Consider the following 113999-nt stretch of genomic DNA (forward strand, 5'->3'; position numbering starts at 1 on the left):
CGCTGGTGGGCAACCCGAGGCGGCGGTGCCTACGAGTCATCCTGGCCACCCGAACAGGCCGAACCGATGCGCCTCGAAGTCAGCACCACCTCACTGATGGCCGACGCTCGGCTCAACGCCCTGGACGATGCATCCAGAGCTCGTCTCCCGCCGAGCGCGGCGCGCGCACCGGAAAGCCCTCTCCCACTCGTCGAGCTCGTACGTGGCGAAACCGACGCCTTCTTGGTCGAGCGCTACTACGTCTGGGATCACGCGCCATGGATCCTGCTCGTCGAAGAGGCGGGCGGCCGGTTCACCGATCGAGCCGGCGGACATGCGGCCGATCAAGGCGGCGGCCTGTACTCCAACGCCAACCTGCACAGTCGGCTGCTCACTGCCCTTCACTACCCGCCGCACTCCTAACCGCCGGAACCACTGCCTGGCGTACTGGGCTCGGGATGACCTTGTGCTCGGTTTGAGTACGCCTTCAGCCGCAGGTACTCAGACGGAGCACAGAGTCGCCCGTGGGAGCCCGCCGTAAGTCCAGCGCCCAGCTACCTGAAGCCGGGCGCGACCCTGCGGCAGCACTCAATCTCTTGTCTTTACTCTCTGTTCCTGCCTTTCCTTGTCCCCTTGGTCTCCGGGGGGCAGGGGTGGGTCACCCGTGTGGGTGAGGGTGGGTGGCACCTGTACGGCCTAGGGTCGGGGGATGGATGTGGTGTTGGTTGGGTTGATCAACGTTGGCGTGTTCATGGTGATCTTCGTTCCGGTGTCGCAGCGGTTGCTCGGGGTGCGGTTCGGGCTCGGGCGGCTGGCGGTCGGGGCCGGGCTGACGCTGGCGATGTTCTCGCCGCTGATGAGGGCGCTGGCCGGGCCGTTGCCGTGGACCGGGTCGAGCGGTACGGCGATCGCCTTGCTGGCCCTGGATGCGCTCTGTTCGATGCTCGCCGGGCTGATCTTCCTGGTCCTCGCCGAGGCGTTGGTGCCGACCGGCTCGTTGCCCAGGGCCCGTGATCTGCGCCGCGATCTGAGCGGCCGGATCGCCCGCACCAAGCGTTACCTGCAGATCCTCCGTATCGCGATCCGCCACGGCCTCGGCCCCTACCTGCGCGGCCGTCGCCGCCCCGGCCGGGAGAACGCGGCAAGCCAAGCGGATCTCGCCCGCTCGCTGCGGTTGGCACTCGACGAGGCCGGCGTCACGTTCGTCAAGCTCGGCCAGGTCCTCTCGACCCGCAGCGACCTCATCCCCGCCTCCGTCGCGCAGGAGCTCAGCCGCCTGCAAGACCAGGTGTCCCCCGCACCCTGGCCCCAGATCAAAGCGGTCCTCACCCACGAGCTAGGCGCCCCACCGCACCAGGTCTTCGCCGAGTTCGACGAAGACCCCCTCGCCGCCGCCTCTGTCGCTCAGGTCTACCCGGCCCGTCTCAACGACGGCTCGCAGGTCGTCGTCAAGGTCCAGCGCCCAGGCATCGCCTCGGTGGTCGACCGCGATCTCGACATCGTCCAACGCCTCGCCAGAACGCTCGAACGCAACACCGACTGGGGCCGGTCGATGGGTGTTCGCGCCCTGGCCGGAGGATTCGCCGACGCGATGCGGGAGGAGCTCGACTTCACCGTCGAGGCCCGCAACATGACCAGCGTCGCGGCCGGCCGGACGGTTGCGACCAGCAACGACATCGTCGTACCGGAGCTCCATCCGCGGTTCTGCACCCAACGGGTACTGACGATGCAGCGACTGGACGGCATCCAGCTGGGCAACGCGGCTCGCTCGATCGCCGACCGCGGCCTGGATGCCGCGCGACTGGCGAAGATCCTGTTCGACTGCCTACTGGGACAGGTCGCCATCGATGGCGTGTTCCACGCGGATCCGCATCCCGGCAACTTCCTGCTCCTCACCGACGGCCGGATCGGGATGCTCGACCTCGGCTCGGTCGGCCGGCTCGACTCGGCCACCCGGGAAGCCCTGCAACGCTTCCTGCTCGCTGTCGACCACGGCGATCCCACAGCCGCCACCGATGCGCTGCTGGAGATCGTCTACCGCCCGGACACCATCGATGAGCAGGCCCTCGAACGCGCCGTCGGTCAGTTCATGGCCCGTCATCTCGGCGCAGGTGCAGCCCTCGGCCCGGCCATGTTCAACGACCTGTTCAAGATCATCACCGCCCACGGTCTCGGCGTACCGCCCGAGGTCGCCGCCGTGTTCCGCGCGCTAGCGACGATCGAGGGCACGATCTCGCGGATCAACCCCGGCTTCGACCTCGTTGCCGCGTCCCGCCAGTTCGCGTCCGCCCATGTCACCGACCGGCTCGCGCCCGACGCGTTACGCCGTACGGCGACTGAAGAGCTGGCCACGTTGCTGCCGATGTTGCGGCGGTTGCCGCGGCGGATCGACCGGATCGCCGCCGCGGCCGAGTCCGGACGGCTGAGCGTCAACGTGCGCTTGCTCGCCGATGAGCGCGATCGCCGGCACCTGACCGGCCTGCTCCACCAGGCGTTGCTCGCGATCCTCGGTGCCACCGCCGGTCTGATGGCAGTCCTGCTGCTCGGTACGCCGGGAGGCCCCCAGGTCACCGACTCACTCAGCCTTTTCCAGCTCTTCGCCTACAACCTGCTGGTAATCTGCGCAGTTCTCGTACTGCGAGTGCTCGTCCTCGTCTTCCGCCTACCGGACAGCCGTATCCGGAGTTGACTTCAAGCGCGCTTGAGCTCTGAAGATAGCGGGCATGTCCTTGACCGACGTACGCGCTCCCAGACTGTTCAGCGGGCCACACCTGCCCTTGGTGCTCGGGGTGATCGCCCTCGTCACCCTGGGCGCGTTCGAGAACCGGGCAATCGGTACCGCGCTGCCGACGATGGTCCGCGAGTTCGACGCGCTCGGCAGCTTCGGCCTGGCCAACGCCGCACCGAACGCGAGCTACCTGGTCTCGCTGGCGATCGCCGGGCTCTGGGCGGATCGCCGCGGCCCGATCCCCGCGTTGCGAGCCGGTGCGATCACCTTCGCCCTCGCGCAACTGCTCGTCGGCACAGCCCAGGGAATGCCGATGGTGGTCGCCGGACGGCTGCTGAGCGGCCTGGCCGAAGGACTGCTGGACGTCGCGTTGATGGTGCTGGTCGCGCGAGCACTCCCCGCCGTACTGCGCCCGCGGATGTTCTCGTTGTTCGCAGCGATGTGGATCCTGCCGTCGGTCCTCGGCCCGTTCGTGACGGGGTTGGTGACCGAGCGGTTCGGCTGGCGGTGGGTGTTCATCGGCGCGGTCACCTTGGTCGTCCCCAGTTGGCTGCTGCTCCAGCCCGCGATGCGACTGTCCGCCCAAGCGATCGCGCCCGAGCGGACCCAGAAGCAAGCAGACGAGCTCGAAGCCTGGCGGGCCGCTCTGCCGTGGGCGTTCGTCGCTTCGGTCGCGCTGTTCACGCTGACCCTGGCCGGTGACCAGCTCGAGGGCCACCGACTCGTGGCCGGTCTGGCGATCCCACTCAGTCTGGTAATCCTCGGACTCGCCGCAGTACGGGTGATGCCACGAGGCACGTTCGTCGCGCGTCGCGGCTTCCCGGCCGTGGTCGCAGTACGGGGCCTTGGTGGAGCCGCGTTCGCCGGGACGGGCGCGTATCTCCCGCTGTTGTTGACGTTGCGGCACGACTTCAGCCCTTCGCGGGCAGGGATCACGCTGTCGATCACCGGCGTGAGCTGGGCGTTCGGTTCATGGCTGCAGGGCCGCGACCACGGCTTACAGCGAGTCTCCGTACTGCGAATCGGCCTGACCCTGATGACCACCGGGCTCGCGGTCACCTCGTTGCTCGCGTGGAGCGATTCGGCCGACTGGGCCGGGTTGATCGGCTGGACGTTCGCCGGCGTCGGCATGGGCCTCAGCTGGTCGAGCCTGTCGGTACTGACCCTCGATCTCTCCGACGCCGGCAACTCGGGCCGCAACGCCAGCGCCAGCCAGATGGCCGGCAGCATGAGTATCGCCACCGCCCTGGCGATCAGCGGCACCCTGCTCGCGCTGAACGCCGCGGACCCCGGCCCCTGGGTCTTCGGCACGATCATCACCGCAAGCGCCGTCCTCGCGCTCGCCGCCCTCGCAACCTCACACCGAGTGCGTCCCGCGCCAGCGGATGGGCACTAGTGCCCCGTGTCGGAGGTTGGGTTAGCGATAGCGGTGGTCAGGTGCGTGCCTGGGCGCCGGTAGCGCAACGCAACTTCCGACACGGGGCACTAGAGTGTGGGCATGGCTGAGCTGCTGACGGATGACCAGATCGACACCGCGGTCCGCGACCACCTGCCGGAGTGGAAGGTCGCCGAGAACGCGCTCGTCCGCAGCGTCAAGAAGGACACCTTCCTGGACGGCATCCGGCTGGTCGCGACGGTGGCGCAGCTGGCCGAGTCGATGAACCACCACCCGGACATCGACATCCGCTACACCACGATCACCTTCCGGGTCAGCAGCCACGACGCCGGCGGCATCACCGACGACGACCTGGTGCTGGCCCGCCACATCGACACCGCCGCGGGCTGACCTCCGGCTGGTCGCCGTCGGCCGTAACTATCTGACAGCTACGGTTGGCAGGTGACCACTGCTGAGGAGTACCGCCTGCTGGGCTTCACCGACGCCGATCGGGAGGCCGCCGAGAAGTTCCAGGCCGACCCGCTGGCGGTCGCCAAGCTCGCCTCCGAGATCCGCCGCGTGATCGGTACGTTCCCGGCCGAATCAGAAGGCATCACCATGCCCGACGACTCGCGGAACTCGATCGCGGCGTTCCTCGAGACGGTGCCGGACATCCGCCGGTACCACGCCGAGCGCGGGATCAGCGACGAGGTCAGCTGGGCCACCCTCGCGGATCTCGGCAAACAACTCGACGTCAGCCGGCGGACCAACGGCGAGTACGGGCTCGAGACGCACTGGTGGATGACGATCCACTGGGTCGGCGCGATCTACGCGCTCGGCCGGCTGCAGTACCTGCTGCACCGGGTGCCGGACAACAACCCGGTCCCCGGCGTCGAGCCAGGCGAATGGGTGATCGGCGTCCACATCCCCGAGACCGGACCGCTGACGCCCGAGGCCCGTCGACGACAGCTTCGCGCAGGCTCGTGAGTTCTTCCCGCGGCACTTCCCGGAGTACCCGGTGAAGACCATGACGCTCGGCTCCTGGCTGATCGACCCGTACCTGCTGAACCACCTGCCGGAGGACTCGAACATGGTCCGCTTCGGCCGGCGCTTCACGCCGTACGGCGAACCGCGCGACTCCCAGGACAGCGCGGTCTTCTTCACCTTCCGCAGCCACGACCTGGAGAACCTCGACAAGCTCCCCCAGGACACCACCCTGCAACGCCTCGTCGTCGACCGCATCAAGCAAGGCGGCACCTGGCAGAACGCCTTCGGCTACGTGCGGATCTAGTGCCCCGTGTCGGAGCATTAGGAACGCTTCGGTACCCCGTACTTCTGCAGCCAGCTCAGCAACTCGATGTTGCTGACGCAGCGCACGTCCGGTTGCGTGCAGGTTTCCTGGACGAAGCTGGTCAGCGCGTCGGAGTACACGCTGTTGTTCCAGCGGTTGAAGTGGTTGCCGAGGAAGAGCGGCGGGTTGCCACCGGCCCGTGATCGGCGGAGCGCGAGCCGGTAGGTGGCGAGCACCTGCGCCTTCAGGGCGGGAGCGTGCGACGCGGGAGCCTCGTGCGCCTCGGTCTGCGAGTACCAGAGGTTGTAGTCCATCGTCAGCGTGTTCTTGTGCGTCCCAGCGAGCTCGACCGACTGCAGCGGGAAGTTCCAGACGCCGTCGGACTTCTTCGGCCAGGCGATGTAGCCGGGCTCGGAGGCGTCGTACAGCATCCCGCGCTGCCGCATGACCTGCCGGTACGCCGGGCGGTTACCCTCCAGGCAGGGGGTGCGCATCCCCTTCACTGTGGTCGGGTCGAACGGTGCCGCCAGCGGCTTGCCCGCGGCCAGCGCCGGGCCTTTGTCCACCATCAGGTCGAACGCCTTGAGCTCATCGCTCCACTGCGCCGCGCTCCACTTGTCGATCCCGGTCTTGCCGCAGAAGTGGCCGTTCGCGTGTGTGCCGATCTCATGCCCCTCGGCGATCGCCTGACGCAGTACGGCGGCCCGACGGACGACCTTGTCCGGGTCACCCCAGCCGATGTCGGAGGAGCCGGGATTCTTGTACGGCGGTTTGTAGTCGGTCTTGTGCTCGCCGGGGTAGAGGTACGGGCCGGAGAGGAAGAAGGTCATCCGCGCGTTGACCTGCTTGGCGACCTGCCGCCAGTGCGACCACAACGTGAGATCGCCGGCGCCGTCGAACGAGACGACCACGAACAGCGGTGCCTTGCCGTTAGCGAGCCGGGCGGGGAAAGTCCGCGTCACCGGAGCCGCGTTCGGCGGCTTCACTCCCGGCGTCAGCGTCGTCGACGGATCCGGCTCGGTCGGCGTCGCGCTCGGCGTCGACGGGGTGCCGGAAGGCGTCTCAGCCGGCGAGGTCTGCTCGGAAGTCGTGCGAGGATCCGCCGAGGGAGCGCCCTCGAGAGGCACATCCCCGCAGCCGGCAACGAGCGCCGCGGCGACAACCACCGCGCTGATCAGTACGCCTGCCCTTCGCCTCACCACGCCCCTACTGACGCACGCGAGAGCGGTCCGGTTGGCCCGGGACACACCTTTGCGGGGAAAGCGGACCGGCGATCGTTACCCGGCTGTGACCTTGGCGGCTTTGCGTCGGCCGGCGATCCGGCGTGAAGTTTCCAGCACCGTACCGATCAGAAACGCGAGCCCGAGGCTGAACGCGAGCGCCTTCAGCGAGTCGTGCGCGAACGCGTCGCCGCCGATGTAGCCGAGCAGCGCGACGTAGGTATAGGCGATCGTGACGCCCGCGATGGTGAAGACGATGAACTTCCGGAACGAGTACGCCGTGGCGCCGGCGGTGAGAGTGGCCACCATCCGGGCACCCGGGATGTAGCGGACCGTCATCAGGACCAGGCCGCCCCGAGTGTGCAAGGCCTTGGAGACCTTCTCGTACATCGCCTGCCGAGCCTCTCGCCGTCGCATCCAGCGCCGCAACGCCGGACCGGAACCACGGCCGAGGAAGTAGCAGGCGGATTCGCCGATCACCGAGCCGACCATCGCGACCACGATCACCAGCAGCAGGTTCTGATGGCCCGCCGCGGCGGCCATACCGGCCGTGACGACCATGCCCTCACTGGGCACGATCGGGAAGACCGCGTCGACCGCAGCGGCCACGAAGAGGATGAGCAACAGCCACTGCGAGACCATCGCCACACTCAACAGGTGTCGGACGACCTCCATCAACTGTGTCACGCCCCGAGCCTCTCATCCGGTGTCAACCCGAACCCAATCGATCGCGGGCCGTTCAGTCTGGAGCGAGCCAAGAATTCATCCGCAGCGAGGCCAGTGTTCGCAATGGGGCTCCGGCGAACTCCCCTGGCTCCTGGTGCAGTGCGCGATCCCACACCAGCGCCCGGGCGACCTTGCCGATCCAGCAGGCGAGTTCGAGCTCGGCGAGCAGCTCGGCCGGATCGCCGAACACCTCCAGATAGGCGTCGCGCGGGCGGCGTACCTGCGGGTCGTCGGGGTCGACCTCGAGCCACCGGGCCAGCGAGCCGAGGCCCACGAGCATGCTCGTGAACGGATGCGCGAGCACGCTGTCGCCCCAGTCGTAGAACCTGACCTGCCCTGTCGGTCCGCCGAGGATGTTGTTCGTATGCAGGTCGTTGTGATCCAGGCTGACCCGATCGGGCAGGTCGGCGCACCGCGCGGCGAACTCGGCTCGCTGCCCGACCACCCACGCGTGCTGCTCCTTGGCGACCTCGCTGTCCGATGAAGCGGTGTACCGGCCGGTTGTCTCCAGCGCTTCGTCCAGTCGCTGAGGCATAGCCGCCGGACGCATGTCGGTGACACCGGTCGCGAGCAGATCCTCCGCATGCGGCTCCAACTCGACCTGCAACTGCCCGTACTGCGGAAGCACGCTGATCATCGCGTCCGACAACCCGGCCGTTCCACCAAGCCGCTCCCGCAAGGTCGGGCCGCCATCAGGCAGCAGCACCCAGCCGCGTTCGACGTCCACCGCGATCGGGTCCAGCACCCACTTCGGCGCGACGGACGCGAGCAGCCGGTACAGCGGTACTTCGAACACCGTCTCGGGGCCGGGCGCCTTCAGCCAGACGGTCCCGCTGTCGGTGTCGGCGCGCAGCACTGTCCCCCACGGCTTGAGCCGAGGCTGGGTCACCTCACCGACCCGCTCGATCCCGGCGGCCATCAGCTCTTCGTCGAGCCAGCTCACTGCTTGCGCGAGCCACTCTTCGGATGACCAGTTCACAGCCTGACCGGAAGTCTGGTGATCGCGTTCATCAACAGGCCTTGGCTGCGGACCGGGTCCTCCTCGGGCTCGGCCAGGGCCAGGTCGGGGAAGCGCTCGAACAGCATCCCGAGCGCGACCCGCCCTTCCAGCCGGGCGAGTGGCGCACCGAGGCAGTGATGGATCCCGTGCCCGAAGGCGACATGGGCGTTGTCCGGCCTGGCGATGTCCAGCTCCTCGGGGTTGCCGAGCTTCTGCTGGCTCCGGTTCGCCGCCAGGAGGGCGAACACGATCACCTCACCTGCCTTGATCGTGACTCCGCCTACCTCGATCGGCGCCTGCGCGACGTACGGGATCGCCGCCTGCAGCGGGCCGTCGTACCGGAGGAGCTCCTCGATCGCGGCGGGCAGTCGCTCGGGCTCGGCCTGCAGCAACGCGAGCTGGTCCGGGTTCCGAAGCAGGGCGTGAACGCCGTTGCTGATCAGGCTGACGGTCGTCTCGTGGCCGGCCGCGAGCAGCAGGTAGACCATCGAGGTCAGCTCGTCGGGCGTCAGCCGGTCGCCGCCGTCGCGGACCGCGATCAGGTCCGACAGCAGGTCGCCCGACGGCGCGACCCGCTTGTCCTCGATCAGCTCGCGGATGAAATCGACCATCGCCCGCGCGGCCTCGAAGTACACGACGTCGCTGTGCACCGAGCCGTTCACCACGATCGAGGACCAGCGCCGGAAGTCGTCGCGGCGGATCGCGGGGATGCCGAGCAATTCCGAGATCACGGTGATCGGCAGCGGATAGCTGTAGCTGTCGACCAGATCCACCTCGCCGCCAGCGGCGGCCAGCTCGTCGAGGAGGCCTGCAGCGATCTCGCGGATCCGCGGCTCGAGCTGCTCGATCCGGCGTCGCGTGAACGCCGCCGAAACCAGCTTGCGCAATCGGGTGTGATCCGGTGGGTTGGCGCTGAGCATGTGGGTGTCCATCGCCTGGACCAGGCTGCCGTCCGCCGTGTCCATGTGCGGCCCGTGAGCGAGCGCCCGGACCACGTCCGGATGGGCGAGCAGTTCACGCGTCTCTGGGTAGCCCGTCACCAGCCACACCGGCACCCCGGTGAAGAGCGTCTGGTGATGCAACGGCCCGGCCGCCGCCAGCTCGTCGAACGTCGCGAGCTTCTTGACACCACTGGTCTCGATGAACGGCGAAGTCATGCCCGCCAGCCTACGTATCGAGCGGGCCGAGATGCTTGGCCAATTCCGTCCGGGAGTGGATGCCGAGCTTCGCGTACACCTTCCGCAGGTGGTACTCGACGGTCTTCGGGCTGAGGAACAGTCGGGCCGCGGCAGCCCGGATGCTCTGCCCGTCGACCAGCAGCATTGCGATCTGGCGTTCCTGCGGGGTGAGCTGGTCGGCGGTCGACGGCTCGCGCCGCCGGGCCGTCTCGCCGGTCGCCTTCAGTTCGGCCGCGGCCAGGTCCGCCCAGCCCGGAGCTCCCAGCCGATCGAAGTCGCTCACCGCCAGCCGCAACTGGGCTCTCGCGTCCACTCGCCGACGAGCCCGCCGCAGCCAACCGCCGTACGCCAGTCTGGTTCTCGCGGTCTCGAACACGTCGAGCGTCCGCCGATGCCACTCGAGCGCCTCGCCGAACCGCTGCTCGTCATCGTCGACCAGACCGCGGACCCGCGCGGCCCGGCCAAGGGCCCACGGTTGTCCCTTACCTTCAGCCCGTACTGCGTACTCGCGCGCGGAGGCGGCCGCTTCGTCGACTCGGCCGAGCCGCAGATACACCTCGACCAACTCGGGCGCGGGCGACAGATCCGGATCCAGCAACCCGAGCGAGTTGAGCACCTCCACCAACCGCTCGTACTGCGGGAGCGCGCCGGCCGGATTCCCCTGTCCCAGCTCGAGATCCCCCAACGCGAACAACGCCCACGCCCGCCCGATGTGGATCTGCCGTTCGGTACAGATCTCGATCGCCTCGGCCGCCAGCGCCCGGCACTCCTCGGCGCGACCTCGATGCGCCGACAACCACGCCTGCCCAGCCAGGCAGATCGCCAGCTCGGTGGTCTGCCCGGTCTCGCGGGACAACCGGATCCCCTCGTCGTACGCCGCGGCCGCGTCCGCCCAGCGATCGGTCGTCGCGTCGTCCCGGGCGAGGTGCATCAGCAACGCCGGAAGTGTGCCGACAGCGACCTGCTCCCGCTTCTCGCGCATCGCTTCCTCCAGCAGGGCGCGACCCGTCCCGGCCTCGCGGAGGAAGAGTGGTGCGAGTGTCATCCAGATCTGCCGGCGCCGATCGCGATCCAGTTCGGCGGACGGCTCCAGGTCGATGGCCTCCCGGATCTGCTCGGTCCCTGCTCGACCGGCCAGGATCTTGGCGCTCCCGCTGGCGAGCAGGCCGAGGATCTTCACCGCGGGCCGATCAGCCTTCGCGAGCAGCCGATCAATCCCCTCGGCTGCTTGCAAGGCGCCGGCCGCATCGCCCAATCGGAAGCAGGCATTGACCACATCACTCAGCAGGCCGATGGCGGTCTCCACCTCCGTGGTCTCGGCCGCTGCGGCGAGGAGGATGTCGCGAGCGCGGGCGGGCGATCCGCACTTCACCGCGATGTCGGCGCGCAACTCGTTCGCCCAGCTTCTGGTCCCCATTGGCGGTTCGTAGGTCAGTGCCTCGCCGAGTAGACCGTCCGCGCGGTCCGGCAGGCCCGCGAACCAGGCTGCCTGGCCTGCCTCGACGAGTCTCACTGCGCGTTCCTGGTCGTGTTCTGTCAGTCGGGCCGCTCGCTCGAAGGCAGTCGCCGCGACCGCATGCGCTCCTCGCCCGGCTGCATGATCGCCCGCGAGGTGGAGTGCCGCGGCGACCTCGTCGTTCTCGCCGAGGACGGTCTCCGAGAGATGCCACGCGCGGCGATCGACCTCGTTCCGCCCCAACGCCGCCGCGACCGCCCGATGCACCGTACGGCGCTCCGCCGGTTCCGCACTCGCGTAGATCGCCGACCGGACCAGGGGATGGCGGAACTCGACGCGCCCGTCTCCGATCACCACCAGCGTGGCTTGCTCCGCTTCACCCAACGCGGCCACGTCCACACCCAACTCGCTACAGGCGCGAGCGACCACCCCCAGATCACCGTCATCCACCGCGGCTACGAGCAACGCCGTACGGGCGTCGGTACTGAGCCGTGAAGCCCTTGCAGCAAAGGCGTCTGCCAGCAGCGCGGGGACCGGGACAGGTACCCCCGGCGGTAGGCGCTGGAGCTGTTCGGGATCGTTCACCAGCTCCAGCAACGCCAGCGGGTTGCCGGCAACGCGGCGATGCAGCTGAGCGACCAGATCGACCGGCAAGCCGCCGTTGGTGGCGACGATCTGCTGGGCGGCCGGGAGGTCGATGCCGGTGAGTTCCAGCCTTGGCAGGTCGGCCTCGGCCAGCGGATGAGCTTCGCCGGCGCGGGCGGCGATCAGGAGGACGATCGGGTCGGCGAGCAACCGGCGGGCGGCGAACAGGAGCGCCTCTGCCGACGGGCGGTCGAGCCACTGCGCGTCGTCGACGAGGATCGCGACCGGCGCCGATTCGGCGTACCGGCAGATCAGACTCAAGGTGGCCGCCCCCACCGCGAACCGGTCGGCGGCCGCGCCGGAGCTGAGCGCCAGTGCGGCGGCCAGCGCTTCGCGTTGTGGGGCGGGGATCCGATCGAGCTCGCCGATCGCCGGCCGGAGCAACTGGAGCAGGCCGCCGAACGGGATCTCGCGTTCCGCCTCGGTGCCGCGGGCCCGGAGCACGCGCAGCCCGGCGGCGAGTGTCGCCGCCTCGGCCACGAGCGCCGACTTCCCGATCCCCGGTTCCCCGGTGATCAGCAGCACTCCACTCGTGCCGACCCGTGCCCCCGCGACCAAACCCTCGATCACCCGCCGCTCGGTCTCCCGCCCGATCAGCATGCCCCGCAGTCTGCATCGCCACCCCGCTCCGGCACCAGCCCTTAACCGCGCGTCGAGGTGGGCGGACCAGGTGGGGCACCTGATGCGACCGGGCGGCTGCCGCTCCTACGGTCGGGCGCACAGATACCCAGGGAGGGGAATCAGAATGACTACGGTCGAACAACAGATCGACGGCGACAAACTGATGGCGTTCGTGTTCCGGGCGGTCGACGAGGTGGGGGCGACGCTGAACGCGGGGCTGGTGGTGATGGGCGACAAGCTCGGCTACTACCGCGCACTTGCCGGCGCCGGTCCGGTGTCACCGGCGGAACTCGCCGAGCGGACCCAGACCAGCGAGCACTACGCCCGCGAGTGGCTGAACGCGCAGGCCGCCGGCGGGTTCGTCGAGTACGAGGACGGCCGGTACGTACTGCCGGCCGAGCACGCGATCGCGCTCGCCGACGAGAACAGCCCGGCATTCCTGCCCGGCTTCTTCCAGATCGCGCTCGGCACCGTCCACAACACCACCCAGACGATCGAGGCCGCCCGCAGCGGCGCCGGGATCGGCTGGCACGAGCAGGATTCCGATGTCCACGACGGCTGTGAGCGATTCTTCCGGCCCGGCTACAACGCGAACCTGCTGGCCGGCTGGCTGCCGGCGCTGGAGGACGTGGTCGGCAAGCTCGAACGCGGTGCCCGGGTGGCCGACATCGGCTGCGGCCACGGCGCCTCGACGATCCTGATGGCGAAGGCGTTCCCGAACTCGACGTTCTCCGGGTCCGACTACCACCCGGGATCGATCGAGATCGCGAAGCAGCGGGCGGCAGAGGCAGGGGTCGACATCTCGTTCGAGGTCGCGCCCGCCACGGCGTACAGCGGAACGGGCTACGACCTGGTGACGACGTTCGACGCGCTGCACGACATGGGTGACCCGGTCGGCGCCGCGCGCCGGGTCCGCGAATCGCTCGCCGACGACGGTACGTGGATGGTCGTCGAGCCGATGGCCTGCGACCGGGTCGAGGACAACCTGAACCCGGTCGGACGCGCGTACTACGGCTTCTCCACACTGCTCTGTACGCCGGGATCGCTGTCGCAGGATGTCGGGCTGGCGCTCGGTACCCAGGCCGGTCCGGCCCGGATCCGCGACGTCACGACCGCGGCCGGATTCACCCGGTTCCGGACCGCGGCCGAGACCCCGTTCAACCTGGTCTACGAGGTTCGTCCCTGAGACAGTGCAGGCGAGGGGGTCTGGATGACATCGAAACCGCAACGTCCCGCGCACCCGGCCGACCAGGAGGGGACGGTCGAGCGCGACGGGGTGACGATCGCCTACAGCGTCTACGACTCCGCCGCGACCAGGGGGAACGGCGGAGTGACGGTGGTGCTGTTGCCGACCTGGTCGATCGTGCCTTCGCGAGTCTGGAAGGCGCAGGTGCCGTATCTGGCCAAGCATTTCCGGGTCGTCACCTTCGACGGACGCGGGTCGGGCCGGTCAAGTGCGCCGGCCGGTCCCTCGGCGTACGCGGATCGTGAGTTCGTCGCGGACACCCTCGCCGTACTGGCGGCCACGGGCACCGGAACCTGTGTTCTGGTGTCGCTGTCCCGTGGCGTGCCGTGGGCCTTGCAGGTCGCCCATGAGCTACCCGATCAGGTGCTCGGTGTCACCTGCATCGGGTCGGCCGCCGGACTCGCGCCGGCCCAGGAAGAGCGCATCCGCTGGTCGTGGAACGAGCGGCACGACACGACCGAGGGCTGGGCGAAGTACAACCGGCACCACTGGACCGAAGGTGGGTACGACGACTTCCTGCGCTTCTTCTTCGCGCAGATGTTCTCCGAACCACACTCCACCAAGCAGCTCGAGGACGGTGTCGGCTGGGGTCACGGGATCAGTCCGGAGCGGCTGGTCGACACCGAACTCGCCCGTCAGGATCGCATCCCCGGCGTACAGGAACTGGCCTGTCCGGTTCTGGTCGTGCACGGCTCCGACGACCACATCCGTCCTTTCTCCGAGGGCGTCGCGCTGGCCGAGCTGACCGGCGGTTCGCTGATCACCGTGTCCGGTGGCGGACATGCACCGAACGCGCGCGACCCGGTGATGGTGAACCGGCTGCTCAAGGACTTCGTGGACCGCGTCGCACCTGTGCAACCGGTACGGCGTACGTGGGTCCGCGCGCTGAATCGGCCGAAACGAGTGCTTTATCTGTCATCACCGATCGGGCTCGGGCATGCCCGCCGGGATCTGGCGATCGCGCGCGAACTCAAGCTGCAGAACCCCGGGTTGGAGATCGACTGGCTCGCGCAGCACCCCGTCACGCGGGTGCTGGCGGATGCGGGCGAGACGGTGCACCCGGCTTCGGCGTACCTGCTGAACGAGTCGAGCCACATCGAGTTCGAGTGCGACGAGCATGACCTGCACGCGTTCCAGGCGATCCGGCGGATGGACGAGATCCTGGTCGCGAACTTCCTCACCTTCGCCGACGTGATCGACGACCAGTACTACGACCTGGTGGTCGGCGACGAGGCCTGGGACGTCGACTACTTCCTGCACGAGAACCCTGAGCTGAAGCGATTCGCCTATGCGTGGCTGACCGACTTCGTCGGCTGGCTGCCGATGCCGGACGGCGGTGCTTCGGAGGCCGCGCTGACCGCCGACTACAACGCGGAGATGATCGAGCAGCGGGCGCGGTTCCGCCGATTGCGCGATCGCTCGCTGTTCATCGGCGATCCGGACGACATCGTCGACGCGAACTTCGGGCCGGGGCTGCCGTCGATCCGTTCGTGGACCGAGGAGAACTTCGACTTCACCGGCTACATCACCGGTTTTGACCCTTCGGAGACCGCCGACCGGTCGCTGTTGCGCGCCCGCCTCGGCTATCCGCTCGACGCCAAGCTCTGCCTGGTCACCGTCGGCGGGTCAGGCGTCGGGACTTCCCTGCTGCACAGGGTTCTCGAGGCCATCCCGATGGCCCGGCGCGCTGTTCCAGGCCTGGAGTTCGTCATCGTCACCGGGCCGAGGATCGACCCGTCCACGCTGTCTTCCGTTCCAGGCGCGACCATCCACGGCTACCTTCCGGATCTCCACCACCACCTGGCCGCGGCCGACGTCGCCATCACCCAGGGCGGCCTCACCACCTGCATGGAACTCACGGCAGCCCGAGTTCCCTTCATCTATGTCCCCCTCCAACATCACTTCGAGCAAACCTTCCACGTCACCGCCCGGCTGAACCGCCACAACGCCGGTCACCTGCTGCCCTATCCTTCCTGCACCCCGACTGCTCTCTCGGACACTCTCGCCAAGCTCCTGACCGAACCGGTGAGCTACCTCGCTCTCCCCACCACCGCTACGACGACGGCGGCCACGCTTCTCTCCGAGCTGCTCTGAGGGTTGACACAACACTTCACCAAATGGTGAAATGTTCTCCGTGTTGGCTACTACGTTCGCGGCGCTCGGGGACGGCACCCGACTGGCTGTGGTGACCCGGTTGAGTCGCGGGGAAGCGACGATGGGCGAGCTCGCGGCGCCACATCAGGTAAGCCTGCCGGCGATGACGAAGCACGTCGGAGTGCTGGTGGACGCCGGATTGGTGAGCCGCCGGAAGGTCGGGCGAACGGTGGTCTGCACCTTGCGGCCAGAGGCGTTCAGCGAGCTGCAGACCTGGCTCGGCGACCTGACGGAGTACTGGAACACGACCATCGACCGACTGGAAGACCTGTTGCGAGGGAGTGACGATGAGCACTGACGTCCGGATCGAAAGGGTGCTGCCGGCAACGATCAGTCGCGTGTACGACGCCTGGTCGCGACCGGAACTGCTGACCCAGTGGTACTGCCCGAATCCCGCGCACGACCTCAAGGTGGAGGCGGACGTGCGCGTCGGCGGCGGGTATGTCGTGACGATGGGCCCGCATGTTGTCCGTGGCAACTATTTGGAGGTGGAGCCGCCGCGCCTGCTCGCCTTCACCTGGAAGTGGGACGGCAGCGAGGACGAGATCTCAGAGGTCCGCGTCGAGCTGTCCGAGGTCGACGGCGGTACCCACCTACTGCTCAGCCACACCGCGCTGAGCAACGCCGAAGACGCGGCCGGTCACCTGCAGGGCTGGGAGCTCCAACTGACCCGCCTGACCGATCTCATCTCTCAGCAGCCCGCCCCCGCAACCGATCCAGCGTGACCACGAGTACGACGGTGACCGCCAGCAGTACGAGTGATTCGGCCGCGGCCACGAAGGTCTGGCCGCGATCGGTCAGGGCGAAGATGCTCACCGGCAGGGTCCGCCACGACGCGGGATAGACCATGATCGTCGCGCCGACCTCGCCCATCGACAACGCGATCGACAGGCTGCCCGCGGAAACGATCGCGGGCAGCAGCATCGGCAGCCGAACCTTCCACAGCACCCGGGCCGGCGACGCCCCCAACGAGGCCGCCACTTGAGCGAACGCGTCGTCGGTCCGCTGCAGCGCTGCCGCGACCGTTCCGTAGCTGAAGGCGATCATCAACACCAGGTGCGCGATCACCACGATCCACTTGGTGCCGTTCAGCAACACCGGCTGACGTGAGAAGGCGACGAGGAGGCTCAACCCCACCACGACGGACGGTACTGCGATCGGAAGGTGGTGCAACGCGTCGGCGAAGCGAGCGATCGGCGCGGGCGCCGACCGGCTTGCCAGTGCGGCCCAGGTCCCGAAGACGACCGCGAGCAGACCACCGAGGAGCGCGGTCTGCAGACTGACCGACAAGCTTGCCAGTTGGTCTCCCGACAACGCCTCGCTCAGATGTTCTCCGGTGAAGGCGGCGGGTAGCACCCCGTTCCACGTTCCCGAGAAGGCTGCCGCCGCGACCACGACGAAGGGCGCGAGCACAAGTACGCCGAAGACGATGGCGAACGCGAGCCAGGTGAGGATCCGGCCAGGCCTAGTCCAGAGCAACACGGTGATCTCCCAACCGGGCCAGGCCCGCCCGCAACGCGACGTACAGGCCGATCGACAGCAGGATCTGGACGACCGCGATCACGCAAGCGCTCGGGTAGTCGAACATCACGATGCCCTTGGTGTGGACGAGCATCGGCAAGGTGGTCGTGCCACGCGCGCCGAGGAACAGCACGATGCCGAATTCGTTCAGCGTGAGCAGGAGTGTCAAGCTGCCTCCAGCAGCCATTGCCGGGCGCACCTCCGGGAGTACGACAGTTCGCAGTACGCGCCAAGGACCGCCACCCAGACTGGCCGCTACGTCCAACTGCACCCGCGGGATCTGGCCCATCGCCCCGAGCAACGGCCGCATCACGAACGGCGTGTAGAAGGTGATCTCGGCCAGGATCACTGCCCACGGCGAGGTCAGGAACCCGCCGCTGATCGCGCCGAGAATCCCGGCGGTTCCGTAGATGAAGGTGAACGACAACGCCACCAGGAACGATGGCAGCGCCAGCATCGCGTCGACCAGGCCGGACACGATCCGCGCGCCCGGGAACGGCACGAAGCTGATCACGACCGCCAGGAAGGTGCCGACGATCAGGCAGCCGATCGTCGCCGAGACCGCGATCTGGACCGTCCGCACCAACGCGTCGCGGAACTCGGCCGACCCGATCACCGCCCGCCAGGTTACGAACCCGCCGGCGAACGACTGACCGGCGACGAGCACCAGCGGATAGACCACCAGTCCGGCCAGCAGCAACAGCGGAGGCAGCAACCAGATGGACCGGCTCCAAGCTTTTTGGGCCGATCGCCTCTGGTTGCTGACAGGCAAGTTCAGTACCTCGGCGGCCATCAGCGACCCTCCGCCGCGACCAGGCTGCACGCCTCGGCCGGCAGCACCAGCGAGACCTTCGCCCCTACTCCGGGGAGCCGGTTGGATGCGGGTACGTCGACCTGGACCGGTACGTCGGGGAGCCCGTCGATCGTGCACGTCAATCGGCTGGAGGCACCCCGCCATTGCGCCGCCACCAACCGCCCTGGGATCCCGTTCTCGCCCAGCTTGATGGCGTGCGGCCGGATCACCAGCAACTGGTTGCCGCTAGCAACGTCCGTTCGCAGTACGGGATGCCCGGCGAGCCTGACTTCGCCGCCGGCGAGCTCCACGGGCAGCAGGTTCGCGCCACCCAGGAAGGACGCGGTGAAGGCGGACGGCGGAGCGGCGTACAGGTCGGCGGACGGCGCAATGTCGACAAGTCGAGCATCGCGCATCACCGCGATCCGGTCGGCGAGCGCGAGCGCCTCGGACTGGTCGTGCGTGACGTAGAGGATCGCCACGTCCGGCACCTCGCGGCGCAGCTTCTGCAGTTCGCCGAGCATGTCTGCGCGGAGTTGCGCGTCGAGTGCCGCGAGTGGCTCGTCGAGCAACAGCACCTGTGGCTGGATCGCCAGCGCCCGGGCGATCGCCACCCGCTGCTGCTGCCCACCGGACAGCTCGCGCGGGAACCGCCGCGCGAACATGCACATGCCGACCATCTCCAGCATCTCCGCGACCCGGCGGCTCACCTCGGCCCTCGGCTTGCGCGCCGCCCGCAGTCCGAAGGCGACGTTGTCCGCGACGCGCAGATGCGGGAAGAGCGCGTACTGCTGGACGACGACCCCGATCCCCCGCCTGGCCGGCGGTACGTCGGTGACGTCCACGCCGGCCAGCCGGATCCGGCCGCGGCTCGGCCGGACGAAGCCCGCGATCGCCTTCAGCGCGGTGGATTTGCCCGAGCCGGACGGTCCGAGCAGGGCGACCGTCTCGCCGGCGGCGACGGTGAGATTCAGCCCTTCCAGCGCGACCGTCCGGCCGAACTGAACCGTCACCTCCTCGAGCTCGACGGTCATCCCGACACGGCCTTGGTGTACGCCGCGACGTCCGCGTCGAGGTCGTTCAGTACCGCGGTCCAGTCCGGCTGGTAGACCTCGACGCCGGTCATCGCCTGCTCGACGGCCTGGAAGTTCGCATCGGCCGGCTTGACGTCGGAGCGGGCGGGAAGGCCGAAGGAGTCACTCGAAGCCGTCTCCTGCGCCTCGGGCGAGAGCAGGTAGTCCATCAACTTCCTGCCGCCCTCGCTGTTCGGCGCACCCGCGCCGAGGCCCATCACGTACGGGAGGTCGAGGGTCGTCTGCTTGCCGTCCGGGCCGGCCGGGAAGAGCAGGGCGAACGCGGACTTGTCGTTCTTGATCGAGGCCAGGTTCATCTGGACGTCGCCGTTCGCGACCCAGATCTCGGCCTTGCTCACCTTCGGCTGCAGCTTGCCGGTCGAGGCGGACGGGCCGACGTTGTTCTTCTCCAGCTTGGCGAGGTAGTCGAGGGCACCCTGCTTGCCGAGCAGGTGCTGCAACAGCAGCAGTACCGCCGTACCGTCGCCTGCCTGGCCCGGGGTCGAGTACTGGATCTTGCCCTTGAACTTCGCGTCGAGCAGGTCGTCGAACGACTTCGGCCGACCGGCCTTGGGGTTCACGATGAAGCTCAGATAGTTGTCGACCACGGCGACGTAGTCCGGGCCCTTCAAACCTTTCACCTGGTCGCTGCCCGGTACGGCGTACGGCTGCAGCAGCTTGTCCGCCGAGGCCTTCTGGATGAACGGCGGCAGGGTCACGACCACGTCGGCCTGCGGGTTCGACTTCTCCTTCTGCAGCCGGGAGACCACCTCGCCGGAACCGGCCTCGACGATCTGGACCTTCATCCCGGTCTGCTGGGTGAACTTGTCGAAGCGGGCCTTGTACCAATCGGCCAGCCCATCGGCGGTGTAGACGGTCACGATCGTGGTCTTGCTATCGGTGGTCGACGCCGCGCCGGTACCACCGCAAGCGGCGAGCACGCTGATCAGGACTCCGGCGAGCAGGGGCTTGATGATCTTCACTTCTCCAGCTTTCGGTCGGCGAGCAATCCGGGCAGATCCCGGATCGATGCGAGTACGTGCGTGGCGCCGGCGGCGACGAGTTGATCGTTGCCATGGGCACCGGTAAGGACTCCTGCGACGATTCCGGCCCCAGCCCGGACTCCTGTGGTCATGTCGTAGGCGGTGTCACCGGCCACTGCCACAGCGGCCACGGCATCGGCTTTCAGCTCCAGCACGGCTTTGAGCACCAGGTCCGGATACGGTCGGCCCCGGCCCGCTTGCGCGGGACAGAGGGTGAGGTCGGCGAGGCCCCGCCAACCGAGAGCGGCGAGAATCCGCTGCTGGGTGGTCTCGGCGAACCCCGTGGTCAGGCAGACCTTCGCGCCGGTCTCCTTGATCGCGCGGATCGCGTCCTCGGCGCCAGGGATCGGCGCGCAACGACCTTCGTCCACAAGTACGCCGTACGCCGTCTCGAAGGCCTTGTTGGCCTGCTGTGCCGCTGCTTCGTCGCCACCAAGCAGGTGCCGGAAGACGGTGATCTTCGACTCGCCCATGGTGGTGCGGACATGGTCGAGCATCTCGTCGTACCTGCGCGTTTCGGGTTCGATGCCTTGGGCACCGATAGCGCTGGTGAAGGCCTTCTCGACCAGGCCGTCGTCGGCGACCGTCGTGCCGGCCATGTCAAGCACCACGAGTTGGATCACAGTCCTGCCTCCGAATACGTCGTCTCGGCGATCGCCGGCGACATGGTCATGCCGCGTCCGCCTGGTCCGGTGATCAGGTGCACGTTGGGGGACGGCTCACGGCGTACGACGACCTCGCCTGGCGTGATCGACTGGGAGTAGACGCCTGCCCAGCGGCGTACGATCTGCGGCATCTTCTGGCCGAGAAGGGATTCGACTGCTTCGCGCAGGTAGTCGTACGGTTCGCTCTGGACGTCGAATCCGAACGGCTCGGCGTACTCGTGTGTGTCGCCGATCGTGAGTCCGCCGTGTGCGCGCTGCACCATCAGCAGCTGCATCGCGTTGCTCTGGGCAACTCCTGCTTGCGGCGTCTCCTTGAGCGCGTCGAGCGCGGGACCTTCGTACGCCGGGTAGTAGCGGAAGCTGTCAGCGTCGGCGACTGCCGTGGTGAGCTGCTGCTCCAGCGGTGCCGTCTGCATCATCTGCAGCCGTACCCGTCGGACCGGCAGCTCGCCGGCGAGCTCGCGGATCAGGCCGCCGTGCCAGGCGCCGGTGCAGAGCATGATGACGTCGGCTTCATGGGTCTCGCCGTGGTCGTCCCTCAGCTTCTGGTTGCTGACGTCGCGGATCTCCCGGCCGCTCTTGAACTCGTACCGGCCGGACTTCTCCAGCTCGTTCCTGAGCTGCTTGAGCACCTCGCGCGGTTCAACGATCGCGTCACGACCGCACCAGAGCGCCCCCAGAAGGTCGCCCTTCAACGCCGGGTTGCGGCGCCGGGTCTCCTCAGCGTCAAGCAACTCGAACTCGCGCTCTACCGCATCCTCACGCCCAGCAGCCTCCTTCGCGACGGCCAACTCGACGTCGGTCCGGCAAACCGTCAACGACCCGTTCGACCGAAACCCGATCCCGGACACCCGCGCCCACAACTCGCGAGCCCGCAGAGCAGTCGCGATCTCCGCCCCATCAGCGCGCCCACTGACCCAGACCAGCCCAAAGTTCCGAACACTGGCCCCTCGACTCCCCAACTCCCGCTCGATCTGCACCACCTGATGCCCACGCCTCACCCCCTCCCAGGCGTGAAACGTCCCCAACACCCCGCCACCCACCACCACAACCCGCACAATCCCTCTCCCAACCTCGACTCCTCCTCAAGATTGGTCCGGACCAATTACATCAACGTCCCCGCCACCTGTCCCACAGATGAACCCCCCGAAAACACCAGCCCCCACCACGCCTCTCCGAACGGCGGACACCCCACGCCGTCCCCACAAACACGGCGCCTCCCCAGGCACGACCGCACTCACCCCCACCGCGCCGCCCTTACCCCCACACCCCGGACGACCGCCTTGCCCCATACCCCGCCTTCCCTCACCCCCCAGCAACCGACGGGCGTCGCCTGCGCAGCGCAGTACGGGGTGTTGTCAGGGGCGCAGCGTGGCACGGAAGCCGACGCGGTCGCCTCGGTAGAGCGAGCGGACCGCCTCGATCGGCTTGCCGTCGGTGTCGCGGCTGGTCCGATGCAGCAGAAGCATCGGCAACGACTGGGTCGCCTTCAGCAGCTCGGCTTCGCGCGGAGTCGCCATCACCGTCTCCACAATCTCCTCACCCTCCCCGAACCGGACGCCCAGATCATCGGTCAGGCAGCGATACAGCGACCCCGTCGGCAACAGCACCTCACGCAGGGTCGGGAACCGGGATACCGCCAAATACGTGGTCTCCAACCCGATCGGCTGCTCATCGGCGAACAGGATCCGCTCCAGCTCGTACGCCGGCGCCCCCTCGGCGATCCCCAACTTCTCCGCCAGCACCGCATCCGCCACGACCTCGTCGAAGCGAACCACCTCGCGCCCCGGCACCTGCCCCTGCGCCCGCAGCGCCTCGGTATAACTGACCAGCGCCAGCGGCTGGATCAACTTCGGCGTCGCCACGAAGGTGCCCTGCCCCTGCCGCGCCCGCAGCCGCCCGTCGGCGGTCAACTCACGGATCGCCTGCCGCATCGTCCAGCGCGAGACCTCGAACTCTTTCGCCAGCGTCCGCTCCGGCGGCAACGCCGCACCCTCACCGAGCCGGTCGAGCAACTCCATCAACCGGGTCTTGACGGCGAAGTGCAGAGGAACAGTCACCCGGCAAAGGTTAGACGGCCCAAGACATCCCACCCGACAGGAACCGGTTTCTGCGAATCCGCCACCACGCGACACGCACCCGCGTCCCGACCGACAGGTAGTCCTAGCGGCTATCCAGTGCACTCAGGCGCAACCACACATCGCGCGTACACCGTCTCGAGGTGCACTACCTGTCGGTCGGCACAGAACCCATCGAGCCGAGCCCCGCCCCGAGCGGGTTCCCCGCAGTACGGGGCCAAAAGTTGAGCCCCGGGCGGTGACCCGGGGCTCGGAATGGATGGATGGGCGGCGGAATCAGCTGCCGGACTTGCGCCGGAACTGGCGCTTCTGCTTGTCGTTGTGCGCCTCGCCGACACCCTCGTGCCGCGGCCCGGTGCCCGGGTGCGACTCGTGGTTCGCGTTCTTCTTGGCGAGCGCGTCGCGGAACTTCTTCTGCAGATCGTCCTGCGCCGGCTCGCTGGGCTTGTCGCTCATACCGTCTCCTTCACAAACCGTCAGGCGTACGGACTCTAGCTAACCAATTGTGATGGACGCCGCGCCACACAATTACGGCGGGGTCCCGCTCCACGACCCTCCAGCCGGCGTCTCACGACTGCGAAAACCACCGAGCGCCGCGGCTGACAGCTGTTAGTTTCGACGTTCCGACCGAGAGGGGACGTCGTGCTCGTCAGCACCGAGGCATTCGTGGGGATCGCACTGATCGAGCTCGGCCTGGTGATCGTGCCCGGTCCGAACATGATCTACCTCGTCTCCCGTTCGGTCACCCAGGGCCGCCGCGCGGGCCTGACCTCACTAGCCGGCGTGGGCGTCGGCTTCCTCGCCTACCTCCTCGCAGCCACCGCCGGTCTGGCCACCCTCTTCGCCCTGGTCCCCGAGATCTACGTAACCCTCAAGCTCGCAGGCGCGGCCTACCTGCTCTGGCTGGCCTGGAACGCCCTCCGCCCCGGCGGCAGCTCCGCCTTCACCCCCCACGACCTAACCCCGGACCGGCCCCGCAAACTCTTCGGCATGGGCCTCCTGACCTGCCTGCTCAACCCCAAAATCGCAATCCTCTACATCTCCCTGCTCCCCCAGTTCGTCGACCCGACCCGCGGCCACATCGGCACCCAAAGCCTCCTCCTGGGCCTCACGCAACTAGCCGTAGGCGTCCTCATGAACGCCATCTTCGTAATAACCGCCGGCTCAGTAGCCACCCTCTTCACCCGCCACCCCAAGTGGTCCAAGATCCACCGCTACATCACCGGCACAGCCCTAGCCGTCTTCGCCGTAAAACTGGCTACGGATCGCACCCAACCCCTCGCAGCCCCGTAGTCCCATACGGCGAACCGCCACCGCCCCCACCACCTAGGGCGACCTCCGACACGCAACCCGCCATCACCACCAAGCGCTTCCCGGAGCCACCACCCGCGGCGCACTCCAGCTCGCACCCCGCCATCACCGCCAGCCGCCCTCCCCCGGACCGCCGCCCTCACCACTGGCCACGCGCCCGCCCATTTGAGCGCCCGCCGTACATTGGGTGATACGGCTCCGAGCCCCCATGCACCAACCGCGACAGCCCACCTCAACGAGCGCAGTCGCCCACCCCTCGCCCGGCCGCGACGACCCACCGCCCCCAGCGGTCCCCTGAACAGGTCAGGGTGCCGGGTGAGCACCAATCCCCTGCCCCGGCACCCTGGCCGCTCCACCCTCAGGCAACCTCCGCAACGAAAACGAACTCGAGCCCCGGCCGATCAGCCGCATCTCGTACCTCGGCCGTGCGGAAGCCCGCCGCCTCCAGACTCTCCTCAACCTCGGCCCGAGTTCGGAAGCGCAGCGTCGACTCCGACGTGAGCGTGGCGCCATCGGACTCGAAGACGTAGGTCCCACGGAACTTCACGAACGGCTCGTTCACCTCAAGCAGGTCGGTCCAGTTCTCGATCACACCGACTCCCGGCACATCCACGCGCTTGTACGTCGCCTCGCGATTCCACCCCACCCACGCCTGCCGCGCCGGATCCCTTGTCTCAAACACAAACCGCCCACCAGGCGCAAGCGCAGCCCGTACGCAGTACAGCGTCGCCATCCACTCCTCATCACTGAGAAACACCTGCGCCACGTTCCCAGTCATCACCGCCAACTCCACCTGCAGCGGCGGCAACCCAGCCGCATCCCCCTGAACCCACCGCACCCGCTCGCCACCAGGTTTCCCCCGCGCCACCTCCAACGAAGCCTCGGCCGGATCCACCCCCACCACCTCAACCCCGAGCCCTACCAGCAAACTCGCCAAGCACCCCGTCCCACACCCCACATCCAGCACCGACCGAGCCCCGAACTCCCCCACCATCCCCACGTACGCCTCCAGATCCCCCCGCTCCGGCTCCAACGCGTCATAAACCCCCACCAACCGCCAATCCCCAAACAACGCATCAACCATCCCCCGAACCTAATCCGCTCCCCCTCCCCCACCAACCGACTTTCCAGATCGCTCGATCAACCCCTGAACTGCCGAACGGAGGCGAGAGCCCCGCCAGGGCGACTCACAAGCTGCAGCGGAATTCGACTCAGTAGCGGGTATCGATCGACGTCAGCTGGCGTCTGAATGGGCGAGGCGCACGCCGCAGTGCAGGCACTCGAACCGGTAACCCGTCAGCTCGCCGTCAATCGAGAGGCGACTGATCCATTCCTGAGCAGCAGAGTCATCAAGCCCCGCCTCCCGGGCTTCGATCAGGAGGGCTTGCATTGCACCGGCATCGTCGCGGATCTGCTCCCAGCCCACCCAACCGAGGTATGCGGCGCCATCGCCACAGTGATAAAGCCAGTGCGAACCCTGCCAGGCGAAGTAGCCGGGGTGTGCGGTGCGAGATCTCGTCCAGTACGGCACCCGGTATGTCCTCAGGCACACCCCAACCGGTATCCGCGAACTCGGCCGGTCCAGCTGGTGTAGCAAGCCGCTCCGCGGCCGTCCCACTGGCGATACATCCGAAACAGACTTCGCCCACCTGTTCACCGAATACGGGACCCACATAGCGCAGACCCGTCAGCTCACCACAAATGTCGCAGGGTGCCCGGCTCACTTCGGCTGATCCGGTACCGATCGGATCCGGGTGGTACCGGAAGCTGGGAACGGTCGTCACCGCTCGATTCTCGACGAGCTGTCAAGCAGCAGACTCAGACGTTGAAGCGGAATTCGACTACGTCGCCGTCGGACATTATGTAGTCCTTGCCTTCGATGCGGACCTTGCCGGCGGATTTGGCCGCGGCCATGGAGCCGGCCGAGATGAGGTCTTCGAAGGAGACTATTTCTGCCTTGATGAAGCCGCGTTGGAAGTCGGTGTGGATGACCCCGGCCGCCTCGGGGGCGGTGGCGCCGACCTTGATGGTCCAGGCGCGGGATTCCTTCGGGCCGGCGGTGAGGTAGGTCTGCAGGCCGAGGGTTTCGAAGCCGACGCGGGCCAGGGTGTCCAGGCCGGGCTCCTCGACGCCCATCTCGGTGAGCATCTCGCGGGCCTCGTCCTCGTCGCCGAGTTCGACCAGTTCGGCCTCGAACTTGGCGTCCAGGAAGATCGCCTCGGCCGGCGCGACCAGCTCACGCATCTGCTGCTTCAACGGTTCGTCGGCGAGCTCGTCGGCGTCGCAGTTGAAGACGAACAGGTACGGCTTGGCGGTCATCAGCATCAGTTCGCGGATCGCGAGCCGGTCCACGTTGGTGGCGATGATCGGCGTACCGGCCTCGAGGTGCTTCTGCGCCTCGCGGACCGCTTCGAGAACCGCGACGCTCTCCTTCTTCAGCCGGGCTTCCTTCTCCAGCCGCGGGATCGCCTTCTCGACGGTCTGCAGGTCGGCCAGGATCAGCTCGGTCTGGATGGTGGAGATGTCGTCGGCCGGTGAGACCTTGCCGTCGACGTGGGTGACGTCGTCGTCGCGGAACACCCGGGTGACCTGACAGATCGCCTCGGACTCCCGGATATGGCTGAGGAACTTGTTGCCCAGCCCCTCACCCACGGAGGCGCCGCGGACGATGCCGGCGATGTCGACGAACTGCACCGTGGCCGGCAGGATCTTGGCCGAGCCGAAGATCTCGGCCAGCTTGCCGAGCCGCGCGTCCGGCACGCCGACCACACCCACGTTGGGCTCGATCGTCGCGAACGGGTAGTTCGCCGCGAGCACATTGTTCTTGGTCAGCGCGTTGAAGAGCGTGGACTTGCCCGCGTTGGGGAGCCCGACGATTCCGATGGTGAGTGCCACGGGCGACAAGAGTACGCGGCCCACCCCGCCGCACCCCAATCCGACGATCACCGCCCCGTACTGCGAACCACCCGCCGCCGGGCGCCCGCCGTACGAGCCGGCCGCCGAAAGCCGGACGAGTCTCAGGTGACGAAGGACTCCAGTTCGGACCCGTACCAGCGGCTCGTCCGGCCGAGTGCGCGCATCCCCAACCGTCCGCACACGGCCAGTGACGCCGCGTTGTCGGGCCGGACGACCGCATAGATCTCACCGATCCCCGACCTGAAGCCATGCGTGATCGCCCCACGCGCAGACTCGGTCGCCAGCCCGCGCCCCCAAGCGTCCGGATGGAAATGCCACCCCACTTCGACCTCACCCTTGCCCGAAGCGTCGGTCGGCTCAGGCAGCGGAACCAGCAGCACGGTCCCCGCCACGGTGCCCGACGCCTTCTCCTCGACCGCCCAGATCCCGTACACCGTGTCCTGGTTGCGCTCGTTCCAGCGGTCGATCACACGCTCGGCCGCATCCCGGTCGGCCATCACCCGCGGGTCGGCCCCGAGCCAGCGGGACACCTCCCAGCGCCGATAGATGTCGAACACCCGGTCGCCATCACTGTCGGCCCAGTCGCGGACGACCAGCCGATCGGTCTCGAAAACCACCTGCGGATCCATCGTGCCTCCCTGGGCAAAAGATCTACCGATCACGACGACCCGGCCGCAAGCGATTCGGTGAAGTGTGACCGGACGGAGAGCAAAAGCCGGCCACGCCAGGACGGCCGTCACGCATCGTGAAGCCTTGGAGAGAAGGCTTTTCGCAGCGGCACAAGGCCACTGAGATCTCCCCGCAACATGGGTATGCCAACCAGATCAGGACAGCGGGCGTCTCATCTTGTGAAAGCTCCTGAGGGGAGCAACTGGGGAACATCCGCCTGATCCACAAGGAGCATCGTCATGTCCAAAAAGCTTGCTGCCATCGTCGCCACCGGCGCAGCGGCCGCCTTGGTGGTCGGTTCACTGATCGCCTTGGCACTCGGACATCAGAACCAGCCGGAGCCGACGTCCGCGTCCAGTGTCAGTACGAGTGTGACGCCGACCACTACCCCGACGAACGAGCCGAGCGACGAGCCGACCCAGACGCCCGGCAAGACGCCGAGCAACAACGCGGGCAGCCCGGCCGCGGACCCGACGGCCGCCGCCGCGGCCGGCAACAAGAAGGTGCTCTTCTTCAGCTTCGACGACGGCCCGGACCCGGTCTGGACGCCGAAGATCCTTGCGGTACTGCAGAAGTACGGCGCGCGCGCGACCTTCTTCCAGCTCGGCAGCATGCAGAACGCGCACCCCGGTCTGCGTGAGCAAATCCTTGCCGCAGGCAACGCAATTGGCAGCCACTCGATCTCGCACCCGCAGCTGACCGCGATCACCGCCGCCAAGCGGCACCACGAGATCTTCGACGGTCCGCGGTCCAAGTGCTTCCGGCCGCCGTACGGCGCGTCGAACCCGAAGGTGCGGGCGGACATCAAGGCCGCCGGGATGACCCAGGTGCTCTGGGACGTCGACCCGCGGGACTGGGCCCGGCCGGGCACCAACGCGATCGCCGGCAACATCATGCATCACGCCACCCGGCGCAACATCATCTTGATGCACGACGGCGGTGGCGACCGCAGCCAGACCGTCGCCGCGCTCGACAAGGTACTGCAGACGCTGAAGGCTCAGGGGTACTCGTTCGCCGCCATGGACTGCTGATCCACAGAGCTGATTCAGACGCCGCCGACGGTTGATCCACAAAACTGTCGGCGGCGTCTGCCACTGTCTGTGACATGACCGGTACGACGCTGTTGATGGTGCTGCTGTTCCTCGTGGTGGGCCTCCTGCTCGGCGCGGTGTTCGGCGTGCTCTGGTCCCGCGGTCGCGACGGCGCCGAGTTGGCCCGGATCACCGCCGAGCGCAACGCGGCCGAGGACCGGGTGGTCGAGCTGACCCAGGAGCGGCATTCGGTCGGTCAGCAGATGTCCGGCCAGGCCGTGGTGAAGGAGTCCCTGGACCGCCTGCACGCCCAGCTGAACCAGTTGGAGAAGGGCCGGGCGGCCTGGCAGAGCGAGCTCCACCAGCAAGTGAATGAAGTACGGATGAGCGGTGAGGCACTGCGCCGCGAGACCGCATCCCTTTCGACCGCCTTGCGAAAACCGCAGGTGCGCGGCCGGTGGGGTGAGTTGCACCTGAAGCGGACGGTCGAGTTGGCCGGCATGGTCGCGCACTGCGACTTCACCGAGCAGACCTCGACGGTGACCGACGACGGCCTGCTGCGCCCGGACATGGTCGTCAGGCTTGCCGAGGGCAAGAATCTGGTCGTCGACTCCAAGGTTCCACTGGCCGCCTTCCTGGAGGCCGCGGAGTCCGAGGACGCGGACTTCCGCGAGGAGCGCCTGCGGGCCCACGCCCGGCACCTGCGCACCCACGTCGACCAACTCTCCGCCAAGGCGTACTGGTCCAGACTCCCGTCGACGCCCGAGTTCGTCATCCTCTTCGTGCCCGGTGAGTCCTTCCTATCCGCCGCGCTGGACGTCGAGCCGTCCCTGCTCGAGTACGCCGCCGAGCGCCGGGTGATCCTGGCGACGCCGACGACGCTCATCGCGACGCTGCGAGCGGCCGCCTACGCCTGGAACCAGTCGGCGCTCACCGAGTCGGCCCAGCAGGTCTTCGAGCTCGGCCGGGAGTTGTACGAGCGGCTCAGCACGATGGGCGACCACCTCGGCCGGGTCGGTCGGTCGCTGACCTCGGCCGTCGACGCGTACAACCGCACGGTCGGCTCGTTCGAGAGTCGCGTCTTCACCACCGCCCGCAAGCTTCGCGACCTGCACGTCACCGAGGCGGAACTGGAGGCGATGGAGGCGATCGAGGCGTCGGTCCGCCCACTCACCGCCCCGGAGTTGCTCGCCCTGGAAGAAGCCGAGGCGGAGGACCAGACCCGCCGCTGGGTCCAAGGCCCACTGATCGACCGTACGCCGCGCAGCAGCCCTGCCCTTCCCCACAACACAGCCCGCACCGATGGGGATTCCACCCTCCCGGGCTTCGATTCCCAGACCGGCTGACCACCGAGATCCGTTCGCCGGTGCTGCTGAACGCGCCGACCCCCGATCACTCCGCAGTCCAGGACGCGAGGCCTGATCACGGCGGCGGAGTACACCGGTTGTCGATTGCCTGGTATGTCAAGCGTCGGGAATCCGCCACCATCGCGGCATTGACAACCCTAGCGAAAGCGTCCAAATATGAGAGCGCTCTCACTCACCGGTGATTCAACCGTCCCTCACCGGCTGAGCAGTGGGCACCGGGTGAACTTCAGGTCCAGGCTGACATCGGACCGCCTGCCCGTGGGGTTGCTGCGACCTGGTAACGCAGCCGTTCCCGGGCTTGCCGGTGCTCCGCCTTCCTCTCGCATGGGACAAACCTGAGGAGGAGTTGTGCGTATCAATCGCAAACTGATGGCAGTCCTGGCCGCCGCGGCAACTGTCGCCGCCGGGATCGTCGCCACCGTCGCCGGACCGGCCTCGGCCGTGCCTGCAACCATTCCGCTCAAGATCACCAACAGCTCCGGCCGTGGTGACGCTGTCTACATCTACAACCTGGGCACCAACCTGACGACCGGCCAGCAGGGCTGGGCCGATGCGGCCGGCAACTTCCACGCCTGGCCGGCCGGTGGCAACCCGCCGACGCCGGCACCGGACGCGTCGATCGCCGGACCGGGTAACGGCGGGTCGATCACCATCCAGATGCCGAAGTTCTCCGGCCGGGTCTACTTCTCGTACGGCCAGAAACTGGTCTTCAAGCTGACCACCGGCGGCCTCGTGCAGCCTGCGGTCCAGAACCCGAGCGACCCGAACCGGAACATCCTGTTCAGCTGGACCGAGTACACGCTGAACGACTCCGGCCTGTGGATCAACAGCACCCAGGTGGACATGTTCTCGGTGCCGTACGCCGTCGGTGTGAAGCAAGGCAACGGCAACACGCTGACCACCGGTCACCTGAAGCCAGGCGGCTACAACGCCTTCTTCAACGCTCTCCGCGGTCAATCCGGCGGCTGGGCCAACCTGATCCAGACAGCACCCAACGGCTCCGTACTCCGCGCGCTCGCACCGACGTACGGCGTCGAGACCGGCGCGCTGCCCTCGAACGTGATGGACGACTACGTCAACCGGGTCTGGTCGAAGTACAGCTCGCAGACGCTCACGGTCACCCCGTTCGGCGACCAGCCGAACATCAAGTACTTCGGCCGGGTCTCGGGCAACGTCATGAACTTCACCAACACCTCCGGTCAGATCGTCACCTCGTTCCAGAAGCCCAACTCGGCCAGCATCTTCGGCTGCGCGGGCCTGCTCGACGCACCGAACGACCTCGTCCGCGGCCCGATCTCGCGCACCCTCTGCGCCGGCTACAACCGGTCCACGCTGCTCAGCAACCCGAACCAGCCCGACGCGAACGACTCGGGTTTCTACCTGGACAACGTCACCAACCACTACTCCCGCAAGATCCACGCCCAGATGGTCGACACCAAGGCGTACGGATTCGCCTTCGACGACGTCGGCAACCACGAGGCCCTCGTCCACGACGGCAACCCGCAGCAGGCCTTCATCACCCTCGACCCCTTCAACTGACCGACTGACTGACCACCCCGGGTCCCCGCTGGCCGCCCCGGCCGGGACCCGGGGGTTCTCCCTGTCGAATAGCCGTTACGTCCGAACAGACGAGGGTCCTGACCTCGAGTCCTTCGGACGTTAGAGAATGGGACCGTGACGACGGTGTTGGTCCAGCTGCCACCTGGGCGGGCGTTCGAGCTGTTCACGGCCGGGATGTCGGCCTGGTGGCCGCTCGCGACCCATTCGGTCGGCAAGCGCACGGCGACCGCCGTACGGATGGAAGGGGCGGTCGGCGGTCGCATCGTCGAGTACGGCGTACAGGGTCCGATCGGCTACTGGGGCACGGTCTCCGACTGGGATCCGCCGCTGTCGGTGAGCTTCACCTGGCACCCGGGCAGCGATCCGAAGCGAGCCGGCCGGGTCACGGTCAGATTCACGCCGGTCGGGACCGGCACCGAGGTCGAGCTGACCCACACAACCTGGGACGGCTGGGATCACGTGCTCGACTTCTACGCGAGGCAGAGCCGATAGTGAGCGGATGGCCAACGCACCGGTCGATCCAGCCGCGCTAGCGGCAACCCTCCGCCCGCACGGCGAGGCCGTCATGCTGCCGCAGGCGGCCTATACCGACCCGGCCGTGCTCGCCTGGGAGCAACGGAACTTCTTCGCCGCGCACTGGACCTGCCTCGGTCGCGTCGACGAACTGGCAGCCGGTACTACGCATCGCGCGACCCTCGTCGGCGATGTGCAGGTGCTCCTGACGTTCGGCGACCGCCCCCGCGCGTTCGCGAACACCTGCCGCCATCGCGGCCACGAACTCCTCCAGCAGGGCGAATCCGCTGACCGCAAGGCGGTGGTCTGTCCGTACCACGGCTGGTCGTACGAGCTGGATGGTGCGGTGAAGGCGGCGCCCCGGATGGGCGAGGCCTTCGACACCACGCCGTACGACCTGGTCGAGCTCCCGAGCGAGGTGTGGCAGGGCTGGTACTTCGTCAACGCGCTCGGTACAGCGCCGCGGTTCGTGGAGCATCTCGGCGGGATCACCGACCTCGTCGCGCCGTACCAGCCGGAGCGGCTGACCTTGAAGGCGCGGCACAGCTACGAGGTGGCAGCCAACTGGAAAATGATCGTGGAGAACTACCACGAGTGCTACCACTGCCCGCTGATCCACCCCGAGCTGTGCAAGGTCTCGCCGCCGACCTCGGGCGACAACTGGAACCTGCCGGGCGCCTGGGTCGGCGGGCTGATGGAGCTACGTCCGGGAGTCGAGACGATGTCGCTCGACGGGCGATCACTCGGCGTTCCGTTACCCGGCGTCGATCCGGGGACGGTCAGCTATCTGGGGCTGTTCCCGAACCTGCTGATCTCGCTGCACCCCGACTACGTGATGACGCACCGGATGGAGCCGCGGACGCCGGGCCTGACCGCGATCGAGTGCTCGTGGTACTTCCCGGCGGAGGTGACCGACCCGTCGTACGCGGTCGAGTTCTGGGACATCACCAACCGGGAGGACTGGGCCGCCTGCGAGTCGGTCCAGCGCGGTGCCAGCTCGCCACACTTCCGGCCCGGTCCGCTGGCCCCCGCGGAGGACGCCGTCTACCAGTGGGTCACGATGATTGCTCGCGGCTACCTCGGGAAAGGCCTGTCGCAGTAACTCTCGGCCCCCAACGACTACTAGGCGTGGTCCGACGTGCCCGTCGTGGCCATGCCTGCCTGCTTGAGGTCGGCGCGGAGTTCGCGGGGGAGGGAGAAGACCAGGCTCTCCTCCGCGGTGGTGACCTCCTGGACCTCGGCGTACCCACGCTCGGCCAGCCAACTGAGTACGTCGCGGACCAGGATCTCCGGCACGCTCGCGCCGCTGGTGAGACCGACCGAGTCGACTCCCTCCAGCCACGCCTCGTCGATCTCCGCCGCGTAGTCGACCAGGTAGCCCGCCTTGGCGCCGTGCTCGACAGCGACCTCGACCAGCCGGACCGAGTTCGAGGAGTTGCGCGACCCGACCACGATCATCAACTCGACCTCGGGCGCGAGCTTCTTCACCGCGACCTGCCGGTTCTGGGTGGCGTAGCAGATGTCGTCGCTCGGCGGGTCCTGCAGCTTCGGGAACTTCTCGCGCAACCGGCGTACGGTCTCCATCGTCTCGTCGACCGACAGCGTGGTCTGGGACAGCCAGACCACCTTCTCCGGGTCGCGGACCTCGATGTTCGCCACGTCGCCCGGTCCGTCGACCAGGTGGGTGTGCTCCGGCGCCTCGCCGCTGGTCCCGATGACCTCTTCGTGACCGTCGTGGCCGATCAGCAGGATGTCGAAGTCGACAGCGGCGAACCGCTTCGCCTCGTGGTGCACCTTGGTGACCAGCGGGCAGGTGGCGTCGATCGTCTTGAGCTGCCGTGCCGCCGCCTCCTGGTGGACCACCGGGGAGACGCCGTGGGCGGAGAAGATCACCGTCTCCCCCTCGGGCACCTCGTCGGTCTCGTCCACGAAGATCGCGCCACGCGCCTGCAGGGTCTGTACGACGTGCTTGTTGTGCACGATCTCCTTGCGCACGTACACCGGCGGCCCGTACAGATCGAGCGCCTTCTCGACCGCCACCACGGCCCGGTCCACGCCGGCGCAATATCCCCGCGGCGCCGCGAGCAACACCCGCTTCGTCTTCAGCGCGGTCGGCGTACCAGTGGTCTCAGGCTGGGCAGTCACACCGCCCATCGTACGGGCCGTCGATGAACCACCCACCGGGCGTGGCCCATCTCACGGCGCCCCAGGCGGTCCCCCAAGCGCCCATCGGGCGGCTCCTCACGCGGTCACCCATGCGACCAGCGGGCAACTCCTCACGCGGTCACCCATGCGACCAGCGGGCAACTCCTCACGCGGTCACCCATGCGACCAGCGGGCAACTCCTCACGCGGTCACCCATGCGACCAGCGGGCAACTCCTCACGCGGTCACCCATGCGACCAGCGGGCAACTCCTCACGCGGTCACCCATGCGACCAGCGGGCAACTCCTCACGCGGTCACCCATGCGACCAGCGGGCAACTCCTCACGCGGTCACCCATGCGACCAGCGGGCAACTCCTCACGCGGTCACCCATGCAATTAGCGGGCGCCTCCTCGGCCGCTCCCGCCTACGCAAGCCTCACCCGCCGCCGCAATCGACGGAGAAGCCGCCTCATACCCCATCCCGCCCGAGACCGGTGGAGAAGCGCTGGGACGCGCCGCAGCACCCGCGCCCCCCAACGGAATCGGCGGAGGGAGCGCCGGGACGGGGCCGCAGCACCCGAGCCGCCACTGGAATCGGTGGAGGGAGCGCCGGGACTGGCCCCAGCACCCGCGCCGCCACTGGAATCGGTGGAGAGAAGGCCGGGATGGACCGTGGCGCTCAGGTCGGCCTGGGACTGGTGGGAGGGGCCTTGGGCTTTGGTGGTGGTGAGGTCATGCGCCTCCTTCCCCGACTGGGTGTGCATCGGCATTACCCGCCCGCGAAGGCCAAACGCCGATGCTTGCGGTTGACAACCGATACGACAGCGATCGGCCCCAGCCCGCAGGCGCCCCGCTCGACCTTCAGCCAGACCGGGAAGCAGTACCAGGGGCCGGGGTCGAACCGGCGGCCTCACCCTTATGAGGGGTGCGCGCTACCGACTGCGCCACCCTGGCGTACGAGCGGTTGCCTCAGGCAATGAAAGGAGCCGCCCGCCCTGTCCGGGCGGCTCCCTAGGAGGTGTACCACTCGAACAAGAATGCGCTCCTCGAACGCCTGCACGCAAAGGGTTTTCGAATACCACGCAGCCACGCGCGACCGTCCGACCACAAGCTCATTGGCGGTTGGCCCTTCCCCAGGTGCGGATCACTCGAAGCCTGCCGAAGCCAGACCTCGGCCTGGGGCGACTCTGCGGAGGGGCCCTAGTCCACCACGCGCTCTCAGGTAGGCCCGAGCAGCAGCAGCGGTCGGGTCGGCACATCAGAGAAAGTACTGGTGTTCCAGGTCCGGCGGCGCGTTGTCCACAGGCCTTCGCAACACTGTCGGCGGGGCACCGTAGAGTCTCGGCGTGGCTTTGGAGACTTCACCGGATGCGCCTGCGGCCGTTCGCACGATTGCGAACGGCATTGCCAGCTGGATCAACCAGCTCGGCGCGGTCTGGGTCGAGGGGCAACTGACGGACGTCTCGATCGGCCGCGGCACGACGACCGTGTTCGGCACCCTGCGCGACACCGACGCCGACATCTCGCTGCGCTTCACCTGCAACCGTCGCGTCTTCGAGGCGGTCGACCCGCCCGTCACCGACGGCTCGCGCGTGGTGGTGAACGCCAAACCGAACTTCTTCGCTCGCCGCGGCACGCTTGCCCTCGCGGTCAGCGAGATCCGCCACGTCGGCATCGGCGAACTGCTCGCCCGGATCGAGCGCCTGAAGCAACTACTCGCCGCCGAAGGGCTCTTCGCCGCGCACCGAAAGAAACGGTTGCCGTTCCTGCCGCACACGATCGGCCTGATCTGCGGTCGCGATTCAGCCGCCGAGCGCGACGTCCTGGAGAACGCGAAGCGTCGCTGGCCCGCAGTCGCCTTCCGGGTCGAGTACGCCTCGGTCCAGGGCCCGGCCGCGGCCTGCGAGGTGATGACCGCGCTGCGCCGCCTGGACGCGGACGAATCCGTCGAGGTGATCGTGATCGCGCGCGGTGGGGGCTCGCTCGAAGACCTGCTGCCGTTCTCCGACGAGGGCCTGATCCGTGCGGTCTCCCAAGCCCGTACGCCGGTGGTCAGCGCGATCGGGCACGAGCCGGATTCGCCGCTGCTCGACCTGGTCGCCGATCTCCGCGCGTCCACTCCGACCGACGCGGCGAAGCGGATCGTCCCCGACGTACGCGAGGAGCTCGACGGCGTACGGCTGCTCCGGGAGCGTGGGCTGCGCGCGATCACCGGTTGGCTCGACCGCGAAACCCACGCGCTCGCCGCGATCCGGAGCCGGCCGTCACTGGCCGCTCCGACGACCGATCTGCAACGCCGTTCGGATGAGATCGCCGCGTTGGTCGATCGCAGCCGGCGGACCCTGACGCATCGGCTCGACCGGGCCGGCGACGACCTGGCGCATCGGCTGGCGAGCGTGCGGGCTCTGTCTCCCAAGGCGACTCTTGAGCGCGGATATTCGGTGCTTCAGCTCGCCGATGGGACCGCAGTACGCGAGGTCGGGCAGGTGTCGAGCGGCGACGTGCTGAACGCGCGGGTCAGCGACGGCCGGTTCGACGTGGAGGTGCAGTGAGATGGCAAGAAACAGCAAGCCCCAAGGAGAGCAAGTGACCGCCGATCGACCCGAGATTTCCTACGAGCAGGCCCGCGAGGAGCTCGTCGAGGTGGTCCGCAAACTCGAAGCCGGCGGTACCACCCTGGAGGAGTCGCTCGCCCTCTGGGAGCGCGGCGAAGAACTGGCCGCCACCTGCCAGCAATGGCTCGACGGCGCCCGCAAACGCCTCGCCGAAGCCCAAGCCGCCCACACAGACAAGGAGCCCAGCTGACCTCACCACCATGCTGAGCGTCCGCGCCGCACGAGCCGCGGACCTGTACGACGCGGCGGTGGTTCGGGTTGCCAGTTGGCGCGGGGCGTTCACCGGACTGGTGCCGCAGGAGTTTCTCGACGGGATGGACCCGGCAAAGATCGCTGCCGGCTGGCAGGACAGCATCACCGCGGGGCGTTCCCGCCTGTACGTCGTGGCGGCAGGCGACCGGATCGTCGGCTACGCAGGCGTGGGGCCGGCGAGAGAAGGACCGAGCGAGGCGGGCGAGCTGACGCGCTGTTCGTCCACCCGGATTCCTGGGGCACCAACGCAGCCCGCTTGCTGACCGACGCGGCGATCGGAGATCTCCGCGACAGAGGTTGCGCCGAGGTCTGGCTCTGGGTTCTCGAGGCCAACGGACGGGCCCGCGCCTTCTACCAGCGCTACGGCTTCGCCGAAACACCGGCGCGCACCGCCTCCAGCCTCGACGACCTGCCCGAGTTGGCCTGGCCCTCGACTTGCGGGCCTGGTACCGGGTCACCGGGTCACCGGGTCACCGGGTCACCGGGTCACCGGGTCACCGAAAATGGTTCGTCAGCCGGATAGCCGAGTTGCTAGCGTCGCGGCCGTGCATCGGATCATCACTCCCCCCACCGCCGCTTAGCGGACGGCCGACCTCAGCGCGCCCAGGGTTCTGACCTGGGCTTCCTTGGGCTGTTCGCAGACGCCCCGATCCCCTCCTGCGAACACCCTGGAGTGTCTGATGCATCACCGTGTCGCGCCGTCGTCGGCGCGCGGTCTCCTGTACGTGGCCCTGGCCGGAACCGCGTGGGGCACTGGCGGCCCCACCGGCGCCCTGCTCTTCCAGGACAGTGGCCTGAACTCGACAGCGATCTCCTTCTGGCGCCTGCTCGGTGGTGCCGTTTGGCTGGCTGCGGCTTGCCGCTTGCTCCGGCGAGGCCCGATCGTCCACCAATTCGCCGCCGCCCCGATGCGCTACCTCCTGAGCGGTTTGGGCCTGGCCGTCTGCCAACTCGGGTACTTCGCCGCGATCCCCCGGGTCGGCGTCGCTGTCGCGACCGTCATCTCGCTCGGCGTCGGCCCGCTGTTCATTGCTCTGGGTGCTCGCGAGCGCATCACCGGCACGTTGCTGCTAGCGGTACTCGGGCTGGCACTTCTCATCTCCGGCGGCGGCGGCACGGGCGGTGCATCGATCGCGGGCGTCGCCTTCTCGCTCCTCTCAGGGGCCGGCTACGCGGTCACCACCCTGCTCAATCGCGACCAGCAGGACCCCGTCACCAGCGCACTGCTCGGCTTCACCACCGGCGCACTCATCCTGTTGCCGTTGGCAATGACAGAAGGAATCACCCCGGCACTGGGCAGCTGGCCTTTGCTCGCGTACTTCGGTCTCGTACCGACCGCGCTTGCTTACGCGTTGTTCTACACCGGACTCAGGGCGATCCGCGCGTCCACCGCCGCCGTCATCGCCCTGATCGAGCCACTCCTGGCCACCCTTATCGGCGTACTCGCGTTCCACGAGCACCTGACGCTTCTCAGCATCATCGGTGCGGTGATACTCCTCGGTGCGGTGCTCCTCCAGGTCCGCCGCGAGTAACTCCTCGGGGGTATTGGGAGCTCTGTCAGGTTCCGGTGCCGGTAGTGGCGCGGATCCCGGCCAGGATGACGCGCAGGCCGTGGTCGAACTCCGCGTCCGGATCCGCGGCGAAGAGGTCGCCCACCATCTGCGCCGACAGCGGATAGCGCTCGCCGTCGACAACCTGTGTCAGCTGGTCAGCCTCCGCCTGGACTTCAGCGACCTCCCGACCCACTACCCCTTCACGCTGGGCATCGTCCAGGCCGCGATCGAACGCGAGCTCGACAGATACGTCACCGAGCTCGGAGCGCCGGTGCGCTGGGAGTCGCCGGTGTTCGGACTCCACCAGGACGCCACCGGCGTCGTGGTGGAGACCGGCGGCCCGGGGGGCGGCGACCGGATCCGGTGCGCGTACCTGGTGGGTTGCGACGGCGGCCGGAGCGCCGTACGCAAGCTGGCCGGGATCGGTTTCGCCGGCACCGACGCGACCATGACGGGTCTGCTGGCCGACGTCGAGCTCGGCGATCCGCCGTAGGGCACCATCTTCTCCCAACGCCGGGGACCTGGTGACTTCTCGGTGATGTCCTTCCAGCCCGGCTGGTACCGGTTGATGGTGCAGCGCCATGATCGGGTCCTCGACCGGTCCATCGAGCCGGATTTCGAGGCCTTCCGCGAATGCTTCGTCGAGGTCGCCGGCACCCGACTACGGCATGCACAGCCCCCGCTGGTGGCCAGGGGCTGAACATGGGCGTCCAGGATGCCGTCAACCTCGGCTGGAAACTCGCGACCGTCCTGCGCGGCGAGGCCTCCGACGATCTACTCGACAGCTATGCCACCGAACGTCATCCGGTCGCTGCTCGCGTGCTGCACAACACCCGAGCGCAGACGGCGCTGTCCCGGCCCCGGCCCGCACAGCGAGGCACTGCGCGAGGCCTTCGCTGGACTGTTCGACATCGACGACGTACGCCGGCGGCTCGGGCTGATGATCACCGCCCTCGACATCCGGTACGACGTCAAGGGCGATCACCCGCTGGCCGGCCGCCGTCCTCATCCGCCCGGACGGCTACGTCGCCTGGGTCACCGACGACGCCGACGACACCGGCCTGACCGACGCGCTCGCCACCTGGCTCGGCCCGGCCACCAGCACGGAGCGGTGAAGAAGGAGGCGCGCCTTTCGGCGTACCGGTGGTGCCGTCGTGGGGCGGGACTTGGTTGTCAGGCTGCGCGCACCGCCATCAGGAGTCCGCTTGCCCATGCCAGGCGGACGCATCGGAAGTCCTCGCGTTCGTCCAGTTCGGCCAGCAGGCGTTCGACGGAGGCCTCGTGACCCTCCGGCCAGCCGGGCTGGGGGAAGAGGTCGTCGATCAGGTAGGTCCCGCCGGGTGCGACAAGTTCCAGGGCCCGGTCGAGATGGGTGAACTTGCCCGGCCAGGTGTCCGCGAAGATGAGGTCGAAGGGCGCGCCGTCGAAATCCTCCAGCCACGTGCCGCCGTCCGCGGACACGAAGGTCACCCGCGGGTCGGCGCCCAACTGCTCTTGGGCGATGCCTTGGACGGTGGGGTCGAGTTCCACGGTGGTTAGGCAGGAGGCGTGGTCCATGCCGCTGAGAAGCCAGGCGCTGCCCTCGCCTACTCCGGTGCCGAGTTCGAGGATCCGGCCCGCAGGCCGGGTAGCGGCGAGTGCTGCCAGGAGACTTCCTGTGCGGTCCTCGCTGGACATGATGAAGCCCGCGTCGCGCGCCTTGGCGCGTAACGCGGGCAGGGTGGCCGGGAGGCTGTTCGGCGTATCGTCCATCCGGAGATGATGGGCGAACCTTGTCCTTGCCTGCAAAGTGCAATTCGCATTGCCGACATCCGGGAACTTCAGACTCGAACCTCTAGGAGTCCGGAGACTGCGGTGCGGAGTGCTGCCTGCATTCTGGTGAGGTCGAAGCCCTCGGTACGTAAGGCGTGATGGAGGTCGGCCGCGAGCGGGGCCAGGATGAAGTGGGCCGTGTAGTCGGCGTCCAGGTCCGGGCGGGCGGACTCGACGAGCATGGCGATGTGGCGGTGCCACAAGCGGTACGAGCCGATCCGGTAGCGGGCGCCGTCCGACGCGTTCTCGCTGTCGATGAACAGTTCGACATGCCGGTCGAGTAGCGCCAGGTAGGCGTCGAGGAACGCCACCGCCCGGTCGACCGGGTCAGCTCCCGGCCCCAGCGGCGGTGGGCCCGTCAGGATCTTGCCCTGTAGCTCCACCTCGCGCTCATCCAGCAGCGCGACCGCCAGTCCCGCGCGGTCGCCGAAGCGCCGGAACACGGTCCCCTTGCCGACCCCAGCCGCCGCCGCGATCGCGTCCAGCGACACGTTCTTCACGCCCTGCTCCGCGAACAGCCGTTCGGCCGCCTCCAGGACCTTCAGCCGGTTGCGGCGCGCGTCAGCCCGTTCCGGGCGTGGCTCGTCCAGCAGCGGCAGACCTGATTGTGAAACGGACTGCGGTCCGGTATTGTCTCCCATAAGACGGACTGTAGTCCGCTAAAGACTCTGGAGGAAACACCATGAGCACCGAATCCGCCCGGATCGCGATCGCCTATCACTCCGGCTACGGCCACACCGCGAAACAGGCCGAGGCCGTCGCGGCGGGCGCGGCCGCAGTACCGGGGGTTGTCGCTGACCTGGTAGCGCTCGACGAGCTGACCGACGAACTGTGGGACCGACTGGCCGCCGCGGACGCGATCATCTTCGGCGCGCCGACCTACATGGGCAGCCCGAGTGCGGTCTTCAAAGCATTCGCGGAAGCCAGCGTGAAGGTCTGGGCCGCGGATCTCGGCTGGCGGGACAAGATCGCGGCCGGGTTCACCAACTCGAAGGCGATGGCCGGCGACAAGCTCAACAGCCTGGTCGACTTCGCCGTATTCGCCGCCCAGCACGGGATGATCTGGGTCGGGCTCGACCTCTACCCGGGCTGGGCGGAGTCGACCGCGAGCATCGAGGACCTGAACCGGCTCGGCAGTTGGCTCGGCGCGACCGCCCAGTCCGACGCCGACCTGTCGGCCGAGAAGGCGCCGCCGGAGACCGACCTGCGCACCGCCGCGTACCTCGGCGAGCGGGTCGCGAAGCTCACCCTGCGGCAGTTACGCGGTTCGCTGGCCGCCTGATGGCCTGGCTCGTACTTCTCGCGGCGGCGGTCTTCGAGATCGCCTTCGCGCTCAGCCTCAAACCGAGCGAGGGCTTCAGCCGTTTCTGGCCGACGGCCGGCGTGCTCGTCTTCGGTGTGATCTCGGTCGTCCTGCTGTCCCGCACCCTCGACCGTCTGCCGGTCGGTACTGCGTACGCCGTCTGGACCGGCCTCGGCTCGATCGGCGTCGTCACCCTGGGCGTGATCCTCTTCGGCGAACCACTCACCCTCGCCAGAATCGCCTGCATCAGCCTGATCATCGCCGGCGTGGTCGGCCTCAGAATCGCCGGCAGCACCTAACGCGCGGGCGCCGATGAGAACGTGCGGCGACGCCGCGGCGCAAGCCGGAGCCTGCGGAACGCCGCGTTAGTGGCCGGTGCCTTCGCGGCGGCGTCGGCGGCGGTGGAGGCGGCTCCGGGTGGTGTGGATCGCGGGTGGGGCGACGGGCGCGCCACCGGGCTCGTACTGCGAGACGAGCGCCTGGTAGTCGCCCCAGTTCTCCACCCGGAGCGGAACGTTGCCTACGGCATCGACATCGGTGACCGTCCGCGGCCCGTCGTCGATCAGGTCCCAGATGTCCTGGTCGCGGCGCAGCGAGCGCAACTCGCCGAACATCTCCCGGGTGAAGAAGCACGGGTGGCCACGGCCGTTGTCGTAGCGGCTGACCCCGACCGGCGTGGCCACCTCGGCGACCAGCGACCAGACCGCGGCCGACGTCACACCGGGCTGGTCACCAAGCATCACGACCAGGCCGTCCGTACGCCGGTCGACCACGTCCAGCGCGGGCACGATCGAAGAACTACCGGTGTCGGCATGCGGGGACTCCACCACCCGCGCACCGTCCAGGTCGACCCGTTCGCGAACCTGCTCGGAAGCGGCGCCCAGCGTCACGATCAACTGATCGAATCCACAGTCGCGGGCGGTATCCAGCGAGGCGCCGAGCAGCGTTTCGCCTTGGTAGGAAAGCAGTTGCTTGGGGATGCCGAGTCCCGGCGACCCGTCGGCAGCAAGCAGCAACCCGGTGACGAACATGGACGCCTCAATCCCCGAGCAGGGAACAGAGGGTGACCATGACGGGCTCCTTCGTCGAATCCGATCTATTGATCGAACAACGCGGCGCCCGTTATGTCAACGGTGCATAACGTCAGTGAATCAGCGCACTGTGGCGGCAAACGTTTCCAGTGCGGGATATCCGGCATTCCCGGTCACGATGGTGGTCGCGCCGGAACCGATAAGAACAAGCGCATGTTCATCGTGCCTGTCCAGCAAGGTCTTCCGCTGCCAGACGACGCCGGCCACGGTCGACGTACCGTCGTCGGAGGTCTTGCCGAGTTCGTCGGCCTGAAAGCTCTTGCCGGTGACATTCGACTGCTCGAGCCCGACATATTTCTTCTTGTCGGTGACAATGCCCAGGTGCCAGGTCATCGGGCTTTGCTCCGGGGCGCGGAATTCGACACTGGTCACGGTCCAGCCGGCCGGCATCCGCTCGGGCCCGAGCACCCACGGGGCCAGCTTCTTCGCATCCTGCAGCCGCGCCGTGTACTCGACCGCGCGGACCTTCTCCGACTTCGGCCGCCAGGTGACGATCGCCAGGAACGCGACCACGATCAGGCAGGCCAGCATCGCCCAGACCATGTTGGTCATCGTCCGCGACTTCGCCCGGTCCGCACTGCTCTTCGCCCGGTACGCCGCGGCTTCGGCGCGCACCCGGGCGCGCTCGGCCTGCTCCGGGGAAACGTTCTCCTCGGTACCGGGCTGCGCGCGGGTCGACTCGGAATCCGTCGGGCTCATGGCACCAGTGTCTCCTGCCACCGAACTCGCCCGATCAACGAGGTCGGCCGTTGGCTACGATCCGTGGCATGAGCGACCCCAGTACGCCCCCCGCCCATCTCGAGGTCGTCGAACCGCGTGCACACTCCGCGACCGACTTCGAGCGCACCCGATGACGGCACCCGTCCTCGTCATCGGCGAGGCTCTCGTGGACATCGTCAGCGGCGGTCCGGCCAACGGCGGCGGCTCGGCTCACGGCCGCAACGGGAAGAACGGCAGCAAGGCGACCCCAGGTGGCTCTCCCGCCAACGTCGCCGTCGGCCTGGCCCGGCTCGGCCTGCCGACCGAGCTCGTGACGCGGTTCGGCACCGACCCGTACGGCGATCAGCTCGGCGCGCACCTGTTCGGCAACGGGGTCCAGCTGACGCCGGGTTCGGTGGACCCGAGCTTCCGGACCAGTACGGCGACCGCGAAGCTCGATGCGGCCGGCGTCGCGTCGTACGAGTTCGACATCACCTGGGACCCGCCGGCGCTGTCGCTGAGGCGGGGTTGCCCGGCCGTGCACACCGGATCGATCGCGACTGTTCTCGAGCCGGGCGCCGAGGCGATCGGCCGGTTCCTCTCCTCGCTGGCGTCGGAGCCGGTGACGGTGACCCTGGACCCGAACGCGCGCCCGACGATCACGCCCGATCGGGTGAGCACCTGGGGCGCAGTACGGGAGTTGGCGGCAACTGCGGATCTGGTGAAGCTCAGTGACGAGGACTGTGAGTTCCTGCGGCCCGGGTTGTCGCCGGACGAGATCGCTGCCGAGCTGCTGAGTGTCGACCGGACGAAGTGCGTGGTGATCACGCGGGGCGGCGAGGGCGCGATCGGCGTCAGCCGGGCCGCGCGGGTCGAGGTTGCCGCGCCGGCGATCGAGGTGGTCGACACGGTGGGTGCTGGGGACTCGTTCATGTCGGCGCTGATCGCCGGACTGCAATCGCGCGACCTGCTGGGCGCAGTACGGCTGGAAGGTCTTAATGAGGAGAGCCTGCGCGACGTCGTCGATTACGCGGTGAAGGCGGCCGCGATCACCTGCACGCGGCACGGCGCGGATCCGCCGACCGCTGCCGAGCACAAGGCGGCGTGGGGATGAGTACTGCGGACGCATGGGCGGCCGAGTTCGAGGCGGCCGGACGCGTCGTGTTTCCGCAACGTCGCGATCGGCTGGCGATCCGCCTCGCGGTCATCGTGCTGCTGATGGGCCTGTCGCTGTGGAGCAACGTCGACCATCTCCGGCAGGGCGATGTGGCTGGGGCTATCGGCGTACTACGGATCACCGCGCTCGCCGGATTCATCGCGGTCGTCGTACTGACCGCCTTCCAGCTGATCACCAGGCGGCCGGTGATCACGGTCGAACAGGCCGGGATCAGACTCGGCCGGAAGGCCGCGGGACTGGTCACGTGGGACAAGATCGCCCGCATCGACGAACCGTCCGGCATCCCCGGCATCCGCACCATCCAGGTCCAGCCCGTCGACCGTCACCGGTCCACCGCCCTCGGCATCCCCCAGGACAACGTCCGCAACCTCCCCGAACTAGCCACCTGGCTCCGCACCTTGCACGCTGAGCGAGTAGACCCAACGTAAGCAACCCGCCTCCCGGCGGCGGGGTGGGTCAGGTCAGGCGGAGGCGTTTGGTTAGGCGGGGGCCTCGTTTGATTTTGATTTCGCCGAGGATGGCGGTGCCGTGGATGTGGAAGATCTTGGGTGGACCGGCGTCGGCGTCGGTGGGGCCGCTGAAGGTGGAGGACTGTTCGGCGACCGAGCCAAGGATCGGGTTGCTGTCGAGGTGGACGATCGCGTTCTGGGGGACGCGGATCTTCACGTCGGCGAGTATCGATTTCACCTCGATGAAGATCTCGTCGTACGGGAGCTGCGCCTCGGTGTAGTCGAGTGTCACGTCGCCCAGGACGGCGTTGACCTCCTGGCGTTGCGGCGGGAGCCAGGCGCCCATCCGCTTCTGGTCGGACAGGAACACGGTGATTACCGGCGCCGTCGCGGGAACATTCGGCGAGTAGTGCGGCGTCAGCGAGGCGGTGCCGGCATTCGGTACTGCGAGGCCGTTCGGCAGGTCGGCCGTGATCTGGACCAATTGGCCGTACGTCTTCGCGCCGTAGACCGTCTCCAGGCGCTCCTCGAGCTCGGCGAAGGTCAATCGTCCCTCGCCGGCCGCGTCCCGGAGCCTCTCGGCGACGTCCTCGCGCTCCAGATCCGAGACCCGTCTGCGCAGTGCCAGCTCGTCACCGGTAGGCGGCCGCGGCGGGTCCTGCGGGCGCGACGGGTCCTGCGGGTCGTTCTGCTGGGGAACCTCTTCCTGGGCCACGGTCAAAACCTTACGCGCGGGCCCGGCCATCCGGGGATGAGTTGTCCCCCGGAGAAACCCCCTAGCCGACCCTGACCCGGCCGACCCCGTCCCGGCCGGCTACCACCCTGCCGTTCCCGACCCGGCTGATCCTGACCCGGCTGCCTGACCTCGCATTCCCCGACCTTGCCAAGCCCCAAGCCAGGTAACCCTTACCTGAGTCAGGAGCGGCGGTCGCCTTAGGCTGGTACAGCTCAGACCACTTGCCTGGAGGTACGCCCGGTGTCTGCCGATTTCACCTACTCCGACCTGCTCCCGCTCGGGGCCGACGACACGGAGTACCGGCTCCTCACCACCGAGGGAGTGAGCACCTTCACCGCCGGCGGCCGCAGCTTCCTGCAGGTCGACCCCGCCGTGCTGCAGATGCTCACCGCCGAGGCGATGCACGACATCTCGCACTACCTCCGCCCGACCCACCTCAGCCAGCTGCGCCGGATCATCGACGACCCGGAGGCGTCCGGGAACGACCGCTTCGTCGCGCTCGACCTGCTGAAGAACGCGAACATCTCCGCCGGCGGCATCCTGCCGATGTGTCAGGACACCGGTACGGCGATCGTGATGGGCAAGAAGTCCGAGGGCGTCCTGACCGGCGCGGTCGACGAGGAGTGGATCAGCCGCGGCGTGTACGACGCGTACACCAAGCTGAACCTGCGCTACTCCCAGATGGCGCCGCTGACCATGTGGGACGAGAAGAACACCGGGTCCAACCTGCCGGCCCAGATCGAGCTCTACGCCACGCCATCAGGGCCCGGCCCGGCGTCAATTCCGGCGTACAAGCTGCTCTTCATGGCGAAGGGCGGCGGCTCGGCCAACAAGTCGTTCCTGTTCCAGGAGACGAAGGCGGTGCTGAACCCGGACGGGATGATGAAGTTCCTGGACGAGAAGATCCGCTCGCTCGGTACCGCGGCCTGCCCCCCGTACCACCTGGCGATCGTGGTCGGCGGTACGTCGGCCGAGTTCGCGCTGAAGACGGCCAAGTACGCGTCGGCGCACTATCTCGACGCGCTGCCGACGACGGGATCGCCGGTGGGGCACGGCTTCCGGGACGTGGAGCTGGAGGAAGAGGTCTTCAAGCTGACCCAGGAGTTCGGGATCGGCGCGCAGTTCGGCGGCAAGTACTTCTGCCACGACGTCCGGGTGATCCGGCTGCCGCGGCACGGCGCGTCCTGCCCGGTCGCGATCGCGGTCTCCTGCTCGGCCGATCGGCAGGCGCTGGCCAAGATCACCGCCGAGGGCGTGTTCCTGGAGCAGCTCGAGCGTGACCCGGCACGATTCCTGCCGGACATGACCGACGAGCACCTGGCCGACGAGGCGGACGTCGTCCGGATCGATCTGAACCGGCCGATGAGCGAGATCCGCACCGAGCTGTCGAAGCTGCCGGTGAAGACGCGGCTGTCGCTGAACGGACCGCTGGTGGTGGCGCGCGACATCGCGCACGCCAAAATCAAGGAGCGCCTCGACGCCGGCGAGCCGATGCCGCAGTACCTGAAGGACCACGCGGTGTACTACGCCGGGCCGGCCAAGACCCCCGCGGGCTACGCGTCGGGCTCGTTCGGTCCGACCACTGCCGGCCGGATGGACGCGTACGTCGACCAGTTCCAGGCGGCCGGTGGATCCTTCGTGATGCTTGCCAAGGGCAACCGTTCGGCCAAGGTCACGCAGGCCTGCAAGGACCACGGCGGCTTCTACCTCGGCTCGATCGGGGGTCCGGCGGCCCGGCTCGCGCAGGACTGCATCAAGTCCGTCGACGTGATCGAGTATGCCGAGCTCGGGATGGAAGCCGTCTGGAAGATCGAGGTCGAGGACTTCCCCGCCTTCGTCGTGGTCGATGACAAGGGCAACGACTTCTTCACCGACACCCGCAAGCCGGTCCCGCTCACCGTCCGCCCCCGCAGCTGACGAACCCCGCAGCCGAAGGTCCGGCGCGCGCCGGCCCGGCCTGACCACACTCAGGCGGCTCTGGCCTACCCACACTCAGGCGGCTCTGGCCTGCCCACACTCAGGCGGCCGCGGCCTGCCCGCGCTCAGCCGGCTGCGGCGGTGACGGCCGGGTCGGGGAGCTTGCGCATCAGTGCTTTGGCGGCTCGGAGAAGGTCGGCTTCGTTGTGGCCGAATGCTTGAAGGTACGACCGCAGAGCGGACCGCAGTACGCGCAGCTCCTCGTCGTCCAGTTCGATCGTGTTCATATTTTCAAGGTAAGTCCGTTACGGGCAGAAAGCTCCGCCCGTGACCGACTCGTTTCCATCAGGGCTCAGCCGAGCAGCTCCTCGGCGATGTGGGTGACCGCGAACCCGGTCGGCGCCTCCGGCAGCCGCAGGTGCGGATCCGGCCGCCAGTCCTGCCAGCCGTCGGCGAACGGTGACGCCCAAGCATCGATCTCCCGTACTGCGTCGTGCGCGTCGGCGATGATCCGCTCCGCCTCAGCGGCGGTGAACCGCCCGGCGGCCACCGCACCCTCGAGCTCGTCCTCGTCCTTCCACTCGATCGTCCGGTCCGGATTGATCCACAGGTCGAGCACGTAGTCCATCGAGATGGTCCGGCGTGCGTCCGCGTCGCGCCGATGCTCGGCCTCGAGGTTCACGTACCACCCGAGGAAGGTCTCGTCCGCCGCCCAGAAATGCCAGACGGACCACGGCTTGCCCGCCGGCGACACCTTCAGGATCCCGGTCCCCCGCCAGACGTCGAGTTTGAGCACGCGCTCGTCGGTGAACATCGCGACCGGACCCGCGTGCCGCAGTTCGCGACCGTCCACCAGCACCGGCTTGATCAGCGGCGTCCCCGGCGCAAGCCAGGCGACCAGCCCCTCCTCATCGTCCTGCACCACCGTCATCGGCCGGACGTTCGGCAGGTCGCTGTGCTGCCCCACCCCTTCGTAGACCCACTCGATCGTGGTGCCTGGCTCCCAGTAGTACTCGACGCCGGGCAGCGCCTCCGCGGCCGTCACGCGCCGGGCCGGGTCATCGAGAGCAGGTCGAGGGCGGCGTCGAGTTGCTCCTCGGTCAGATCGCCCTTCTCGACATGGCCGTTCTCGATGACGACCTCGCGGATCGTCTTGCCCTGCTTGAGCGCGCTCTTCGCCACCGCCGCGGCGTTCTCGTACCCGATGTAGCGGTTCAGCGGGGTCACGATCGACGGCGACGACTCGGCGAGCGCCCGCGCGTGCTCGACGTTGGCGGTGATCCCGTCGACACACCTGTCGGCCAGCAGCCGCGACGAGTTCGCCAGCAACTGGATCGACTCGAGCAGGTTGCGCGCGATCACCGGCAGCATCACGTTCAGCTCGAAGTTGCCGCCGGCACCGGCCACCGTGATGGCGGCGTCGTTGCCGATCACCTGCGCCGCGACCATCAGGGTCGCCTCGCAGATCACCGGATTCACCTTGCCGGGCATGATGCTGGAGCCCGGTTGCAGATCGGGCAGCGAGATCTCGCCGAGCCCGGCCCGCGGCCCGGAACCCATCCAGCGCAGGTCGTTGCAGATCTTCGTCAGGCTGACCGCGATCGTCTTCAGCTGCCCGGACAGCTCGACCAGGCCGTCCCGGGCCCCCTGTGCCTCGAAGTGGTCCTCGGCCTCGGTCAGCTCCAGCCCGGTCCGCTGGTTCAGCTCGGTGATCACCTTCGCGGCGAAGCCCGGCGGCGTGTTGATCCCGGTGCCGACCGCCGTCCCGCCCAGCGGCAGCTCGGACACCCGGGGCAGCGTCGCCCGCACCCGCTCGGCGCCGCGGCGTACCTGGGTGGCGTAGCCGTTGAACTCCTGGCCGAGCGTCACCGGCGTCGCGTCCATCAGGTGCGTACGGCCGGACTTCACCACCTCGGCGAACTCGGATCCCTTACGGGACAGGGATTCCCCGAGGTGCTCCAGCGCCGGCAGCAGATCGCGCACGACGCCCGCCGTGGCCGCGACATGGATCGCGGACGGGAAGGTGTCGTTGCTCGACTGGCTCGCGTTCACCTGGTCGTTCGGGTGCACCTCGGCACCGAGCTCGCGGGTCGCCAGTGTCGCCAGCACCTCGTTCGCGTTCATGTTCGTCGACGTACCGGAACCGGTCTGGAACACGTCGATCGGGAACTCGGCATCGAACTCGCCGGCCGCCACCCGGTCCGCCGCCGCGACGATCGCCGCGGCCTGCTCGGCCGACACCACCCCCAGCTCCGCGTTCACCACCGCCGCCGACGCCTTGATCTGCGCGAGCGCGTGCACGAGCGCCGGCGCCAGCGGCCGGCCGGAGATCGGGAAGTTCTCCACCGCACGCTGGGTCTGCGCCCGCCACAACGCGTCGCGAGGCACCTTGACCTCGCCCATCGTGTCGTGCTCGATCCTGAATTCCGCGTTGTCACCCATACCTGCAGAGTACGTCGATCCGCCTTGTCGGCAGCGACTGATAGAACCTCTGTGGACAACGCCACAAGGAATACGACGCCACGAAGAACAGCGGCACGAGGGAGTACAGATGAAGTTCACCCAGTCCTTCGAGATCACCAAATGGGACCAGTCGACCTACGACGAGGCCCGTGATCTCACCCTCGGCCGGGCCAGCGTCGGCAAGACCTTCAGCGGCGGCGAACTGGTCGGCACCAGCGCGGCCGAGCTCCTGATGGTCGGCACCGAGGCCGGCCCAGCGGCGTACACGGCGCTCGAGCGGTTCACCGGCACGCTGGCCGGCAAGGACGGCGAGTTCGTGATGCTCCACGGCGCCAGCGCCGACCAGGACGCTTCACCGGGCAAGATCGTGGCGGCCACGGGTGGGCTGGCCGGCCTGACCGGCACAGTCCTCTACGAACACGATGACCAGGGACCGCGGGTCACCTTGGACTACGAGCTGGCCTGATACACGTAGTACGTCTCTGGACGCCCCTGCAGATCCACCGGCACGGGTTTGACCTCACAGTGCCCGAAGACGGCCTGTACGGCGGCCTCCAGCGGCGATGAGGCCGACGAGGACCACACAGTCAGTACGCCGTCCGCGCGGAGCTTCTCCTTGCACACGGCAAGGAACGACGACTCGTAGATCGCCGCGTTCTCGTCGTACACCAGAAAGTCCGGCCCGTTGTCCACATCGAGCAGGATGCCGTCGAGCGCCCCGGCCTCCTGAACGGAGACGGCATCGCGGACGTCGCCCACGAAGACCGACACCCGGGGATCGTCGAGCACCGACGGCAGCAGCCCATCTCGCATCCACCGCACCAGGTCCGCCTCGATCTCGGCGACCACGACCTCGCGTACGCCGTCGTCGGCCAGCAGGGTCCGCACGGTGTACCCGAGCCCCAACCCACCGACCAGCAACCGCGAAGGCTCTCCGGCCAACGCCACGGCGGCCAGCAGTTCCTCGCTGGACGTCTCCCGATCGTCCATCACGAACACCCCGTTGACCCGCAGCTCCAGCGCGCCGTCATCCGCACGCCGCCGCAGCACCAACTCCCCACGCTCGCTCAGTACCCGTGCAATCTCGCTCACCCTGCAATCCTCCCCCAACCCCTTACGTCCGAAGAGGCGAGGGGCCGGCCCCACAGTTGTTCGGACGCAAGCGGATCTCGACACCGGAAAGGAGCCTTACGTCCGAAGAGGCGAGGGGCCAGCCCCACAGGGGTTCGGACGCAAGCGGTTTTCCACAGGGGGGAAGGGAGGGGCCGGGAAAGGGGAGCAGAGTTGGCAAGTTCTCCGGTGTGGTGAACATCCGGAGAAAGGAAAGCAGATGTCGACGAGGAAATTGGTGCGGGCGATGTGAAACCTGCCGAAGGGCATGCGGGCAGGAGAAGCGGCGTCGGCAGGCGACGCTCCAAGCCGGTCAGCAAGGCGGCGTCGTCTCACGCGCCCAGCTTTACGGCGCCGGCTGGACCCGCTGGCAGGTGCACGCCCAGGTGCTGGCCGGTCGATGGGCGATCAAAGGCCGACAGACCATCGCGGTAACCACTGGCGAACTGCCCGAGGACGGCGAGTGGTGGACGGCCGTTTTCGAGGTCGGCTCCGGAGCTGCGCTGGACGGCGCCACCGCGCTCAAGGCCCTCGGCCTGAAGGGCTTCGACGGGCCGATCCATATCTCGACCCCCAAGTCCGCACGACCTCGCCACCCGCGGGGAGTCGTGGTCCACGAGACCAGACGACGCCAGGCCACCGATCTCGCGCTGTCCACTCTTCCCCGGGTGCGGCCGTCGGTCGCGGCCATCCGGGCAGCCCTCTGGGCCATCAGCGACAAACAAGCCTCGCTGCTACTCGTGATGTCGGTACAACAACGTCTGACAACGCCAGCCCACCTCGCCGAGGCATTGATGTCGATCCGGCGACATCGGCGGCGGCGCTTGCTGGATCAGGTGACCAACGAGATCGCCGGCGGAGCACAGTCGACCGGAGAGATCGACTTCCTCCGCCTCGGCCAGGAGTATGGCCTGCCCGAACCCGATCGGCAGAGTCGCCGGGTGACGCCCGACGGAATCGCCTTCCTCGATGTGGAATGGACGGCGTACGAAGTAGTGGTAGAGATCGAGGGCGTCCATCACCAGGAGGCAGATCGCGCCCTTGCCGATGCACTACGGCAGAACGAACTCACCATCGACAGATCGCGCGTGCTGCGGATCCCGGTCGTCGGTCTGCGCACCGACCCCGCCCGCTTTCTCGACCAGGTCGCCCGCCTCCTCCGCTCGCAAGGCTGGCCCGGCTAACCCCCAGCGCTAACGTCCGAACACCAGTGGGGCAGGCCCCACTGGTGTTCGGACGTTAGCGGGGAGAGAGGGGGGTCAGTACCAGTTCTTGGCCTTGGAGTGGGACCAGGCTGCGCAGGGGGAGCCGTAGGCGTCCTCGATGTAGTCGAGGCCCCACTTGATCTGGACGACCGGGTTGGTGCGCCAGTCGGAGCCGTAGGCCGCCATTCGATTGCCAGGCAGTGCCTGCGGGATGCCGAACGCCGAGGAGGTCGGGTTGTCCGCGTTCACCTTCCAGCGGGACTCCTTGGTCCACAGGCTGTCCAGGCAGCTGAACTGGCTCGCCTTCCAGCCGTGGTCCGCGAGCAGGTTCATCGCGACCTCCTTCGGCGTACCGGAGATCTTCTTCCGCTCGGCGTCGCGGCTGGCGCGCTCGTCGCGGGACTTGCCGTCGGTCTTCTGCAGCGCCTTGTACCGGGCCAGGGCGGCGTTCTTCGCCTTGCGCCGGAGCGCTGCCTGGTCCTGCATCGCCTTGCGGGCGGACTCGACCGCCTCGATCTGGTTCCGGAGCCGGACGATCTCCTGGCTCTGCTCCTCGACACTGAGCGGCTTGGCCGACGGTGACTTCGCGGCCTTCGCCTTCTCGCTGTTCAGCACGGCGAGTTCGGCGCGGCCGGACACCGGGTCCGACGCGGTACTGCTCCCGGGGGAGCTGAAGAGATCGAGACCTGCGACAACCGAGACGACGACGATCCCACTCACTGCGAGGATCGCGACGGAGCGCTTCGCTTTCATCTGTCCTTCCGATTACCCGACCCCCGTCGGCTGCAACAGGAACATACTCTGGCCTAAACACACTGTGATCACAAGCAGGTCACAATGAACGGTGCGGCCACATCGCGTGTGGCCGCACCGGGTACCGCGAAAGTCTTACTTTTCCTTTACAGATTCAAGCTCAGTACAGAACTGCTCTCACAGCTGCACGTCCTCCAGCATCTCGGTGACCAGCGCCGCGATCGGCGACCGCTCACTGCGGGTCAGCGTCACGTGGGCGAACAGCGGGTGCCCCTTCAGCTTCTCCACCACCGCGACGACGCCGTCGTGCCTACCGACCCGGAGGTTGTCGCGCTGGGCGACATCGTGGGTGAGTACCACCCGCGAGTTCGCCCCGATCCGGGACAGCACGGTCAGCAGCACGTTGCGCTCCAGCGACTGGGCCTCGTCCACGATCACGAACGCGTCGTGCAGCGAGCGGCCGCGGATGTGGGTCAGCGGCATCACTTCGAGCATGCCGCGGTCCATCACCTCGTCGATCACGTCGCTGCTGGTCAGCGCGCCGAGCGTGTCGTGCACGGCCTGGGCCCAGGGCGCCATCTTCTCCGACTCCGACCCCGGCAGGTAGCCGAGCTCCTGGCCGCCGACCGCGAACAGCGGCCGGAAGACGACGACCTTCTTGTGCTGCCGGCGCTCCATCACCGCTTCGAGCCCGGCGCACAAGGCCAACGCGGACTTACCGGTACCGGCGCGGCCGCCGAGCGAGATGATCCCGACGTCGGGATCCAGCAGCAGGTCCAGCGCGACCCGCTGCTCGGCGGACCGGCCGCGGAGCCCGAAGGCCTCCCGGTCGCCCCGGACCAGTCTGATCCGCTTGTCCGGCATCACCCGGCCGAGCGCGCTGCCGCGTTCCGACAGCAGCACCAGCCCGGTGTGGGTCGGGAAGTCCCGGCCCTCGGGGATATCGAGCACGCCGTCCTCGTACAAGGAGTCGACGTCGCTGGTCGGTACCTCCAGCTCGGCCATCCCCGTCCAGCCGGACGACTCCAGCGCGAGCTCCGCGCGGTACTCCTCGGCCGCCAGCCCACAGGCAGACGCCTTGACCCGCATCGGCAGGTCCTTGGAGACCAGCGTGACGTCGCGGCCCTCCGCCTTGTAGTTGCAGGCGACCGCGAGGATCCGGCTGTCGTTGTCACCGAGCCGGAAACCGGCCGGCAGGCCGTTCGGGTCGGTGTGATTGAGCTCGACCCGGATTGTTCCACCCTTCTCCCCCACTGGCAGGGGCGCGTCCAACCGTCCGTGCTTGATCCGGAGCTCGTCCATCAGGCGCAATGCGGTACGAGCGAAGTAGCCGAGCTCAGGATGATGCCGTTTTGCCTCCAGTTCGGTGACTACGACTACCGGGATGACCACCTCGTGCTCGTCGAACCGCGTCATCGCATGCGGGTCCGACAGAAGCACGGAGGTGTCCAGCACAAAAGTGCGCTGGTCCGGCGTGGATGAGGTGTTTGACGCCTTGGCGTGGGTGGCAGCCATGTCGCACGTCCTCTCGGACCGCAGCGTGCACCACGCCCGGTCCACCAGTGGTTAGGTGTTGGACCGGGTCCGGACCCGGAGGTCTGGTGCAGACCCCCTCCGTCGCGCAGCACACACGCGACCGGAAATCAGCGACTCCGAGACCGTGGGTCTCGGGCACTCCGTTCGGCCCCTCATGGGGCTACCGGCGAGCAGTAAAGTCTCATCTGATCGGGCCTCCCGGACGACCGGCTTCCCCTCCGACCGTCACTAGTGAGAGTAGGTCGGTCCGGCAAAGCCCGCAGCCCGACACGCCAGCCCGCGGGGTTAACACCGTGTTACGCCCTTCCCTCCCGCGAGGGACGACGTTCGGTCAGCGGAGTGAGCCGGTACTGCGGGCCGCTGCGACACCCTGATCGCATGCCCACAGCAACACTCCGCGCTGTAATCACCCGACTCCGCATACGACCCGGCTACGCGGCAGCCGCCTGGTCCCTGGCGTACGGCGTACTCGGTGTCTACTGGTCCGCAGGCGGCGCCGGCTACCCGTTCGCCAAGCTTGACGACGACCACTCGACCGCCTCACTACTTGAAGGCACGCCTGTTCAGGTCGTGGGGCCTGCAATCGCCGTAGTCGCGCTCCTGGGCGCAGTAGTGGCTCTGGTGATGACGCTCAGGCAGACGCGGAGCCGCGTGCTTGAGGTGTTCGCCGTCGCGCTGGCTGTCGTATTGGCGCTGCTGATCCCCGACTACACCCTGCTGGCGATGATCGCCCTGTCCCCTGCACTGCTCGTGTTCGCCTTCACCGGCATCCCCGGGCCGCAGGACGGCATCGGCGACGTCCTGTACTGGCACCGGGTGAACCTCATCCTGATGTTCGTCGGCGGCCTGCTCTGGGCCGCCACAGCGCTGGCGTACCACCGTCGGGCGCGCGACCTCTGCCTGAGCTGCGGACGCGGCGACGGCCCTGAGAAGGCCTGGCAAACTCCCGAGGGCGCCCTGCGCTGGGGACGCCGCGCAGTGCTGGTCGCAGTCGTCTCCAACATCCCGTACGAGTTCACCCGCATCGCCTGGTACTTCGGCTGGCCGCTGGGCATCACCGACGAGTTCGAGCAGATGATGAAGGACACGCCGTACATGCTCGAGCTGGCGCTCGTGATGGCGGTGATGGGCATCGGCGGCAGCATCCTGACCCATGGCCTGGTGCACCGTTGGGGCGAGGTCTATCCGCGCTGGATCTGGTTCAAGGCGGGCAAGCGGATCCCGCCTGCGCTGGCGATCGTGCCGGCTGCGCTGGTGGCCGTAGTACTGGTTCCAGCGGGCCTGATGAACATCCGGCTGCAGGGCGACGAGGCAGACGCCGGGTGGGGCCTGGTGTTGCCCGGCACCCTCTGGGTGGTCTGGGGTGCAGCGCTGGGCGCGGCCGCCTACGCCTACTACCTGCGACGCCGTACTACGTGTCGCCGGTGCGGCCGCGGCTCGCCTGCGCCCGCAGTACTCAGGTCCCGAAGCGACGCTCGCGCTGGGCGTAGTTCCGGATCGCTCGGAGAAAGTCCACGTGCCGGAAGTCCGGCCAGAGCGCCTCGCAGAAGTAGAACTCGCTCAGCGCGCTCTGCCAGAGCAGGAAGCCGCCGAGCCGCTGCTCCCCCGACGTACGGATGACCAGGTCCGGGTCCGGCTGGCCCTTGGTGTACAGGTGTTCGGCGATGTGCTCGACGTCGACCCGCTCGGCCAGTTCCTCGATCGAGATGCCCTTGGCGGCCTCCTCGAGCAGCAGCGAGCGAACCGCGTCGGCCAGCTCGCGGCGGCCGCCGTACCCGACTGCCACGTTGACGATCATGCCCTGCACGATCTGGGTGGCCGCCTCGGCGCCCTTGAGTACTTCGGCGGTCGCGCCGGGCAGCAGGTCGAGCGCGCCGACCGGGTGGATCCGCCAGCGGCCGATCGAGGTGAGCTCCTCGACCGTCTGCTCGATGATCCGCAGCAGCGGCTCCAGCTCCTCGGCGGGCCGGCTCAGGTTGTCCGTCGACAGCATCCAGACGGTGACCACCTTGACGCCGACCTCGTCGCACCAGCCGAGGAACTCGGTGATCTTGTTCGCCCCGGCCTCGTGGCCGCGCGACACCGGATCACCGGTGGCTCTGGCCCAGCGCCGGTTGCCGTCGATGATGACGCCGATATGGCGTGGCATCCGGTCCGGCGAGAGGGATTTCGCCAGCCGGCGCTCGTACAGTCCGTACACCGCGCTGCGCAGCTTTTGCTTGCCAGGTGTCCGCATGGGCAGATGATCTCCTTGGATGCTCGCCTACGAGGCTAACCGACAAACGGCCGCTTGAGAGGTGCCGGAACCGACATCGAACTTTCGCCGGAGTTCGTTCGTCGGACACTCCGGGCAGACGTGCTGTGGCGGTGATCTGGCCTACATTTCATCCTTAGGACCCATTGGACTTACGGGACCGTAGGTTACGGTTGCGTAGGTAAGCTTTCGCCCACTCTCGAGAGGATGGCGATGACGGCCAAGACCGCCACCAGCGACACCACCTCCCCCGAAGCAGGCCATCGCTTGTCCGGCGCCCTCGCGCCGTTGAAGCCGAAACTGCGCGGCTGGCTGCACGCCGGCACCTTCCCGTTCGCCACCGCGGCCGGGATCGTGCTGATCTGCCTGGCGCCGACCACAAGCGCGCGCTGGGCCGCGGCCGTCTACACGCTGGGCTCGATGCTGCTGTTCGGCATCTCGGCGCTCTACCACCGGTTCTACTGGGGCCCGACCGGCGAGGCGATCCTGCGCCGCCTCGACCACAGCAACATCTTCCTGCTGATCGCCGGCACCTACACCCCGCTGGGGATGGTGCTGCTGCGCGGCAACGACCGGATCCTGCTGCTCAGCCTGGCCTGGGGCGGCGCCCTGATCGGCATCCTGTTCCGGATCTTCTGGGTCGGCGCGCCCCGCTGGCTCTACACGCCGATCTACCTGGCCCTCGGCTGGGTGGCGATCTTCTGGATGGACGACTTCTACCACCTGGGCGGCGCGGCGGTGGTCACGCTGCTCGCGATCGGCGGCGGGCTGTACTCGATCGGCGCGGTCGTCTACGGCATCAAGCGGCCGAACCCGTCACCGCTGTGGTTCGGCTTCCACGAGATCTTCCACGCCTGCACCGTGGCTGCCTTCATCTGCCACTACATCGCCGTCAGCATCGCCACCTACCGCGCCGGCTAATCCCGCTCCAGCCACTCCAGCTCATCGGTGAAGGGCTGGCACAGCTCGAGCAGCATTCCCCGGAGCAGCTCGTAGCGTTCCGGCCCCAACTGCTCTTTCCACGCCTGCTCGACCCGTCCGATCGCGGCGTGACTGAAGGCGACCGCCTCGTCGCCCTTGCCCGTACGCCGTACCAACCGGACCCGGCGATCCTCGGGCAACCGGTCCGACTCCGTGAAGCCGAGCTTGTCCAGATAATCCACGTGCTGGCCGAGACCCTGTTTCGTCATCCCCGCGATCTCGGCCAGGTCGGTGATCCGCGCCCCCGAGTCCGGGATCAGCTCCAGCAACCGGTAGTGCGACACCCGTAGGTCGGGGAACCCCCGCTCGGAGTCGATCTCGATCTCCGCCCGGAGTCGCTTCAGGGCGAGACCGAACAGGCCGGCTATGTGCAGCCCGCGCTCCACCGGAGGTCGCGGGCTGCCCGAGAGGGCGTTGACGGAAGTCATAAGGCAACTTTACTATCAAGATGGTAAGGCTGCTTTACTTCTTCGGCGAGGCGGGGCCTGACAGCGATCGCAAGGCGGGGATCTGAAGGCTGGCTGAAGGGTGTGGCGGCAGCATCAAGGAAATGACGTCCACCCCGGGGGAAACCATGAACAGCACCGCAAGCCTGACCGAGACGCTCGCGCCGCTCGGCCGGGACGCACTGGGCGAGCAGGAGTTCAGCCAACTAGTCGAGAGCATCACCGGACAGCCCGGCGCCCGGCCGACGGCGGTCCGGGTGGAGCCGGTCGACTACCTGATCGGTACGCCGAGCACCGCGGAGCTGCTCCGGCTGCTCGGTACGGCGGCTCTGCCCAACGGTGACGAGGTCAAGTGGTCCTGCTTCATCAAGAAGCTCCAGTCGGTCCGGCACTGGCCGCTGATCCACCTCATCCCGGAGCCGGTCCGCCAGGACTTCATCGACAACATGCCCTGGCAGCTCGAGGTCGCGGTCCATCGCAGCGACATCGCGGGCATCCTTCCCGACGGGCTTCGGCTGCCGACGGCGTACCGGATCGACGAGCACGAGGACGATCGGGCCGTGCTGTGGATGGAGAACGTGGATCAGGCACCTGGCTGCTGGCCGATGGAGCGGTTCGAGCGCGCGGCGTACCTGCTGGGCAGGTTGTCCGCCCGGCGGCAGACTCACCTGGTGGAGCCGTTCCGGCGGGGCGGGTACGGCGAGACGGCGGGGATCGGGCTGCGCTACTACACAACCGGCCGGGTGCAGCTGGCCGCGTTGCCGGGACTGGCCGATGATCAGACCTGGCGGCATCCGATGCTCGCCTCAGCGGTCTGCAACGCCGGCGACCACGGGCTGAGGGACGAACTGCTCGAGCTCGGCGCCCGGCTGCCCGCAGTACTGGATGCCCTTGACGCGTTGCCGCAGACCTATCAGCACGGGGACGCGAGTCCGCAGAACCTGCTGGTGCCGAAGGACAACGAGAACGAGTTCGTGGTGATCGACTGGGGTTTCGACTGCCCGCAGGCGGTCGGATTCGACCTTGGTCAGCTACTGATCGGATTGGCGCACGCGGGCGAACTGTCGGCGGACGCGTTGCCGGCCGTCCACCGGACCATCGTCCCGGCGTTCATGGAGGGATTGGCCGCCGAGGGGATGATCGTGCCCGAGGAACAGGTGCGCTACGGCTACCTGGGTTCGTTGCTGTGCCGGGCGGCCTTCACTGCCTTGCCGTTGGAGTTGTTCGGCAAGAACGACGCCGCCACCGAGAGCCTCTTCTACGAACGCGTCCGGCTCACCCGAGCCATCGTCGACCTGGTGAAAGAGATCATCTAGGAGTCAGGACGAAGACCCGGATCTCTCGGCCGCTGCGGACGACGTACGTGTCGTAGGCCGGCCAGACGCGAGTGACGAGTGGCCAGACCCGATCCCGCTCAGGCCCTTCGGCCAAGGTGGCGCGGACCGGGATCTCGCGGCCGCCGGACAACGACACGGTGGCATCGGCGGACGCGAGCAGGTTGCCCGACCAGGCCGGGTGCGTCTCCTGACCCCAGTTGGACGCGGTGACGACGAATCCGTCACCGTCCGGCGCGTAGATCAGTGGCACGGTCCGGTGCAGACCGGATTTCCGCCCGCGGGTGGTCAGAAGCAAAGTAGGCAAGGCGGATCGGCCGAGGATGGTGACCCGGCCTCCGGTCTTTCGTTGCAGCCAGCGATCAATCGGCACGGCTGCGCGACCGACGGTAGCGAACCATCGGTGGTGCCCTAACGACCGGATGACATTCGTGTACCAGCCCACCATCGAAGGATCCCATCACCCCCAGCAAGGGTATGTATGAGGGTGTGAAGAACATTCGGTACGCAGCACTGGCAGCCGCCGCCGGCCTGGTATTAGCCGGATGTGGTGACGAGACCAACTCCGGCAGTGCTCCGACCACGCCGCCGCCCAGCACACCTTCGACCAGCACGCCCGGTACGCCGACCAGCGGGCCGAGCAGCACTCGCACGTCCGACGCCATGCCGCTCACCGTCACCAGATCCGGCGGTTTCGCCGGCTTCGACGACCGTGTCGTGCTCGGTGCGGACGGCATCGCGAGCGTGAGCAGCCGCGGTGGGAACCCGGTCCACTGCAAGGTGGAGACCGGCCTGTTCAACACCGTCATCGTTGCCGTCGGGCAGGTCGACTGGGCCTCGGTCGGGACGACGAAGCCGACGATCAAGCACCCCGACGACATGATCATCGCGGTCTCGGCCGGTGGCGCGCTCGCCCGGCTCGAGGACCCCAAGGTCAAGCCGATGGTGACCCCGGTCGGCAGACTGCTGACCGAGGCCACCTCGCCGAAGCTCTGCAAACCGGTCTAGCCGGCCGTCAACGCCACATCGTCGATCACGAAACTGGTCTGCAGTGAGGAGTCCTCGGCGCCGAGGAACTTCACTGTGACCGATTTGCCCTTGTAAGCAAGGACGTTCAGCGTCTTCTGCACGTACGACGTACTCTTGTCCAGGTTCGAGTACGTCGCCAGCGTGGTCGTCGTGGCGCCGTCGACGACCTGCACCTTCACGGTGTCGTAGACCGTCGAGGTGGTCGTCTCGGCGGTGTCGATCCGGATCCACAGGGACAGCGCTGCCGCCGTCGCCGAGGCCGGGATGGCGACGGACTGACCGATGTTCTCGGTACTGCTGCGGCCGTTGCCCTGCAGCCAAGCCTTGTAGCTACCCGTACGGGCCGGCTTCGACGTGCTGTTGGTGATCACGCCGGTGGTGCCGGTCCAGCTGGTCGCACCTGATTCGAAGCCCGGGTTGAGGAGCAGGTTGTCGCCGGTCGGCGGCACCGTTGTCCCGTAGTCCTTCTGGGCGTAGTTCCAGACCATGTGACCGATCGCGTCGATCTGACGGTCCAGCGAGGTCAGGTTCAGGTTGTTGATCGTGTCGCAGGACCGGTGGTAGCAGGCGTCGAACGCCTGGTTGGCCGTACCGCCCCACTTGGTCGCCTGCGCGGAGGTTTTGATGTCCTCGGCGCCGGAGAAGGTGCCGGCGGTCGGGATCCCGAGCGATCGGAACGCCGCATGGTCCGAACGGCCTTGTACGTCGACGAATTCGGTCTGGATGCTCTTGCCGGTGAAGTACGTCTTCAGGTCGTCGCGAGCACCGTTGCCGGCCGCGTTGTCGTCGTAGATGAAGTAGCCCGGATTGGGCGACGCGATCATGTCGAAGTTCAGGTACAGCTCGATCTTGTCCCGCTCGGCCGCGGGCAGGTTGTTCACGTAGTACTTCGAACCGAGCAACCCGAGCTCTTCGGCCCCCCAGAAGCCGAAACGCAGCCGATTCTTGGGGACCTGGCCGCTGGCGGCGTACGTCAACGCGGTCTCGAGGACACCGGCGCTACCGCTGCCGTTGTCGTTGATCCCCGGCCCCGCACTGACGCTGTCCAGGTGCGAACCGGTCATCACGACGTGGTTCGCGTCGCCTTGCGGCCACTCCGCGATCACGTTGTACGACGTACCGGCTGACGTGGAGAACGACTGCAGGGTGGTGGTGAAGCCGGCAGCGTCGAGCTTGGCCTTCACCCAGTCGGCGGAAGCGCGGTACCCGGTCCGGCCGGTGTAGCGGTTGCCGCCGTTGTTGGTGGCGATGGTCTGGAGCTGGTCCAGGTGCGCCTTGGTGTTGGTGACGGAGATGTCGGGCGAGTCGACCGCGTTCGCGGCTGATCCTGGGACGAGGACAGCCGTTGCGACGAGGGCGGCGCCGAGTACGCCGTACAGGGGGGACTTGAGCATGGGCGGTAACTCCTTTGCCTCACAAAGGAAGGGCCCGGTGCGCAGCCTGGGCAAGGCCGCGCACCGGGTCCAGGGGTATTAGCAGACTGCGGTCCCTGCCGGAGCGTTGATCGCAGCGAATGCCTTCTGGATGCCCAGGCACTGGGCAGAGCCCGCGCCGTACAGCTCCTTGGCGGAGGTGATGGCACCGTTGCGGGCCGCCGCGTAGTTCGAGCCCGAGCTGAGCTTGGTGCTCAGCGTGCGGTACCAAACCTTGGCGGCCACGTCACGACCCACACCGGCGAAGGTAGTGCCGTTGCAGGAGGTGCTGTTGTACGAGACACCGTTGATGGTCTTGCTTCCGGTGCCCTCGGAGGCCAGGTAGAACCAGTGGTTCAGCGGGCCGGACGAGTAGTGCGGGTCCAGGTTCTTGGTGCCGGTGGTCCAGCAGTCCTGGCTGCCGCGCCCGTCCTTGGACGGTTTGTCCATGTAGCGCAACGGGGTGCCGTTGCCGTTGATGTTGATCTTCTCGCCGATCAGGTAGTCACCGACGTCGGTCGGGTTGTTGGCGTAGAACTCCACCATCGTGCCGAAGATGTCGCTGGTGGCCTCGTTCAGGCCGCCCGCGTCACCGGAGTAGTTCAGGCCCGCCGTCGCCTCGGTGACACCGTGGCTCATCTCGTGGCCCGCGACATCGATGGCGGTCAGCGGGTGGGTGTTGCCCGACCCGTCGCCGTACGTCATCTGGGTGCCGTCCCAGAAGGCGTTGACGTACGCGTTGCCGTAGTGAACGCGTGAGCGGGCACCTTGGCCGTTGTTGAAGATGCCGTTGCGGCCGTGGACGTTCTTGTAGTAGTCCCAGGTCAGCTGCGAGCCGTAGTGCGCGTCGACCGCGGCGGTCTGCCGGTTCGAAGCGGCTCCCGTACCCCAGACGTTGTCCGCGTCGGTGAAGGTGGTCCCCGCACCGGAAGATCCACCGTTCAGGTCCGTGGTGTAGTTGCCGCCACGGGCGGTGTCCTTCATGACGTAGTTGCCGGAGCTACCAGAGGTACCGATCGTGACCGTGCCGGCGTACATCGAGTTGCCGGTGCCGGTCTTGATCTCGTCGTCGGAGTCCAGCAGCGCACCGGTGCTCGCGTCGATGAACGAGTGCAGCACCGAGGGGGTCTGGTCGGCCTTGACTCCGGTGGTGACGACCTCGTAGGCCAGCACGGGCTTGCTCGGCGTCACGTAGATGACCAGCGTGCCCTGGTTGCCGGTGGCCTTGAAGCCGGCCGACTTCGCACCCTTGGCCAAGGCGGCCGACTGCGAGAGCGTGGGCTTGGTCGAGGCAACGCCGACCTTGCTCGCACCGCGGTTGTAGCTGACTCCGCTGATCGCGCCGTCACCAGTGCGCTTCACGATCAGGTCACCGCCGGCCACCTTCAGGCCGTTGAACGTCCGGTCGTAGCGGACGTACTCGGTCCCGTCGGCGTCCTTCACCACATCCTTGACCTTCAGAACCTCACCACTGCCCAGGCCGAGTGCGGCCGCGGTCTTCGCGGACAGCACCTGCTCGGTCTGGACGGCTGCCGGCTGGTCGAAGCCCGAAGCGGGCAACGGGGCGGAGCGGACAGCTGCTCCCGCGGGCGCGATGGCCAGGCCCGCGGCCGCTACTACGGCGATTGCCCCTACTGATGTCAATCTCTTCAAGACAGCACTCCTCACGGTTTCGTCGCTGAATGGGCGCAGCGACCGGATTCGTTGGGACACGTGCTTCCCGGCAGGGGGAACTCCCTCATGACGGGAGGGAACAGGCAGGTCCGGGGACGAATCAGGGCGGTGACTCGCCCCCGGACACTTCGGTACTACGACGCGCTGGTCAGCTGACGGTCAGCGCGGTGTCGTCGATGACGAAGCTGGTCTGCAGCGAGGAGTCTTCCGCGCCGAGGAACTTCACCGTGACGGTCTTGCCCTTGTAGGACGTGACATTGAACGTCTTCTGGGCGTAGGCGGTGTTCTTGTCGAGGTTGGACAGGGTGCCGAGCGTGGTGGTCGTCGAACCATCCACGATCTGTACCTTGACCGTGTCGTACACCGTCGAACTGGTCGTCTCGGCCGTGTCGATCTTGATCCACAGCGACAGGCTCGCGGCGGTCGCCGTGGCCGGGATCGCTACGGACTGGCCGATGTTCTCGGTGCTGCTGCGGCCGTTGCCCTGCAGCCACGCCTTGTAGCTGCCCGTGCGGGCCGGCTTCGAGGTGCTGTTGGTGATCACGCCCGTCGTACCGGTCCAGTTCGTGGCACCGGACTCGAAGCCCGGGTTGAGCAGCTTGTTGTCACCGGTGGGCGGTGGCTCGGTGGTGCCACCGCAGGCGGCGGCGCCGGCCGGAACCGAGATGCCGTTGAACGCCGCCTGGATGCCCTTGCACTCGTTCGAATCGGCGCCGTACAGCTCCTTGGCGGAGGTGATGGCTCCTTCACGAGCGTCCTTGTAGGTGCTGCCCGAGCTGAGCTTGGTGCTCAGCGTGCGGTACCAGACCTTGGCTGCCACGTCGTGACCGACACCGACGATGGTCGCGCCGTCGCACGCGGTGCTGCTGTGCGTGACGCCGCCGATGACCTTGGAGCCGGTGCCCTCGGAGGCCAGGTAGAACCAATGGTTCAGCGGGCCGGAGGAGTAGTGCGGGTCGAGCCCGCCGGTGCTGGTGGTCCAGCAGTCCTTGCTGGCACCGTCCTTGGACGGCTTGTCCATGTAGCGCAGCGGCGTGCCGTTGCCGTTGATGTTGATCTTCTCGCCGATCAGGTAGTCACCCGGGTCCGACGAGTTGTTCGCGTAGAACTCGACCATCGTGCCGAAGATGTCCGAGGTCGCTTCGTTCAGACCGCCCGCGTCACCGGAGTAGTTCAGGTTGGCGGTGGCCTCGGTGACACCGTGGCTCATCTCGTGGCCGGCCACGTCGATCGCGGTCAGCGGGTGGGTGTTGCCCGAGCCGTCGCCGTACGTCATCTGGGTGCCGTCCCAGAACGCGTTCACGTACGAGCTGCCGTAGTGCACGCGGGAGCGAGCGCCCTGGCCGTTGTTGAAGATGCCGTTGCGGCCGTGAACGTTCTTGTAGTAATCCCAGGTCAGCTGCGAGCCGTAGTGCGCGTCGACACCGGCGGTCTGCCGGTTCGAAGCGGTTCCGTCGCCCCAGGTGTCGTCCGGGTCGGTGAACACCGTGCCGTTGCCGGAGGTGGCACCGTTCAGGTCCGTGGTGTTGTTGCCACCGCGGTTGGGGTCGGTCATCGAGTAGCTGCCCGACGTACCGATGGTCACCGTGCCGGCGTACATGGAGTTGCCGGTACCGGTCTTGATCTCGTCGTCAGTGGCCAGCACCGCGCCGGACTTGGCGTCGATGAAGGAGTGCAGGACCGACGGGGTCTGGTCGGCCTTGACGCCGGTGGTGACGACCTCGTAGGCGAGGACGGGCTTGCTGGGCGTCACGTAGACGACCAGTGCGCCCTTGTTGCCAGTGGCCTTGAAGTCCGCCGACTTCGCGCCCTTGGCAAGTGCTGCCGACTGCGACAGCGTCGGCCTGGTCGACGCGACACCGACCTTGCTGGCGCCGCGGTTGTAGGTGACGTGGCTGATCGACTCACCCTTGCGCTTCACGATCAGGTCGCCGCCGACAACCTTGAGACCGTTGAAGGTGCGGTCGTAGCGGACGTATTCGGTGCCGTCGGCATCCTTCACCACGTCGCGGACCTTGAGCACCTCGCCTCCTGCGAGACCGAGCGCTGCGGCCGTCCGCGCGGTGAGCGCTTGTTCGGCCTGAACGGCGGCCGGCTGGTTGAAGCCGGATACCGGCAGTGGAGCCGTACGGGTGGCGGCTCCGGCGGGCGAGCCGGTGAAGGTCGCAGCCAGTCCAGCTGCTGCGACGATGGCCACCGCCCCTGCTGATGTCAGTCGTTTCAAGACAACATCTCCTCACGGTGTGGTCGCTGTTTGGGCGCAGCGACCGCTATTCAAATGGGGACGCCGGACGTTCTGGCCCAGCAGTGCCATTGCTCACTTGTGACACTGTGTGTCAGACCGTGCGAGTTCTGTTACATCCGACTGAAGGAGGACTCTGGCCCCCGCAGGGCCGTGGCGTCAAGCGATTCTGCTGAAATGACAGGGAAAACCCGCGCTTCGCGAGGGGTCAGCGCGCGGGACGCAACGCATGCCGAAGGTCTTCCGGCAACACGACCGGCAGCCGGCAGGTGAACTTCTGACACACGTACGCCGCGGCGCGGCCATCGCGGAGCTCACGGCCTTCCATCAGCGGAACGGCGAGTCCGGGATCGCCCTGGACCACCGCGGTCCCCCACGGCGAATCGGTGATTGCGATCCGCAACAACTCGTCGGAGACGCCGGCGATGGCGATCTCCAACGGCCCGGCGGCCAGTGTCTCGGCGACGGCCAGAGCCCTCCCCGCGAATCGCGGAGCCCGGGCGGCCAGCGCCGCCGAAGCCGTCAGCGCCTGCCCGGCGGCGGTCTCGCAGCGGACCGATCCAGTCAGCGACGCCACTGTCGTCAACGCCTCCGCGGCGAGCGATACGCCGGACGGGCTGGCGTTGTCCGTCGGGTCCTTCGGCCGCCAGACCAGCGCCTCGGCATCCGCGGCCGTGTCGTAGAAGGTGCCGTCGGCAACGAATTGCCCGATCACCCGGTCCAGCAGGGATTCAGCGGTCGTCAGCCAGCTCGCATCCCCGGTCACCCCGAGCAAGGTGAGACAGGCCTGCGCAAATGCGGCGTAGTCCTCCAGCACTCCGTGCGCAGTACCGGCCTTGCCGTCCCGCGAAGTCCGGTGCAGCCGGCCGGACTCGTCGAGGTGAACGTCCCGGATCAATCCGGCCGCCCGCACGGCCGCTTCGACATACTCCGGCTTACCCAGTACTACGCCCGCCCGGGCCAGCCCGGTGATGGCGAGACCGTTCCACGCCGCGATTACCTTGTCGTCGCGGGCGGGATAAGTACGCCGGGACCGAGCATCCCGTAGTACGGACTTCAGCTTGTCCCAGCGGTCGGGATCATCTGGGTCCTGGCGGAGCTGGAGAACGGACAAGCCGTGTTCGAAGGTGCCGGTGACGTCGCAGAGCTCGATCACCCAGCCGGCGTCGTCGGGTCCGAGCACCTCGCGCAGCTCGTCCGGCGTCCAGACGTAGTACTTGCCTTCGACACCTTCGGTGTCCGCGTCGAGCGCGGAGGCGAAGCCGCCGTCGGGCGTGCGGAGCTCGGCGATCAGGAAGTCGGCGGTCTCGGTCGCGATCCGCCGGGCCAGCGGCTCGCCCGTGAGCGCGAACCACTGGGTGTAGAGGTCGAGCAGGAGCGCGTTGTCGTACAGCATCTTCTCGAAATGCGGCACCACCCATTGCCCGTCCACGCTGTACCGCGCGAAGCCGCCGGCGAGCTGGTCGTACATGCCGCCGCGGGCCATCCGCTCGCAGGTCTCGGTGACCATCCGCAGCGCGTCGGCCGAGCCGGTCCGGCGGTGATGGCGGAGCAGGAAGTCGAGCACCATCGACGGCGGGAACTTCGGCGCCCGCCCGAAACCGGCGTCGACCGGATCGAAGTCGGCCTTCAGCAGCGCGACCGCTCGTTCCAGGGTCTCGGCGCCGATCTCGTCGCCGGCGGGATGGCTACGGGCGCTGAGTTGCTCGACCACGTCGCGACCGATCTTGTCGATCTGACCGCGCTTGCTCCGCCACGCCTCGGTCAGCGACTCCAGCAACTGGCGGAAGGTCGCCATCCCGGCGCGCGGCTCGGACGGGAAGTAGGTACCGCAGAAGAACGGCTCGGCGGCCGGGGTGAGGAACACCGACATCGGCCAGCCGCCCTGGCCGGTCATCGCGACCGTCGCCTCCATGTAGATCGCGTCCACATCGGGGCGTTCTTCGCGATCCACCTTGATGCTGACGAAATGCTCGTTCAGGTACGCCGCGGTCTGCTCGTCCTCGAACGACTCGTGCGCCATCACATGACACCAATGGCAGGCCGAGTACCCGATCGAGAGGAACACCGGTACGTCGCGCTCCCGCGCCTCCGCGAACGCCGCCTCGGACCACTGCCGCCAGTGCACCGGATTGTCCGCGTGCTGCCGCAAGTACGGTGAGGTCGACGATCCGAGCTCGTTCGAGGGCGCCATGCCCCCACGGTATGCGGTCGGCCGCCCGCGCCTCCTGCGCGGGATGGTCCCGATCCCCAGAAGTAGGATCCAGCCATGAGCGGCAGTGACATCGCAATCATCACCAGCGTCACCAATCCGAGGGTCAAACGGCTCGTGGCGCTGAGGAACCGCCGTCTCAGGGACAGGGAACAGGTCTGCCTGGTCGAGGGGTACAACGAACTCGCCCACGCCGTGTCCACCGGAGTCGCACCGATCGAGGTGTATCTCTGCCCGGACCTGATCGACGACGACCCGCTCGGACTCGCGGCGCGCCTGGGTGAGTTGGCCCCGGTCTTCCACCTGAGCCGGCCCGCGTTCGAGAAGGCTGCCTACCGCGAGGGAGCCGACGGGTGGCTGGCGGTCATTCCCACCGTCGAAACGGGCCTCGACCAGATCGCGCTGGATTCGAACCCGCTGGTGGTGGTCTGCGGCAGCGTGGAGAAGCCAGGCAACCTTGGCGCGATCCTGCGTACGGCCGACGCTGCCGGCGCGGTCGCGGTCGTGTCCGTGGACCCGGTCACCGATTGGGGGAACCCGAACGTCATCCGCGCCAGCAAGGGCGCTGTGTTCTCGGTTCGGGTGGCATCTGCGAGCACGGCCGATTTTCTTGCCTGGGCGCATTCCAACGGGCTGTCGACGGTGGCTACGACACCCGCGGCCACCGACTATGTGACTGATCTGGACCTGTCCGGACCCACGGCAATCCTGGTCGGTTCTGAGAAGCACGGTCTCTCTGCCGAACTGCTGGAGAAGGCGGACCGGACCGCCAAGCTGCCGATGTACGGGCACGTCGACTCGTTGAACGTCGCGGTCAGCGCCGGCATCACGATCTACGAGGCAGTGCGGCAGAGACGAGCAGTCGAGCCCACCGCTTAGCCGGTGCCTAGGCGGTTTGGGCCAGGGCGACCGAGAGGCCGATGGCGATCGCCATCACGACGAGTTCGCCGCCGACCAGTTGCCAGAAGCCCGCGGTGAATTCGTCGACCTTGGCGATCACCCGCCGGCGGTGGAACCAGCCGCAGATGATGAGTACGACGAACGCGAGCGTCTTGGCCAGCAGCAAACCGCCGTACGCGTCGGAGGTGAGCACGTCCATCGCGGAACTGAAGCCGCCGCCCTTGGCCGCGAGCCGTCCGGCCGCGCTGATCACGCCGCTCACCAGCACCGCGATCGAGGATGCCAGTGCGACCTGGCTGAACCGCTCGAGCACCATCGGGAGCCCTTGCCGGCTGGCACGGCCGTACCGGACCAGGCCGGCCAGTCCGCCGACCCAGGTGGTCGCGGCGATCACGTGGATGACGAGCGCGGCACCCGCGAGTACGACGTACGACTCGTTGCGGGGGTAAGTGGTGAGAGCCGGTGGGACCAGTGCGGCGATGGCGACCAGCACGCCGAGCCCCGCGGCCGACGAGGTCTGGACGCGGCGGATCCCGACCGCCAGCGCGACGACGAGGATGCCGGTGATCAGCAGTGCCTTCACCTCGGGCACGCCGAGCGCGTCGTCCAGCTTCAGCCGGAGCAGATCGACCCGGGTGTTGGTCAGCACGGCGGCCGTGATGATCGCGCCGCCGAAGGCCGCGGCGGCCCAGATGATCGCCGAGTTGCTCGCGTCCCGGATCGCCCGCCGGCCCTGGATACCCAGCGGGCCGCCGTCCGTCCGGAGCAGCACGACGGCGGCGAGCAAGGCGCCCGCACAACCGACGGTGGCCATCGTGGACAGCAATCGGAAAAAGGGCAGCAGCCAGTGGACGAAGCTGCCCGGGCCACCGATCCCGTCGTCCTGAGGCTCGCTACCGGCGGCATACAGCCCGATGACCAGCGCTACGGAAGCGACCAGTACTGCGCTCGCGCCACCCGCTACCAGACGTCCGGGCACGCGATGCCGGGCGGCGCGGGTCGCGGTCACAGAGCGTTCCCGCCCTCGGCACCTTGGTTCGACACGCGCTCACTATAGGTGTGCGACGAAAAAGTGACCCGTCACGACACCATCTCGTGACAATCCCCTTACCTAGTTGGTTTCGGGGCTTCCGGATCCGTCGTCGCCGGCGCGGCAGCGCCAGCCTGGTCCGCTGAGCTGTCCGTGGTCGGCCGGTCTACGGACTGTGCTCGGCCGGGCGCAGAAGCGTCCTCGGCCGGCGGCTGTCCATCGCTGGGATCGAAGTCGATCCGCTTCAGCTGTTTGCCCATGTTGCGCCACAACAGCACCGTGGCGGCAGCGAGCGCGAGCACGATCAGCAGCGCGACCCAGCCGGGCTTGACCGAGTTCGGGTCGATCTCGGTCATCGGGCGCACGGTCGTCAGAAGTGGGGTCATCGCGGTCACCTGGCCAGTGTCTCACCGTCGCGCCCCGGCCTCAGCGCAGCCCCGCGAAGAGGTCGTCCTCGGGCAGTTCGGATTCCACCAGACTGCGAGCCAGTTCGTAGTCCTCGGTGGGCCAGGCCTGCTGGTGCACCTCGAGCGGCACGGTGAACCAGCCGCCGTCGGGATCGATCTGGGTCGCATGCGCGAGCAGGGCCCGATCCCGTACGCCGAAGTACTCGGCGCACTCCACCCGGGTGGTGATCCGGCGCTCGTTCTCCGGGTCCGGCTTCCAGTCCTTCAGCCGCTCGGCGTACGGCGACTCCAGCCCGCGGGCGGCCATCGCGTCGTGCAGCGCCTTCATCCGCTCGCGGTGGAAGGTGTGGTGGTAGTACAGCTTCAGCGGCTGCCACGGCTCGCCCAGTTCCGGGTAGGCCTCCTTGTCACCGGCGGCCTCGAAGGCGGCGACGGTGATCTGGTGGCACATCACGTGATCCGGGTGCGGGTAGCCGCCGTTCTCGTCGTACGTCGTGACGACCTGCGGACGGAACTCGCGGATCAGCTTCACCAGCGGAGCGGCGGCGTCCTCCACCTTCAGCGAGGCGAAGCAGCCCTCGGGCAGCGGGGGCAGCGGATCGCCCTCGGGAAAACCGGAGTCGACCCAGCCGAGCCATTCCTGCCGGATGCCGAGGATCTCGCGGGCCGCGTCCATCTCCTGGCGACGGATCTCGCTGATGTTCGCCAATACCTCGGGGCGATCCATCTTCGGGTTCAGAATCGAGCCACGCTCGCCGCCGGTACAGGTGGCCACCATCACATCGACGCCTTCGGCGACGTATTTGGCGGTGGATGCGGCGCCCTTGCTGGACTCGTCATCGGGGTGAGCATGGACATGCAGCAGACGAAGATCTTCGGTCACAAGTCACAATGGTCCTCCAAGCCCGAGGAGAACCGTTGACCGACCCATCCGCAACCGACCTGGACGCCCGTTACGGCCGGACCCGCAACGGCCGTGGCCGCCAGCCGCTGGTGCTGGGGATCATCGGTGTCCTGGCGCTGACGGCACTCGCCTGGCTGCTGTGGGCCGCGTTCGTGCAGTCCACCCCGCCGGTGTCATCGCGGTTGCTCGGGTTCACCATCACCTCGCCGACGTCGGCGACCGCGACCATCCAGGTGGACCGGGCCAAGGACGTCGAGGCGTCCTGCCGACTGCAGGCGAAGGCGGCCGACTTCTCGATCGTCGGCGAGCTGACCCTCACCGTCACGGCCGATTCACCCCGTCGGCAGAGCCTGGATGCGACCCTCACCACCCAGCGGGACGCGACCGCCGTCGTACTGGTCGGCTGCACCACCGCGGACGTCCACCACCCCCGCTGATCCGACGCTGCCCCCCCGCTGATCCGGCACTGAACCCCGCGCTGGCCCGCGTCGATCCCCGCATTTGGCCGGCTCTCGGCCCGCCTTGAGGCGGATCGACCCGTTCCCGCTGGGTAAACGATTGCCTTCGATGCCGCGCAAACGTTTGCGCAGCGCTAGAGGGAGCACTGAACAGTGGGGTTCGGGGCCCGATCTTGCTACGCTCAGTGGATTGGTCGCCGTCGACGACGGCGGCCAGTGGCTTTTTCTGTCCACCCATCGATACAAGGAGCAGCCCGTGACGCAGAAGATTGCCGAGGAGAGCGTTGTCTGGCTGACACAGGATGGCTACGACCAGCTGAAGGCCGAACTGGAGCACCTCAAGGGCCCGTCCCGGGCCGAGATCACCCAGCGGATCAGCGACGCCAGGGACGAGGGCGACCTCAAGGAGAACGGCGGGTACCACGCCGCCAAGGACGAGCAGGGCAAGATGGAGGCCCGGATCCGGCAGCTCGAGGACATGCTGCGCCGTGCCCAGGTCGGCGAGACGCCGAAGGCCGGCGGCAAGGTCGAGCCCGGTATGAAGGTGTCCATCAAGTTCGCCGGTGACGACGACGTCGAGACCTTCCTGCTCGGCTCCCGCGAACTGCTGGCCCTGGACGCCTCGGTCGACATCGACGTGTACTCGCCGCAGTCCCCGCTCGGCTCAGCCATCCTGGGCAAGAAGAAGGGTGAGAAGGCGACCTACGCGGCGCCCAACGGCAAGGACGTCACCGTCGAGATCGTCGCGGCGGTCCCGTTCACCGGCTGACCCCACCAGCGTCCTGTGCCCCGGTGAGCAATCACCGGGGCGCTCTGGTTTCCAGGCACTCTGGTTTCCGGCAGACGTGCGAGGGGACTGGAGGGCTGTGAATATTCGGATCGGGACGTCGGGGTGGGTTTATCCGCCGTGGCGTGGGGTGTTCTATCCCGAGGGGCTCGCGCAGAAGCGTGAGCTGGAGTATTTGTCCCGGCAGGTGAACTCGGTCGAGATCAACGGCTCGTTCTATTCGCTGCAACGGCCGGAGAGCTACCAGCGCTGGCGGGCGAGTACTCCGGACGACTTCGTCTTCTCGGTCAAGGGCGGCCGGTTCATCACCCACATGAAGCGACTGCGCGACGCCGACACCGTGCTCGCGAACTTCTTCGCCTCAGGCGTGCTCGGACTCGGCCCCGCGCTGGGCCCGATCCTCTGGCAGACCCCCGCGAATCTGCCTTTCGAAGCCGAAGTCGTCGACCGGTTCCTGGCGGCACTACCTCGTACCACGACCGAGGCGGCCCGCGCTCGCCGCGAAGCACGACGAGCGGCTCGACGGCCGCGCGTTGACCGAGACCGACGCCGACCGCCCCGTGCGTCACGCGATGGAGGTGCGGCATCCCGGGTTCGCCGACCCCGCCTTCACCGACCTGCTGCGCAAACACGGAGTGGCTTGCGTGATCGCGGATACGGCCGGCACCTGGCCGGTGTTCGATCATGTCACCGCCGATTTCGTCTACGTCCGCTTGCACGGCGACGAGGAGCTCTACGTCAGCGGCTACACCGACAAGGCTCTGAAGAACTGGGCGAAGCGGATCCGCGGCTGGGCGAGCGACCACGACGTCTTCGTGTACTTCGACAACGACACCAAGGTGATGGCGCCCAGAGACGCCACCACTTTGATGAAACTCCTCGACCTGTCCCCCAGCCCCTGAGCCGGCCGCCCGATCAGCGCGGCTAACCGTCAGCGCGAAGTGGCGCGGCGGTCCAGACTCAGAGTTGAGTGTGGTCGACTCAAGTTTCTTGACATTGAGTCGACAGGGCTCAACTTGCGGTCTACGGTCGCCGGATGAAGCCCAGCATCCTGAGCCATCCCGACTTCCGCCGGTTGTGGACGGCTGATCTGCTGAGTCAGCTCGGCAGCCGCCTGGCGATGTCGGCGGCGCCGCTGCTCGCAGTACTGACTCTGAATGCCACAGCGATGCAGGTCTCGCTACTACGGACCTGCGAGACAGCCGCGTGGCTACTGCTCGGCTTGTTCGCCGGCGCCTGGGTCGACCGGATCCGCTGCCTACCGGTCCTCGTCTGGTCGGATCTCGGCCGCGCAGTGCTCTTCGGGTCGATCCCGGTCGCGGCCTGGTTCGGCGTACTGAACCTGACCCAGCTGTACGTCGTACTCGCGTTGTCCGGGATTCTGACAGTCCTGTTCGACGTGGCGCATAGCTCGTACCCGCCGAGGCTGCTCGCACCGGACCAATTGCTGCCGGGCAACGCGAAGCTGGCCGCCAACCATTCGGTCGCGGCGGTGATCGGGGCCGGAGCCGGCGGATTTCTGGTTCAGTGGCTGACCGCGGCCGTCACGCTCGGCCTGAACGCACTGAGCTTCGTCTGGTCCGCGCTCTGGCTCCGCTCGATCCGTATGCCGGAACCTCGGCCCTCGCCGCTCGAGCGTCCGAACCTCCGGCGGGAGATCGGGGAAGGGATGCGCTACGTGTTCCGGCATCCGCTACTGCGACCGATCGCGCTGAACCTGACGACCACGTTCCTGTTCCAGTCGGCCAACAACGCCGTGATCATCGTCTTCCTGGTCCGGGAGGTCCACCTCTCCCCCAGCACGATCGGCCTGCTCAGCATGATCGGGTTGCTCGGTGCGCTGGCGGCCTCGTGGTTCACGGAACGGCTCAGCAGGCGACTCGGCGAGGCACGCGCTCTCTTGCTGGCCAGCATCGGGATCGGCGTGGCCTTCTTGGTCCAGGCGATGACCGGCCCGGGCTGGCGACTGACCTGGTACGTCGTGGCGACGCTGCTCGCCGCGGTCAGCATCATCGTCTGCTACATCCTGCAGTCGAGCATCCGCCAGCGCCTCTGCCCGCCCGAACTCCAAGGTCGTGTGAGCGCCACGATGAGCTTCGTCGGCTGGGGAGTCGCACCCATCGGCAGCCTGCTGGGCGGCTTCCTCGCCACCGCCCTCAGCCTCCGCGTGACCCTCTGGATCAGCGGAGCCGGCGCCCTACTCGGCGCCGGCTTCGTCGTCCTCTCCCCCTTGCGCACCCTCCACCAAATCCCCGAACCAGCCACCTGAACCGGGGGTTGTCCACAGCTCGCCCGGACCCGGCCCACCGACCGCGCACGATTCCCTACGATGAGTGCGACGACGACGAAAGGACCTTCGTGGCAACGGATATCCCTGACGAGAAGGCAGCTCCGACCTTGCGGGAGGGAGTCGACTACGAGGTAGCCGAGGACGTGTTCGGCGACCTGATCGGCTGGTGTGCGGCTCAGGCCGAGGCCGAGAGCGCGAAACCCGACCCGGACCCGGCCGTCCTGCAGAAATGGGAGGACCAGGCAACGCAGTACGTGGCCGAACGAAAGGCACTAGATCCACGCGACCGCGCCGCAGTAGCCGCCGCGATCGCGAAGTACACCCCGCTGGTCCGGCAGCTCTACCCCGGCCGGTGGACCGATGACGACTGAACCGCCAACGGAACTGGACGCCAACAGGTACCGGCTGGAGCCGGACAGGTACCGACAGATCTTCGAGCGGCGAATCGTGCCGTACGAACTGGCTGGCGGGGTGTCGCAAAAACGGCCACGAGTGCTGCTGCTGGGCGGGCAGACGGGCGCCGGGAAGTCCGTGATGAAAGGGATGCTCGCTGCCGAACCGCACTGGCGTGAGGCGGTCGAGTTCGGCAGCGACTCGTTGCGGGTCTATCACCCGGAGTTCGAGCGGCTACTGCGGGCGGACGCCGATTCTGCTTGTTTTTATACCGATCCGGACGCACGCGCCTGGGTGAGCGACGCGCTGGACCATTGCCTGGAGCGCAGGTTCCCGGTGGTCTTCGACAGCACCTTGAGCCGGCCGGCTATCGCCGCGTCCATCAAGCAGAGATTCCGGCAGGCCGGCTACGAGATCGAAGCCGCCTTCGTCGCAGCTCCAGCCGCGCTCAGCAAACTGGGCGTAGTGACGCGGTACCTCGAATCCGTACGACGCCGCGGCACCGGGCGATTCAGTCTCAATCACGACGAGACGTACCGCGGGGTCGTCGACGTCGCGGGCTGGATCGATGATGAGAAGCCGTTCGACGAGGTCTCGGTCTATCGACGCAGTGGTGAGCTGCTCTACCAGTACAAGGCCGCCGACGGTTGGGTGCCGACGAACGCGCGCGGAGTGATTGAGAACGAACGCCGGCGCCCATGGTCAGCCCCGGAGAGCCGGCGGTTCATCGCGGACGCGGAACGTGCGGCAGCCACCGTCGACGCCATCACCGTCGCGGGGCGGCAGCTCGACCCGATCTGGCTCACCCGCATCGCCGACGCCGTCGAGTTGGCCATCCCGCTGTCCGCCGACTCGATGACTCGTCACCTCCGCGACACTCTCCGCCAGGAGGCCAACGCCCGAACGATCGCCACGGAAACGCCCATCGGCGCAGACACCAGCCATCCCCCGGCCGAACCCCGACCATCCACCTCCACATCTCACCCATCCCGGTCCACGCCCCCTGGACAACAAACAGCACCTCGCCCCACCGCCGAGCTACCAAGCCGCTGACCTGCCCCCACCCGATCGACCCACGTGCCCGGCTCGATCGGTGAGCCCTGCTCGGCCGGCAGGACGAGGCGAGCCTCGTCAGGTCGCGGGTCGGTCGGTCGAGGTGAGGTGACGCTCGCGGGTCGGTCGGTCGGTCGAGGTGAGGTGACGGTCGCGGGTCGGTCGGTCGAGGTGAGGTGACGCTCGCGGGTCGGTCGGTCGGTCGAGGTGAGGTGAGGGTCGGTCGAGGCGGGTCGCGGGTCGCGGGTCGGTCGAGGTGAGCTTGAACGGCGGATGTGGTGGTTGGGTGGAGTTGGTCGGAGTGAAGGTTTGTTAGTCGGAGGTGATTTGGGCGCTGCCTACCAGGACCTCTACGTCGAGGGCGGCTCGGCCGCGGCCGATTTCTACGTCCTTGGACTGGCCGGTGACGGCGCCGGTCCAGCTGACCCGGCCGAGTTGCGCCTCGGTGTGGACCCGGACGTCGGAACCGCGGCGGAGATGCACGGTCGCGGAGCCGGATTCGACCCGGACCCGCGAACGGCCCTTGGTGATCTGGGCGTCGAGCGTCGCGGTACCGGCCTGGACGAGTACGTCGATGGGGCCGTCTACGTCCGTGACCTTCGCAGTACCGGCGGTGACGCGGACCCTGGTGAGACCGGGCAGGCGCTCGCCGACGACGCTGCCGCCGGTGACCTCTACCTCCACCTCGAGCATCGGATTGACCCGGATCGACAACTCCTTGGCGAGTCCGTTGACGTGCGACTTGAGGTCGGTCGGGTTGCGCAACATGCTGAACCCGTCGATCGAGACGCCCATGTCACCTTCACTGCTGATCGCGAGCGTGTCCCCGTCCCGCTTGATCACATGCGGCCCGTCGACAGCCACGCCCTGGATCGCCGGCTCACCGATCAACCGCACCCGGCGCCCGACCGCACGAACAGTCACCCGCCGTACGCCGGAAGGCACCGGCACATTGCTGTGCTCGGCCTCAGCCTCCACCGGTGCATCATCCACAACGCTGTCCTGCACCCCAGCCGCTGAGTCGTCCGGCGCGCTCGGCGCGGCGGGGGCGCTGGGAGCGCTCGATGCGCTCGATGCGCTGGGAGCGCTCGGTGCGCTGGGAGCGCTCGGTGCGCTCGGTGCGGTGGGGGCGCTCGGTGCGGTGGGAGCGCTGGGAGCGCTCGGCGCGGATGGCGCGCTCGGCGCGGATGGTGCGAGGGGGTCCGGGGAGTCGACTACCTCCGCCCAGACCGAGGCAGACGGGCGATCGGCGGGATCCGCCGGCGTCGCCGGGTCGGCGGGATCCGCCGCGGCGGAGCGGTCAGTCGGCGTGGTCGCGCCAGATGCAGCGACTCCCGGGGTGCTCGCCCCGGATGCAGCGACTCCCGGGGTGCTCGCCCCGGATGCAGCGACTCCCGGGGTGCTCGCCCCGGATGCAGCGACTCCCGGGGTGCTCGCCCCGGATGCGGCATCTCCTGGCGTGGTCGCGCCGGGTGCAGCTTCTCCTGGCGTGGTCGCGCCGGGTGCGGCGTCTGCTGGGGTGGTCGCGTCTGCCGCTGGTGCGGGGGCGGCGTGGCGGGGGTCGGGGGGTGTGGGGTTGGCGGCAGCGATCAGGGTCGCGGCTTCGTCGCTGGAGAGGTGGCCCTTCGCGACCCGGTCGAGGATGTCCTTCACCCGACGGTCGTAGTCGCTCTGCTTGCTCTGATCGCTCATGCCTCCACTTCAGCACCCGGACGGGTCCAAACCAATCGGGGATCGCCCGGAACTCTCCCGTCCCACCCCTTACGTCCGAAAAACCGGAGGGACGTCTACTCCACTTCTTCGGACGTAGGGAGGCGGCACAGACCTCACCCACACAGCAGTGCGGGTCACGGCGGAGTAGCCCGTGACCCGCACTGCGCCCCTGAACCGCAGGTTCGCTATGACTTCCCGGCTCCCCCCGGAACCGGTGTTTCATGCCTTCCCGGCTCCCCCCGGAGCCGGGGTTTTCAGGCTGCCGGGGACATTTCTTCCTCGGCCAGTTCGGCCTGGACGGCGTCGAGTTCGGCCGCCTCGGCTTCGGCGAGTGCCCGGCGGCCCTTCAGGCCGCGGAGACCCATCAGGCCGAGCAGCAGACCCAGGACGGTGATCCCGGTGACTACGACCAGCGCCGGCTTGTACGCCCCGAGCACCCCGCTCGGCGTGGTGACACCGTGCGACTGGCTGCCGATGACCGCGGTCGTGATGGCGAGCACGATCGCGCCGCCGACCTGGCTGGAGGTGTTGAACAGACCGGACGCGAGCCCCTGCTCGTTGTCGTCCACGCCGTTCGTCGCCTGCATGTTCAGCGCCGGGAAGGTGATCGCGAAGCCCAGACCGATCAGCACGATCGTCGGCAACACCGTCGCGAGGTAGTTCGACTGCTCGCCGATCCGGAGGAAGAGCGCGTAGCCGACCACGAAGAACACCATGCCGGCCGCGACCATCCGCTCGGTACCGATCCGGTCGGCGATCTTGCCCGCGTTCGGCGACAGCAGTACGACCAGCAGACCGGCCGGCAGGAAGCCCAGCGACGTCTCGAACGAGGACCAGCCGAGCAGGTTCTGCAGGTAGAGCGTGCCGATGAACTGGAACGACACGTACGCGCCGAACACGGTCATGATGCCGAGGTTCGCCAGCCGCAGGTTGGTCTTACGCAGGATGCCGAGCCGGACCAGCGGGTGCTTGGTGTGCGTCTCGATCCAGACGAATGCCGACAGCAACGCGGCCGACAGGACGAACAGCCCGATGGTGCGGAAGGAGACCCAGCCGGCCCCTTCGGCACCGACCACCGCGAACACCAGGCTCAGCATTCCGGCAGTGACCGTGACGGCACCCGGTACGTCGTACCCGCCGGCGGTTTCGTCACGCGGGCTGCTCGGGATCAGCTTGATCGCGAAGAGCAGCACGATCAGGGCCACCGGGCCAGGCATCAGGAAGGTCCAGCGCCAGCCAACCTCGGTCAAGGCTCCGCCGAGGATCAGCCCCAGCGAGAAACCGCTCGCGGCGCAGGTGGTGAAGATACTGAGCGCCCGGTTCCGGTCCGGACCCTCGTGGAACGTTGTGGTGAGGATGGAGAGCGCTGCCGGCGCGGTGAACGCGGCGGCGATGCCCTTCACGAACCGCGCGGCGATGAGCAGTTCGGGGTTGGTCGCCAGCGAACTCAACATCGAGACGACGGCGAACACGGCCAGCGCGGCCAGGAAGACGCGGCGGCGGCCGAGCAGGTCGGCGGCCCGGCCGCCGAGCAGCAGGAAGCCGCCGTAGCCGAGCACGTACCCGGTGACGACCCATTGCAGAGAGGACAGGGAGACGCCGAGGTCGGCGCCGATGGAAGGCAGCGACATGCCGACCATGGACACGTCGAGGCCATCGAGGAAGATCACGCCGCAGACCACCAGGAGAGCGCCCCACAGGCGTGCATCCCAGGTCAGGCGGGTCGGAGGTACTTGCGTTGTGTGTGTCACGAGAGAGAGCTTTGCATGCATACGCATCTAATGTCTACTCATTAATTGCAGTTGCATTGAATGCAGATGCATGATAACGTCCCGGCCATGACCGAGACGAAGGTCAGCGCTGGGACTGGTGAGACCAGCGCCGATGTCCGCGAATGGCGCCAGTTGCTCGCCAGGCACGCGGATCTCACCTGCGCGCTCGACCGTGAGCTGCAATCCGGCCACGGCCTGGGCATGAGCGAGTACGAGGTGCTCGAGCGGCTCGCCGAGCTCCCGAATCAGTCGGCGAAGGTGCAGCAGATCGCCGGCTCGGTGCATCTGAGCCAGAGCGCGCTCTCCCGGGTGATCGGCCGGCTGGAGTCAGCCGGACTCGTCGAGCGGAACATGTGCCCGGAGGACCGGCGCGCGGTCAGCGTCTGCATGACCGACAAGGGCCTGCACCGGCAGACCGAAGCACGACCGACCCACCAGCGTGTCCTCGCCGAGCGCCTGCACGCCCCGCTGACCAAAACCTGCGACCCGACCGACTGACGGCCACTCCCCAGCCAGCCGCGAGCCGACCGACTGACGGCCACTCCCCAGCCAGCCGCGAGCCGACCGACTGACGGCCACTCCCCAGCCAGCCGCGAGCCGACCGACTGACGGCCACTTCCCAGCCGGGCGCGGAGGGTCTGCTGTCAGTTCAGCGTGTAGGTGTAGCCGTTGCCGATCAGGCTGGCGAGGACCCGCTCACGGTGTTCCTCACCCCGGGTCTCGAGCTGCAGGGCGACCTCGACCTCGTCCAGGTTCAGCGTTTCCGAGATGCGCTCGTGCAGTACCTCGATGATGTTGACCTCGACCTCGGCCAGCCGGGCCAGCAAGGTGGCCAGCCCACCCGGGGTGTCCGGGATCCGCACCCGGAGAGACAGATAACGCCCCGCTGCCGCCATACCGTGCCGCAGGACCCGCATCAGCAGCACCGGATCGATGTTCCCACCGGACAGCACCGCCACCACCGGCGGCTTGAACCGCTTTGGGTTGTCCAGCAGCGCTGCCACCGCGGCGGCACCGGCAGGCTCGACCACGAGCTTGGCCCGTTCGAGCACCAGCAAGAGTGCCTTCGACAACGAATCCTCGGCAACGGTGAGCACCTCGCTCACGTACTGCTGGATCGCCGCGAACGGAACCGTGCCGGGCAGCCCGACCGCGATCCCGTCAGCCATCGTCGCCATCTTCTCCAGCTGCACCGGAACGCCGGCAGCAAGCGAGGCCGGGTACGCCGCGGCGCCCTTCGCCTGCACCCCGACGACCTCGATCGGCATCCCGTCGCGCTGCATCGCCGAGGCGATCCCGGCGATCAACCCACCGCCACCAGTCGGTACGACGACGGTCCGCACCTGCGGGCATTGCTCGACGATCTCCAGTCCGGTGGTCGCCTGCCCAGCGACGATGTCCTTGTGGTCGAACGGGTGGATCAGGATCGCTCCCGTCTCCGCCTCGAACTCCCGGGCAGCCTTCAGGCAGTCGTCGATCGAAGTACCGACGAACCGGATCTCGGCGCCGTACGCGCGAGTCGCCTTCTCCTTCGGGATCGGCGCGCCGTACGGCATGAACACGGTCGCCTTGATCCCGAGCAACTGCGCGGCCAGGGCGACACCTTGCGCGTGGTTCCCGGCGCTCGCGGCGACGACCCCCTTCGCCCGCTCCTTCTTGGACAGCCTCGCCATCCGCACGTACGCACCGCGCAGCTTGAACGAACCGGTCCGCTGCAGGTTCTCGCACTTGAGGAAGACGTCACCACCGACGAGGTCGCTCAACCACCGCGAGTACTCCAGTGGCGTCGGCGCCACCACGTCATGCAGCAGATCCGCTGCCCGGGCAATCTCGGCCGCACTGATCGTCACCCGGCTCAGCCTACGACCGCAGTACTGCGGGGTCGTGCAGGCCACAAACCAGGTGTGGCGTCACCGCCCACCACATAGTGTCCTGGTGTGACAGTGACAGCAGTGGTTATCCGTCCGCAGGATCAGGCGATCCTCGTCCTGCCCGGCGGTCTCCCGCAACTGGATCTTGCCGACGAGTTCTGGTTCCCGGACGTCGAGGCGCCGGTTCGGGCTCTGCGCGAGCAGCACGGCATCGAGGCCTACGTCTTGGTCTGCCTGACCGGGCAACCTGACGCGACCGCCTATCTGATGGTCAACGTCGGCGAGACGCCTGCGAACGCGAACTGGGTAACCGACCTCGACGACCCGCTGGTCCTTGCCGCCCGCAATCATCTGGCGCTGCCGACGGATGCCCGCGTGACGCCGGCCTGGACCAGACCTGCCTGGTACGCCGAAGCGCTCCCCTGGATCGACGATCAGCTGACCGGGGCGGCCACGCCGCGGACCGGCGTACCGACTCAAGTGCGGTCGTGGGGGTTGTCGAACGTACTGCGCTGTCCCACCGCGAAGGGGGACGTGTACTTCAAAGCTATCGCCCATTCGAGCACCATCCGGCCGGTGAGCGACGATGCGTTGCCGCTGCTCTTCGCGCACGAGCCCTCGTTGCTGCGTCAGGTTGCCGCTGAGCGCCCAGGGCTGGTGCCTTCCCCTGTTGCGATCGACGAGGAACGCGCCTGGATGCTGTTGCCGGATCTCGGGCCGATGCTGGTTTCGCAGTCCGAGGTCGGGGTGTGGATCCAGGCGATTCGCGGGCATGCTCAGTTGCAGCGCAGCTATGCCGACCAGGCGGACCGGCTGCTCGCTTTCAGCTGCGTCGACCGGCGACTCGCAGTACTGGACGGCGAGCTCGATCGGCTCTTCGGGCCGAACCCGGCGACCGAGTTGCTCGAACCGGCCGAGCGGGCCGCGCTGCCCGCCCGGGCGGCTCAGTTGCGCGAGGCAATCAACGAGCTCGCGGCCATCGGCGTACCGGAGACGTTGCTGCACGGCGATCTGCACCCGCGCAACCTCGCAGTACGAGATGGCCGGGTGCTGGCCTTCGACTGGACCGATGCGGCGGTGGCGCATCCGTTCCTCGACCTGGTCACGTTCTTCGACAAGCGGTCGCCGCTGTCCAACGACCCGCGCGTGCGGGACGGCTACCTGGCCGAGTGGGAGGAGTACGCCGCTCCGGCCGAGCTGCGGCGAGCCTTGGAGCTCGCGCAGGAGCTTGGCGCGGCGCACCAGGTGATGACGTCACTGCACCTGTCTGGCTATCTGTCCGACCCCAGCGCGAGCTCCATGATCCGAGGCGCTCGCTGGTGGCTGCGAGCACTACTTGAGAAGTAGCTTGCCGAGGCGGCGGGAGGCGACGTACATGCCGAAGGTGCCCATCGCGATCAGGTAGAGCGCGTTGATGATCAGTGACCAGCTCACCGTGCCGGTGGTGAAGGCACGTTCGAGAGCGACGCCTTGGTAGAGCGGGGTGATCTCGACCAGCCAGCGGATCGCGCCCGGGTACGTCTCGACCGGGTAGAAGGTCGCCGAGAACAGGAACATCGGCATCGTCGTGAGCTGGACGAACTCGAAGTCCTGCCAGCTCCGCATGAACGTGGTCAGCGCCATCCCCGCACCGGCGAACGCGAAGCCGATCAGCACCGAGACCGGCAGCGCCAGTAGCGCCCACCAGGACTGGATCAGGCCCATCACGAGCATCACCAGCAGGAACATCGCCGAGTAGCAAGCGCCGCGCAGCAACGCCCAGGTCACCTCGCCGGTCGCGATGTCCCACGGTCGCAGCGGAGTAGCCAGCATCGAGTCGTAGAGCTTCGCGTACTTCATCCGGAAGAAGATGTTGTACGTCGAGTCGAAGACGGCACCGTTCATCGCCGAGCTCGCCAGCATCGCGGGCGCCACGAACGCGGCGTACCCGATCACCGTGCCGTCGGAGAGGGTGAAGTCGCCGACCAGTTTGGCGACGCCGATGCCGATCGAGAGCAGGTAGAAGACCGGCTCGAAGAAGCCGGACACGAACACGATCCAGGACCGGCGGTAGACCAGGAAGTTCCGCTCGACGATCTGGCGGCCGCTGGCGGCCCGGACCGGCAGCGGGAGCACCCGCGCAGTGAGAGTCGCCATCAGCTGATCAACCTCTTCGTCAGGCCGCGGACCGCGAACCAGGTACCGATGCCGAACCAGGCGGTGAGATAGGCAAGATTGCCGAGCGCCGGCAACAGTTGGACCGTGTTCAGGCTGAGGTCACGTGATAGCTCGACCCCGTGCCACAGCGGGCTCACGTACGCGAGCCACTCGATCCAGTCCGGCAACTGGGAGACCGGGAAGAACGCGCCGGAGAACAGGAAGGCCGGCACCACGCCGAACCGGAAGATCATCGCGAAACCGGAGTCGTTCTCGAGGGTGGTCGCGACCGCGCAGACCGGCGCGGACGCGGCCATCCCCACCAGCAACGCGACCAGCAGGGCGAGCACTCCGAGTGGTGATCCGAGCCCACCGAAGGCGGCGATCACCACCAGGAACACAGTGCAGGTGGTCAGCACCCGGAAGGCGATGAAGGCGAGCTGGCCGTACATCACGTCGGCCGGGCGCAGCGGGGTGGCGACCATCGAGAAGTAGAACTTCTGCCACTTGATGCCGCCCATCACCGGGTACGTCGATTCGCCGACCGCGATCTGCAAGGCGGTCGAGGCGAGCAGGCCGGGCGCGATGAACTGCAGATAGCTGACTCCGCCGAGCGAGCCGGTGCCGTTGGAGTCGACGAACGAACCGAGGCCGATCCCCATCGCGGCCAGGTAGAGCAGCGGCAACAGGAAGCTGCTGACCAGACTGCCCTTCCAGGTCCGCTTGTAGACGGTGAGCCAGTAGTCGAACTGTCTGCGCCCGTTCTCGATGGCGACGGCGGTCATCAGTCCACCAACGTCCGGCCGGTGAGTCGCAGGAACACGTCCTCCAGCGTCGACCGGCGTACCAGCACCGCGGCAGGCTCCAGGCCACGCTCGTGCACAGCCGCGACCGCGCGCTCGCCGTCGTCGGTATAGAGCAGCAACCGATCAGGCAGTACTTCGATCCGCTGGGCCAGGTCTTCCACCTTGCCGGCCAAGGCGTCGTGGTCCGCGAACATCACCTCGGGACCGAACCGCAACTCGGTGACCTCACGGGTCGAGTAGTCCCGGATCAGCTCCGCCGGCGATCCTTCGGCCGCGATCAGCCCGCCGTCCATCACGACCAGCCGGTCGCACAACTGCTCGGCCTCGTCCATGTAGTGGGTCGTGATGATCAGCGTCACGCCCGCCTGCTTGAGGCGGAACAGCTTGTCCCAGAGCAGATGCCGCGCCTGCGGATCCAGGCCGGTGGTCGGCTCGTCGAGCAGCAACAGATCCGGCTTGCTCACCAGCGAACGCGCGATCGTCAGCCGCCGCTTCATCCCGCCGGACAGCTCGTCGACCTTCACCTTCGCCTTCTCCGTCAACGCGACGAACTCGAGCAGCTCCGCGGCCCGCTCACGGCATTCGGCGCGACTGAGCCCGAAGTACCGGCCGTAGACGGTGAGGTTCTCCTGCACGGACAACTCGGTGTCCAGCGTGTCGTCCTGCGGGCACACCCCGATCCGGGCCCGGATCCCCGGCCCGTCGGCGGCCGGATCCATCCCGAGGATCCGCAGCACTCCCCCACTGACCGGCGACACCGCCCCGATCATCCGCATCGTCGACGACTTCCCCGCGCCGTTGGGCCCGAGAAACCCGAACGCCTCGCCCTTCCACACATCCAGATCGATCCCAGCGACGGCCTCGAAGTCCCCATAGGACTTCCGCAACCCGCGCGCATGAACCAGCGCCTCCACCTGTCCCGTCACACCCCAGACCCTAGACGCCCGCCCAGACACTTTCCTGTCGATTTGAGACGCCGTACTACGAGAAGCCGGTGTGCTTCGCTCCTCCCATTGGGGTTCCCCCATCGCTATATCAATGGGCCAACCCTCACGGGAGGGTGCTAACCCCCAGAGGCGGGAGCTAGCCATGGCGACCACGGCCGGCGTACGAGTTGAGTCGGGAACGGCGGTCCGCCGGCCAGGCAGTGGCCCCTGCGGCGACTGACCACTCACGCCCAACATGCCCACGCCGTGCCCGACCTGGACGAGCACTGCCTGTCTGGCGGATCAGGTCGCCCGGAGATGGCGGACCGACCGCACCGAGGCGGCGTAGTACGGGCAGCTAGCCGCGGCCGGCGTACGGCATGCCGGCGGCCATGACCATCAGGGTGGGGACGGCTACCGAGGTGGGGAGTTGGGCGATGTGGACCACGAAGGCCGCCACCGTGCGGGGGTCGAAGGTCGGCTCGACGACGATGGTTCCGTCGGGTTGGAGGGCGCCTTGTTCCATTCGCTCTGTCATCGCCGTAGCCGCGTTGCCGATGTCGATCTGGGTGGCGGTGATTCCGTGCGGGCGGCCTTCCAGTTCGAGGCTCTTGGTCAGGCCTGAGATGGCGTGCTTGCTCGCGGTGTAGGCGATCGCCTGCGGGCGCGGCGTGTGCGCGGAGATCGAGCCGTTGTTGATGATCCGCCCGCCCTTGGGGTCTTGTCGCAGCATCAAGGCGTACGCGGCCTGCGCGCAAAGGAACGATCCGGTGAGGTTGGTGTCGACCACCGCCCGCCAGTCCTCCTCACTCACGTCCTCGATCGGCGCCGCCGGCATCCCGGTACCAGCGTTGTTCACCAACAGGTCGATCCGCTCAAGCCCCTCGAAGAACGCCCGTACGGCGGGACCGTCGGTCACATCCAGTACCGCGGTCCGCACCGTCCCAACCCCTGCAGCCCCGACCGCGGCGACCCCACGACCGGCCTCGGCAGTTTCGAGCAACTTCTGCGAGGTGCGCCCGGTCACCGTGACGTCGAAGCCGGCCCGCGGCCAGCGCCAGCGCCATCTCCCGCCCGAGTCCCGACCCGCCACCGGTGACCACCGCGACCTGCTGCATACGCGCATTCCTCCAACGTAGGGATGCACCACATTGAACCCTGCTGACTCTCCGCAACCGTAAAATCACCCATAGTTAATGGGTTGCCGGAAGCTCAGCGAGGCCGGAAACTCATTTGCGTGTATCACGCAACCATGTATATGCTTGCACCATGCATGTAAATGATCCGTATGCTCCGCAGACCCCGATGGAGGGCGTGCTGCACGCATTCACGCGGATCGGCCGCCGGTTGAAGAGCAAGCAGCCCGGCGACACGATCGACCACAGCGCCCACCTGGTGCTGTTCGTACTGCGGTGCAACGGGGCACTGCGGTTGTCCGAGCTGGCCGCCCGGATGGAGATCGACGCTTCGACCGCGAGCCGGCACGTCCGGTCACTGGAGCAGGTTGGCCTGATCCGCCGATCTGCCGATCCGGACGACGGTCGCGCCTTCCGGGTCGAGCTGACCGGGCAAGGCACCGAGGAGTGGAAAGCCGCGGCCAAGCGGCGGATGGAGTTGCTGACCCAGGCCATGGAGGGCTGGACCGACTCCGATATCGAGACTTTCGAGAAGTTGATGACCCGGTTCGCGGACGGGGTCACCAGCATCGTCGACGAGCGGGGCGAAGGCAGGGCCTGGGCCGACAAGGGCGGGACCGCCGCGATGGCCACGCACCAGAACACCGAGAAGAACGTGGAGAACCGATGAGCACCACCGAGCCGGCTACGACTGGCGGCGCGTCCGCTGCGCCTGATTCAAATGCACCGAACTACCTTTCCCATCGACAGATCCTGGTCATCCTCGGTGGCCTGATGGCCGGCATGTTCCTGGCCGCACTCGACCAGAGCATCGTCGGTACGGCGCTGCCGCAGATCGTCAGTGAGTTCAACAGCCTGGACAAGCTGTCCTGGGTGGTCACCGCGTACCTGCTGACGTCGACCGCCTCCACTCCGCTGTGGGGCAAGATCTCCGACCTGTACGGCCGCCGCCCGCTGTTCATCGCGGCGATCGTCACCTTCCTGGCCGGCTCCGTGCTGGCCGCGCTGTCGCAGAACATCGAGCAGCTGATCGGCTTCCGGGCCGTCCAGGGTCTCGGTGCCGGTGGCCTGATGTCGCTCGCGTTCGCCACCATCGGCGACGTGATCCCGCCGCGTGAGCGCGGCAAGTACATGGGGTACTTCGGTGCCGTCTTCGGCCTCTCCTCGGTAGCCGGCCCGCTGCTCGGCGGTCTGCTCACCGACGGTCCCGGCTGGCGCTGGATCTTCTGGATCAACCTGCCGATCGGCCTGGCCGCGCTGGGCATCGTGGGCGCCGTACTCAAGCTCCCGCACGTGAAGCGCAGCCACAAGATCGACTACCTGGGTGCCGCGATCGTCACCGGTGCCGTCACCGCGCTGCTGCTCGCCGTCTCCTGGAGCGGTCCGACCAACGGCTGGGGCAACGGAACCACGCTCGCCCTGCTGATCGGCGCCGTCGTACTGGCTGTCGCCTTCGTCCTGGTCGAGCTGCGCGTCTCCGAGCCGATCATCCCGATGGACCTGTTCAAGGGCCGGATCTTCTCCGGCTACGCGGGCTTCGCCTTCCTGCTCGGCTTCGCGATGTTCGGTGCGCTGATCTTCCTGCCGCTCTACCTGCAGGCGGTCAAGGACCTCTCCCCGACCCGGTCGGGCCTGGCCCTGCTGCCGATGATCGTCGGCATCTTCTGCGCCTCGATCCCGAGCGGTCAGCTGATGAGCAAGACCGGCCGCTACAAGATCTACCCGATCATCTCGGCGATCCTGGTCAGCGGCGCGATGGTGCTGCTGTCGACGATCGGCCTGAACACGCCGTACTGGCATCTGGCGATCTATATGTTCATCATGGGCTCCGGCCTGGGCCTGTCGATGCAGATCACCGTGACCGCGGCGCAGAACAGCGTGCCCCGGCAGCACATGGGGACCGCGACCTCGACGATGACCTTCTTCCGCTCGATGGGTGGCGCGGTCGGTACGGCCGTGTACGGCGCGGTGCTGACCAGCCGCTTGAAGGTGCACCTGGGCGACATCGTCCCGGCGACGATGCAGAACATGGTCGAGCCGCTGACCAAGGCCGCGAACAGCGTGCAGGCGCTGCACGGTCTGAAGGATCCGATGAAGGGCTGGGCGCTGTCCGGTCTGGTCAACGCGATGGACGACGTGTTCCTGGTCTCGCTGCCGTTCCTGGCGATCGCCCTGGTACTGGCGATCATCACCCCGGAGCAGCGGCTGGCCGGCCGCAACGACGGCCCCAAGACCGAGGCCGACGCGAACGCCGAACTGGAAGCAGCAGCCGCCTCGATGGGCTGATCAGCACACAACGAACAGCCGCCCCCGGGATTGTCCCGGGGGCGGCTGTCTTTCTACTCCAAGGCCTCAGCGGCTGGATGTCTTCGGCGTGGCAGCGGTCGCGGTGGTTCCGGATCGACGTCGTTGCCGGCCAGGTGATTCACGATCGTGTTCAGTACTGCGGCTGTCGGTACTGCGACCAGCGCGCCCACGATCCCCGCGATCACCACGCCGGTGGCGATCGACAGGATCACCGCCAGCGGATGGACACTCACCGCCCGGCCGAGCAGGAACGGCTGCAGGACGTGCGCCTCCAGTTGCTGTACGCCGATCACCACGGCCAGCATGATGATCGCGACAACCGGGCCCTTGGCAACCAAGGCGACCAGTACTGCGACGATGCCGCTGACGAAGGCACCGACGACCGGGATGAACGCGCCGACGAACACCAGGATCCCGATCGCGCTGACCAGCGGCAGGCCGAGGATCGCCGCACCCAGCGAGATCCCGATCGCGTCCACCGCGGCCACGATGATGGTGGCCCGGACGAAGGCGGTCAGCGAGACCCAGGCCTTCCGCCCGGACGAGTCCGTCTTGCCCCGGGCCTGCCTCGGGAACAGCCTGACCAGCCAGGCCCAGATCTGCTCACCTTGGTAGAGGAAGAAGAACAAGCAGAACAGCGTGATGAACAGGCCGGCCACGACGTGCGTCGCCGTGGTACCGACTTCTGCTGCTCGTTGGCCGAGCGCTCCACCGGACGTCACGGTGTCCTTGAGCTTGTTCAGCGAGTCGGTGATGTCCTTGTCGGTGACGTTGAGGTTGATCTTGGCCAGGTCGCGAAGCTTCGTCACGCCTTCGCCGATCTGACCCGACAAGGCGTCGAACTGGGTCGCGATCTGCGTGCCTACCAGCGTCAGCAGGCCGGCCACGACGGCGATCGTGCCGATCACGGTGATCCCGGCCGCCGGTCCGCGCGGCAGCCGCGCCTTGTGCAGGGCGTTCGTCACCGGGACGAGCAGCGCGGTCAGCAGGACGCCGACCGTCACCGGCACCACGACCTCGGACAGGTACCGCAGCCCGTAGCCGATGATGAAGACCGCGGCCACGATCACCAGGAACCGCCAGGCCCAGGCGCTCGCGATCTGCATGCCGGGAGTCACCCCGAGATCCACCGGCCCCCGGCTGGAAGGCGCCACCAGGCGCTGATCCTCAGGCACCTCTGGGACGGTGTCGCTGACCTCCTCGGCCACCTCGTTGTCCGCGACAGGGCTTTCCTCGTCCCGCCCGACCTCGGGCACGCCGGCAGAGTCGCCCCGCCCAAGATCCGGCACGTCGGCCGAGTCGTCCCGCCCCACCGGCTCGTCCGGCTTGTTCATGACACCTCCTGGTCTCAAGTTCTGCTGAGACTAGTGCCCGCTCCGAACGGTTCCATGAATGTCGGAGCCCACTCGCCGGGCGAGGCCCTCCGCGGCGACCGGGGCAACGTCCGCGAGTAGCCCGACACCGGCCAGGACATAGTCCGTGTCGACGCAGGTCCTGGCGCCCGAAGGAACCAGCCAACCTTCCTCCTGGGCACCGGCCGCGACTGCTCCGAGCACCCGCGCGGCGAGCTCGGGACCGTTGTGCCGCAACACTCCCCCGGACCCGACCAGCAGGTCCACCTCGCGCAGGTCCTTCCCGGACCGCTCGATCACCCGCCCGCCCGGCCCGAACACCACCCGCTGCCGGCCTGCATGCCGCCGCAACGCCACCGTCACGGCCACACGCGCCAGCGTCTCGTCGTACGACGTCTCCTCGGCCGAACCGGGCAAGTAGGCCGGATCGTCATGCCGCCGCGTCGCCGCGTCGCGCAGTACCGGGTCGTCGGGGATCAATCCAGCTTCGATGCCTGCGGCAACAACCGGTACTGCGCTCCAGCGCATCCCGAGGTCGCCTTCGACGGTCCGGGTCACCGGATGCGTGGCCACCACCTCACGACCGAGGTTCGCGTCTTCCGGGTCGAGCTCGATCACCGAATGCACGTCGGTCGTCGCCCCGCCGATGTCGACCACGGCCACATCCCCGTGCAGCGACGCGAGCACCTCGACACCCCGCAGTACGACGTCCGGCGTGGCCGCGCGAACCATCCGGGCGAACCCGGGATCGCGGGACAGGTTCTTGCCGCCGATCACATGGGCCAGGAACATCTCCCGGATCGCGGCTCGCGCGCTGTCCGGCGCGAACACCCCGATCTCCGGTACGACGTTGTCCGCGAAGACATGCGGCACCGCGGCGCCGGTCAGCAACGAGCCGATCACGCCCTTCGCCTCGAGGTTGCCAGCAGCAACCACCGGCTTACGCCATTTGTACTTCGCCAGCACAGCCGCCGCGTTCTCCAGTACGGCGGAGTTGCCGCCGTCCGTGCCGCCGAGCAACAGCACGACATCGGGACGCTCGGCACGCAGCGCCTTCAAGGACGTCGGCGTCAGTCCACCGTTGACCACGGCAACTACTCGGCCACCACTCGACAACGCGACCCGGCGACCAGCTTCAGCCGTGACGAGCTCTTCGTTGCCGACGACACCGATCCGCAGTCCGCCACCCGCGCTCGAACACGCGAGCACCTCGGCCTTGGCGATTCCCTTGTCGACCGCGAGCAACGCGGTACGGCAGGCTTCGTAGCCGTCCAGCACGTCGGTGTCGATCGTGGTGCGATGTTCGGCCCGGGCGATCAACTCGCCCGAGCCGGCATCCACCGCGATCGCCTTCGTGAAGGTCGACCCGAAGTCGACCGCCACAAAGGACTGCATCAGTACCCTCCGTGGGAGGTTGCCGGAGCGGAGCGCACTTACGCCATCGCGCGGTCGAGGTCCGCGAGGAGGTCGTCGATCGTCTCGATACCGACGCTGAGCCGGATCAGGTCCGCCGGAACCTCCAGCGGGGTGCCCGCGACCGAGGCGTGCGTCATCTTGCCCGGGTGCTCGATCAGCGACTCGACGCCGCCGAGCGACTCACCCAGCGTGAACACCTCGGCCTTGTTGCAGATGTCGAGCGCGTGCTGCTCGCCGCCCGTCACCCGGAACGACACGATCCCGCCGAAGCGCTTCATCTGCTTCGCCGCGGTCTCGTGGCCGGGGTGGCCGTCGACGCCCGGGTAGAGCACCGAGGTGACGCCCTTGTGCCGCTGCAGGAACTCGACGACCTTCTCGGCGTTGTCGCTGTGGCGGTCCATCCGGACGCCCAGGGTCTTGATGCCACGCAGTACCAGCCAGGCGTCGAACGGGCCGGCGACGGCGCCGATCGCGTTCTGGTGGAAGGCGATCTTCTCGATCAGTTCGGCGTCGCGGACGATCAGCGCGCCACCGACGACGTCCGAGTGACCACCCATGTACTTCGTGGTCGAGTGCACCACCACGTCGGCGCCGAGCTCGAGCGGCTGCTGCAGGTACGGCGAGGCGAAGGTGTTGTCCACCACCAGCAGCGCACCCGCATCGTGGGCGATCTGCGCCACGATGGCAATGTCGGCCACGTTCAGCAGCGGGTTGGTCGGCGTCTCCAGCCAGACGACCTTCGTCTTGCCCGGGCGGATCGCGGCCCGGATCGCCTCCGGGTTGGTGACGGCCGCCGGGGTCATCTCGACACCCCAGGTGCCCAGGACCTTGGCGAAGAGGCGGAACGTGCCGCCGTACGCGTCGTCGGGGAAGACCACGTGGTCACCCGGCACGCAGAGCGAGCGGATCAGGGTGTCTTCGGCGGCCAGGCCGCTCGCGAACGCGAACCCTCTGGTGCCCGCTTCGATCGCGGCCAGACACTCCTCGAGCGCGCTCCGGGTCGGGTTCGCCGACCGGGAGTACTCGTAGCCGTTACGCAGCCCGCCGACGCCGTCCTGCTTGTACGTGCTGGTCGCGTAGATCGGCGGAACCACCGAGCCGGTGGTCGGGTCGGGCTCGTTCCCGGCATGAATGGCGAGCGTTTCGAATCCGTAGGAGTGTTCGTAGGTCACCGGACCAGCGTACGGCCTGGTCTGATGACCCCGATCCGGGCCTACCGTTCTGTGGACAGCTGTCATGGACCGGTGTCCGTGGCCCCGTGTTGCTCGAGGAAAAGGTTCAAGCGCGGATGAAGACGCAGGACAGGTCGCTCGACGACGACGCCCTCGCGATGGCCGATCTGGCGGAAGTTCCGGACTGGACCGCTGTGGCCGGGCCGGACGCGGACCAGACCGGCGAAGCGGTGGTCAGAGCGCTGGTGCAACGAGTCATGGCCGCCACCGGTTGGCAGCCCTGGCCGCTCGAGCAGGGCGAGAAGATCGGCGACGAATCCGCCTCCTGGGGGTTCACCACCCGGCGCGGCATCACGATGATCGTGTTCGACGGCCTCGCGTTCGCCGACGTACGGACCAGCGGCTGGTCGGCGTACCAGATCGGCCCGGACGACATCGCCGAGGCCGAGGCCGGGCTCGACGCGCACTGGCCGGAGCATCTCGAGCTGGCGATCAAGACCTGGGGCGAACCGGCGTACGTCGGGCAGTCGTCGGGTAACCCGGCGTTCCTGGACGAATGGGGTCCCGGGGCCGGCGCGGATCGGCTGCATCTGGCCGTGTGGGTCCGGCCGGGCGCTCAGATCCAGCTCTTCAGCGACATGCCGACACGGGATCCTTTGACCCCGTCGGTCGGCGTCAACTACGCGGTCTACCTCGACTAGGAGTTCTGATGACGACACCACACCAGGGCCCGGGCATGTGGCAGCAGGGCAACCGTGATCAGGCGCTCGACTGGCTGGCCAACCTCGATCCGCGTCAGCAGCAGGCGCTGCAGCGCTCGATCCAGACCCACCAGGCACTCGGGCCGATCTACAACGCGACCAACCGCGTCATCCAGACCGCCCAGCGGACGGCAGCGCGACTGAGCGACTACGCGCAGCGGCTGGCCAGCAGCGCGCAGGTGAACCGGGCGGTGGAGTTCGGTCAAAATGTGGCGGCGCAGGCGACCGAGCTCGGGCAGCGCGGCCGGGACAACGTCACCGAGGCGGTCGGGCGGACCACCGCGGCTGTGACGAATGCGGGGAACCGGGCGATCGACGGAGCGACGGCCGCCGGGCGCGGGATCGCCGATGGAGCGACAGCCGCAGGTCGTGGGCTGGCCACTGCCGGCCGCCAGGTGGCCGCGACCGGTCGACAGGCCGTCGAGGCGGGACAGAACGCGGTGGGCAAGGTGTCGCGCTGGTTCAAGGAGAAGCAGTCCAACACCTCTGTCCGGGCCAACGCGGCGCGGGCGGCGTTCCAGGCGTTCCGGACCGACCCTGCGCTGCAGCAGACGGTCAGCCCCAAGGACGTGAAGGTGCTGAGCGAGCAGGCTGCTGCGATCGGTACCGCGAAGAACTGGGAGGAGCTGAACGCGGCCATCCAGCAGTTCGGCCAGTCAGCCGATCAGCGCCTCGGCGTACCGAGCCAGAACGCCCAGGGTGCGAATGCCCAGGGCACGGACGGCCAGAGTGCGAACGCTCAGAGCACGGCGACTCAGGGCACGGCGACTCAGGGCACGAGCGGTCAGGGCACGAGCGGCCAGGGCACGAGCGGCCAGGCGAGTGCTGCTGAGAAGGCCAGCAATCCGGCCTGGGCATTGCAGGGCACCACCGACCCCCGCGGCGCGCTCACCCAGAACGTGGGCGGACAGGCGCCCGGCGGGCAGGCAGCAGGCGGGCAAGGCCAGCAGGGCGAGGCCGCCAAGACGACCGGCGGCAAACACCGCTCCGGTCCGGAAACCGAGCGCTGATCAACTGACAGCGGGAGCCCGATCCACCCCTGCGGACCGGGCTCCCGCTTCTTACGTCCGAAGAGGTGTGGGGCGCGGCCCTCAGTTCTTCGGACGCAAGCTCATTTGGTTGCTGCGGGCAACCGGACGGTGAAGATCGGCAGCAGGAAGTGGACGAGCGGGCCGATGGCGAGCGCGTAGGCGACGGTTCCGAAGCCGAGGACGCCGCCGAGTAGCCAGCCGATCGCAAGCACGGTCACCTCCAGCGTCGTACGCACCAATCGCACGCTCAGCCCGGTACGCCGTACGAGTCCCGTCATCAGCCCATCGCGCGGACCGGGGCCGAACTGGGCGCCGATGTACAGCGCACCCGCCAGCGCGTTCACCACGATTCCGCTGAGCATGAAGACGATCCGCAACCAGAGAGCGTCCGGACGATCCACCGTCGACAGCGTCAGGTCGGTGACCAGCCCGATCACGATGGCGTTGCTGATCGTGCCGAGCCCCGGCCATTGCCGCAACGGGATCCAGCCGAGCAGCACCACGAAGCTCATCGCGATCACCACGGTCCCGAAGCTGACGTCCAGGTGCTTGGTGATGCCCGAGTGCAGCACGTCCCACGGATCCAGCCCGAGGTTGCCCTGGATCATCAGGCCCATCGATGCGCCGTACAGCGTCAGCCCGACATACAGCTGCACCAGCCGTCGCGGCAGTTTGCCGGCCTGGAGTTGCTGGATCGGATTGAGGGCGGCAAGAACGCGTGGGGCTTCGAGAGTGGCGGTCACAAGAACCAGTTTGAGTTCGATTGGCCTGGTGTTCGATAGCCAATTGAGCAATAGTGGACTGCATGACAGGGCGACATGTTCCGGCAAGCACCCTTTCCGGCCTGCTCGGTGGCTGGTCCGACGCCTCCGGCCCGGCGTACCGGAGCCTGGCCGACCGGCTCCGGCTGCTGATCGCGGACGGCCGGATCATGCCCGGCGCCCGGGTCCCGAGTGAGCGCGAGCTGACCGATGCGCTCGGGGTCAGCCGGACGACCGTCGCCTCGGCGTACCGGGAGCTGCGCGATCGCGGGTACCTCACCAGCCGGCGCGGGTCGGGCAGCGTCACGTCGTTGCCGTCCAAGATCGAGCCCGAGCCCGGGCGGCACCACGCTCCGGGGATCGACACGGTGGGGCTCTACGACTTCACCTGCGCCGCCTCCCCCGCAGTACCGGGAATCAGTACTGCGGTTGCCGAGGCACTCGAGGATCTGCCGGGGCATCTGGCGACTCCCGGCTATCACCCGCAGGGGCTGCCAGAGCTCCGGGCAGCGATCGCCGCGTCGTACGAGGATCGTGGGCTGCCGACGTCCGCGGACCAGATCATCGTCACCGCCGGGGCATTGGCCGCCACTTCCATCGTGATCCGGGCGATGACGCAGATCGGCGACCGGGTGCTGACCGAGAGCCCGACCCACCCGAACTCGGTGGACGCGATCCGCCGCAGCGGTTGCCGGGTCGTGGCCGTGCCGATGAGTCCGGGCGGCTGGGACCTTCCCTTGCTAGAGGCAACGATCCGGCAGACGTCGCCGCGCGCGGCCTGGATGGTGGCCGACTTCCAGAACCCGACCGGACGGTTGATGTCCGCCGCTGACCGGCAGCGGCTGGCGATCGCGTTCGCTCGCGCCCGGACCACCGCGATCGTCGACGAGACGCTGTTCGAGCTTTCGCTGGACGGGCAGGAGATGCCGCCGCCGTTCGCGCTGTTCGACCCGGCGAGCGTGATCACGGTCGGGTCGGTCAGCAAGTCGTTCTGGGGTGGGCTGCGGATCGGCTGGATCCGGGCGCCTGAGGCGCTGGTCGCGCGGATCCTCGATGCTCGCGGATCGCTGGACCTGGGTGCGCCCGTCCTGGAGCAGCTGGTCGTCTGCCGGTTGCTGGGCGATCGCGCCGCAGTACTGGCTGAGCGTCGTCCTGGGCTGGCCATGCAGCGCGATGCTCTCGCGGCCGCTTTGCGTACCACGCTGCCGTCGTGGCGGTTCGACGTACCTGGCGGCGGGCTGTCGCTTTGGTGTGAGCTGCCCGAACCGGTCGGCTCCAGCCTGGTCGGGGTCGCACAGCGCAACGGCGTACTGCTCGTGGCCGGCTCGCGCTTCTCGCCGGACGGGGGTCTGGAGAGCTTCCTCCGATTGCCGTACACGCTCGACGCGGACACGCTGCGTGACGCAGTACAGCGATTGGCTGACTCGTACGAGGGGCTCGCGGCGGGACCACCTCCCCGGCGTACGGCGGCCATGATCGCGTGAGCGCCCCGTAATCGGCCGGGGGAAGGTTCACCCGGGGGCGGGCGTTGAGAGACTATGTAAGTCACTCTGCGAGAGGCGTGAGATGTCGTTCTTCAAGCGCAACACAGCCCTGGTCGAGCCCGCGGCCGCCCTGCCCGGCCGTCAGGACCCCGGATTCGCCGTACCGGCGGACAACATCGTGCTCGGTACGCCGCAGACCGCACCTGTTCCGGCCGGCTTCGAGGAAGTCTGGTTCGGCACCGGCTGCTTCTGGGGCACCGAGGAGATCTTCTGGCAGCAGCCGGGCGTCTACACGACGGCCGTCGGCTACGCCGGTGGGTACACCCCCAACCCGTCGTACGAGGAAGTCTGCACCGGAGGCACCGGTCACACCGAGGCCGTCCGCGTCCTCTACGACCCGGCCAGGACCACCTTCACCGACCTGCTGAAGGTCTTCTGGGAAACCCACGACCCGACCCAGGGAATGCGCCAGGGCAACGACCTCGGTTCGCAGTACCGGTCGGCCATCTACTACACCACCGACGAGCAGCGCGCCGAGGCCGAGCGCACCCGCGACCTCTACGCCCCCGTCATCAAGCCCCTCGGCTACGGCGACATCACCACCGAAATCGCCCCCCTGGGCCCCGTCTACTACGCCGAGGGCTACCACCAGCAGTACCTCCACAAAAACCCCAACGGCTACCGCTGCCACAGCAACACTGGCGCTGCCTTCCCGGCCTAACCAGCCCGTACGACGGAGGAGCAAGAGCCCCACCGCTCGCTCCTCCGTCGGGCGCTGGTTGGTGCTGCCCACCATGGTTCGCCGCCACCTGGTTCCCGGGGTGCTGGTGGTCCCTGAGATCGGGTCCGCTGACGCGATGTTCGGCCGATAGCGCGCTATAAGTCCGGCAGCGGACGAAGGACCCGGCAGCCGACGACCCAGACCCGCCCTCGTCGAGCAGGCTAAGCAACGTTCAACCTGTAGCAGCTGACACCCTTCCGCAACGCGAACCCGGGGGGCTTGTGCACCAGATGAGCACGGCCACCGCGGGGGATGCTCAACCGGTGCTCAAAGACGCCGAATCGGGGGTCGATCGGTCGGGGGCAACCCCCGGCCGGGGCCGGTCTTACCAAGGCCGGCATGAACCCCGGGCCGGCCTTGCCGACCACACGGGCGGGTCACACCTGCCCGCAGGATCCGCGGAGCCGCGTCCCCACAGCTTGACCTCCAAGCTCCTGGGAGGTCTCCGTCGCCCACCGACCCCCAGACGCCGGTCCTACGTCGCGGCTAATGCCGTGGCTGGCGGCGCTTAGAACGCGCGCCTTGGCTGGACCGACGGCAACCGAGCTGGTCGACCTGCTCACCAACCAGCCGCCGAAGCCGCCCGCCGACCCCGTCGGGAACCCGGCGCCGTTCGAGGGCCTGCTGAACAGCTGAAATGTCGAGAGCCGCGGGTCGGCTCCGATGTAGCGTCGAGAGGGCCGACCAGCGGCTGCTCCGACGTTAGGGATCTCTGATGAAGTACGTCGTACTGATCCACTCCAACCCGCAGCCGTGGGGCCACCCGACCGGCGACACCGTGGCCGAGCACCAGGCCCTCCCCAAGGCCGAGCGCGACCGGCTGAACTCGGACTTCGAGAAGCTCCTGAGCGAGCTCCAGGCCAACGGCGAACTGCTCGGCGGCGAGGCCCTGGGCGACCCGGCCACCTCCCGCCTCTACCGCTACTCCGGCCGCCCGGTCGTCACCGACGGCCCGTACTCGGAGTCGAAGGAACACCTGGCCGGCTTCTTCCTCATCGACGTCGACACCCCGGAACGCGCCGACGCCGTAGCCCAAACCTTCGCCGGCCCCGGCGAAACCATCGAACTCCGCCCGATCCACGTCTTCTGAACTCCCTGGCCGGGCCAGTACATCGTCCTGGCCCGGCGGTCAGGGCATCGGAGGCTTCCACGCCTGCCGTCCCACCTGACGATCCTGCGGCTGCCCGCACATCAACTGCTGAGTGAGGGTGTCAGCATCGATTCGGTGACTGCGTCACTGTCCGGGTGATCTGGCGGTCACCACCGTCGACCGGCGCGATGGTTGCTTCGAAAACCCCGGTCATCAAGCCCCTCGACCTGTTAGGCGGCCGAGCCACTGGACGGCGGGTCAGCCACGTTCGGCGGTTAGAGGCTTGGTCGGGCCGGCCTGCGGGCGAGTGATCTGCCGGCCAGGCGTTTGTCCGCCGCGATCGGGCCGGGCGCCGTCGGGCGAACTGACAGAACGGTTCACGGCACCGGCCGCGGGAGCCTGGCCGGTCGTCATGGCGCGAAGCTTCGCGATCTCCGGCGAAGTACTGACCTCGGCGCCTGGCGTTGTCTGCTGGCCGGTCGCCTGCGGCTGGCCCTGATGGACGGGTTGCGGCCGCGGCTGACTTCCAGACTGCTGCTGCCCTTGTTGCGGTCCAGCCTGCTCCCCTTGCTGGGGTCCTGCCTGCTGGCCGGGGCCTTGCTGTGTCTGTTGCTGGGCGGCTTGTTGTTGATACCAGTTCTTGTAGTACTGCTCGGCGTGACCGACCACCTGGTCTATACCACTGATAGCGTAGTTGGCGGCGTCCGAGGCCAGCGTGGCCTTCTGCGCGCTGGTAGCGGATGGATCGGCCCGCACCGTGGCGAGCCTCTCGAACTCCGCACGCATCGGCGCGACCACCGCAGCCCGGATGGCGTCGCGATGGGATTCCGGCATCAGGCCGCCGAGGCGATGGTCTATGACCATGTCGGCCGCCATGTTCCAGCGCTGCGCCCGCTCGGTGCCGATCAACTGGGTGGCCACCTGGTCGGTGGACTGCGCGGTGCGGGCGGCGATACCGCTGTTCAGCTCCGCCGAGGCCGGGGTGTACGCGGGATAGGCGTCCACGCCGGGCTGTGTCAGCACACCGGGCGAGACACGGTCGAGCCCAACATCCGCGATGACATCGTCGAGGTTGCGGTGGACCCAGTGCTCGGCCTGGCCTTCCTCGAGTGCGAGGGCCGCCCGGTCTTGGGCCGGATACGCGCCGGGCGCGCTTTCATCGCCGAACCGGGACGACAGGTGGACGGCCTCGTGAGCGACCGTGGCCGCCGCATCCCGAAGGCGGTAGTTCTCGTCGTCGGTGAGCGGGCGCCCGCCGGTGTAGGCATGCCTGACCGGATCCAGCACCCGGCCTCGGCTGACCGTCATCGTGCCGTCCGGATGCGCGCTGCCGAGGATGCCGGCGTCCAGCTCCTCGAAGACGCGCCCGTTCCATCGGGTCGGCGAACCGGTCCGCTGCTCGACGGACCTGATCACGCTCGCCACCCATTGGTACTCCGGTGATGACGGGTGAAGCTCCTTGCCCTTTTGACTGGGCATTTCAGCCCGGCCCGGTCCTCTAACCAGAGCTCTTCGATCAGCCGGGCCAGCGACGAGTTCATCCGCAGGATCGTGCCCGCTTCGCGGGCCGGGGCCTGATCGGCCAGCGCCGCGATGGCCCGGATCGCCGACTCGGCAACGGCGATGCGCTCCTGCGTCGATCCCTGCGCGCTCGCGGCTTGGCCTTGCAACTGTACGGCTCGCTCGAACTGCTCACTCGTACCCGGCGGTGGCCCGGTGATCAGCTCGGGCAGCCGGTCCGCCCTGGCCAGGGCGCGCGCCCGCCAGAGGTCGTCCGGGATCAGCGCCGCCAGGTTCTTCAACCGCTCAACCTCGGCCGCGATCGTCGCCTGATCCGCGCCGCGGAGCGAGTCGGACAGCGCGCGGACCTGAGTGTCTACGGTCTGGTAATCCATCCACGCACCTTAACGAGTCCCCGGCCCTTCCAGGACAGCCTCAGGTGTGGAGACAGCAGGGATGACCTGCCGGATCGACCATCAAGAACTGCGTCGCAACCTCCGACTCACCTCGAGACGTTGCACGGGGGTGTGTCAACACCCGGGATCACCGTGCCGCCGCAGCGGCAACCTCCGAAAGTCTGCGGTTGAGCTCGGTGGAGGCGTGCGTTTCCGAGATAGGGACAACGAATGCGAGTTCCCGTTGTGCGGCGAGTAGGTCACCCAGGTGCGCGTGGGTGAAGGCGACCACCAAACGAGCTCGGGGATCGTGAATATCGAATGCGTTGGCAGCTTGCCGATAGGCCTCTGAGAGCACGCCCACAGCGTCCGCGGTCGCGTCCCACCAGGCGGCAGCGCTCCTGGCGACCTGCCGCACAGCCTTCGCCGCCTGCCGTCGTAGCTGCTTCTCGCCCTCGAGCCTCGAGATCCACTGCCGGGGCTCAGCGTCCGCCGAGAAGTGATCGACCCACAGATCCAGTCGCGTTTGCTTGAGCGTCCGATGCCAGTGAAACGTCTCGCGGTGCCGGTGTGGCACCCAGTCACAGCAGACCCCGTACCGGATGTCGAACTGTCCACCTTGACTGCCTGGACGTCGACCACCGCACGGATTCCGTCCGACAACCACCTGGCCCACAGCAGACCGCGAACGTGTTCGAAATCCACCACGACCGGCTACAAGGCCGCGCCGATCAAGTCCCTCGCCCGCTGTGCTGCGACTTCCTCGAGGCTGACCACCGCAGCACCTTATCCGGGCTGGATCGACTGTTCCCCTCTTAGCTCCGAACACGTGCCGGTCACTGACATCCCTTACGCAGATGGCCTTCGCGATCGGTTGCATTGCGGTCCAGCCACGGTGAGTCAGGGGTGTCTTCGCGCTGGTTTATGGAGCCGGTCGCCGGGTACCGGCCGAGCGGCTGGGGGCCTGGTATGTCGTCGTACATCATCAGGATCTAGGAGGCAGCGACATGGCTGGAGCAGGTGCGGCGGGCAGGCTGGTCAAAGCCTGGGGCATCGGGGTCAAGGACTTACCGCGGAACACGACCTGGCTGCTGACGAAGGCGTTGACGCCGTTGGAAGCGACAAAGGAAGCGGCCGCAAGCGCGACTCAGTCGGCCGGAAGCGGGCTGGTGGACATCGCTCGCCATGCGGGAGCTTCTGTCATGGACGTGTTGCCTGTGGGCGATTCGATCGAAACGAAACTCCAGCGAGCCAGAGCCGCGGCCGACGAAGCCCAGCAGGCGGAGGAGAACGCCGTCCGCGAGGCCGAGGAGGCGAAGGCGCGCAGCGACGAGGCACGGCAGGTCGCCGAGCGGTGCCGGGCGTACGTGCGCGACGTCGAGCAGGAGCAGACCCAAGAGGTCAACGACAAGGTCGCCGAGGCTCGCCGTGAGGCCGATGCGCGGATCGAGCGGGCTCGTGTCTCGGCGCAGACAGACGCCGACCGCGTGATGCAACGGGCGAAGGCGGAGGCAGACGACCGCGTCGCGAAGGCACGCGACGAAGCGGAGGCGGCACAGTCGAAGGCCAAGCAGACGATGGCCGACGCGACGGCCAGCCTCGCGGAGGCCAGACGGCTGGCCGACGAGGCCACGGAAGCGACGAAGGCAGCCGCCGAGGAGGCGCACCGACAGGCCGCGCAGCTTGCCGCGAACGCCGATCGCGAGGCCAGGAGCGCCGACGAACGGGTGGCCGAGGCCGAGCAGGTCCGGTCGCGCGCCCGCGTCCACCCAAAGCGCAACGGACGGACTCAAGGCGCCGCGGACCTCAACGAGATGACCAAGGTGGACCTGCTGAACCTCGCCACGACAGAGGACGTCAAAGGCAGGTCCGCGATGAGCAAGACCGAACTGGTGACCGCCCTCAAACGATCGACCGGATCGAAGCGGCGATAGCCAGGAGTGGAGAAGATCATGGGACTGTTACACAGGAAGAGCCGGTGGGAGCGGATCGCGGAGCCGGTTGCGACCGCTGCGAACAACGCGGTGCACCGCGGTGCTGTGCGCAACGGCGTCGCCGCCGCTGCAGCGGCGATCGGCATGAGCGCTGCCAGCGCGGTGGTCTCGTCGCGGCGGAACAAGGACAAGAAGTGAAGCTGCGCAGTCTCGCGGTGTTCGGCGCGGGGTACGTGCTGGGAGCCAAGGCGGGACGTGAACGCTATGCACAGATTGTCGAAGCGATCCAGACGGCGTCGCAGCGATTCGATGAGGTCCGTCGTCAACGCGGCAAGCCTGCTTCCCGAAAGGGAAGCGACGGGCTCGACAGCTATCTGGATGATGCCAGGCGCAACTAACACCCTGGCGGGCGGCGCCCTAATACACACCTCGCTCGTCGCCCGCCTGCTCGGAGTGCGGCTGCTGACCGTGGAGGGGACGATCTTGCTGTCACCGGCGTCGTTCGCCGCACCGCCATCGGACCTCGCCCGCACAACAACCCATCTCGCAGCGACCGCCGGGCCCAAGGGGATCGGGGCACGGCTGGGCCCGTCGGCGCGGCTGATCGACGAAAGCATCGACGATCTGCGGTCGCTCGATCACTGAGCGAGCGCGCCGGAACGGCTGGGACGCGTAGCTGCGGACCACCGTGCGGAAACGGGCGGTACCGCGGTGTCACGAGCGGTTCTGAACCGTTGCGCGGCAGGGGGAGTGGGTGCACTGTCGAAACGTCCAGACGGGCCGGGAACGGTCTCGGACCGATGGGTCGTCCCGGGAGGGAATCGTGGGCAGACCACGCCTCATCATCGCTTCCGTCGCAGCGCTCGCAGCCGCCAGCTCCGGCGCCGCGGTCAGTGCGTCCGCGTCACCCGCCGACACCCGGGTGAGCGTCGGCAGCCCCACGACACCCTTCTCGCAGAACAAGCAGAACGAGCCTGCCGTCGCGATCGACGCACACGACCCGGCAGTGATGGTGGCAGGTTCGAACGACGAGATCGACGAGGAGTCCTGCGCGGGCCGGTGACCCAGCTACCTGTCCGTTCACGGACGGCGTCGGGGTCTCCGGCGTGTACTTCTCATTCGACGGCGGCGGGTCCTGGACCCAGCCGACATACTCCGGCTGGACCGCTCGGCACTGCCTCGGCCCGGTCGCGTGTGCCCCGCGGGTGGGTCCGATCGGGACGCTGCCCCGTTACTACGAGGCCGGGCTGGTGTCCGACGGCGACCCGGCGGTGGCCTTCGGACCGCGCCCCGGGCCCGACGGCACCTTCTCCTGGGCCAACGGGTCGCGGTTGTACTACGCGAACCTGACGTCGAACTTCGCCACCAGCCGCGCACTCGAGACCTTCCGCGGCTTCGAGGCGATCGCGGTGTCACGGACGGATGACGCCCGCGCTGCCGCCGGCGGTAGCGCCTCAGCTTGGGCCGAACCGGTGATCATCTCGAAGCAGTCGGCCACGACCTTCTCCGACAAGGAGCAGATCTGGGCTGACAACGCATCGAGCAGCCGGTTCTTCGGTCGCGTGTACACCTGCTGGGCCAGCTTCCGCAGCAACAGCCAGGGCCAGGCTTTCCCGGCGCCTCTGACCGTGGCGGTGTCCAGCGACGGTGGAGGCAGGTGGACCACGAAGCAGGTCGGGCCCGCAGGCAGCAACCGCATCAACCAACAGGCCGATGGCTGCGTCGTACGCACCGACAGCACCGGCAACGTCTACATCTTCGGTGTCGGCGCACGCCGCGGCGCCACCGTGCAGTTGATGTACAAGTCGACCGATGGCGGCGCGCACTGGGCAGGACCGACCGTGGTGGCCCCCGTGGTTTCGCCAGGTGTCATCGACCCGGTTCTCGGCCGCCCGGTCATGGACGGTATCGCCGGCGCCCGGGTCGACCTGGCCGGCGGGCCGAACGTCGACATCGCGAACGGCCGTCCGACCGGCGCCCGCGCGACCGATGAGCTTTTCATGACCTGGTCGGATGGCCGGGCCGGCCTGAACCACGAGCAGCTGATGCTGACCTGGTCGCGCAACGGCGGCACGTCCTGGGCCTCGCCGACCGCTGTGGCGCTGGCCGCGGGCGACCGGCCGGTCTACACCGCACCAACTGTTTCGCCGGACGGCACAGACCTGTACGTCGTGCACAACTCGTTCACGACGCCTTACCGCAACGACACCACCAGCCCGCGCGGCCTGATCGGTGAAGTGCGGCACGCGAACGTGGCGGCCGGCGTACCGACCGGGTGGTCGACACTGGAGCGCAGCCCCGTGGGCGACCCGAGGGGCAGCAGCCAGAACAGCCTGACGGCGGAGTTCCTCGGTGACTACGTGTACGCCGCGTCGACGAACGACTCCGCGGTCGCCGTCTGGAACGACACCCGGAACGCCGGCGTGTGCTCGTCGATCAACGCCTATCGGGCCTCGCTGTACACGGCCAGTCCGATGGCGGCCCCGAACGTGCTCGGCACCTGCCCGGCTGCTTTCGGCAACAGCGACATCTTCGGAGGGAGGTACCCCGACCCGACCCCGTGACAGCTCACCCATCGCCTGGGGAGGTGGGTGCTCCGGCGCTCATCTCCCCGCTCCGGATCTGGTTCGTCAGGGGCGGAGGGATTTGGTGAACATGAGGGTGGTGTCGTCGTCGTTTCGGACCATCTCGCCGGGTGGGACCTGCTTGAGGTTGTAGAGGATGCCACGGCCGTCGGGCAGATAGCCACGGCGTACGTACATCCGTTGTGCCGCGCCGTAATCGGCGTACAGACCGACCCCGATGCCAACGGTGTCGGAGCGCTCGGCGACCAGGGCCTCGGCGGCGTCCATCAACGCGCTGCCGATCCCGCGACGGCGGAGCTTCGACTTGATGATCTCGTTGGGAGGACGTTGAAGTCCTGGATTTCCGGGATCCCGTTGAACGGCTCGTACGGCGATTTCCACCACACCGTCACGTAGCCGACGTACTCGTCATCAACGGTCGCCACCAACACACTACGAACCCCGGCCCGCTGCTGCTCAACGTACTTCTCGTACTGCGACACCGGCTTGTTCCACCCGATCGCGGTCATCGCTGCCGAGATCACCTCCGGGTCGTCGTCCCGCAACGCCCTGATCGCGTACTCCGAACCACCCACGACTAGCCTCCCCGGTCCGGAACTCCAACCCCCGCACGCCAACCCGCCGCACCGCCATGCGTCATCACGTTGCCCGGGGCAACCAACGCCAATGGCGATGAACGGTTTCCGTCAGCCCATACTCTTCTGACCGTCGATCGTCTCGCGGATGATGTCGGCGTGACCGGCGTGCTGAGAGGTCTCGGCGACGAGGTGCATGAAGACCCGGCGTACCGACCAGAACACGCCCGGCGGCTGCCAAGGCGCGGCTGCCAACTCGTAGCTCGTGTCGAGGTCAAGAGTGCGAACGAGGTCATCGGTGCCGGCGGCGACCTTCTCGTACTCCGCCAGTACGCCGGCCAGCGTCTCCCCTCGGTCAGGCGGAACTGGTTCTCCCACTGAGCGATCCGCTCCGGCGTGAACTCGGTCTCGACGGGCGCATCTGTGTCAGCGCCCTTCTGGGCGAACTCGGCCCACGTCCGCTCGACCTCGGTGACGTGCTTGATCAGACCGCCGACCGTCAGCGCGCTGACCGTACTACGGGTGTTCGCCTGCTCATCCGTCAGCCCTTCGGCGGTGTGCCGCAGGAAGTACCGGTGCTTGGTAAGCGCGTCGAGAAGGTCAGCGCGCTCACCGGTCGGGTTCTGCTCATTCGTTGTCATGCCTGAGTCTAGGAAGAGTAGCGGCCAATTATGTCCTCTACTCCAAGAACTTGGACATCCGCCTCACGGACCTGAGCGAGCGGCGTACGCAGCCGGCGGCGATCGCCCACACGTTCGTGTTCACCCACGCCATCGAGGAGTCGGTGAAGATGCGGTCGTTCTTGACCAGCGTCAGCAGCTTCCAGGTGGACACAACCACCACCTGAACGCACAACACCAGGAACACCGCCACGGCAGTCAGCGGCCACCGGAGATAGGCGTCCTCCGGCCCGAAGCCGCGACATGGTGGCGACCGGTCACGGTCTGCCCGGCTCCACGAACGCGAACATCCTCCGCCATCACCTCGGCGAGATCCTCGACGTCACGCGTCTCGAACACCTTGAGATACCGGCGTACGACGGCGGCGTTGGCCTCAGCTTGAGTCACCTCGGCATCGGACATCTGCACAGTATACCAACCAGAACGAGAGTATTTGTTGCCTAGAGCAACCTAAGCCTACGGAGCAGCAGCCAACTGTCAAGAGAGATTGCAGCTTGATGCAGAACGGACTGCAACAAGCTGCAAATTGGGTAACGGAGGGAACTGGCTGCCCGATGGTTGGAACGCCGACCCGCTCGAAGACCCTGCCCTGTCGTCGATGTCGCCTGGTCGGCGTGACCACTAGGGGTTGCCCCGTGAACGTCCTTGCCCGAACACACCGTGCTCGATTGCGAAAGGTTCCGCGAGGGGCGGTAGCCGCGATAGTTTCGCTGGCCCTGCTGTCCGTCGGGATCGAAGCTCAACAAGCCGACGCCCTGCCCGCGGCGGACCCCAAACCAACCGCCGCCCCACCTGCGAAGGTGGCGTCTCGCCCGGACGTCGTGTCCGCCGCGGTCAGCGCGCGTTCCCAAGGTTCGCGGGTAGAGGTCGAGTCGATGCGGACCGAGACCTCGTCGACCTGGTCGAACCCCGATGGGACGATGACCACCGAAGCGCACGCGGCACCGATCCGGTTCAAGACCGCGGCGGGTTGGAAGGACGTCGATCTGACCCTGCAGAAGGGTGTTGACGGGTCGGTCGCGCCGCGCAGTCACCAGCACGGCCTGCGTCTGGGGAAGAAGGCCGCCGCGACAGGCCAGGTGTTCGCTTCGGCCGGTTCCGGTCCCGGCCGCTCGGTGGAGTGGGTCTCGCCGTGGAGGTTGCCCGAGCCGTCGTTGGATGGCACGAAGGCGACGTACTCCGATGTGCAGCCCGGTGTCGACCTCGTTTTGGATGCGCGCCGGAACGGTTTCGAGAACGACTTCATCGTCAAGCAGCGCCCGGCGGTCGCTCCGGTATGGCGGATCCCGCTGCGCACCAAGGGCCTGACCGCGAAGCCCCAGGCCGACGGTTCGATCCAGTTCGTCGACGCCAAGAACGTCGTCCGCTCGATGATCCCGGTCGGGTTCATGTGGGACTCGGTCACCAACCCGGCCGGTGACCCGGTCAACAAGGCCACGGTGAAGGTCACCGTCGAACAGGTCACGCCCGGCAAGGCGATCTTGGTGATCGCGCCGGACGCGAAATGGTTCCTGGATCCGGCCCGGACCTTCCCGGTGACGGTCGACCCGACCTATGCGTCTGGTTCGGCGTACGCGAACTTCGACACCTTCGTCCAGTCCGACTACACCTCTGACCTGTCCTCGGCCGTCGAGCTGCGGACGGGTAAGAACGGCACCCATACCGAGCGGTCGTTCCTGAACTTCTCGACCGCGCCCTTCAAGGGCAAGGACATCATCTCGTCGTCGCTGTCGATCTGGCAGTACGGCGCCTCGTCTTGTACTCCGACGACCGTCTACGTCCGGTCGACGCTGACCTTGGCGACCACCGCGACCCGCTGGAGTAACCAGCCCGCTCTCGGCAGCGTCTACGGTCAACTGTCCGCCGCGAAGGGATTCTCGACCGCGTGCCCGGGTGGCCGGATCTCGATCCCGATCACCCCGCTGGCCAAGGCCTGGTCGAACGCCCCGTACGACGTGGGCGGGATGGCCCTGATCGCGGCGAACGAGGCGGATGTGAACTCGTGGAAGCGGTTCTACTCCACCGACGACACCAAGGACCCGGTCATCGGCTTCACCTGGAACCGGCCCCCCGTCGGCACCCGCCACGGTCGAACCGTCCGAGGCCGTCGCCTACGCGGCACCCGGCGACACCACCTCGTGGCTGTACTCGGCGAGCCTGACCCCGTGGGTCCGCACCAAGGCCACCGACCCGGACGGCAACACGGTCAAGTACATCTTCGAGTTCTACACCGGCACCGGCTCCACCCTGAAGGTCTGGGGCACCTGCACCACCCACGTCTATGCCTCCGGCACCCTGGCCGGCTGCCGCCCAGCAACTGACCTCCCCGACAACACGCTGCTCTACATCCGGGCGAAGGCCAACGACGGCCGCGTCGACGGCCCCTGGGTCGGCTACAACCAGCGGCTGCGCACCGGCGCCGGCGTCCCGTCGCTGCCGACCGTGTCGTGCCCGGCACCGTACAACTCCAACGATTCCTGGCAGGACAACCCGCCCACCGCGGACGTGACCTGCACGGTGTCCGCGACCGGTGTGGGTTACAACGCGCCCGGCTACCTGCGGTTGATCGTCGACGGGGAGCGCCCCGCGGCGAGCCCGCCTGGCGGCGCCGAAGGTCAAATTAAGATCACCCCATCGACCGACCCCGCGGTTGCGAAATGGGATGTGACCTTCAACAAGGACACTCCCGGCCTGCACACGATCGTGGTCCAGGCCCAAACCCCGGCCGGAACCCTGTCGTCCAATGCGACCTACAAGTTCGGTTGGGGCGGCACCGCACTCACCTCACCGGCCGCAAACCCGCGCACCACCACAACCAGCACAATCCGCGTCACCGCAGCGGGCCCACCCAAGGGCCTCGCCTCGTCAGTCACCGCCAAGGTGAAATGGCGCGTGTCCGGCTACGGCGGCAACGAAGACCTCGTCGGCTGGAACGAAGACCCGGCCGCGCTCACCGTCACTGACAGCGGCGCCGGTGGCGTCAGCGTCAACACGGTATGGGACACCACCAACGCCAAGATCGACGCTTTCCTCGACTCCGACACCGACACCGCCGGCATCCAGCCGACAACCCTGAACGACCGCGTCCCGGTCCTGCTCGATGTCCAGGTCTGCTTCAAATACGGCACCACCGAACAATGCACCTGGTCCCAGACCCCGAACACCACCATCCAGCGAGTACCGCACGCCTTCGGCAACGGATTCCCCACTGCGGCCGCAGGCCCCGGCCAGGTCGCAATGTGGACCGGTGAGTTCAACACCGGCTCAACCGACGTCTCCGTCCCCGGCTACACCGGTGATCTGACGATCTCACGCTCCCACTCGACGTACTCCGTACCGACCAACGACATCGACGGCGTATTCGGTGCGGGCTGGGTGGCTCAGTTCGATGGCGCCGAGGCCGGCGCCGGCGGGATGCGGGTGATCGACTCTACTAAAATCGACGGCACGATCGCGCTGGTCGACGGGGACGGCACCTCGCTGGTGTTCACGTCGCCGACGCACAAACGGCGTATGACGGATACTTTCGACCCTGGTACATGGATCCCGGCCGACGAGGACACCGAGCTGGACGGGTCGAAGCTGACCATCAACGGTTCGGGCATCTCAACAGCGCTGTCCTACATCGAGGACGACGGCACGATCACGACCTGGAATCCGTCTGAGCTGCCAGTACCCGCCAAGCCGACGGTGTTCCGGCCGATCACGATCGGCGAGCCAGGTGTCGCGACGAAGACCACCTACGCCTACGACGCCAACGGCCGCGTGGTGCGGATCCTGGCGCCGACCGGTCCGGGTGTTACTTGTGGCGCGTTCAACCCGGTCCAGCCGTTGAGCGGCATGAACCCGGGCTGCCGCGGCCTGCGGTTCAAGTACACGACCATCGGCTCGAGCCAGGTCCGGCTGAGCGAAGCCTGGCTGGACATCTACAACCCCGACAAGACCGGTGGCGCAGCGATAGACTCCATCCAGGTCGCCGCCTACACCTACGATACCAACGCACGGCTGATCAAGGTCACCGATCCGCGGTCAAACCAGTTCACCGAGTACGCCTACAACTCCGCCGATCACCTCACCTCGGTCAAGCCTGCCGGCCAAACGCCGTACCAGCTGAACTACGTGACCGTCGACCAGCGCGAAAAGCTCGACACCGTCAAGCGCGACCGCCCGGCCGGTGACCCCGCCGGTGGCACGGCGACACTGGCCAAGTTCGTGTACGACGTACCGCTATCGGGTGCAGGTCTACCTGACCTGACGGCCGGATCGGTCACCCGCTGGAACCAGAAGGCGAACCCGACCAACGGATTCGCAGTCTTCGGATCGGACCACCCGCTGCCGGGTGCACCGGGCGCTGACGATTGGCAGTACGCCGATCTGCAGTACACCGACGCGGCCGGCTACACCGTGAACACCGCGAAGTACGGCGCCGGCGACTGGCAATACACCTCCGCCGACTACAACGCCATCGGCAACGTCACCCGCGAGCTCGACGAACGCGCCTTGCGGACCGTCATCGACAACGCCGTATCGGCCGGTGCGTCCGCCGATCAACTGGCCACCGTCAACAACTACAACGCCGACGTGAAGAACGCGGCCGGCGACACCGTCGTCACCCCGGCCGGGACCCTGGTGACCGACTCCTACGGCCCGTCGCGTTATGCGACGGTCAAGGACGGCAGCACCAAGTGGGTCCGCACCCACACCCACACCGAGTACGACGAACTAGCACCGAACTCGGGCATCAACCCGACAACCGCCTTGCCGTACCGGTTGGCGACCACGATCACCACAGGTGCGTTCGACCCAGGCACAGGGACCGAAGAACCGATCACCCGCACCCTGACCGACTACGACCCAGTTGTCGCCGGAGAGCCATCCGGATGGGCACTCGGCCAGCCGAGCAGGTCCACCACCGACGCCAACCCCGCCGGACCCCGCAACGACCTGACCGGTGACGTCGTGAGTGTCACCCGGTACGACGGCGAAGGCCGGGTCGTCGATAGCAGGCAGCCGAGCTCCAACGGTGCTGATGCTGGTACGACCAAGACGGTCTACTACACCGCTGCGGCCAACTCAGCTGCACCCGAGTGTGGTCTCAAGCCGCAATGGGGCGGCCTGTCGTGCAAGACCTATCCAGCCGCAGCGCCATCGACAGGCAGCACGCCGACCCCGACCCTGCCAACGACCACGACGAGCAACTTCTCCTATCTGCTCGCCCCCAAGACCATCACTGAAACGTCAGGTGCGGCAACCCGGACGACCACTACCAGCTATGGACCGGATGGGCGGACGCTGACCACCAAGACCGCAGTTGCCGGTCTATCGGGTTCGACTCCGAACACGGAGAAGATCACGACGTACGACGGCGCCACCGGTCAACCGACAACTGTGACCGCCAAGGCCGCCGACAACACCACCACCGCAGTCACTACCGGCTACGACAGCTGGGGCCGTCAGATCAGCTACCAGCCACAAGGCGACCCGGCAACCACCACTGTCTATGACGCGAGTGGTCAGGTGGCCACGGTGACCGATTCCAACGGGTCGACCCGCTACACCTACGACGGTGTTGACGCCGCTGGCAAGACCGAGCACCGCGGTATGGCCACGAAGGTCGAGGTCACCACCGCCGGGTCGACCTGGACCTCCACAGGCGCCTACGACGCTGATGGCTCCATGACGGTGCAGAAACTCCCAGGTGGAATCACCCAGTACAACGAGATGGACAGCGCCGGCGAACCGACCGGCCTTCGCTACACCGGTCAGGTCACCAGCACCAACGACGACGGCTCCATCACCACCGACCCGGACGGTCCGTGGTTGTCATGGTCGGTCGACAACGACGTCACCGGACGCGTTGTGCACGAATGGACCCCCGACGGCAACGCCTTCAACGGCTCCGCCGGTGATGCTCCTGGTGACGCGATCGGCTACGACCGCGGCTATTCGTACGACAGCCTCGGCCGCCTGACCAAGGTCCAGGACCGCACCGCCGCAACCACCGGCGTCGACGTCACCGACCCCACTGAGATCCCAGGCTGCATCACCCGCTCGTACGGTCTCGACCGCAACGACAACCGCACCATCAAGTCCACCGCTCCCGCGGCTGCGGACGGTTCTTGCACTACCACCGGGACCACCACAACGACCCGGGCCTTCGACACCGCCGACCGCCCGGTCACGGGCGCGAACGGCAGCGGTGCTTACGCCTACGACGTCCTTGGCCGCACTACGACGCTGCCGGCCTCAGACGCTCCCAAGCCGGCCGACGGCAACATCACCTTGGGCTACTACGACAACGATCTACCCCGCTCGATCGCCCAGGCCGGCACCACCACAACCCTCACCCTCGACGCACTCGACCGGCGCTCGGTGGAAACCGCTACCTCCAGCACTGGCTCGACCGACACCATCCGCCACTACACCGACACCTCAGACAACCCAACCTGGGTCACCGAAGGGACCACGACCCAGCGCTATGTCGAACTGATCGGCGGCGACCTCTCCTTGACGGTCGATCAAACCGGCAAGGCCAGTCTCCCAATCGCCAACACCCACGGCGACACCGTCACCACCATCGATCTGACTGCCTCACAACCGGCCACCTCGATAGGAGCCTGGAGCAACTACGACGAATACGGCCAGACCGCCGGCCAAGCCAGTACCGGCCCCATCGATTACGGTTGGCTCGGCGAAAAGCAGCGCGCGACCTCGACAACCGGCCTGCTCCTGATGGGTGTCCGTCTCTACAACCCCGCTACCGGACTTTTCACCTCCACGGATCCGGTGGCAGGCGGAAACGCGAACGCGTACACCTATCCGTCCGATCCGATCAACAGCACGGATCTGACCGGTGAATGGAAATGTGGCTGGTGTAATCGAGCTGCGAAGATCGCGTCGGTCGTCAGCAACGCCTTTGGCTATGTCCCCTTCTGTTCGTTCTGCGCCGCGGTTTCTGTGGCGACCGGTCTGCTCTCGGTAGGGTTCTACGTAGGCGCCAAGAACTGGAAAGCCGCCGGCAAGCAGTTGGCGCA

At 67.7% G+C, this 113999-nt stretch carries 113 protein-coding genes, 1 tRNA gene and 5 pseudogenes (2 of these 119 running past the window's edge); 60 read left to right on the forward strand and 59 right to left on the reverse strand.

Features of this window, described 5'->3' with window-relative positions; all coding sequences use genetic code 11:
• The 6 genes and pseudogenes from F1D05_RS12015 to F1D05_RS41940 all read left to right on the forward strand — a co-directional run.
• Nucleotides 1-402: the 3' portion of an inositol monophosphatase family protein gene (locus F1D05_RS12015; RefSeq protein ID WP_185447646.1), read on the forward strand. Its footprint begins 363 nt before the window's first position; the window shows 402 of its 765 coding nt (coding positions 364-765); the start codon falls outside the window, past its left edge; its stop codon occupies nt 400-402.
• 286 nt (nt 403-688) lie between these two features.
• Nucleotides 689-2668 (forward strand): ABC1 kinase family protein, encoded by a 1980-nt coding sequence (locus F1D05_RS12020; protein ID WP_185447648.1) that lies wholly within the window; start codon nt 689-691, stop codon nt 2666-2668.
• 34 nt (nt 2669-2702) lie between these two features.
• Nucleotides 2703-4103: an MFS transporter gene (locus F1D05_RS12025; RefSeq protein WP_185447649.1), complete on the forward strand. Its 1401-nt coding sequence runs from the start codon at nt 2703-2705 to the stop codon at nt 4101-4103.
• Between the two features lie 102 nt (nt 4104-4205).
• The gene (locus F1D05_RS12030) at nt 4206-4493 is read left to right on the forward strand and encodes a 4a-hydroxytetrahydrobiopterin dehydratase (RefSeq protein ID WP_185447651.1); all 288 of its coding nucleotides are present in this window, start codon (nt 4206-4208) and stop codon (nt 4491-4493) included.
• Nucleotides 4494-4544: 51 nt separating this feature from the next.
• Complete coding sequence (locus F1D05_RS41935; protein ID WP_281388939.1) at nt 4545-5069, forward strand: acyltransferase domain-containing protein; 525 nt, start codon at nt 4545-4547, stop codon at nt 5067-5069.
• A 22-nt stretch (nt 5070-5091) separates the two neighbouring features.
• Nucleotides 5092-5373: pseudogene (locus F1D05_RS41940) on the forward strand (acyltransferase domain-containing protein); the annotation flags it as partial.
• A 17-nt stretch (nt 5374-5390) separates the two neighbouring features.
• On the opposite strand, the gene F1D05_RS12040 reads toward F1D05_RS41940, so the two are convergent.
• From F1D05_RS12040 to F1D05_RS12060, 5 genes are all read right to left on the reverse strand, one after another.
• On the reverse strand, nt 5391-6572 hold the full coding sequence (locus tag F1D05_RS12040; RefSeq protein ID WP_185447653.1) for a hypothetical protein: 1182 nt from the start codon (nt 6570-6572) through the stop codon (nt 5391-5393).
• 78 nt (nt 6573-6650) lie between these two features.
• Complete coding sequence (locus F1D05_RS12045; RefSeq protein WP_246486621.1) at nt 6651-7280, reverse strand: DedA family protein; 630 nt, start codon at nt 7278-7280, stop codon at nt 6651-6653.
• 52 nt (nt 7281-7332) lie between these two features.
• Nucleotides 7333-8298: a phosphotransferase gene (locus F1D05_RS12050; protein ID WP_185447655.1), complete on the reverse strand. Its 966-nt coding sequence runs from the start codon at nt 8296-8298 to the stop codon at nt 7333-7335.
• Nucleotides 8295-9476: a cytochrome P450 family protein gene (locus tag F1D05_RS12055; protein ID WP_185447657.1), complete on the reverse strand. Its 1182-nt coding sequence runs from the start codon at nt 9474-9476 to the stop codon at nt 8295-8297. The genes F1D05_RS12050 and F1D05_RS12055 overlap by 4 nt, the downstream gene beginning before the upstream one ends.
• 10 nt (nt 9477-9486) lie before the next feature.
• Nucleotides 9487-12198, reverse strand: coding sequence for an ATP-binding protein (locus F1D05_RS12060; RefSeq protein ID WP_185447659.1), 2712 nt, complete (start codon nt 12196-12198; stop codon nt 9487-9489).
• 145 nt (nt 12199-12343) lie between these two features.
• Between F1D05_RS12060 and F1D05_RS12065 the strand changes: the two genes are divergently transcribed.
• From F1D05_RS12065 to F1D05_RS12080, 4 genes are read left to right on the forward strand one after another with little or no spacing between them, the layout of a single operon-like run.
• Entirely contained in the window at nt 12344-13405 is a 1062-nt protein-coding gene (locus F1D05_RS12065; RefSeq protein WP_185447661.1) for a class I SAM-dependent methyltransferase, read from the forward strand.
• A 24-nt stretch (nt 13406-13429) separates the two neighbouring features.
• Entirely contained in the window at nt 13430-15559 is a 2130-nt protein-coding gene (locus tag F1D05_RS12070) for an alpha/beta hydrolase (RefSeq protein WP_185447663.1), read from the forward strand.
• A 31-nt stretch (nt 15560-15590) separates the two neighbouring features.
• Nucleotides 15591-15917, forward strand: coding sequence for an ArsR/SmtB family transcription factor (locus tag F1D05_RS12075; protein ID WP_206686180.1), 327 nt, complete (start codon nt 15591-15593; stop codon nt 15915-15917).
• On the forward strand, nt 15907-16344 hold the full coding sequence (locus F1D05_RS12080) for an SRPBCC family protein (RefSeq protein WP_185447667.1): 438 nt from the start codon (nt 15907-15909) through the stop codon (nt 16342-16344). Before F1D05_RS12075 ends, F1D05_RS12080 begins: the two co-directional genes overlap by 11 nt.
• Here the strand turns inward: F1D05_RS12080 and F1D05_RS12085 are convergent.
• From F1D05_RS12085 to F1D05_RS12120, 8 genes are all read right to left on the reverse strand, one after another.
• Nucleotides 16304-17101 (reverse strand): ABC transporter permease, encoded by a 798-nt coding sequence (locus F1D05_RS12085; RefSeq protein ID WP_185447669.1) that lies wholly within the window; start codon nt 17099-17101, stop codon nt 16304-16306. The genes F1D05_RS12080 and F1D05_RS12085 overlap by 41 nt on opposite strands.
• Nucleotides 17085-17933: a 2-aminoethylphosphonate ABC transporter permease subunit gene (locus tag F1D05_RS12090; protein WP_185447671.1), complete on the reverse strand. Its 849-nt coding sequence runs from the start codon at nt 17931-17933 to the stop codon at nt 17085-17087. Before F1D05_RS12090 ends, F1D05_RS12085 begins: the two co-directional genes overlap by 17 nt.
• The gene (locus tag F1D05_RS12095; RefSeq protein WP_185447673.1) at nt 17933-18967 is read right to left on the reverse strand and encodes an ABC transporter ATP-binding protein; all 1035 of its coding nucleotides are present in this window, start codon (nt 18965-18967) and stop codon (nt 17933-17935) included. The genes F1D05_RS12090 and F1D05_RS12095 overlap by 1 nt, the downstream gene beginning before the upstream one ends.
• Nucleotides 18964-19989 carry a 2-aminoethylphosphonate ABC transporter substrate-binding protein gene (locus tag F1D05_RS12100; protein WP_206686181.1) on the reverse strand — a complete coding sequence of 342 codons (1026 nt, stop codon included), beginning with the start codon at nt 19987-19989 and terminating at the stop codon, nt 18964-18966. Before F1D05_RS12100 ends, F1D05_RS12095 begins: the two co-directional genes overlap by 4 nt.
• Nucleotides 19986-20672, reverse strand: coding sequence for a phosphonatase-like hydrolase (locus F1D05_RS12105; protein WP_185447675.1), 687 nt, complete (start codon nt 20670-20672; stop codon nt 19986-19988). Before F1D05_RS12105 ends, F1D05_RS12100 begins: the two co-directional genes overlap by 4 nt.
• Nucleotides 20669-21772: a TIGR03364 family FAD-dependent oxidoreductase gene (locus F1D05_RS12110; RefSeq protein ID WP_185447677.1), complete on the reverse strand. Its 1104-nt coding sequence runs from the start codon at nt 21770-21772 to the stop codon at nt 20669-20671. Before F1D05_RS12110 ends, F1D05_RS12105 begins: the two co-directional genes overlap by 4 nt.
• 300 nt (nt 21773-22072) lie before the next feature.
• Entirely contained in the window at nt 22073-22774 is a 702-nt protein-coding gene (locus F1D05_RS12115) for a GntR family transcriptional regulator (protein ID WP_185447679.1), read from the reverse strand.
• A gap of 294 nt (nt 22775-23068) precedes the next feature.
• Entirely contained in the window at nt 23069-23248 is a 180-nt protein-coding gene (locus F1D05_RS12120; protein ID WP_185447681.1) for a DUF5302 domain-containing protein, read from the reverse strand.
• Nucleotides 23249-23434: 186 nt separating this feature from the next.
• Between F1D05_RS12120 and F1D05_RS12125 the strand changes: the two genes are divergently transcribed.
• The gene (locus F1D05_RS12125) at nt 23435-24085 is read left to right on the forward strand and encodes a LysE family translocator (protein ID WP_185447683.1); all 651 of its coding nucleotides are present in this window, start codon (nt 23435-23437) and stop codon (nt 24083-24085) included.
• 376 nt (nt 24086-24461) lie between these two features.
• Here the strand turns inward: F1D05_RS12125 and F1D05_RS12130 are convergent, their stop codons facing one another.
• The 5 genes and pseudogenes from F1D05_RS12130 to F1D05_RS12145 all read right to left on the reverse strand — a co-directional run bounded on the left by F1D05_RS12130 (nt 24462) and on the right by F1D05_RS12145 (nt 27648).
• Complete coding sequence (locus F1D05_RS12130; RefSeq protein ID WP_185447684.1) at nt 24462-25187, reverse strand: class I SAM-dependent methyltransferase; 726 nt, start codon at nt 25185-25187, stop codon at nt 24462-24464.
• Between the two features lie 150 nt (nt 25188-25337).
• Complete coding sequence (locus F1D05_RS12135) at nt 25338-25634, reverse strand: CbrC family protein (protein WP_185447686.1); 297 nt, start codon at nt 25632-25634, stop codon at nt 25338-25340.
• Nucleotides 25635-25656: 22 nt separating this feature from the next.
• Nucleotides 25657-25887 (reverse strand): annotated as a pseudogene (locus F1D05_RS42935) (CbrC family protein); the annotation flags it as partial.
• 34 nt (nt 25888-25921) lie between these two features.
• Entirely contained in the window at nt 25922-26998 is a 1077-nt protein-coding gene (gene ychF, locus F1D05_RS12140) for a redox-regulated ATPase YchF (protein WP_185447688.1), read from the reverse strand.
• A gap of 122 nt (nt 26999-27120) precedes the next feature.
• On the reverse strand, nt 27121-27648 hold the full coding sequence (locus F1D05_RS12145; protein ID WP_185447689.1) for a GNAT family N-acetyltransferase: 528 nt from the start codon (nt 27646-27648) through the stop codon (nt 27121-27123).
• Nucleotides 27649-27927: 279 nt separating this feature from the next.
• On the opposite strand from F1D05_RS12145, the gene F1D05_RS12150 reads away from it, so the two are divergent.
• From F1D05_RS12150 to F1D05_RS12170, 5 genes are all read left to right on the forward strand, one after another.
• Nucleotides 27928-28719, forward strand: coding sequence for a polysaccharide deacetylase family protein (locus tag F1D05_RS12150; RefSeq protein ID WP_185447691.1), 792 nt, complete (start codon nt 27928-27930; stop codon nt 28717-28719).
• Nucleotides 28720-28793: 74 nt separating this feature from the next.
• Nucleotides 28794-30065: a DNA recombination protein RmuC gene (locus F1D05_RS12155; RefSeq protein WP_185447693.1), complete on the forward strand. Its 1272-nt coding sequence runs from the start codon at nt 28794-28796 to the stop codon at nt 30063-30065.
• A gap of 369 nt (nt 30066-30434) precedes the next feature.
• Entirely contained in the window at nt 30435-31625 is a 1191-nt protein-coding gene (locus F1D05_RS12160) for a glycoside hydrolase family 64 protein (protein WP_206686182.1), read from the forward strand.
• A gap of 135 nt (nt 31626-31760) precedes the next feature.
• Nucleotides 31761-32138, forward strand: coding sequence for an SRPBCC domain-containing protein (locus F1D05_RS12165; RefSeq protein ID WP_246486623.1), 378 nt, complete (start codon nt 31761-31763; stop codon nt 32136-32138).
• A 7-nt stretch (nt 32139-32145) separates the two neighbouring features.
• Nucleotides 32146-33261: an aromatic ring-hydroxylating oxygenase subunit alpha gene (locus F1D05_RS12170; RefSeq protein ID WP_185447695.1), complete on the forward strand. Its 1116-nt coding sequence runs from the start codon at nt 32146-32148 to the stop codon at nt 33259-33261.
• Nucleotides 33262-33281: 20 nt separating this feature from the next.
• Here the strand turns inward: F1D05_RS12170 and F1D05_RS12175 are convergent, their stop codons facing one another.
• Nucleotides 33282-34313 (reverse strand): 4-hydroxy-3-methylbut-2-enyl diphosphate reductase, encoded by a 1032-nt coding sequence (locus tag F1D05_RS12175; protein ID WP_185447697.1) that lies wholly within the window; start codon nt 34311-34313, stop codon nt 33282-33284.
• Between the two features lie 872 nt (nt 34314-35185).
• Nucleotides 35186-35258 (reverse strand) — tRNA-Met (locus F1D05_RS12180).
• A gap of 392 nt (nt 35259-35650) precedes the next feature.
• Between F1D05_RS12180 and xseA the strand changes: the two genes are divergently transcribed.
• The 9 genes and pseudogenes from xseA to F1D05_RS42950 all read left to right on the forward strand — a co-directional run bounded on the left by xseA (nt 35651) and on the right by F1D05_RS42950 (nt 39839).
• Complete coding sequence (xseA, locus tag F1D05_RS12185) at nt 35651-36856, forward strand: exodeoxyribonuclease VII large subunit (protein ID WP_185447699.1); 1206 nt, start codon at nt 35651-35653, stop codon at nt 36854-36856.
• Between the two features lies 1 nt (nt 36857).
• Nucleotides 36858-37109, forward strand: coding sequence for an exodeoxyribonuclease VII small subunit (locus tag F1D05_RS12190; RefSeq protein ID WP_185447701.1), 252 nt, complete (start codon nt 36858-36860; stop codon nt 37107-37109).
• A 10-nt stretch (nt 37110-37119) separates the two neighbouring features.
• Nucleotides 37120-37434: a hypothetical protein gene (locus F1D05_RS40085; protein ID WP_246486624.1), complete on the forward strand. Its 315-nt coding sequence runs from the start codon at nt 37120-37122 to the stop codon at nt 37432-37434.
• A complete protein-coding gene (locus F1D05_RS42940; RefSeq protein ID WP_428995026.1) occupies nt 37386-37694 on the forward strand; it encodes a GNAT family N-acetyltransferase in 309 nt (102 codons plus the stop codon). Before F1D05_RS40085 ends, F1D05_RS42940 begins: the two co-directional genes overlap by 49 nt.
• 157 nt (nt 37695-37851) lie before the next feature.
• Nucleotides 37852-38703, forward strand: a complete 852-nt coding sequence (locus F1D05_RS12200) for a DMT family transporter (protein WP_185447704.1) — start codon at nt 37852-37854, stop codon at nt 38701-38703.
• 79 nt (nt 38704-38782) lie between these two features.
• On the forward strand, nt 38783-39217 hold the full coding sequence (locus tag F1D05_RS12205) for an FAD-dependent monooxygenase (RefSeq protein ID WP_185447707.1): 435 nt from the start codon (nt 38783-38785) through the stop codon (nt 39215-39217).
• A gap of 45 nt (nt 39218-39262) precedes the next feature.
• On the forward strand, nt 39263-39424 hold the full coding sequence (locus F1D05_RS12210) for a hypothetical protein (RefSeq protein ID WP_185449874.1): 162 nt from the start codon (nt 39263-39265) through the stop codon (nt 39422-39424).
• Nucleotides 39425-39426: 2 nt separating this feature from the next.
• A pseudogene (locus F1D05_RS42945) lies at nt 39427-39495 on the forward strand (FAD-dependent monooxygenase); the annotation flags it as partial.
• 209 nt (nt 39496-39704) lie between these two features.
• Nucleotides 39705-39839 (forward strand): hypothetical protein, encoded by a 135-nt coding sequence (locus F1D05_RS42950; RefSeq protein WP_428995027.1) that lies wholly within the window; start codon nt 39705-39707, stop codon nt 39837-39839.
• A gap of 58 nt (nt 39840-39897) precedes the next feature.
• Here F1D05_RS42950 and F1D05_RS12220 read toward each other — a convergent pair whose 3' ends face one another.
• Together F1D05_RS12220 and F1D05_RS12225 are read right to left on the reverse strand one after the other, a co-directional pair.
• Nucleotides 39898-40476 (reverse strand): O-methyltransferase, encoded by a 579-nt coding sequence (locus F1D05_RS12220; RefSeq protein ID WP_185447709.1) that lies wholly within the window; start codon nt 40474-40476, stop codon nt 39898-39900.
• Nucleotides 40477-40544: 68 nt separating this feature from the next.
• Nucleotides 40545-41177, reverse strand: coding sequence for a TetR/AcrR family transcriptional regulator (locus F1D05_RS12225; protein ID WP_185447711.1), 633 nt, complete (start codon nt 41175-41177; stop codon nt 40545-40547).
• Nucleotides 41178-41218: 41 nt separating this feature from the next.
• On the opposite strand from F1D05_RS12225, the gene F1D05_RS12230 reads away from it, so the two are divergent.
• On the forward strand, nt 41219-41818 hold the full coding sequence (locus F1D05_RS12230) for a flavodoxin family protein (RefSeq protein ID WP_185447713.1): 600 nt from the start codon (nt 41219-41221) through the stop codon (nt 41816-41818).
• On the forward strand, nt 41818-42138 hold the full coding sequence (locus F1D05_RS12235) for a DMT family transporter (RefSeq protein ID WP_185447715.1): 321 nt from the start codon (nt 41818-41820) through the stop codon (nt 42136-42138). The genes F1D05_RS12230 and F1D05_RS12235 overlap by 1 nt, the downstream gene beginning before the upstream one ends.
• 66 nt (nt 42139-42204) lie before the next feature.
• Here F1D05_RS12235 and F1D05_RS12240 read toward each other — a convergent pair whose 3' ends face one another.
• Both F1D05_RS12240 and F1D05_RS12245 read right to left on the reverse strand, forming a co-directional pair.
• Complete coding sequence (locus F1D05_RS12240) at nt 42205-42870, reverse strand: nucleotidyltransferase family protein (RefSeq protein WP_185447717.1); 666 nt, start codon at nt 42868-42870, stop codon at nt 42205-42207.
• Between the two features lie 120 nt (nt 42871-42990).
• Nucleotides 42991-43629 carry a DUF4245 domain-containing protein gene (locus F1D05_RS12245; protein ID WP_185447719.1) on the reverse strand — a complete coding sequence of 213 codons (639 nt, stop codon included), beginning with the start codon at nt 43627-43629 and terminating at the stop codon, nt 42991-42993.
• 151 nt (nt 43630-43780) lie between these two features.
• Here F1D05_RS12245 and F1D05_RS12250 point away from each other — a divergent pair, with 151 nt between their 5' ends.
• Nucleotides 43781-44743, forward strand: a complete 963-nt coding sequence (locus F1D05_RS12250; protein ID WP_185447720.1) for a carbohydrate kinase family protein — start codon at nt 43781-43783, stop codon at nt 44741-44743.
• Complete coding sequence (locus F1D05_RS12255) at nt 44740-45234, forward strand: hypothetical protein (protein WP_185447722.1); 495 nt, start codon at nt 44740-44742, stop codon at nt 45232-45234. Before F1D05_RS12250 ends, F1D05_RS12255 begins: the two co-directional genes overlap by 4 nt.
• A gap of 28 nt (nt 45235-45262) precedes the next feature.
• On the opposite strand, the gene F1D05_RS12260 is transcribed toward F1D05_RS12255, so the two are convergent.
• Nucleotides 45263-45970, reverse strand: a complete 708-nt coding sequence (locus F1D05_RS12260; protein ID WP_246486626.1) for a DUF1707 SHOCT-like domain-containing protein — start codon at nt 45968-45970, stop codon at nt 45263-45265.
• A 261-nt stretch (nt 45971-46231) separates the two neighbouring features.
• Here F1D05_RS12260 and F1D05_RS12265 point away from each other — a divergent pair, with 261 nt between their 5' ends.
• Nucleotides 46232-47908 (forward strand): fumarate hydratase, encoded by a 1677-nt coding sequence (locus tag F1D05_RS12265; RefSeq protein ID WP_185447726.1) that lies wholly within the window; start codon nt 46232-46234, stop codon nt 47906-47908.
• 125 nt (nt 47909-48033) lie between these two features.
• Here the strand turns inward: F1D05_RS12265 and F1D05_RS12270 are convergent, their stop codons facing one another.
• From F1D05_RS12270 to F1D05_RS12280, 3 genes are all read right to left on the reverse strand, one after another.
• Nucleotides 48034-48195, reverse strand: a complete 162-nt coding sequence (locus F1D05_RS12270) for a hypothetical protein (protein ID WP_185447728.1) — start codon at nt 48193-48195, stop codon at nt 48034-48036.
• A gap of 65 nt (nt 48196-48260) precedes the next feature.
• Entirely contained in the window at nt 48261-48953 is a 693-nt protein-coding gene (locus tag F1D05_RS12275) for a DUF402 domain-containing protein (protein WP_185447730.1), read from the reverse strand.
• On the reverse strand, nt 48950-50350 hold the full coding sequence (locus tag F1D05_RS12280) for a class II fumarate hydratase (protein WP_185447732.1): 1401 nt from the start codon (nt 50348-50350) through the stop codon (nt 48950-48952). The genes F1D05_RS12275 and F1D05_RS12280 overlap by 4 nt, the downstream gene beginning before the upstream one ends.
• 109 nt (nt 50351-50459) lie before the next feature.
• Between F1D05_RS12280 and F1D05_RS12285 the strand changes: the two genes are divergently transcribed.
• On the forward strand, nt 50460-50837 hold the full coding sequence (locus tag F1D05_RS12285) for a DUF3224 domain-containing protein (RefSeq protein ID WP_185447734.1): 378 nt from the start codon (nt 50460-50462) through the stop codon (nt 50835-50837).
• Here the strand turns inward: F1D05_RS12285 and F1D05_RS12290 are convergent.
• Entirely contained in the window at nt 50822-51463 is a 642-nt protein-coding gene (locus F1D05_RS12290) for a hypothetical protein (protein WP_185447736.1), read from the reverse strand. The two genes, F1D05_RS12285 and F1D05_RS12290, sit on opposite strands and share 16 nt — an antisense overlap.
• Nucleotides 51464-51855: 392 nt before the next feature.
• Here F1D05_RS12290 and F1D05_RS12295 point away from each other — a divergent pair, with 392 nt between their 5' ends.
• Nucleotides 51856-52665, forward strand: coding sequence for a hypothetical protein (locus tag F1D05_RS12295; RefSeq protein ID WP_206686184.1), 810 nt, complete (start codon nt 51856-51858; stop codon nt 52663-52665).
• A 75-nt stretch (nt 52666-52740) separates the two neighbouring features.
• Here the strand turns inward: F1D05_RS12295 and F1D05_RS12300 are convergent, their stop codons facing one another.
• From F1D05_RS12300 to F1D05_RS12310, 3 genes are all read right to left on the reverse strand, one after another.
• Nucleotides 52741-53439, reverse strand: a complete 699-nt coding sequence (locus F1D05_RS12300) for a hypothetical protein (RefSeq protein ID WP_185447740.1) — start codon at nt 53437-53439, stop codon at nt 52741-52743.
• Between the two features lie 177 nt (nt 53440-53616).
• Nucleotides 53617-54954, reverse strand: a complete 1338-nt coding sequence (locus F1D05_RS12305; protein ID WP_185447741.1) for a PhoH family protein — start codon at nt 54952-54954, stop codon at nt 53617-53619.
• A 1477-nt stretch (nt 54955-56431) separates the two neighbouring features.
• Nucleotides 56432-57211, reverse strand: a complete 780-nt coding sequence (locus tag F1D05_RS12310) for an isoprenyl transferase (RefSeq protein ID WP_185447743.1) — start codon at nt 57209-57211, stop codon at nt 56432-56434.
• A gap of 231 nt (nt 57212-57442) precedes the next feature.
• On the opposite strand from F1D05_RS12310, the gene trhA reads away from it, so the two are divergent.
• Nucleotides 57443-58150, forward strand: coding sequence for a PAQR family membrane homeostasis protein TrhA (gene trhA, locus F1D05_RS12315; RefSeq protein WP_185447745.1), 708 nt, complete (start codon nt 57443-57445; stop codon nt 58148-58150).
• On the opposite strand, the gene F1D05_RS12320 is transcribed toward trhA, so the two are convergent.
• Nucleotides 58147-58638, reverse strand: a complete 492-nt coding sequence (locus tag F1D05_RS12320) for a MarR family winged helix-turn-helix transcriptional regulator (protein ID WP_185447747.1) — start codon at nt 58636-58638, stop codon at nt 58147-58149. The genes trhA and F1D05_RS12320 overlap by 4 nt on opposite strands.
• 122 nt (nt 58639-58760) lie before the next feature.
• On the opposite strand from F1D05_RS12320, the gene F1D05_RS12325 reads away from it, so the two are divergent.
• Nucleotides 58761-59972 carry a phosphotransferase gene (locus tag F1D05_RS12325; protein ID WP_246486627.1) on the forward strand — a complete coding sequence of 404 codons (1212 nt, stop codon included), beginning with the start codon at nt 58761-58763 and terminating at the stop codon, nt 59970-59972.
• Here the strand turns inward: F1D05_RS12325 and F1D05_RS12330 are convergent.
• A complete protein-coding gene (locus F1D05_RS12330) occupies nt 59965-60363 on the reverse strand; it encodes a nitroreductase/quinone reductase family protein (protein ID WP_246486628.1) in 399 nt (132 codons plus the stop codon). The genes F1D05_RS12325 and F1D05_RS12330 overlap by 8 nt on opposite strands.
• A 116-nt stretch (nt 60364-60479) precedes the next feature.
• Between F1D05_RS12330 and F1D05_RS12335 the strand changes: the two genes are divergently transcribed.
• Nucleotides 60480-60998 carry a hypothetical protein gene (locus F1D05_RS12335; RefSeq protein WP_246486629.1) on the forward strand — a complete coding sequence of 173 codons (519 nt, stop codon included), beginning with the start codon at nt 60480-60482 and terminating at the stop codon, nt 60996-60998.
• Here F1D05_RS12335 and F1D05_RS12340 read toward each other — a convergent pair.
• From F1D05_RS12340 to F1D05_RS12355, 4 genes are all read right to left on the reverse strand, one after another.
• The gene (locus tag F1D05_RS12340; RefSeq protein WP_185447751.1) at nt 60995-62413 is read right to left on the reverse strand and encodes a M28 family metallopeptidase; all 1419 of its coding nucleotides are present in this window, start codon (nt 62411-62413) and stop codon (nt 60995-60997) included. The genes F1D05_RS12335 and F1D05_RS12340 overlap by 4 nt on opposite strands.
• 78 nt (nt 62414-62491) lie before the next feature.
• On the reverse strand, nt 62492-64084 hold the full coding sequence (locus F1D05_RS12345; protein WP_246486630.1) for a M4 family metallopeptidase: 1593 nt from the start codon (nt 64082-64084) through the stop codon (nt 62492-62494).
• A 169-nt stretch (nt 64085-64253) separates the two neighbouring features.
• Nucleotides 64254-66329, reverse strand: coding sequence for a M4 family metallopeptidase (locus tag F1D05_RS12350; RefSeq protein ID WP_246486631.1), 2076 nt, complete (start codon nt 66327-66329; stop codon nt 64254-64256).
• 226 nt (nt 66330-66555) lie between these two features.
• Nucleotides 66556-68541, reverse strand: a complete 1986-nt coding sequence (locus tag F1D05_RS12355) for a thioredoxin domain-containing protein (RefSeq protein ID WP_185447754.1) — start codon at nt 68539-68541, stop codon at nt 66556-66558.
• A 75-nt stretch (nt 68542-68616) separates the two neighbouring features.
• Here F1D05_RS12355 and F1D05_RS12360 point away from each other — a divergent pair, with 75 nt between their 5' ends.
• Nucleotides 68617-69438: a TrmH family RNA methyltransferase gene (locus tag F1D05_RS12360; protein ID WP_185447755.1), complete on the forward strand. Its 822-nt coding sequence runs from the start codon at nt 68617-68619 to the stop codon at nt 69436-69438.
• Nucleotides 69439-69445: 7 nt separating this feature from the next.
• Here the strand turns inward: F1D05_RS12360 and F1D05_RS12365 are convergent, their stop codons facing one another.
• The 3 genes from F1D05_RS12365 to mca all read right to left on the reverse strand — a co-directional run bounded on the left by F1D05_RS12365 (nt 69446) and on the right by mca (nt 71779).
• Nucleotides 69446-70468 carry a copper resistance D family protein gene (locus tag F1D05_RS12365; protein ID WP_185447757.1) on the reverse strand — a complete coding sequence of 341 codons (1023 nt, stop codon included), beginning with the start codon at nt 70466-70468 and terminating at the stop codon, nt 69446-69448.
• Between the two features lie 98 nt (nt 70469-70566).
• Nucleotides 70567-70875: a hypothetical protein gene (locus F1D05_RS12370; protein ID WP_185447759.1), complete on the reverse strand. Its 309-nt coding sequence runs from the start codon at nt 70873-70875 to the stop codon at nt 70567-70569.
• Nucleotides 70876-70915: 40 nt separating this feature from the next.
• Nucleotides 70916-71779, reverse strand: a complete 864-nt coding sequence (mca, locus tag F1D05_RS12375) for a mycothiol conjugate amidase Mca (protein ID WP_185447761.1) — start codon at nt 71777-71779, stop codon at nt 70916-70918.
• A gap of 35 nt (nt 71780-71814) precedes the next feature.
• Between mca and F1D05_RS12380 the strand changes: the two genes are divergently transcribed.
• The 7 genes and pseudogenes from F1D05_RS12380 (at nt 71815) to F1D05_RS12405 (ending at nt 76781) form a co-directional block, all read left to right on the forward strand.
• A complete protein-coding gene (locus F1D05_RS12380; RefSeq protein ID WP_185447763.1) occupies nt 71815-72237 on the forward strand; it encodes a DUF4307 domain-containing protein in 423 nt (140 codons plus the stop codon).
• A gap of 277 nt (nt 72238-72514) precedes the next feature.
• Nucleotides 72515-73027, forward strand: a complete 513-nt coding sequence (greA, locus tag F1D05_RS12385; protein ID WP_185447765.1) for a transcription elongation factor GreA — start codon at nt 72515-72517, stop codon at nt 73025-73027.
• A 205-nt stretch (nt 73028-73232) separates the two neighbouring features.
• A pseudogene (locus F1D05_RS42525) lies at nt 73233-73433 on the forward strand (DUF72 domain-containing protein); the annotation flags it as partial.
• A 145-nt stretch (nt 73434-73578) separates the two neighbouring features.
• Nucleotides 73579-73947, forward strand: a complete 369-nt coding sequence (locus F1D05_RS42530) for a DUF72 domain-containing protein (protein WP_343066590.1) — start codon at nt 73579-73581, stop codon at nt 73945-73947.
• Between the two features lie 134 nt (nt 73948-74081).
• Nucleotides 74082-75314 (forward strand): MFS transporter, encoded by a 1233-nt coding sequence (locus F1D05_RS12395; RefSeq protein ID WP_185447767.1) that lies wholly within the window; start codon nt 74082-74084, stop codon nt 75312-75314.
• 89 nt (nt 75315-75403) lie between these two features.
• A complete protein-coding gene (locus F1D05_RS12400) occupies nt 75404-75706 on the forward strand; it encodes a hypothetical protein (RefSeq protein WP_185447769.1) in 303 nt (100 codons plus the stop codon).
• Nucleotides 75696-76781: a zeta toxin family protein gene (locus F1D05_RS12405; protein ID WP_185447771.1), complete on the forward strand. Its 1086-nt coding sequence runs from the start codon at nt 75696-75698 to the stop codon at nt 76779-76781. Before F1D05_RS12400 ends, F1D05_RS12405 begins: the two co-directional genes overlap by 11 nt.
• A 312-nt stretch (nt 76782-77093) precedes the next feature.
• On the opposite strand, the gene F1D05_RS12410 is transcribed toward F1D05_RS12405, so the two are convergent.
• Both F1D05_RS12410 and F1D05_RS12415 read right to left on the reverse strand, forming a co-directional pair.
• Nucleotides 77094-78473 (reverse strand): hypothetical protein, encoded by a 1380-nt coding sequence (locus F1D05_RS12410; protein ID WP_185447772.1) that lies wholly within the window; start codon nt 78471-78473, stop codon nt 77094-77096.
• A 275-nt stretch (nt 78474-78748) separates the two neighbouring features.
• Nucleotides 78749-80245, reverse strand: a complete 1497-nt coding sequence (locus F1D05_RS12415; RefSeq protein ID WP_246486632.1) for an MFS transporter — start codon at nt 80243-80245, stop codon at nt 78749-78751.
• A gap of 87 nt (nt 80246-80332) precedes the next feature.
• On the opposite strand from F1D05_RS12415, the gene F1D05_RS12420 reads away from it, so the two are divergent.
• Entirely contained in the window at nt 80333-80764 is a 432-nt protein-coding gene (locus F1D05_RS12420; protein WP_185447774.1) for a MarR family winged helix-turn-helix transcriptional regulator, read from the forward strand.
• 146 nt (nt 80765-80910) lie between these two features.
• Here the strand turns inward: F1D05_RS12420 and ilvA are convergent, their stop codons facing one another.
• Nucleotides 80911-82116, reverse strand: a complete 1206-nt coding sequence (gene ilvA / locus F1D05_RS12425) for a threonine ammonia-lyase (protein WP_185447776.1) — start codon at nt 82114-82116, stop codon at nt 80911-80913.
• Between the two features lie 102 nt (nt 82117-82218).
• Here ilvA and F1D05_RS12430 point away from each other — a divergent pair, with 102 nt between their 5' ends.
• Nucleotides 82219-83484, forward strand: a complete 1266-nt coding sequence (locus tag F1D05_RS12430; protein WP_185447778.1) for an aminoglycoside phosphotransferase family protein — start codon at nt 82219-82221, stop codon at nt 83482-83484.
• On the opposite strand, the gene F1D05_RS12435 is transcribed toward F1D05_RS12430, so the two are convergent.
• The 4 genes from F1D05_RS12435 to F1D05_RS12450 form a co-directional block, all read right to left on the reverse strand.
• On the reverse strand, nt 83470-84273 hold the full coding sequence (locus F1D05_RS12435; RefSeq protein ID WP_185447780.1) for an ABC transporter permease: 804 nt from the start codon (nt 84271-84273) through the stop codon (nt 83470-83472). The two genes, F1D05_RS12430 and F1D05_RS12435, sit on opposite strands and share 15 nt — an antisense overlap.
• Complete coding sequence (locus F1D05_RS12440) at nt 84273-85058, reverse strand: ABC transporter permease (RefSeq protein WP_185447782.1); 786 nt, start codon at nt 85056-85058, stop codon at nt 84273-84275. Before F1D05_RS12440 ends, F1D05_RS12435 begins: the two co-directional genes overlap by 1 nt.
• On the reverse strand, nt 85058-86005 hold the full coding sequence (locus tag F1D05_RS12445) for an ABC transporter ATP-binding protein (protein WP_185447784.1): 948 nt from the start codon (nt 86003-86005) through the stop codon (nt 85058-85060). The genes F1D05_RS12440 and F1D05_RS12445 overlap by 1 nt, the downstream gene beginning before the upstream one ends.
• Before the next feature lie 358 nt (nt 86006-86363).
• On the reverse strand, nt 86364-87098 hold the full coding sequence (locus F1D05_RS12450) for an SDR family oxidoreductase (RefSeq protein WP_246486633.1): 735 nt from the start codon (nt 87096-87098) through the stop codon (nt 86364-86366).
• Between the two features lie 176 nt (nt 87099-87274).
• Between F1D05_RS12450 and F1D05_RS12455 the strand changes: the two genes are divergently transcribed.
• Together F1D05_RS12455 and F1D05_RS12460 are read left to right on the forward strand one after the other, a co-directional pair.
• On the forward strand, nt 87275-87811 hold the full coding sequence (locus F1D05_RS12455; RefSeq protein WP_246486634.1) for a MarR family winged helix-turn-helix transcriptional regulator: 537 nt from the start codon (nt 87275-87277) through the stop codon (nt 87809-87811).
• Complete coding sequence (locus tag F1D05_RS12460) at nt 87808-89427, forward strand: MDR family MFS transporter (RefSeq protein WP_185447786.1); 1620 nt, start codon at nt 87808-87810, stop codon at nt 89425-89427. The genes F1D05_RS12455 and F1D05_RS12460 overlap by 4 nt, the downstream gene beginning before the upstream one ends.
• A gap of 53 nt (nt 89428-89480) precedes the next feature.
• Here the strand turns inward: F1D05_RS12460 and F1D05_RS12465 are convergent, their stop codons facing one another.
• Genes F1D05_RS12465 through F1D05_RS12475 form a run of 3 tightly spaced genes read right to left on the reverse strand, consistent with a single transcriptional unit; the run spans nt 89481 to nt 93388 of the window.
• On the reverse strand, nt 89481-90782 hold the full coding sequence (locus F1D05_RS12465; protein ID WP_185447788.1) for an AI-2E family transporter: 1302 nt from the start codon (nt 90780-90782) through the stop codon (nt 89481-89483).
• A gap of 30 nt (nt 90783-90812) precedes the next feature.
• Nucleotides 90813-92195, reverse strand: coding sequence for a glutamate mutase L (locus F1D05_RS12470; RefSeq protein ID WP_185447790.1), 1383 nt, complete (start codon nt 92193-92195; stop codon nt 90813-90815).
• A 38-nt stretch (nt 92196-92233) separates the two neighbouring features.
• Nucleotides 92234-93388, reverse strand: coding sequence for a cystathionine gamma-synthase (locus F1D05_RS12475; protein WP_185447792.1), 1155 nt, complete (start codon nt 93386-93388; stop codon nt 92234-92236).
• A 116-nt stretch (nt 93389-93504) separates the two neighbouring features.
• On the opposite strand from F1D05_RS12475, the gene F1D05_RS12480 reads away from it, so the two are divergent.
• Nucleotides 93505-94089 (forward strand): hypothetical protein, encoded by a 585-nt coding sequence (locus F1D05_RS12480; protein WP_185447794.1) that lies wholly within the window; start codon nt 93505-93507, stop codon nt 94087-94089.
• A gap of 8 nt (nt 94090-94097) precedes the next feature.
• Nucleotides 94098-95159 carry a hypothetical protein gene (locus tag F1D05_RS12485; protein ID WP_185447796.1) on the forward strand — a complete coding sequence of 354 codons (1062 nt, stop codon included), beginning with the start codon at nt 94098-94100 and terminating at the stop codon, nt 95157-95159.
• A gap of 101 nt (nt 95160-95260) precedes the next feature.
• Here the strand turns inward: F1D05_RS12485 and F1D05_RS12490 are convergent, their stop codons facing one another.
• On the reverse strand, nt 95261-95923 hold the full coding sequence (locus F1D05_RS12490; RefSeq protein WP_185447798.1) for a YczE/YyaS/YitT family protein: 663 nt from the start codon (nt 95921-95923) through the stop codon (nt 95261-95263).
• A gap of 62 nt (nt 95924-95985) precedes the next feature.
• On the opposite strand from F1D05_RS12490, the gene F1D05_RS12495 reads away from it, so the two are divergent.
• The 3 genes from F1D05_RS12495 (at nt 95986) to F1D05_RS12505 (ending at nt 99296) form a co-directional block, all read left to right on the forward strand.
• Nucleotides 95986-97425 carry a PLP-dependent aminotransferase family protein gene (locus tag F1D05_RS12495; protein ID WP_185447800.1) on the forward strand — a complete coding sequence of 480 codons (1440 nt, stop codon included), beginning with the start codon at nt 95986-95988 and terminating at the stop codon, nt 97423-97425.
• Nucleotides 97426-97507: 82 nt separating this feature from the next.
• Entirely contained in the window at nt 97508-98146 is a 639-nt protein-coding gene (msrA, locus tag F1D05_RS12500) for a peptide-methionine (S)-S-oxide reductase MsrA (RefSeq protein ID WP_185447802.1), read from the forward strand.
• 775 nt (nt 98147-98921) lie between these two features.
• Nucleotides 98922-99296 (forward strand): YciI family protein, encoded by a 375-nt coding sequence (locus tag F1D05_RS12505; RefSeq protein ID WP_185447804.1) that lies wholly within the window; start codon nt 98922-98924, stop codon nt 99294-99296.
• Between the two features lie 258 nt (nt 99297-99554).
• Here the strand turns inward: F1D05_RS12505 and F1D05_RS12510 are convergent, their stop codons facing one another.
• Nucleotides 99555-100712, reverse strand: coding sequence for a hypothetical protein (locus F1D05_RS12510; RefSeq protein WP_185447805.1), 1158 nt, complete (start codon nt 100710-100712; stop codon nt 99555-99557).
• Nucleotides 100709-101191: a hypothetical protein gene (locus F1D05_RS12515; protein WP_185447807.1), complete on the reverse strand. Its 483-nt coding sequence runs from the start codon at nt 101189-101191 to the stop codon at nt 100709-100711. The genes F1D05_RS12510 and F1D05_RS12515 overlap by 4 nt, the downstream gene beginning before the upstream one ends.
• 1007 nt (nt 101192-102198) lie before the next feature.
• On the opposite strand from F1D05_RS12515, the gene F1D05_RS12520 reads away from it, so the two are divergent.
• The 6 genes from F1D05_RS12520 to F1D05_RS12545 all read left to right on the forward strand — a co-directional run bounded on the left by F1D05_RS12520 (nt 102199) and on the right by F1D05_RS12545 (nt 105689).
• Entirely contained in the window at nt 102199-103125 is a 927-nt protein-coding gene (locus F1D05_RS12520; protein WP_185447809.1) for a hypothetical protein, read from the forward strand.
• 18 nt (nt 103126-103143) lie between these two features.
• Entirely contained in the window at nt 103144-103323 is a 180-nt protein-coding gene (locus F1D05_RS12525; RefSeq protein WP_185447811.1) for a hypothetical protein, read from the forward strand.
• Nucleotides 103320-103523: a hypothetical protein gene (locus F1D05_RS12530; RefSeq protein ID WP_185447813.1), complete on the forward strand. Its 204-nt coding sequence runs from the start codon at nt 103320-103322 to the stop codon at nt 103521-103523. Before F1D05_RS12525 ends, F1D05_RS12530 begins: the two co-directional genes overlap by 4 nt.
• Nucleotides 103507-103770, forward strand: coding sequence for a hypothetical protein (locus tag F1D05_RS12535; RefSeq protein WP_185447815.1), 264 nt, complete (start codon nt 103507-103509; stop codon nt 103768-103770). The genes F1D05_RS12530 and F1D05_RS12535 overlap by 17 nt, the downstream gene beginning before the upstream one ends.
• A 178-nt stretch (nt 103771-103948) precedes the next feature.
• Nucleotides 103949-104188, forward strand: coding sequence for a hypothetical protein (locus tag F1D05_RS12540; protein ID WP_185447817.1), 240 nt, complete (start codon nt 103949-103951; stop codon nt 104186-104188).
• A 43-nt stretch (nt 104189-104231) separates the two neighbouring features.
• Nucleotides 104232-105689, forward strand: coding sequence for a hypothetical protein (locus tag F1D05_RS12545; RefSeq protein ID WP_185447819.1), 1458 nt, complete (start codon nt 104232-104234; stop codon nt 105687-105689).
• Between the two features lie 66 nt (nt 105690-105755).
• On the opposite strand, the gene F1D05_RS12550 is transcribed toward F1D05_RS12545, so the two are convergent.
• The 5 genes and pseudogenes from F1D05_RS12550 to F1D05_RS12570 form a co-directional block, all read right to left on the reverse strand.
• Nucleotides 105756-105977 (reverse strand): hypothetical protein, encoded by a 222-nt coding sequence (locus F1D05_RS12550; RefSeq protein WP_246486635.1) that lies wholly within the window; start codon nt 105975-105977, stop codon nt 105756-105758.
• On the reverse strand, nt 105977-106285 hold the full coding sequence (locus F1D05_RS12555; protein WP_185447835.1) for a hypothetical protein: 309 nt from the start codon (nt 106283-106285) through the stop codon (nt 105977-105979). Before F1D05_RS12555 ends, F1D05_RS12550 begins: the two co-directional genes overlap by 1 nt.
• 111 nt (nt 106286-106396) lie before the next feature.
• Nucleotides 106397-106926, reverse strand: a pseudogene (locus F1D05_RS42955) (DinB family protein).
• A gap of 37 nt (nt 106927-106963) precedes the next feature.
• Entirely contained in the window at nt 106964-107158 is a 195-nt protein-coding gene (locus F1D05_RS12565; protein WP_343066591.1) for a DUF2975 domain-containing protein, read from the reverse strand.
• A 5-nt stretch (nt 107159-107163) separates the two neighbouring features.
• The gene (locus tag F1D05_RS12570) at nt 107164-107367 is read right to left on the reverse strand and encodes a nuclear transport factor 2 family protein (protein ID WP_185447836.1); all 204 of its coding nucleotides are present in this window, start codon (nt 107365-107367) and stop codon (nt 107164-107166) included.
• 266 nt (nt 107368-107633) lie between these two features.
• Here F1D05_RS12570 and F1D05_RS40100 point away from each other — a divergent pair, with 266 nt between their 5' ends.
• Nucleotides 107634-109286 (forward strand): DNRLRE domain-containing protein, encoded by a 1653-nt coding sequence (locus tag F1D05_RS40100; RefSeq protein WP_246486637.1) that lies wholly within the window; start codon nt 107634-107636, stop codon nt 109284-109286.
• A 121-nt stretch (nt 109287-109407) separates the two neighbouring features.
• Nucleotides 109408-113999: the 5' portion of an RHS repeat-associated core domain-containing protein gene (locus tag F1D05_RS12575; RefSeq protein ID WP_246486638.1), read on the forward strand. The gene runs 283 nt beyond the window's last position; 4592 of the gene's 4875 nt are visible here — the first part of the coding sequence; it begins with the start codon at nt 109408-109410; its stop codon lies off the right edge, out of view.

The sequence above is a fragment of the Kribbella qitaiheensis genome, from assembly GCF_014217565.1.
Classification (GTDB): Bacteria; Actinomycetota; Actinomycetes; order Propionibacteriales; family Kribbellaceae; genus Kribbella; species Kribbella qitaiheensis_A.

Bases quoted from the DNA above. Each gene is read 5' to 3' on its own strand.
- F1D05_RS12020 (WP_185447648.1), top strand. From the start codon at position 689: ATGGATGTGGTGTTGGTTGGGTTGATCAACGTTGGCGTGTTCATGGTG.
- F1D05_RS12025 (WP_185447649.1), top strand. From the start codon at position 2,703: ATGTCCTTGACCGACGTACGCGCTCCCAGACTGTTCAGCGGGCCACAC.
- F1D05_RS12030 (WP_185447651.1), top strand. From the start codon at position 4,206: ATGGCTGAGCTGCTGACGGATGACCAGATCGACACCGCGGTCCGCGAC.
- F1D05_RS12055 (WP_185447657.1), bottom strand. From the start codon at position 9,476: ATGACTTCGCCGTTCATCGAGACCAGTGGTGTCAAGAAGCTCGCGACG.
- F1D05_RS12060 (WP_185447659.1), bottom strand. From the start codon at position 12,198: ATGCTGATCGGGCGGGAGACCGAGCGGCGGGTGATCGAGGGTTTGGTC.
- F1D05_RS12065 (WP_185447661.1), top strand. From the start codon at position 12,344: ATGACTACGGTCGAACAACAGATCGACGGCGACAAACTGATGGCGTTC.
- F1D05_RS12070 (WP_185447663.1), top strand. From the start codon at position 13,430: ATGACATCGAAACCGCAACGTCCCGCGCACCCGGCCGACCAGGAGGGG.
- F1D05_RS12075 (WP_206686180.1), top strand. From the start codon at position 15,591: ATGTTCTCCGTGTTGGCTACTACGTTCGCGGCGCTCGGGGACGGCACC.
- F1D05_RS12080 (WP_185447667.1), top strand. From the start codon at position 15,907: ATGAGCACTGACGTCCGGATCGAAAGGGTGCTGCCGGCAACGATCAGT.
- F1D05_RS12090 (WP_185447671.1), bottom strand. From the start codon at position 17,933: ATGGCCGCCGAGGTACTGAACTTGCCTGTCAGCAACCAGAGGCGATCG.
- F1D05_RS12095 (WP_185447673.1), bottom strand. From the start codon at position 18,967: ATGACCGTCGAGCTCGAGGAGGTGACGGTTCAGTTCGGCCGGACGGTC.
- F1D05_RS12120 (WP_185447681.1), bottom strand. From the start codon at position 23,248: ATGAGCGACAAGCCCAGCGAGCCGGCGCAGGACGATCTGCAGAAGAAG.
- F1D05_RS12130 (WP_185447684.1), bottom strand. From the start codon at position 25,187: ATGGTTGATGCGTTGTTTGGGGATTGGCGGTTGGTGGGGGTTTATGAC.
- F1D05_RS12145 (WP_185447689.1), bottom strand. From the start codon at position 27,648: ATGGATCCGCAGGTGGTTTTCGAGACCGATCGGCTGGTCGTCCGCGAC.
- F1D05_RS12150 (WP_185447691.1), top strand. From the start codon at position 27,928: ATGTCCAAAAAGCTTGCTGCCATCGTCGCCACCGGCGCAGCGGCCGCC.
- F1D05_RS12155 (WP_185447693.1), top strand. From the start codon at position 28,794: ATGACCGGTACGACGCTGTTGATGGTGCTGCTGTTCCTCGTGGTGGGC.
- F1D05_RS12170 (WP_185447695.1), top strand. From the start codon at position 32,146: ATGGCCAACGCACCGGTCGATCCAGCCGCGCTAGCGGCAACCCTCCGC.
- F1D05_RS12175 (WP_185447697.1), bottom strand. From the start codon at position 34,313: ATGGGCGGTGTGACTGCCCAGCCTGAGACCACTGGTACGCCGACCGCG.
- F1D05_RS12190 (WP_185447701.1), top strand. From the start codon at position 36,858: ATGGCAAGAAACAGCAAGCCCCAAGGAGAGCAAGTGACCGCCGATCGA.
- F1D05_RS40085 (WP_246486624.1), top strand. From the start codon at position 37,120: ATGCTGAGCGTCCGCGCCGCACGAGCCGCGGACCTGTACGACGCGGCG.
- F1D05_RS12200 (WP_185447704.1), top strand. From the start codon at position 37,852: ATGCATCACCGTGTCGCGCCGTCGTCGGCGCGCGGTCTCCTGTACGTG.
- F1D05_RS12210 (WP_185449874.1), top strand. From the start codon at position 39,263: ATGTCCTTCCAGCCCGGCTGGTACCGGTTGATGGTGCAGCGCCATGAT.
- F1D05_RS12220 (WP_185447709.1), bottom strand. From the start codon at position 40,476: ATGGACGATACGCCGAACAGCCTCCCGGCCACCCTGCCCGCGTTACGC.
- F1D05_RS12225 (WP_185447711.1), bottom strand. From the start codon at position 41,177: ATGGGAGACAATACCGGACCGCAGTCCGTTTCACAATCAGGTCTGCCG.
- F1D05_RS12230 (WP_185447713.1), top strand. From the start codon at position 41,219: ATGAGCACCGAATCCGCCCGGATCGCGATCGCCTATCACTCCGGCTAC.
- F1D05_RS12235 (WP_185447715.1), top strand. From the start codon at position 41,818: ATGGCCTGGCTCGTACTTCTCGCGGCGGCGGTCTTCGAGATCGCCTTC.
- F1D05_RS12240 (WP_185447717.1), bottom strand. From the start codon at position 42,870: ATGTTCGTCACCGGGTTGCTGCTTGCTGCCGACGGGTCGCCGGGACTC.
- F1D05_RS12245 (WP_185447719.1), bottom strand. From the start codon at position 43,629: ATGAGCCCGACGGATTCCGAGTCGACCCGCGCGCAGCCCGGTACCGAG.
- F1D05_RS12250 (WP_185447720.1), top strand. From the start codon at position 43,781: ATGACGGCACCCGTCCTCGTCATCGGCGAGGCTCTCGTGGACATCGTC.
- F1D05_RS12255 (WP_185447722.1), top strand. From the start codon at position 44,740: ATGAGTACTGCGGACGCATGGGCGGCCGAGTTCGAGGCGGCCGGACGC.
- F1D05_RS12270 (WP_185447728.1), bottom strand. From the start codon at position 48,195: ATGAACACGATCGAACTGGACGACGAGGAGCTGCGCGTACTGCGGTCC.
- F1D05_RS12280 (WP_185447732.1), bottom strand. From the start codon at position 50,350: ATGGGTGACAACGCGGAATTCAGGATCGAGCACGACACGATGGGCGAG.
- F1D05_RS12285 (WP_185447734.1), top strand. From the start codon at position 50,460: ATGAAGTTCACCCAGTCCTTCGAGATCACCAAATGGGACCAGTCGACC.
- F1D05_RS12300 (WP_185447740.1), bottom strand. From the start codon at position 53,439: ATGAAAGCGAAGCGCTCCGTCGCGATCCTCGCAGTGAGTGGGATCGTC.
- F1D05_RS12305 (WP_185447741.1), bottom strand. From the start codon at position 54,954: ATGGCTGCCACCCACGCCAAGGCGTCAAACACCTCATCCACGCCGGAC.
- F1D05_RS12310 (WP_185447743.1), bottom strand. From the start codon at position 57,211: ATGCGGACACCTGGCAAGCAAAAGCTGCGCAGCGCGGTGTACGGACTG.
- trhA (WP_185447745.1), top strand. From the start codon at position 57,443: ATGACGGCCAAGACCGCCACCAGCGACACCACCTCCCCCGAAGCAGGC.
- F1D05_RS12320 (WP_185447747.1), bottom strand. From the start codon at position 58,638: ATGACTTCCGTCAACGCCCTCTCGGGCAGCCCGCGACCTCCGGTGGAG.
- F1D05_RS12325 (WP_246486627.1), top strand. From the start codon at position 58,761: ATGACGTCCACCCCGGGGGAAACCATGAACAGCACCGCAAGCCTGACC.
- F1D05_RS12340 (WP_185447751.1), bottom strand. From the start codon at position 62,413: ATGCTCAAGTCCCCCCTGTACGGCGTACTCGGCGCCGCCCTCGTCGCA.
- F1D05_RS12355 (WP_185447754.1), bottom strand. From the start codon at position 68,541: ATGGCGCCCTCGAACGAGCTCGGATCGTCGACCTCACCGTACTTGCGG.
- F1D05_RS12360 (WP_185447755.1), top strand. From the start codon at position 68,617: ATGAGCGGCAGTGACATCGCAATCATCACCAGCGTCACCAATCCGAGG.
- F1D05_RS12370 (WP_185447759.1), bottom strand. From the start codon at position 70,875: ATGACCCCACTTCTGACGACCGTGCGCCCGATGACCGAGATCGACCCG.
- F1D05_RS12395 (WP_185447767.1), top strand. From the start codon at position 74,082: ATGAAGCCCAGCATCCTGAGCCATCCCGACTTCCGCCGGTTGTGGACG.
- F1D05_RS12405 (WP_185447771.1), top strand. From the start codon at position 75,696: ATGACGACTGAACCGCCAACGGAACTGGACGCCAACAGGTACCGGCTG.
- F1D05_RS12410 (WP_185447772.1), bottom strand. From the start codon at position 78,473: ATGAGCGATCAGAGCAAGCAGAGCGACTACGACCGTCGGGTGAAGGAC.
- F1D05_RS12420 (WP_185447774.1), top strand. From the start codon at position 80,333: ATGACCGAGACGAAGGTCAGCGCTGGGACTGGTGAGACCAGCGCCGAT.
- F1D05_RS12435 (WP_185447780.1), bottom strand. From the start codon at position 84,273: ATGGCGACTCTCACTGCGCGGGTGCTCCCGCTGCCGGTCCGGGCCGCC.
- F1D05_RS12440 (WP_185447782.1), bottom strand. From the start codon at position 85,058: ATGACCGCCGTCGCCATCGAGAACGGGCGCAGACAGTTCGACTACTGG.
- F1D05_RS12455 (WP_246486634.1), top strand. From the start codon at position 87,275: ATGCATGTAAATGATCCGTATGCTCCGCAGACCCCGATGGAGGGCGTG.
- F1D05_RS12460 (WP_185447786.1), top strand. From the start codon at position 87,808: ATGAGCACCACCGAGCCGGCTACGACTGGCGGCGCGTCCGCTGCGCCT.
- F1D05_RS12465 (WP_185447788.1), bottom strand. From the start codon at position 90,782: ATGAACAAGCCGGACGAGCCGGTGGGGCGGGACGACTCGGCCGACGTG.
- F1D05_RS12470 (WP_185447790.1), bottom strand. From the start codon at position 92,195: ATGCAGTCCTTTGTGGCGGTCGACTTCGGGTCGACCTTCACGAAGGCG.
- F1D05_RS12480 (WP_185447794.1), top strand. From the start codon at position 93,505: ATGAAGACGCAGGACAGGTCGCTCGACGACGACGCCCTCGCGATGGCC.
- F1D05_RS12485 (WP_185447796.1), top strand. From the start codon at position 94,098: ATGACGACACCACACCAGGGCCCGGGCATGTGGCAGCAGGGCAACCGT.
- F1D05_RS12495 (WP_185447800.1), top strand. From the start codon at position 95,986: ATGACAGGGCGACATGTTCCGGCAAGCACCCTTTCCGGCCTGCTCGGT.
- msrA (WP_185447802.1), top strand. From the start codon at position 97,508: ATGTCGTTCTTCAAGCGCAACACAGCCCTGGTCGAGCCCGCGGCCGCC.
- F1D05_RS12505 (WP_185447804.1), top strand. From the start codon at position 98,922: ATGAAGTACGTCGTACTGATCCACTCCAACCCGCAGCCGTGGGGCCAC.
- F1D05_RS12515 (WP_185447807.1), bottom strand. From the start codon at position 101,191: ATGGATTACCAGACCGTAGACACTCAGGTCCGCGCGCTGTCCGACTCG.
- F1D05_RS12520 (WP_185447809.1), top strand. From the start codon at position 102,199: ATGGCTGGAGCAGGTGCGGCGGGCAGGCTGGTCAAAGCCTGGGGCATC.
- F1D05_RS12525 (WP_185447811.1), top strand. From the start codon at position 103,144: ATGGGACTGTTACACAGGAAGAGCCGGTGGGAGCGGATCGCGGAGCCG.
- F1D05_RS12535 (WP_185447815.1), top strand. From the start codon at position 103,507: ATGCCAGGCGCAACTAACACCCTGGCGGGCGGCGCCCTAATACACACC.
- F1D05_RS12550 (WP_246486635.1), bottom strand. From the start codon at position 105,977: ATGGACGCCGCCGAGGCCCTGGTCGCCGAGCGCTCCGACACCGTTGGC.
- F1D05_RS12570 (WP_185447836.1), bottom strand. From the start codon at position 107,367: ATGTCCGATGCCGAGGTGACTCAAGCTGAGGCCAACGCCGCCGTCGTA.